The organism is Mesorhizobium waimense, assembly GCF_003601975.1.
Classification (GTDB): domain Bacteria; phylum Pseudomonadota; class Alphaproteobacteria; order Rhizobiales; family Rhizobiaceae; genus Mesorhizobium; species Mesorhizobium waimense.
Map to the genome: position 1 here is coordinate 1 of NZ_QZWZ01000023.1, position 103757 is coordinate 103757.

Sequence of the window (103757 nt, forward strand, 5' to 3'; positions counted from 1 at the left end):
TCGACTTTGCCATTTTTTCTTCCTCGAATGAGAACGGTGAGAACTGTTCCTCCGTCCGGCGAAGCCGGACAAACAAGCCCGGCAGCGCCGGACCCTTGGTTAGCACTCACCAATGGCGAGTGCTAACGTGCCGGTGAAATAGGCTGCTGGCTGGCGAGAGTCAAGGCGCGCGAGGGGGCGCAATCGCGCGAAATTTTGTTTGAGCAATCGCCCGGTTTTGGAACGCGCCGATTGCTGTTGGCTTTGGCCACGAAAAATGCCCGCTGCGCCGGCCAGGATCGGCGGAACATCGGGCGTGGGAGATGAGGCGTTTTGGTTATATGTTCATGCCACCCGACGCTTCGATGCGCTGGGCGTTGACCCAGCGATTGTCCTGCGACAGCAACGAGGCGATCATCGGGCCGATATCGTCGGGCACGCCGGCGCGGCCAAGCGCGGTGACGCCAGCCACCATGCGGTTGATGTCGGCGTCGTCGCGCACATGGCCGCCATTGAAGTCGGTTGCGATCGCGCCGGGCGCCACCGTGTTGGCGGTGATGCGGCGAGCGCCGAGCTCCTTGGCCAGATAGCGCGTGAACACCTCGATGCCGCCCTTCATCATCGCATAGGCGGCTGAGCCCGGCACCGAGAAGCGCGCCAGCCCGCTCGAAATATTGATGATGCGGCCGTCATCCGCGATCAGCGGCAGCAGCGCCTGGGTCAGGAAGAACACGCCCTTGAGGTGGATGTTCATCAGCGCGTCAAACTCATCCTCGGTCGTCTCGGCGATCGCCTTGCGCAAGCCGGTGCCGGCATTGTTGACGAGGAAGTCGAACCGGTCGCGCTGCCAGGTTTCGCTGAGCGTCCGCTTCAATGCCTCGACGAAGGCCGGGAAGGTTGCGAGCGCGCCCGTATCGAGTTGCAGCGCCGCGGCGCGGCCGCCCGCCGCCTCGATCTCCGCGACGGCCGCCTGGGCCTCATCCGCGCGGGAGCGGTAGGTGATCACCACGTCGACGCCCTTGCGAGCGAGGCTGAGCGCGGTGTTGCGTCCCAATCCACGGCTGCCGCCGGTGATCAGGGCTATCGGGCGATTGGTCTTGGTCATGGTCGTCTCCATCGATTTGCGATGGCATCTATTTATTCTCCTGTTTGACGGATATAATTAGGCTAGAAGTGCCTTCTCTATTCAGAAAAGACGAACAATTGGACTATGGACAAGCTCGACAGCATGCGCCTCTTTACCCGCGTCGTGGAGCGGCGCAGTTTCACGGCGGCGGCCGCCGATCTCGGCCTGCCGCGCTCCACCGCTACGTCCGCGATCAAGCAGCTCGAGGAACGGCTGGGCGTACAACTCTTGCGGCGCACCACCCGCCATGTCGCCACGACACTCGACGGCGAGGCCTACTATCAGCGCTGCGCCGACATCCTGGCCGACATCGAGGATGCCGAAGGCAGCTTCGGCGCCAACGAGGTTCGCGGGCGGTTGCGCATCGACGTCAACGGCCACATGGCGCGCACCTTCATCCTGCCGGAACTGCCGGCGCTGCTTGCCCGCCATGCCGGTCTGACCGTGCACATAGGCGAGGGGGACCGTCTGGTCGATCTGGTGCGCGAAGGCGTCGACTGCGTCATCCGCGCCGGCGTGCTTCCCGACAGCGACATGATCGTGCGCCGGCTGGGCACCGCGCGCGAGATCACCGTTGCCAGCCCCGCCTATCTCGAGCGCCACGGCGTGCCGCGCTCTCTCGACGATCTTGCCGGGCATATGATGATCGGCTTCGTCTCCTCGCGAACTGGGCAGGTGATGCCGCTGGAGTTCATGGTCGACGGCAAGGTGCGAGAAGTCGTGCTGCTATCGCCGGTCACCGTGGCCAATTCCGACACCAGCGCCACTCTGGTACGGCTCGGCTTCGGCCTCTACCAGGCGCCACGGCTTCGGTTCGCCGACGATCTTGCCGCCGGCAGGGTGGTCGAAGTGCTCTCCGACCACCCGCCGACCGCAACGCCGATCTCGGTGCTCTATCCGCGCAGCCGGCAGTTGTCGCCGCGGGTCAGGGTGTTCGTCGACTGGCTGGTCGAGATCTTGGCGCCGAAGCTGGATCCGTGAGGTCGATCAAAGGAACAACCGCAGCTGCGCGTGAATAATCGACCGGTAATCATCAATCGTCCGCCGGCCTTCCTCCTCGTCCTGCGTCAGCGCCAGCCGGACCACCCCGCCGGCAAGCTGAAAGATCAGGAAGACCACGCGCCCGAACTGCTCGCGCTTTTCCGGGTCGACGAGCGGGCCGACATGGTCACAGAACATCCTTGCCTGCTGCCTTGTCTCGGCGATGTCGAGATTCTGCAGCGCCTTGTCGGCCTGGATCGCGTTCTGCAGATCCTGGATGGCCGGGTCTTCGGCGACGCGCTCATAATAATCGTCAAGCAGGCGGTCGGCCGCCGCCGTCACGTCGTCCAGCCCTCGGATCTCGGCGATGATGGCGCCGAAGCGGGCGCGGCTGACCTCGGAGAAGCGCTCGTAGAGCATCGCCAGGATCGCCGATTTGTTGGGAAAATAGTGATAGACGGTAGCGATCGGCCCGCCGGCCAGCGCGCCCACTTCCTTCATCGTGACGGCGTCGATGCCCTTCTCGCCGATCAGCCGCATGGTCGTCGACAGGATGGCGTCGATGCGCTCGCGGCTGCGCTCCTGCTTGGGCACGCGCCGGGGCTTGGTCACCATTCCGCTTGCTTCCACCATACACCGACCCTTCGCGACAGGTTCGAATTTCAGGTTGACAAGAAACATGATTAACTATCAGTTTCCAGAAATGCTGACAGATTGTCAGTGTTTTCGCCGTGCGGCAAGGACGTTGGGGGAGGCACCTTTGGCATCGAATGCCGGACATCAGGGGAATGGCGATTGGCTGGTCGGCAATCCGACCGGCGCCGAGCTTGCCTCGGCCCTGTGGATCGGGTCGGTCGGCCTGCTCATCCTCGGCCTGCAGCCAGTGCTGCTCGGCGCCCTCTATACCGAGGGCCATGTCAGCGGCGACGAACTTGCTTTGGTCGCGACGGCGGAGATGATCGCCATTGCCGTCGGCTCTGGCGTCGTGGCGATGCTGCTTGCAGCCCGCAACATGCGCTGGAAAAGTGCTGTCCTGCTGATCCTGCTGGCACTGGCCAACTGGTGGACGGCCTATGCCGCCAGCCCGAATTCGCTGATCGCCGCACGCGCCGTGGCCGGGCTTGCCGAGGGCGGCCTGGTGGCGGTCGCCACCGAGCTCATCGCCCGCTCGCGGCGGGCCGAACGCATCGGCGGCTATTTCGTCACCATCCAGACGCTCATGCAATGCGCGCTTGCGCTGCTGCTTGCCCTTTATGTGATTCCGGCTGCCGGGTCGGCCGGCGGCTTCATTGCGCTCGCCCTGGTTTGCCTGGCGTCCCTGGTGATCGCCTGGAAGGTGCCGGGCAACTATGCCGACCTGCCCAAGGGAGAGAACCTGGCCAATGTGCTGACGGTCCCTTCGATGACCGCGCTCCTATCGGTCTTCTGCTACTTCATGTTCTTCGGCGCGGTCTGGGCGTTCTTGGAGCCGCTCGGTGCGCAGTACGGCATCGATGGCCGCACCGTCGGCCTGATCGTCTCGGCCAGCCTCGCGGTCCAGGTTCTGGGCGCGATGACAGCGACCGTGTTCGAGGCGCGCATCGATTATCGCCTTGCTATCGCGGCGATCGGTGCCGTCGCGCTGGTCAGTTGCCTGGTTCTCGCCGGCGGACCGGGCCTGACGACATTTTGGGTCGCGGCTTTGGTCATGGGTTTTATCCTGCTGTTCATCGTGCCCTACCAGATCCGCCTCGCGATCACCGCGGACGAGACGCGCACGGCCGTGCTGCTGGTGCCGGCCGCCCAGCTCTTCGGCCTGGCCATCGGGCCGATCGCGGCATCGCTGCTCATCGACGGCAAGGATTTCCGGCCGGTTCCTGAATTCGCCGCCGCCAGTGCGCTTGCCAGCGTTATACTGCTTGGTCTGTTCGTCCTCGTGTCGCGGCGGCGCCGGGTCACAGCATGATCCCGAAAAGTGGAAACCGGTTTTCGGAAGAGATCATGCTCCAACAAAAAGCCTGAGCGGGAGGGGCGACATGTCGAACATTTGGAGCAACTGGTCCGGCTTCGTTCGCGCCGAGCCGAAACTGATCGCCAGCCCGGCCAACACGAATGAGCTTGCCGATCTGGTGCGCGGCGCACCCGGCCCACTGCGCGTCGTCGGTGCCGGCCATTCCTTCACGCCGCTGGTGAAGTCCGAAGGCACGATCGTCTCTATGGAGAAGATCGAAGGGCTGGTGTCGCATGATGCGGCAAGACATCAGGCTCGCGTGCGGGCAGGGACCAGACTCGGCCCGCTGATGCACCTGCTACAAGGCATCGGCCAGGGCCTGCCCAACATGGGCGACATCGACCGGCAAGCAGTCGGCGGCGCGCTGGGCACCGCAACCCACGGCTCCGGGCCGAAGCTCGGCGCCTATCACACGCAGCTGGAGGCGGTTCAGATCGTCGACGGGCTAGGCAAATTGCGCGAATACTCCAGGGCTGGGGATTTGGACACGATCCACGCCATCGGCGTCGCACTCGGCGCCTTCGGCGTCTTGACCGAAGTGACGCTAAACAACATCGCTACCTACCGGCTGCACCGCCGCAAATGGGTGCTGCCGATCGCCGACATGCTGCGCGAGTTCGAGACGATGATGCGTGCGCATCGCTCGGCCGAGTTCTACTACATTCCGTTTTCCGGCTATGCGCAGTTCATCGCCAGTGATCTGAGCGATGCAGCGACGACGCCGCGGCCGACCGAGGACGATGAGGCGGGGTTGCGGACGCTGCGCCGTCTGCGCACCGCACTCCGCTGGCTGCCGTCGCTGCGCCGCCGGCTGATCCTGGGCGCCATCGCCAAACTGCCGGCGGAGGATTACGTGCAGGACTGGCTCAACGTCTATGCCAGCGACCGGCAAACCCGGTTCAACGAGATGGAATACCATCTGCCCTTCGAGGAGGGGCCGAAGGCGCTGGCCGAAATCATCGCGCTGGCCGAGACGCAGTTTCCGGAAGTCTATTTCCCGATGGAGGTGCGCTCGGTGGCAGCGGACGAATTCTGGCTGTCGCCGTTCTACAAAAGGCCCACCTGCTCGATCGCCATCCACCACGATGCCGCGAACGATCCGTTGCCTTTCATGCGCGCCGCCGAGCCGATCTTCCGCAAATATGGCGGCAGGCCGCATTGGGGCAAGATGCACAGCCTGAAGGCGGCGGATTTCAAAAAACTCTATCCGCGCTGGGACGAGGCAATGGCGGTGCGCCGCGACATCGATCCGCAGAACCGCTTCGTATCGCCCTATATGGCCAGCCTGTTCGGCATCGAGACATGAGCGCCTATTTCGCCGCGCTGTCGGACGCGTTGAAGGAGGCCGGCGTCTTCCAGCCGTGCCTTCTACTCGACCGCGACAGGCTGGACCGCAATATCGCCCTGGTGAAGGAGAGCCTGGATCCTGGCCTTGCGGTGCGGCTGGTCGACAAATCGCTGGCTTGCGTGCCGTTGCTGTCGCACATCGCCAGGGCGCTCGGTACGAACCGCTTCATGACCTTTCATCCGCCGGTCACGCAGGCCGTGCTCGACGCCTTTCCGGACGCCGACATGCTCTATGGCAAGCCGATGCCGGTCGGCGCGGCGAGGGCCATGCTTGCGAAAGGCGGCGCCGAGCGGTCGCGCGTCTGCTGGCTGATCGACACGAAGGAGCGTCTGGCCGAGTATGGCGCGCTGGCGGCCGAGCTCGGCATCGAATTGCGTTTCGCCTTCGAGGTCGATGTCGGTCTGCACCGCGGCGGTTTTGCCAGCCCTGAGGCGCTGAAGGCGCTATCGATTCCCGAACACATGCACTGCCGGGGCATCATGGCCTATGAGGCGCATGCGCCCGAGATTCCCGGCCTGTTCGGCGGTCAGGCTGGTGCACTGAAAAAGGCCTCGGCGCTGGCCGAGGAGTTCGCCGATTGCCTTGGCGAGGACCAGCGCCGCATCCTCAACATCGGCGGCTCGAAGACGGCGCTGCTCCACAATGGCGGGGTAGCCAACGAAGTGTCGATCGGCTCCGCTTTCGTTCTGCCCAGCGATTTCGACAAGCCCGGCCTCGCCGGCTTTGAACCGGCGGCCTTCATCGCAACGCCGATCTTGAAGGCAGTCGAGCCGGTGCTGCCCGGCCCGGCGGCTGTGTCGCGGATCTTGCAGGCGCTCGGCCTGTTCCCGCGCAAGGGCTGCTATCTCTATGGCGGCAAGTGGATGGCCGAGCCGGTGTTTCCCGAAGGCATGAAGACCAACGGCCTGATCGGCCTGTCCTCCAACCAGCAGTTCATGGGCCTGACCGGCAATGCCGTGGTCAAGCCCGGCGACTATGCTTTCCTACGGCCGACGCAGAGCGAGGCGGTGCTGCAGCAGTTCGCCTCGATCGCGGTGCTTTCCGGCGGCAAGATTGTCGACCGCTGGCCGGCTTTGCCGATGGCGTGAGTATCTATCGGCGCGGCTGCTCCAGCACCAGCAGCGGGCAGCGTTCGACCATGTCATAGGTCCCGGTCGGGGCGAGGCGGCCACGGCCGAAATGGCGGCTTGCCTCCCCAACCAGCACTGCGGCGCTGGCGAAACTGTAGCTGGCCTGCGACGTCGCATAGACGTCGATGGTGCCGATGACGGCCATGTCCCAGCCGGTGGCCAGGGAAAGCTCCTCGCGGTCGGCAAACAGCGCATCGAATGCCTTGAGGATCGCCTTTACCTTGATGGCGCGGTCCGGGTAGCCGCCGGTGCAACTCATGGCGATACGCCATTTGAGCTCGTGGAAGGTGGCGACGCCGCCGGCCAGGGTAAGTTCCCGCACGGCCGCAAGATCGTCCGGCGCCTCGGGGCCGGCGAACAGGCGCAAGCCGGCCCGTCCGCCGGGCTTCAGCACGCGCTCGATTTCGGCAAGCAGGTGAAGTCTCGCGGTAGATGAATGGAGCGCCGACAGGCAGCCGTCGCCGATGACGGCATCGACGCTATTGGAGGCAATCGGCAGGTCCAGCCAGTTGCCGATCACCGCCTTGCGTGTGCCTGTGTCGCCCGGCCAGATGCTTGCGATCATGGAGGCGGATTCATCGACCGCCAGCATCGTCTTGCCGAGGTCGGCCAGTTCCGGCGTCACCCCCAAAAGCAGCACATGCGCCGATTGCAGGTCGAGCTCCCGCTCGTAGGTTTCGACCGCGTCCGGCGGCGGCCGCAGCGGCGGGCCGAGCAACTGCCAGTGGCGGCGAATTGCATCCCAGTGGCTAGTCATGCAAAACGGCTCGAAGGTGGTGGCGCAATGGATCGGTCCGGCTGAATGCCTGCTTCGCGCGGTAGGAGAGATCGTGGCCCGCATCGCGGTGATAACGCATGAATATGACCAGTTCCAGCACCGGCGCGGCATGCTGCGGCGTTGGGACAGCCCCTATATGCTGTTCGACATACTGGCAGAGCTGAAAAGGCGTGGCCATTCCGTTCGCATCCAGCCTGGGCCTTCGACCAGACATGATGCCGATATCGCCGTTCTCCATGTCGACGCGACGGTGACGCCGCCCGACTATGTCGACTATGCGCGCGCCTTTCCCTTCTGCCTCAATCTCGGTGCAAGCGACATCTCCAAGCGCCGCATCAGCGGCGCCGTCATTGACCGCGATGACGGCTGGGCCGGTCCCATCATCGTCAAGAGCAACCTCAACCATTGGGGAACGCCCGAGCAGCAACTCAACCGGCATTCCGAGCGTGCCGGCAAGGCAGTTCCCTTTCCTGGTAGCGAGACTTTCGAGCAGTACCAGATCCATGCTTCGCTGGCGGATGTTCCTGCGGAAGTCTTCACGCGCACCAATCTGGTCGTCGAAAAATTCATCCCCGAACCGGAGCCGGACGGTTTCGCGGCGCGGTTCTGGATCTTCTGTGGCGAGCGTGAGCGCTGCACCCGCTACGTCTCGCCGCAAAGCCTGGTCAAGGGCGACGACACCATTCGCCGCGAGCCTGTTGCGGTTCCCGACGAATTGCGTGCGTTGCGCCGGAAGCTCGGCTTCGACTACGGCAAATTCGACTTCGTCATGCATGAGGGCAGGGCGGTGCTGCTTGACGCCAATAAGACCCCCGGCCGGGCGAGGGCCCTGTCGAAGATCATCGCCGCCGGCACGGCGAATCTAGCCGATGGCTTCGAGGGGCTGATCCGCCAGGTCGCTAGGTAGGCAAGTGGTATTTAGTTGACTCCGTCAAGTAAATGGTTGATCCTATTTGCGACAGGAGAAACGCCATGACGCTTCACCATCAACCCGGCAAGGAACGCATCGACGCGGTGCGGGCCTTCAATCGCTTCTACACCCGCCAGATCGGCCTGCTCGACGAAGGGCTGCTGAAAAGCGCCTTCTCGCTGACCGAGGCGCGGGTGCTCTATGAGCTCGCGCATCGCGATGGCCTGACTGCCACCGACCTTGTCCGCGACCTCGCGCTTGACCCCGGCTATCTCAGCCGGCTGCTGAAAAAATTCGAGGAGCGCGGGCTGGTCGAGCGCGCCGCTACGGAAGCCGATGCGCGCCGTTCCTCGATCGCGCTGACATCGGCCGGGCGGCAGGCCTTCGCGCCGCTGAACCGGGATTCGCACGACCAGGTCGCGGCCTTGCTCGATCGGCTTCCGGCATCGGACCAGGACAGGCTGGTCAAGGCCATGCAGACGGTGCAGCGCATGCTGGGCAGCGACGGTGCCGAGCCCAAAATTCCCTACATGCTGCGGACGCTGCAGGTCGGCGATATCGGCTGGATCGTGCGCCGCCAGGGCATGCTCTACGCGCAGGACTATGGCTGGGACGAAACCTACGAGGCTTTGGTCGCCGAGATCCTCGCGGCGTTCGTCAAATCCTTCGATCCGAAATGGGAGCGCAGCTGGGTCGCCGAGCGGGAAGGCGAGGTGGTCGGCTCGGTCTTTGTCGTGCGCAGGACAGACGAGGTGGCGAAGCTGCGACTGCTCTATGTCGAGCCGTCCGCACGCGGCCTTGGCATCGGCAAGCGGCTGGTCGATGAATGCGTCAGTTTTGCCCGCGCCAGGGGCTACAAGACGCTGACGCTGTGGACCAACGACATCCTCGTCTCGGCGCGCCGCATCTACGAGGCGGCAGGCTTCAAGCTTGTCGAGGAAGAGCGCCACCATTCCTTCGGCAAGGATCTGGTCGGCCAGAACTGGAATTTGGAGCTGTAGCGTTCTCCCACAAGGAGAGAAGGGAAGACCCCGGCGAACCGTTCTTCACCCTTTCACCGGGATCCAGATCTCCAGCCCGCCATTGCCGCTGCGCGGATCGAATTCCGGACCATAGCGCTCGAACTCCGGCGCGTCCGCTATCTCGTGACCGGAGGCCGGCAGCCATTTGTTCCAGATCGTGTTGACCGTGCGGCGAATGGTCGAGATGTGCTCGCGATGGGCGAAGACGGCGTATTTCTGCGCCGGCACCCGCACGCGAAAAAACCCCTTTGGCAGATCGGAGAAATCGGACACTCGACACCGACGATATAGTCGAAATTGCCGGCATCGTCGCCGTTGACGCAGACGCCGTAAGCGACGTCGCCGATCTCGCCGGGAATGTTGCCGATATAGGGACCGAAACGCTGCCACTGCATCGGGATCGCCGCGCTGCTCTCGCAGCTGTAGCGTTCGCCGAGGCCGGCGATGAGGAATGGACGGCTGGTCTCGAAGCGCGGCGGCTCGAGGCTGGCAAGCAGGGATTGATTCATCAGGATCGGCTCCACGAGGTCGAGATTGTCGAGGCTGCCTTGCACACGAACCAGTTCGGGCGTGGTGGCGAACTGGTCGCGGAAGGCGCGGGTGAAAGCCTCATGCGAGTTGTAGCCGGCATCGAGCGCGACCGAGAGGATATCGGGCGCGCCAGCGGCGAGCTTGCGCGCCGCTTCGCTCAGCCGCCGCGCGCGCATATAGCCCATCACCGAACGGCCGGTGGCAGCACCAAAGGCGCGCGTCACATGAAAGCGCGACACGCCGCTGCTTTGCGCGACATCGTCGAGCGATACCGCCTCCGGCAGATGGCTTTCGACGAACCACAGCGCCTTCTCGGTCGGGTTCATTTTCTCCTCGCATTGGCCGCATCATGCTGCCGTTTCCTAGCGCAGCCAGTTTGATCGAAATTGCGCACCGCGCAAAATCGAAACGAGGCCGATCGCCAGATGCGCCAGAACGATCATCCCCAAGGGCGACGAGATTTCGCGAAAAATGCTCATCGAATCGATTGCGCAAACGTTTCGATGACGCTACGCTCGTCGAAAATCCGCCGAAGCCAAAGAGAGCGGACAGGAAACGCCTCATCAGGGAGGAGCGCTTGCCAGCACTCCATTTGAGCTGCCATGCCGACAATGGCTGAGGTCGCGCGCCGCGCCGGCGTGTCGGTCTCGACCGTCTCGCATGTCATCAACCGCACCCGCTTCGTCTCGCCGGAGAAGGCGCGGCTGATCAACGACGCCATTGCCGCCATGGGCTATCAGCCCAACGAGCTGGCGCGCTCCCTCAAGGTCGCCTCGACCAGAAGCGTCGGCCTAGCAATCTCGGCCATTTCCAATCCCTATTTCACCGACATCATCTGCGCGGTGGAGGCCGAATGCGCGCGCCTTGGCCTGATGGTCTTCCTTTCTGACACGCAGGAGGATCCCGACCGGGAGCTTTCGGTGGTGCGCGCCTTCCATCAGCGCCGCGTTGACGGCGTCATCCTGGCGCCATCGGGTTCGCCGCAGCGGGCTATCGATTATCTCGCCGAGAAGAAGCTGCCCTGCGTGCTGATCGACCGTTTCGCCGACGAGCGTTTCGACCAGATCGGCGTCGAGAACCAGTCGTCGATGCGGGCGCTCATCGATCACGTCGCTTCCTTCGGCCACAAGCGCATCGGCTATATCGCCGGCCAGCCTGGCCTGGCGACGACGCGCGAACGCATCGAGGCGTTCCAGTCGTCGCTGGCGGCCAATGGACTTCAATGCCTGCCGCACTATGTCTCGCCCGAGAACGTCGACACGGCGAGCGCGACGGCGTCGACCCACGCCATTCTGTCCCTGCCTTCGCCACCCACGGCACTGGTCACCGGCAACAACATGACGACGATCGGAGCGGTGCGCGCGATCCACGAAAGGGGCCTCTCGATACCGGGCGATCTCTCGCTTGCCGGCTTCGACGACTTCGAATGGGCCGATTGCTTTGAGCCACGGCTGACCCTAGTCGCACAGCCCTGCACCGAGATCGGCCGCCAGGCGGCCGCCTTGCTCTGCGCCCGCATCGCATCGACCGGCCTGGAGCCGCAGGCGGTGCGGCTACAGGCTGCGTTGCAGGTGCGAGAGTCCTGCGCGAGGCCGGCATGAGCGCGCCGCTGCTTTCCGTCACCGGCGCGGTCAAGCGCTTCGGCGGCGTGCAGGCGCTGCGCGGCGTCGACTTCGACCTCAAGGCCGGCGAGATCCACGCGCTGTTGGGCGAAAACGGCGCCGGCAAGTCGACGCTGATGAACCTGCTGTCGGGCGTCTATACGCCCGACGAAGGCACGATCCACATCGACGGCAAGCCAGTGCACTTGAACAATCCGCGCGAGGCGCAAGCCGCCGGCATCGCCACCATCTTCCAGGAACTCGACCTGGTGCCGACGCTCGACGTCGCGGCCAATCTTTTCCTCGGCCGCGAGCTGATGCGCCCAGGCGGCTTCCTCGACGTGCCGGCGATGCGCCGCGAAGCGAAGAAGCGGCTCGAAGCCATCGAGCTCGCCATCGATCCCGCAAGGCTGGTCGCCGATCTATCGATCGGCCAGCGCCAGGTGGTGGCGATCGTCAAGGCGCTGTCCTACGCGTCGCGCGTGCTGATCATGGACGAGCCGACGGCGGCACTGACGGTGGCCGAAGTCGAAAGGCTGTTCGACATCATCCGCAAGCTCGCCGCCAGTGGCGTCGGCATCGTCTACATCTCGCATCGCCTCGAGGAAGTGCCTGAAATCGCCGGCCGCGTGACGGTGATGCGCGACGGCCGCGTCGCCGGCGTCACCGAACCGCACGCGCCGCAGGCCGAACTGGTGCGGCTGCTGGTCGGCCGCCCGCTGGACGAACTCTATCCCCCAACGCGCCAAGACAGCCGGCAAGCCGCTGCTCAGCCTGCGCGACGCGAGCTTCCATCTGTCCCGCGAAAGCGCCGGCTGGCAGGCCCCGACCAGCGTGTCGCTCGACGTGCATGAGGGCGAGATCGTCGGTCTCGCCGGCATCATGGGGGCAGGGCGCACCGAACTCTTGAGCGCGCTCTACGGCACCGGGCTGTCGGGCCGGTGGCAGGGCGAAGTCGCCATCGATGGCCGCCTGGTGAAACTGGATTCGATCAAGGCGGCGCGCGCCGCCGGCATTGCCTTCGTCACCGACGACCGCCGCGGCAGCGGCCTGATGCTCAGGATGGCGGTCGGCCTCAACCTGGTCATGTCGGTCATCCGCCGCATCTCGCCTTTCGGATTGATGTCGGCGGGCCGGCAGGCGGAAGCGGTCAAACAATCCTTCGGCCAGTTCGACATCAGGCCGAAGAACCCCGACATCGCCGTCGGCGCGCTTTCGGGCGGCAACCAGCAGAAGGTGGTGCTGGCCAAGGAGATCCTCGGCAATCCGCGGCTGCTGCTGCTCGACGAGCCGACGCGCGGCGTCGATGTCGGCGCCAAGGGCGAGATCTACGCGCGGCTGCGGCAGCTCGCGGCGCAGGGGCTGGGCATCCTGGTCGCCTCCAGCGAAATGCCGGAACTGATCGGGCTTTGTGATCGGATCGTGGTGCTGCGCCAAGGGCGCAATGTGGCGGAATTCATCGGCGGCGTCGACGAGCACACGGTGCTTGCCGCGGCAAACGGCAGGGAGGCCTGATGTCCGAGGAGAAAGTTTCAGTGGCAGGAGCCCCAGCTGTGCCGGCGGCGGCGCCAAAGCATCGCGATCCGCTGGCGCTGATCGTGCGCTTCCAGAGCCTGATCGGCCTGGTGCTGGTGGCGATCGGCGGCATCATTTTCTCACCGCGCCGTCATGGCGAGATCCTGTTCCTCAACCCCGACAACATCGCCAACATCGTGCGCGCCGTGTCCGAGACCGGCATCATCGCCATCGGCATGACCTTCGTCATCATAACCGCCGGCATCGACCTGTCGGTCGGCGCGGTGCTGGGGCTCTCCAGCGTCGTCACCGCATCGATGATGATCTCGGGCGGCTTCGGGCTCGTTCCCACCATCCTCGCCGTGCTGATCATGGGCATCGTCTTCGGCGCGATCCAGGGCACCATCTCCACCCGCTTCCGGTTGGAGCCCTTCATCGTCACGCTGGCCGGCCTGCAGGCCGCGCGGGGTCTGGCGCTGGTCGTGTCCGGCAATCAGTACATCAACATTTCCTACGGCGACGGGCCGGGCCTGGCGCCGCCTGTCTTCGCGGTGCTGGGCGAGCGCCTGTTTAACAACACCGTGCCGGTGGCAACGCTCGTCTTCATCGTCTTTGCCGCGATCGCAACGATCGTGCTCAACACGACGCGCTTCGGCCGCTATGTCTTTGCCGTCGGCGGCAACGAGCGCGCGGCGCGCATTTCCGGCGTGCCGGTGTCGATGGTCAAGATCTCGGTCTATGCCATTACCGGCTTTGCCGCCGCGCTGGCCGGCATCGTCCATGCCGGCCAGTTCAACTTCGGCAGCGCCAATGACGGCATGGGCTATGAGCTGACGGCAATCGCCGCCGTGGTCATCGGCGGCACCAGCCTGTTCGGCGGCGCCGGCTCCATGGTCGGCACCGTCGCCGGCACCATCATGCTGGGCGCTTTAGCCAACATCCTTCAGCTCAACAACATCACCCCTGCCATGCAGCTGCTCGCGACCGCCGCGATCATCGTGCTGGCGGCAGTGCTTCAATCCCTCGTTCGCCGCCGCGAGGGTTTGGGTCGTTAGGAGGCCGGCGGCTGTACGTGAAGACTGTGAAACCAAGGTCTGGCCCCCGGCCCGACGAGGAGGAGAGTGAGCATGAAAACCATTCAACGAGGATCACGGCGCGCCCTGCAGGTCGCGTTGCTCGCAGGCACCAGCCTGTGCATTGCAGGCGCTGCGTATGCCGCCGAACCGATGGTCAAGGCATGCGCCAAGGACGGCCAGTTCATCATCGGCTTTTCGCAGGCGAACAATGCCGAGCCCTATCGCCAGCACGTCAATGACGAGCTGAACGCGGCGGCCAAGGAAGTGCCGGGCTTCACCCTGCAGATCGCCGACGGCGCCGGCAACGTCAACACGCAGACCTCGCAGGTCGACAACTTCATCACCCAGAAGGTCGATATCCTGCTGATCTCGCCCTTCGAGGCAGCCCCGCTGACTCCCGCCGTGAAGCGCGCCATGGACGCCGGCATCCCGGTCATCGAGCTCGACCGCAAGACGGTCGGCGACCCCGGCAAGGACTACACGGCCTTCATCGGCGGCGACAATTTCAAGATCGCCGAGGAAGCCGGAAAGTACACGGCAAAGACGCTGCTGCCGGATGGCGGCGAGGCGGCGGTGCTGCAAGGCCTGCCGAGCTCGACGCCGGCGGTGGAGCGTCTCAATGGCTTCAAGGAAGGCGTGAAGGGAAACCCGAAAATCCAGATCGTGGCTGAGCAGGCCGCCGACTGGGTTCCGGATAAAGCCCAGACCGCCTTTTCCGCCATGCTGCAGGCGCATCCCGACATCAAGGTGCTCTATGCCTCGAACGACATGATGGCGGCCGGCGCGCTGCTCGCCGCCAAGGGTGCGGGCAAGGACGTCAAGATCATCGGCACCGACGGCCTGCCGGGTCCGGCCGGCGGCATCGAAGCGGTCGCCAAGGGCGACTGGGCGGCGACCTTCACCTATCCGACCGGCGCCAAGGAAGCGATCGAGATGTCCAAGAAGATCCTGCTCGACTGCGCCACTTCGGTGGAGCCGACGGTGACGGTGGAGACGACAGCGATCACGGCCGAGAACGCCAAGCAGCTGATGGGGAAGTGAGGGGCTAGAGTTCGCCACTGAGGTTGAGATGGCAAGGCCCCGGGAGGGGCCTTGTTTGTTTTGGGCCCGGGCGCTGTGACTGACGGTCTCATCGGTATCGGCGGAGCCGCGAATCTGTGTTAAGCCGCCGCTCAACCAACCAAAGGACGACACCTGTGAGCGAACCGACCGTGGCCCAGGCGACCGAAAGTATCTATGTCTCGCTCCGGGCGGACAATGCCGACATCGACGCGCATATCGCGACGCTTAAGGCGGCGCTGACACGAGAAGGGATAAAACAGGCGGTGTTCGATCCGACAAAGTTGGCGCAGAACAACCGCTCGGGCCGCAAGTTGATGCAGGCTTATTTTCGGCAGCGCGGCGTGAGCGTGAGGTTTTCCGACTAGTAGAGCCGCGCCCATCATGGGCTCGCGCGGCCGGCCGCCTTGCTCGTCAAAGTCAATGACACGTAGCCGCGGTCTTCAACGCCTGGGCGCGCGAAGGATCGGGCAAATTCGCGATCCGTCGAACAGACGCATAGAACCTGGGATAGTCGCCGGAGCACAAGTCGAACAGGCGAAGAAACGCCGGAACCTGTTCGCCATAGACAGCGGTCGCGGCGAGCTTTGCGTTGTTGATCGGGGCGTCGAACCAGGCGTCGTATCCCCGGTATCCGGCCCAGCGCCTGTCACGCATCTGCCGGTAGCGCATTCGCAGCTTGTCGATCGTGGCTGCTTTGGCAGCCGCCATCTGCTCCGAGGTACGGGAACTCTCATAGACCTGCCTCAACTCGTCCCGAGTTTTCGACACGAGTCCGAGAAAATCGGCTCTGCGCTTGCGATCGGCTTCGTAGCGGCGCAATCCGGCGTAATCGCCAACGGTACGGAGCCATTTCCTTACGCCGGTGGTTTCGACGGCAGCAGCGAAAGCCTCATTGAATGCGGAATCGTCATCCACATAGATGCGCTGATGCGCCAGTTCATGAAAGATAAGGCTTGCGAGATACGTGTCGTCCTGACGGAGCATGGTGCTTAGCAGCGGGTCACTGGACCAGCCCAGTGTGGAATATGCGGTGACGCCCGTGACATAGACGTCCAGCCCCTGTCTATGAAGTTCGACAGCGCTTTCAGTCGCGAATTTCCGAGCAAAGTAACCCCGGTACGGAACGCAGCCGAAAACAGGAAAGCACCACGTTCGTGGGGTCAGGGAGAACTGCGGCGCGGCAAAAACGGCCCAGGTCACAGCATCCCGACCGATGTCAACATAGCTGCGGTAGCTGTTGTTTTCGGGCAGTGCCAGTTCATCTGTCGCAAACCGTCTCATGGTGCTCGCCGACGTCAGCTTGGTGCGCAATGCCTCAGGCGTCGAAGGATTATGGATCAGTTTTCCAACATTTTCGCGGGCTACCATGATCTGCACATGACCCTCCAACGACTGCGCGTAGTAGGAAATGGTTGTGCAACCGGTCACCCCGGACGCCATGATCACCGCGGCAAGCAATCGAAAAACGCCCTTCACAGCTTGCCCACCGCTTGCTCATCTCCCCATGGAGCAAATGTCCCGATTGCCCCGGGTCTCAAATAGGCGCACCAACGTCAAGATCTGGAGAGGGTGGCAGGTCGGAATTTCGACTTTGGCAGGATTGGCAAATGCGGCCATTCGCCTACGATTGACGGAAGTCCACCGCAAGGCGGAGTCGGCGAGATACGGACTGCGGCGTGCCGCCGCCGGCCGCTTACGTTGCGTTTAGCTCCGTCCTGTAAGGATTTCGCAATCCGGGGGGGCGCACGCGAATGCTGGACAATTACGAACTCGACCGGTTTGGCGTGATCCACCAGATCGACGCCACACCGATCACATACGACAAGCAATACATGTCCTATTACGAGGACCTGAGCGACCGCACCATCAAGCTCGGCTATCAGCGGCTTGGCTGGGTGCTGGGGATCACCGGCGAAATACCTCGGTCCGTGCTGGAGATTGGCTATGGCACCGGCACATTCGTCGAAGCCGCCAAAATTACCGGGGTTGCCGACTGCGCCGGCTGCGACATCACCAGGTTTCCGCTGCCCGACGGCGTCCGCTTTGTCGATTGGAATGAGGCGCTCGCCGGCTCGTGGGATCTCGTGGCCATGTTCGACGTGCTCGAGCACATCCCTGACCTGGGTTTCCTCGCCCGCCTTCAGGCCCGCCACCTGGCCATCGCCGTTCCTTATTGCCGCTGGCGTGAACTCGGCGCCGATGGCGACGAATGGTTCCGGACGTGGCGCATGCGATTGCCCAACGAGCACCTGCACCACTTCGACCGTGACTCGCTGGTGGCGCTCCTCGCGCACCACGGCTTCGAGTGCGTGACGCTGAACGGCTTCGAGGACGGGATCAGACTGCGGCCGGGCGAGGCGGGCCCGAACATTCTGTCCGGCTTTTTCAGAAAGCTATAGGCCGGTTTCCGCCGCGGCTGCGGTCAGGCCGTTCGGAAGAGGGGGGCCCTGTTCCTGGTCAGCCGCTCCAGCGCATCCACAATCAAATCGCAGAACCTGCGATGGTCGAGCTTGATCGACGGCGTCAAGGAAAACGCCGAGATTCAGGCCGAGCAGGCGGCCGGCTGGGTGCCGGGCAAAGCCGCCTTTGCCGCCATGCTGCAGGCGCGCCCGGCGCGATAGAGCGCAGGCGAATTCACGGCGAGGTCGTGAACCCGCATTGCTTCTGTTCCATCTCGATCTGCTTCGTGATGCGGATGGCGTTCTGTGCGTAGGCCTCCGTCACGGTGCCGCTGTTCACGGTCTTGTCCTTCAGCGGACTGACGGCTGCGCAGAGGTGGAAAACATGCTCCGTCTCGGACTTCGCGGCTCCGTTTTCCGGCGCGATCCAGTACACGACATCCTGACCAGCGGGGTGTGCCGGGTCCTTCGTCGCCGCCGCCACCGCGGCGGAGTCGGTGGCGATCGCCTGCGCCTGGGCGGCGACCTCGGGCGAACAGGCCGTGGTCGGCTGCCCCGCCTTGATCTGGGCCGCGCACGCGTTCATGTCTTGGGTGTACTGCTCGACCGATGGGGGTTGGAAGCTGACCCCGATCACCGTCGCGAGCACGGCCAGCACAGCGCCGACGCCGCCGGCAACCTTCTTGCTCTGCGGGTCCATGTTTTTGTCGGTGAAGATCAGGAGAACCAGCGGGAGGAAGGCAATCAGCGTGATGATCGCGCCGAGCTGGTTCTGGACGAAGAACCTGAACGTCTCGGATGCGCGGGCCGGGTCGTGCCTGTTGGCCGCCTTCCAAAGCAAGTTGCCGGCGATAGCGAAAATCGCGATCCCGACCAGAATGCCGATCAGCAGCGGCAGGTTTCCGTGGTCGAACTTGTGCCGGTAGAGCAAAACAATCCCGGCGATCTCGCCGCCAATGGCAACGATCCACGAGAGCGCGGCGAACAGGCGGAGGCGGGTGGCGCTGGACTTCTGGCCCTGCGTTGCTTGCCAATCCTTGGTAACGTCTGTGGTCGGCTTATTGTCGGTCATGACCAGGTCCCCCGGTATCGACACTTTTGCAGGGCGGCGTCAAATCGAAAGGTCAACCCGCCCGGCGCAGCGTCATTGAACAAACGTTTTCGTCGCCTGCCTTGGCGACGAAAGCGCCACAGCAGACCATATCCCCATCCTTATTGCGCATGATTGGATTCGTCCATACCCACGGGGGCAGACGCCGATGGCGATCCGGACGTGGCGCATGCGACTTTTGGAAAACTATAGGCCGGTTTCCTCCGCGGTCAGGCCGTGCGGAAGAAGGGGGTCACCCTTGCCCCTCGTCAACCGCTCCAGCGCATCCACAACCAGATCACAAAACTTCGGATGGTCGAGCTTTATCGCCACGGTGTGGCGGAAGTCGATCTGCTCGCTCGCCGTGCCGCCGAAATGGTGCCTGCCGCCCATCTTCTCGAAATTGCAGACCGTCATGCCCTTGGTCCACCGGCCGGCAAGCTCGACGCGGATATCGGTCTTCTCGGTGGTGAAGACGGTCGGGTCGATCATGGCCGCGACGCAGCATGCGTCATGGACGGCGGGATACTCGATCTGCAGCAGGCCGCGATGCGTGGTCGCTATGAACTCCCAGATATCGAGGATGAACTTGGCGATCGGGCCACCGACGGCGCGCACCCGGTCCTGCAGGTCCGGTGTGGCCAGCGCCTGGTGCGTGAGGTCGAGCCCCACCATGGTCACGTCCCAATCGGCGCGAAACACCACGTCGGCAGCCTCCGGGTCGGCATAGATGTTGAACTCCGCCGCGGGCGTGATGTTGCCGCGCGTGTAGCTTCCCCCCATCGCGACGACCCCCTTCACCCGCTCGACGATGCGCGGGTCCTTGCGGACGGCCAGAGCGATGTTGGTGTAGGGACCGACGGGTACCAGCGTGATCGTCTTCGGCTCATGCGCCATGACAGTGTCGATGATGAAGTCGACGGCGTGCCGCTTGTCGAGCTCGAACGAGGCGGTCGGCAGCACGGGGCCGTCGAGCCCGGTATCGCCGTGGATCTCGACGGCCAGCACCTGATCGATGATTAAAGGGCCGGGAGAGCCTTTCGCCACCGGCACCTTGATGCCATAGGCGGTGCATACGGAGAGCGCATTGCGCGTGGTGTTCTCGACATTGTGGTTGCCTGAAACCGTGGTGATGCCGAGAAGGTCGATCTTGGGGTTCCCGGCCGCGAGCAGGATGGCGATCGCGTCGTCGTGCCCCGGATCGCAGTCCAGGATGATCTTTTCCATGGTGGCACCTCGTTTGTCGGCCGAGCCTGCGAGGACAAGAGACTGCCGCGCCTTGTGCCGTCAAGATTCTTGTTCTCAACTGGTGAGAGACGATCCGATGGCCTCCCTGATCCGGAGGCGGCATGACTGGGCGGGCGCTTTCGCTTGCCCCGCGCCGGTTGCCGACTAGTTACCACTTGCGTTCTTCGCCAGCAGCGAGGTGGCAGCAATGACGCGGAGCGTTGCGTTTCTTGTTACGGGCGACGGCGCGATTGAGGGTCGAGGCCGCGCGACGTGCTTTGGAGGAAGGGACATTGCCGATGAACGAGATCGCCAGGCTGGTCGGCTTCGGCGACGAGCAGAGCCTGCGCCGGGCCATGCTGGCATCGGCCGCGATCACGCCGAGCGAATATCGCCACCGTTTTGGTCCGTCATAGGCGAGGGGCGTATGCTTTGCCGCGCCAATGCAGCTGAAACCGCCTTGGCAGGAATTGAATGAACATTGTCCTTCTGCCGAGCCGACCGGGCCGCTAGGGTGAGGACGAACCAAGCGGCCGACTTCCGCATCGGCCCGCGTCGCCATCAATTGCCAAACTTCGCAGAGAACAGTTCGGAGGGAACCTTGTCTGAGATCGTGACCATCTTTTCCATCCTCGGCGTCTTCCTGCTTGGCGCGATGAGCCCAGGACCGAGCTTCGTCGTCGTCTCCCGCATCGCGGTTGCGGGCGAGCGCGCCGATGGTCTGGCGGCGGCGATCGGCATGGGCATTGGCGGCTTCATTTTCGCGGCGATCGCCGTGGCGGGATTGACCGCGCTGCTGGTCCAGATCGCCTGGCTCGACATCACGCTGCGCATTGCAGGCGGCGCCTATCTCATCTGGATCGGCATCAGGATATGGCGTGGTGCCACCGAACCGGTCGAGATCACCAGCGACGCCTCGGCCCGCGCCGGCTCGTTCTGGCGGGCGCTTCGTCACGCGCTCCTCGTGCAGCTCGCCAACCCCAAGACCGCGATCTTCTACGCGTCGATGTTCGCGGCCATGCTGCCGGCGTCGCCGCCGCTGTGGATGCTGCTGGTCCTGCCGCCGCTGCTGTTCTGCAACGAATTCGTCTGGTACGCGATCGTCGCCTTCGCCTTTTCGGCGAGCGGGCCGCGCTCCGTCTACCTGCGGGTCAAGCACTGGATCGACCGCGCCGCCGGCGCCGTCGTCGGTGCGCTCGGTCTGAAGCTGATGATCGAGGGCATGGCGGCGGCGCGAAGAGGCGTGAGCGGATAAGGCGCTCCAGCAGGTCCCTTTTCGACCTCACTATTTTCAGAACCAGATGTAAGATCCAAAGACCGGGATATATTGCGGGTACATTCTTGGGCTAACGCTCATTGAACGGGGTCATGGCATGCAGGCAGTGCCGATATCTCATCCAGGCGAGCAACCTGCCGTCGGGTCGATATCCTCTTTGACCGGCTATCCGGCTGCCGTCCTGTGCTGGCTTCTTTCGGCTGGTGTGTATATCGCGGCCAAATGGGTGGCGCCTGAAATGCCACCCTGGGGCCTCTGCTTTTGGCGCCTTACCCTTGCTTGCGCCATCCTGCTGCCGATAGTGCACCGCCATCGCGGCGCGATGATGGGGCTTCTGCGATCCCGGCCCCTGGAGATCATCGCCGTCGGAGCGATCGGCCTGACGCTGTGCCAGGGCATGATCTACCATGGCCTCAACGATACCGACGCAACCACGGCCGGTATCATCATGGCGCTGTCTCCGATCATGACGATGGTGCTCGCGCGTTTTGTGCTTGGCGAGCCGCTCGGGCTCTGGAAGGCGCTTGGCGCGCTGGTCGCGCTCGCCGGGATGATGGTGATCGTCGCGCACGGAAACCTGGCGGCGCTCCTTCAGCTCCGGTTCAATCCTGGCGAATTGTGGATTGTCGGCAGTGCGTTCTGCTGGGCTCTCTACACCGTGCTTGTGCGCCGTTCCAAATTCGGCATCGAACTCTTGCCGTTGGTCGTGCTCCTGCTCGGCGCCGGTGCGCTGGTAGCCCTGCCTTTCCACCTCTGGGAATTGTTCAATGACGAACGCTCCGCCATGAATGCCCATGGCTTGCTCGCGCTCGCCTATCTGGCAGGCCCGGGCGGCGCCTTGATGTACTATCTCTACAACCGAAGCGTGGAAACACTTGGCGCGAGCAGGGCGAGCATGCTGCTCTATCTGCAAACACTGTTCGTCGCCGTGCTGGCCTATCTGTTGCTCGCAGAGAGCCTGCATGACTACGACCTGCTTGGCGCTGCCTTTATCGTAGCCGGGATCGTTCTCGCCACAGCGCTGAAACCCAAGCCGGGTCCCGCTCGCATGGCGTAGGCGCAGAGCCGGCATCGAGAGCGACCGCTGCTGACCCCGAAGGTCAACTTGACCAATCACAAGGCCGACGACATTGTGGACGTGCAATTCGTAGCCAAGTGGTCGTGTGGCAATGGATTTTCGCGACGCCATCGATAGATCGCTGGCCTGGGCCGGCGGATGGTTCGACTATGCCGCCACGCCGTGGTTCGTCTATCAGGCCGCCATCATCGTCTCGCTCTTCCTGGTGGCGAAGCTCGCGGCGCTGCGGATCGAGCCGCTGGTCGAGAACCAGGCACGCCAGATCAAGGGCCATCCCGGACTGCTGAGGGTTGTCATCGCGCTGTTGCGGCGCACCGACTGGATCCTGTTCACGATCCTGCTGTTTGCCGCGCTTAACATTCTGCGCGCCATCACCTGGCCGAGCCGCACCCATCTCCTCCTCGTCGCGCTGCTGCTCTCGCTGGCGTGGCTGTTCGCGGCCGTGCTGTCGCGCATCATCCGCAACCGCCTCGTCGCGCGCACGCTCGGCTGGCTGGCCTGGATCTACGCGGCCCTTGTCATACTGGGCGTCGGCGACGAGGCAGCCGCTTTCCTCGACAGCGTCGCAATCCCTCTGGGCGCGGTTCGCCTTTCGGCGCTCATGGTGCTGAAGGCGGCGCTGCTCTTGATCGCCACCGTCTGGCTCGCGGTGGTCACCGGCAATTACATCGATGAGCGCGTCCGCGTCTCCGAGGAGCTGACGCCGTCGATCCGCGTCCTCGTCGGCAAGGTCGCCAAGATCGGTCTCGTGCTGGTGGCTGGGACCGTTGCATTCTCCGCCGTCGGTCTCGACCTGACGGCGCTGACGGTGTTTTCCGGTGCTGTCGGCGTCGGTCTCGCTTTCGGGCTGCAGAAGGTCGTCTCGAATTTCGTCTCCGGCGTGATCATCCTGCTCGACAAGTCGATCAAGCCGGGCGACACGATTTCTCTGGAAGGCACGTTCGGCTGGATACGCGAATTGCGGGCGCGCTTTGTCTCGGTGGTGACGCGCGACGGCCGCGAATTCCTGATCCCCAACGAGGACTTCATCACCCAGAGGGTCATCAACTGGTCGTTCAGCGACAACCTCGTGCGCCTCGACGTGAACTTCGGCGTCTCCTACGACGCCGATCCGCACAAGGTCAGCGAGCTGGCGATAGAGGCCGCGATCAGCGTCGGCCGGGTCGACGCCGACCGGAGGCCAGTCTGCTGGCTCACCGACTTCGGCGACTCCTCGCTGAACTTCGTCCTGCGCTTCTGGATCCGCGACCCCCAGCAAGGCCTGACCAACGTGCGCGGCAAGGTGCTGTTGGCGCTGTGGGACACATTCAAGGCCAACGACATAAGCATTCCCTATCCGCATCGCGAGATCATCATGAGAGAGGCGGGCGGGCGCTGAGGGTGCGGGGGCGCTGCTGGTCGCCAAGGGCGGCGTCAAGGACAAGGACGTCAAGATGGTCGGCACCGACGGGCTGCCGCCGGCGGCATCGAGGCAGTGGCCAAGGGCGACTGGGCGGCGTCCCAATGACTGCTTCGTCTCTCCTTCCGCTAGTCTGCTCCATCCTTTCTCGCCCGCTCGATGAATTTCTCCGCGACCGCTTTGCCGAGTGCGGCACCGGCCTTGTTGTCCATTTCGTAGTGGATGCCTGCCCAGACGCGCGAATCGCCGGCCTCTTTGCCAACCTTGCGGATGAATTCAGCATGGCTGGGAAACAGGTACGCCAGGACCTCGCATCGGGCAGTTGAAAGCGTGGAGTGGTTGGACGGATAACTGGGATGGGCAGGGACCGCAAACTGGGGAGTGATGCTCGGATCAAGCATGTGGGGGCGCAGGTACCAATAAGCGTACTTCCCATCGTTGCTTGCAATGAGAGCGTCGTAATATACCGTTGCAAGCATCGCGTAAGCCCGCGCGGCACGCGGCGGATTCGAATCCGTCTTGTCTTCGAACATCCACTTGCTGGCATAGTCGTACCAGTCGGTGAACAGGCCGGATGGGCTCTGCCAATAGAACGCTTTGTAGCTGTTAGGGAATTTTCGTTCAAACTGCCGGATTGCATCTGTCTCGGCCTTTACGGCCGGGGACTGGCAGTCGGGTGGGGCCGGCGACCTGAACTCATCGGCTGTTGCGAGTACGATCGGCTTCCAGTTCGGCACGGTTACATTGGCGGGTTTGTCCCCGACCCACTTGCATGGCCCGGTCGGGACCGTGCCGGCCCAGACTGCGTCGGAGCCATCGGCCTTTGCCCGCGCAATCACCTGTTCAGCCACCCGTCGCCCCAATTCGAGGCCGGCGGAAGAATCGCTCGGGAATTGGAGACCGGCAAGGACACGGGACTGTGCCGCTTCTTCGGCCATTGCCTCGAACGACGACGTCTCGTCCGGAAAGAAATAGGACAGAACGGTCGCGGCGGCTCCGGCGACTGCGGCATGCTCCGATGGGTAGGAGGGACTCCGCGGCGTAGGCAGCACAACCGACAGTGCCGCATCCGCCTCGCTCGGGCGCGGGCGATTATAGAAGTACTTCGACTCCCACGCGGCAATGGTGGCGTCGTAGATCGCCATCGTCAAATACGTATAGACGCGGTGTGCGTTGGGAATCTGCTTGCCTTCGAGAAGGCGGTCGTTGACCAGGTCGATCCATCGATAGCCAGGCGAGCCGGCATCCCAGAACGTGATCTTCGCGGCGACCTGCGCATCGTTCTTTGCGATAATATTTCGGAGCTGCTCCAGCTCGGCCGTGGAAGTATCCGGTGGGGGCGGGACTCGGAGGTCCTCGCCCGACGTGATCACCCACGTCTTCCACGTTCCAGCCTTTGGTTCTATCAAATCCGATTGGGCGAAAGCGCAGTTCCCTGACAAAAGGACCACTGCGCAGGCTTTGCATAAGGCGCTAAGCATGTTTGGCCTCCCATGGTTGGTCCCCGGCCCAAAGACGGACGCTTTTCTGGTTTTACAGCTGCTCCGTCCCAATTTTAGCGATCGCTGATTATAGCGCCGGACACCGCCGGGCAAAAGGATCAAATGCGAATAGGGCAGCGTTGTTGGTGACCGCTTCCTTTCTGACTTGAGGCCCGATTGCCGCTGTGACAGCGTCGGCCGGGTCGACGCCGACCGGCGGCCGGTCTGCTGGCCGACCGACTTCGGCGACTCCTCGCTGAACTTCGTCCTGCGCTTCTGGATCCGCGACCCCCAGCAAGGCCTGACCAACGTGCGCGGCAAGGTGCTGCTGGCGCTGTGGGACACATTCAAGGCAAACGGCATAAGCATCCCCTATCCGCATCGCGAGATCATCACGAGGGAGGCGGGCGGGCGCTGAGGGTGCGGTGTTCACCGCCAAGGGCATGCGGGCAGGGACGTCAAGATCGTCGGAGCCGACGGCCTGCCGCCGGCGGGGACGTAGGCACATCAAATCAAACGGTTGCTTTCCGCAGTTTGACGCGCCCGCCGCACTGTGCCGTCGGTGTCGGCGATCTTTCGTCTTGCGGCTTCGTCGCTTCTGATCGTCAGCCGCTTCGACAGGACTTTCGGAGACTTGAGGATCGGCTCGATCGTTACGACCGGAGCGTCCGGGGTTTTCATGAATCTCATAGACAATGTCCTTTCAGGTAAAAATGAAGGCAGGCGCGGAGCGGCTGTCCGCTCCGGCACCTTATGCACGGCGATAAAATTACTTTCGTACGATCCAGGCCAGCAATGCCGATTCAAAATCGGAATTGCCGGTATAGTCGCGGATCAAAAGCGCGGCGTATCCTTGCCACTGATCCTCGGGGATCCCATTTTCGATGACCGACGTTCTGAAGGCGTCGCGCAGGATATTGCAGTCAAAAGTCGAGATCACATCGGCCGAATGATCATTGTCCATGATGCAGCTCCCATTTAGGGGGCGGGAGTACGGTGGACGCTCTCAAGCGCCGGTGCCCATGTTCTGGCCGGCGACGACGGGACTGTACGCCCCCGACCGCTGGTTAGCGAATCATTCCGGCAGATTTGTCCGTTGGTGCATCAGCACAGGTCAGCGGCCGGCCTCTTCCCGCCGCTTGAAGTCTTGATCATTCAGCCGGCCGACTATCTCGTCCGCTTCGCCGGCATTGATGCCGACCATGACCTTGTGATTGGACTCGGCGGGCTGGCCGGTGAAGACGTCGAAAACGGTCCAACTGTCCGGATGGTCCATGCGAAGCGCGTAGCGGTTTGCCATAGTCCGCGTCCTTTCGTTCTCGCCCGCCACTGACCGGTTCAGGCCTGCACAATGAAAAACACTGCCGCCAGGACGACGACTGTCCACAGCACCACACCCAGCTTCAAAACCAGGCCCCCGTGTGACGAGAGACCCTCCCGCATGCTGGCAGCCACGTTCTTCATGCTCCTGGATCTGGCCGGCGTCGCCGCAACGGTGACCGGCGGCTTGACCCCAAGCCTGCCGAATACCGGAAGCAGTGTCGGTTCACGCACGGGTTTCTCCTGACTTCAAGGCCTCAGTATCCCATTCCGCCCATGCCGCCGCCGCCGGGTGAGGGCGCGGCGTCCTTGGCCGGAATGTCGGTGATCATGGCTTCTGCGGTGATCAAAAGCGCGGCGATCGAGCCGGCATCCTGCAGTGCCGTGCGCACCACCTTTGCCGGGTCGACGATGCCGGCCTTGATCATGTCGACATAGACCTCGTTCTGGGCATCGAAGCCCTGATTGTGATCCTTGCTGTCGGAGAGCTTGCCGACGACGATCGAACCCTCGACGCCGGAATTCTCGGCGATCTGGCGGATCGGCGCCTCGAGCGCCCTGAGCACGATCGAGATGCCGGCCGTCACATCGGCATTGGCGCCGGTCAGGCCCTTGAGCGCCGACCTGGCGCGCAGCAGCGCCACGCCGCCGCCCGGAACAATACCTTCTTCGACAGCCGCGCGCGTGGCGTTCAGCGCATCGTCGATGCGGTCCTTCTTTTCCTTGACTTCCGATTCGGTGGCGCCGCCGACGCGGATCACCGCAACGCCGCCGGCGAGCTTCGCCAGCCGCTCCTGCAGCTTTTCCTTGTCATAGTCGGAGGTGGTTTCCTCGATCTGTCCCCTGATCTGGGCGATACGCGCCTGGATGGTCGCCTTGGTGCCGGCACCGTCGATGATGGTGGTGGTGTCCTTCTCGATCAGCACGCGCTTGGCGCGGCCGAGCATCTCGATGGTGACGTTTTCGAGCTTGATGCCGAGATCCTCCGAAATCATCTGGCCGGCGGTGAGCACTGCGATGTCTTCCAGCATCGCCTTGCGGCGATCGCCGAAGCCCGGCGCCTTGACGGCCGCGACCTTGAGGCCGCCGCGCAGCTTGTTGACGACCAGCGTCGCCAGCGCTTCGCCCTCGACGTCCTCCGAGATGATCAGCAGCGGCCTGCCGCTTTGCACGACGGCTTCGAGGATCGGCAGCAGCGCCTGCAGATTGCCAAGTTTCTTTTCGTGGATGAGGACATAGGGGTCCTCCAGCTCGGCGCGCATCTTGTCGGCATTGGTGACGAAATAGGGGCTGAGATAGCCGCGGTCGAACTGCATGCCCTCGACGACGTCGAGTTCGGTCTCGGCGGTCTTGGCTTCCTCGACGGTGATGACGCCGTCATTGCCGACCTTGTCCATCGCCTTGGCGATCATCGCACCGACGGTGGCGTCGCCATTGGCGGCGATGGTGCCGACCTGCGCGATCTCGGCCGAGGACTTGACCTTCTTGGCCCGCGACTTGACTTCCTTGACCACGGCGGCAACGGCCTGGTCGATGCCGCGCTTGAGATCCATCGGGTTCATGCCGGCGGCAACCAGCTTGGCGCCTTCGCGCAGGATCGAGGCGGCCAGTACCGTGGCGGTGGTGGTGCCGTCACCGGCAAGGTCGTTGGTCTTCGAGGCCACTTCGCGCACCATCTGCGCGCCCATGTTCTCGAACTTGTCGGTGAGCTCGATTTCCTTGGCCACCGTCACGCCGTCCTTGGTGATGCGGGGCGCGCCATAGGCCTTGTCGATGATGACGTTGCGGCCCTTGGGGCCGAGCGTCACCTTGACGGCGTTGTTGAGCAATTCGACGCCGCGCAGCATGCGGTCGCGGGCATCGGTGGAGAATTTGATTTCCTTGGCAGACATGATTGTTCATCCCGTTCGAAAATTGGAGTGCGCGGTTTGCCGTAAAGCCAGCCTGGTCAGGCGGCGTTCTTGACGGCCGCTGTCTTGTCGAGAATGTCGATCTTCTCGATAATACCCATGATGTCGGCTTCCTTCATGATCAGAAGGTCTTCGCCGTCGATCTTGACCTCGGTGCCCGACCATTTGCCGAACAGGATGAAGTCGCCGGCTTTCACATCGGGCACGATCAGCGCGCCGTTTTCGTCGCGAGCGCCCGGGCCAACGGCGATCACTTCGCCTTCCTGGGGTTTTTCCTTGGCATTGTCGGGAATGATGATGCCCCCCTTGGATTTGGTGTCGCCTTCGGCGCGGCGAATGACGACGCGGTCGTGGAGTGGCCGGAATTTCATGGGAAACTTCTTTCTGGGGCCAGCATAGGCGGCCGCTACCCCTGATATAGGCGCGTTGGCACTCGATAGATAGGAGTGCCAGAATTAATTCTCGCGAATGTCCAAGAAATCGAATGAAATAATTCGAGACGCGCAGAAAATCATTCGCATCGGAGGAAAACTTTCTGCCGCCGTGATTTTCGCGGACGCTGATTTGTTATTTCAAAGGACAAATAAAAGGGCACCGCGACCTTGTTTGCAACTCAATTGAGGCGCATATGTAAAGCTCGTTGATTTGGTCGAGTTGGCTTTGTGTCAGAGCCCCGCCATTCACCACCGAATTCTCGAAAACGAGTGCATGCGCCGGTCCGGCGCACATTTCGTCCCGTTCGAACCCTGGAATGAAACCGACGCTGACCACGGATATACTGGCAGCGTCGGGCATCGCCTCAGCGGTTCGAGTGGGAATGATACGGAAAGGCGCAGCCGTGCGTTTCCGCGGAAAGCCGCAATTCATGACCAGCCGCACCACACCATCAGTCGTTCGCTTCAGGTCGGCGTTTTCGCTGCCCGGCTTCGATGCGCCGCAACCACCCGGAGAGTATCGCGTCGATCATGACGAGGAGGCCCTCGAAGGGGCTTCGCTGATCGCATGGCGCCGCGTCGCCACCTTCATTCACCTGCCGGCGATTTCCGCCAGCGGAGCCACGCGGCAGATGGTGCCGATCGAACCGGCATCGCTTGAAGCCGCACTGGAGCAGGACCAGAGACAATGATGAGAACCACCACCCTGATGCAACGCAACGCACGCCCGGTCCGCCGCGAAGCCGCAACGCATCTCTTTGCCGTCGGACTGGCTGTCCGGCTGAAGGGCGGCTTCGGCACGTTTCCAAAGACCGCGGAAATCTACCGCATCATGGCCACGCTGCCGCCCCGAGGAGATTCGCTGCAATACCGCATCCGCAGCGACGGCGAACTTCATGAACGGGTGGCGACGCAGGACAGCCTCGAACCGGTCGACACGTCGCCCGGTGACACCATAACGCTCATCGAAAGGACGTTCGACCATGTCAAAGGGACAAAAACGCTCGAGCCGGGAGATCAGGAAGCCGAAGCAGGAAAAGGTCCTGCCCAAAGCTGAAAGCGTGTTCGGCACCCAGACCAGGCTTGCCGCCAACATCAGTGCCCCGCGCGGCAAGGGCAAGAACTGACGCTGCGAGACGGGCGATGAAGATCCTGATCGAATTCTATCGCACCCGAGAGGCGGACGATGCGCATGCCCTGATCGGCCGCGAGATCGTGGAAGCGGCCGACCTCGACGATGCGATCGAAATCGCCAGGCTTTTGGCCAGGACCCTGAACATGCCGCAGCGGCCGGACGCCTTGACGATCGCCGACGCGACTGGCGCAACGCTCTATTCGGGCGCTCTCGCCACGCAAGCGGTCAATGAGGAAAGGCCAGCATCATGAATGCCCGCAACACCGAAACCGATCGGCAGCGCAATGCCGCCGCGCTTCGGATCTGGGAAAACGAGGGTGGCGCGTCGGGACGCGACTTCGCAAATCGCCAATATGGCCGCCGCGTCGAAGCGGATCGTTCCTGGACCGTCTATCACGTCTTCTCCGGAATTCCGGCACATGAGGACGGCGTTGCGATGACCGGCCTCAGCCGGTCGGATGCGACGCGCAGCATGTTGTCCCTCAACCAGCGCAACGCCGAGCGCCGCAGGGCGCGGGTTGCGGCGCCGCCAATTGTCCCGCACGAGAGAGTGGCGGGCCAGTCATGACGCTCTCCTTTCCCAACCCCAGCCGCAGCTTCGACGAAGCCCGCAACGCCGTCCGCTTCACCGGCCATGACGGCATGTTCGAGGTGCGATTCTTCGTCGAGATCGCGGCGCTGGCAAAATCGGACACCGCCTTGGCCGGGACAGCGGCGTCGGAAACAAAATGCCTTTCAGCCTTCGACAACTTGCGAACATCCATCCACCAGGTTGCCAGCAAAGCCTATTCCCGCGACCGCCGCAGTTCCTACACTTTGACTGCTGCCGATTTCCGGTAGGCATGGCACCGTATCAGGAACGTTCTGGTCGTTCAGCGACAACCTCGTGCGCCTCGACGTGAACTTCGGCGTCTCCTATGACGCCGATCCGCACAAGGTGAGCGAACTGGCGATAGAGGCCGCGATCAGCGTCGGCCAGGTCGAGGCCGACCGGCGGCCGGTCTGCTGGTTGACCGACTTCGGCGGTTCCTCGCTGAACGCGAGCAAGGCTACGAGCCGAGCGTGAAGGAGCGCTGCCGTTATTGATGGAACGGGTTCGGGCTAGACTGGAATATCGAGGTCGTAGCAGAGCGTGCCGTTGCGGACGAAAGGCCCAGGCGGGTTGTCTTCGGCGCGGTCGCTCACGCAGAACGGGAAATTCCTTTCGGTGAGCAGCGTGAGGATCGGCTCGTGGGGGATTCCCTCCCACCCTTTCTTGGGCGTCATCGACACCATTGCCTGGACCACACCATTGTGCGCGTTGTTTTTGCCGATGATGTCACGGAGCAGCGATGCCGGCGTCCCGTTGTGACTAGAGTGGTGGCTGACCTTGAGGAAGGTAACCTTCTCAAGCAACTCCACCGCTTCGGCATCCCCGAGCGCCAACTCCCAGGGACCCCACTGCGCATCACCGGGAAAGAGCAGGTACTCGTCGCCGATGCGGAAAAGCAGGATGAGGCTCGTATTGTTGATATCGGCATCGAGCTTGGCCGCTGCGAGTTCGTACGCCGCGACCATCGAGGCTGCCTCATTGATCTGCTGCCGATCGTCAAGCATCGGCGGAAACTCTTCGATCCACCCCTCGCCGAATGGCTGGAACTTTTCACCTGCACTGGCGCCGTCTGGATTGGCGGAGAACCCCGTGAGCAGCGACTGACCTTGCGGTGGGTCGGGATCGTTCAGCGCCGTGTCGTCGTGTGGCGGCCCCATGACAAAGATGTCGATGCCAGGGAGGAGTGGTGTCTTGATTTCCTCGACCACGGCCGTCTTGCTTTTGGGGAAGAAGCGCCGCTCGGGCTCGCCCTTGAAGCCGCGGTGCAGCGTGCCGAGCGCGCCCTCGTCGGAGAGCGCGTTGAGGGCGACTGCGCCGATCCGATTCTCGTCTAGTCCAAGCAGCGTAGCAGCGACCCTCAGGTTTCGGGCGGTTGCCGCCAGTTCATTGCGAATGCGCCGGGCAGCCGGATCGGTCGGGGACTCTACCCATGGCATCCACACCTCGCCGACCTCGACCTCGCCCCAGACCTTCTTGGCGAAGCCGGAAAGGTGGTCCTCGTGGCGGTGAGAGAGGACAAGGACGTCGATGCGGGCCTTGCCGTCGACCGTAACGTCCTTGATCACCTGCTTGGCGATGTCTTCGATCGATTTCTTCTTCTTCTTGATCGAGCCGCAGTCGATGAGTATTTTCCGGTCGCCATCGCTGGTTGGCAGAGTGACGAGGAAGCAGTCGCCGAAGCCGACATTGTACATGCGGATGTTGATGTTGCCGGGCATGCTCAGGCTCCCTCGTGCAGTGCGCGGAAGCGGGCCCTGAGCTTCATCCGGTTGCTGATGTAGGCGGCGTCGGCGAACGCCATGTTGGGGTCGCGAGCGTCCATACTCTCGACAAAGGAGGCCGTTGCTTTGCGGCGGGCCAGTGCCGCGTCGTTGAGCTCCTTGGGGAGCCGCGCGTTGTTCATCGGCTTGGACGCGATGTAGCGCACGGTGCCGTCGCTGCCGAAGATGACCGTGGCGCCACCGCGGAACGGAAGGTCGCCGGAGTTGGGATCGGCGGGTTCCTCGGTTTGCATGAATTGGGCCACGAACTCGACGGCAAGGCGCTGCTCGGCAGTGATCCGGTGGGTGGCGTGAAAGCCGATCACTGCGATGGTTCGGCCCTTGTCGAGCCCGAATGCGTCGGCGTTGTTCAGGGCATACTGATGCAGCGCCGGGAACATCGCACCGCGGTCAACCGTCGGCCGGCTTGGGTCGGGAATGGCATCTTCTTCGCCGCTCTCCTCAAGCGAGCCGCTTTGCAGCGACGCTGCCTGGTTTACGCGCGCCTGCTTGTGACGCGTCGCAACGCGCGCCTGGTCGAGGCCCTCGGCCGAGAGGGTCAGAAGGTTCCGGGCCATGGCAAGGATGTGATCATGGAGCCGCTCGGGCACGCCGTTGATCTGGCTGGGCCACAGCAAGGCTTCCTCGGCGAGCGACTGGACCCCGGAGGGGTATATGCCCCGCTCGCGAAAGGCTTCGATCGTTTCGAACCGCACCTCGCCGGGATCGGCGGGGTTCAGCTCGAAGTCGGAGGTGACGAGCGCGCGCAAAAAATCGCCGAACGTGACGTCGACGGGCGGCATGTAGTCGAAGGCCCGGAAGCACATCCGGAGGAACCGGTCCGACAGCTGCGCCGCTTCGGTGGAGAGGCGATTGACGAGATCCGGATGGAGGCGGCCGCCCGGCAGCTCGCCGGAGCCACCTGTCGCAATGCGCAAGAGGTCCGCGGTGCGGTTCTGGAACGCCTTGATGTACCCTGCGAAAACCGCGCTCAGCAGGATCGCCCCGCGCTCGTGCGCTTCGTGTGTCTTTGCCAGCTTTCCCGGATGCGGCTTCTCGTCAATGGCCGAGCGAAGCCCCTTTCCTGAGCCAATCGCCTGACCGAACTGCTGGGCCAGCTCCACGAGCATTTTTGATTTTTGCAGTGCGCCTTCCGAGGCCTGGATGTGTTCGGCGAGGAGCTCGCGATAGGAGAAGCGCTGAAACAGCGCCACGATGTCGGAGAACGCCTCGTGGAAGGCGAGGACATCGACATTGCTCGGCTCGAGGAAGTACGGGCGGAGGCGATGCACGATGGCGTGCGTCATCTCATGGGCAATGATGTCGTGCGACAGGCACGTAAAAACGGTCTGGCTGGGTATGTTTTGGCCGGGGGAATTCACGTCGGCCTTGAAGTAGCCGAAGAGAATGGCGTTGAGCTCGGGGTCGAAGAAAGCGTTGCGGCCATAGAAGGCGTGCGGGAAGAGCCGGAGCGGACGCCTTTTGCGCGACAGGGAAATGTTGCGGCCAAGCGCCCGAACCGCGCTGTCGATCACCTTCATGGCGACCGCGTAGACCATCTGCTGGTGGAAGCGCGGGTCCGACTCGCTCTGCGGAAGGCCAGCCTCCATGAGCAGCGGGCGCTCGTTGAGGTTGACGCTCGCGTAGAAACGCTCGTTCCAGGCATCGTAGTCGTAGACCTCGACAAGTTGGCCGCGCGGACCCGTCTCGAGGTCGATCTCGTTGGGGACCTCGATCGTTATCCGATAGGGCGCGCGCCGGCCGCTCATCGGATCGGTCGCGTAGATACGCAGGCGCCGCTTCTCCGGGTCGCGCGTGGCATAGTCGCTTTGATTGCGCTTCATGGCCCCTCTCCCTGAATTCAGGGGATCATAGTCGCATCTTGAGATAATACCAGTATTGAACAGCACTCATCGAAGTATTAATGCAGGAAATATCACGGCGTCGTCCGGAAGCTTCTTGCGACGGATGGCGATCCAGCCGCTTCCGTCACCGTCGCGCTACTCGTGGCTCTGTCGGACGGTCTGCTCGATCCTAGGCGCGTCCCGCCCTTATCGGAGGAGCGCTGGAAAGGTTGCTGGTCCGGCGTCGAGCCAACAGTTCGACTGGCGGCGAACTCCTCCCCTTGGGCAAGCCAACACTGCTCAAGTCTCGCAGTTCGCGCGCGAGTTGCTCCCGGTGCAAAATCGCGGTCATGACAATCCACCACGAACCCTGTACGCGACGCCCGCCTGACTCCCGTCGGCAGGGGGAAGGGGAGCGCTGCCGGCGGTTCACGCGATGAATCCCGCTCTGATGCGTCTGGAAGCAATCCACGGCCCGTTGATATAGCCGGGCCGTGGGTGGGTGCTTCCTGCCCTGGCCGAAGCGCTCTCGCGGCTCTCACCCGCCCCTTGACGTACCCTCCAAGCAGCATGTCCAATGCTCAGTGTCAGGGGAGGATCCCGGTGGAGATCGCCACAGTCGATCAGGTGTTTCACTTCGGCGGCTACACGCTCGACCTCGGCAAGGGCACGCTACGCCATGCCGACGGGCCGGCGTTCCTGCGGCCGAAGGCCTATGCGCTGTTGACGCTGCTCGCCCGGTACATGGGCCGCGTCGTGCCCAAATCGGAGATCATGGATGCGGTCTGGCCGGGCGTCTTCGTCACCGAGGATTCGCTGACGCAGTCGATCCGCGAGATCCGCAAGGTACTGGGCGACCACCTCGTGCGCACCGTGTCGAAGCGCGGCTACATGCTGGCGGCCGAGGTCGAGCCGGCGCCCGAGATCGGCTCGCAGCCGATCGTGGCGGTGCTGCGCTTTCGCAACGAGAGCGGCAACTCGGCCGATGATCCGATCGTCGACGGCTTTGCCGAGGACATCATCAACGGCCTGGCGCGCTTCGGCACGGTCACGGTGTTGGCCCGCAATTCCAGCTTCTCCTTCGCTTCCTTCGCCCGCTCGGAATGGCCGCAGATCCGCTCGCGCATCGGCGCGGACTATCTGGTCGAAGGCTCGGTGCGGCGGCAGGGAGACCAGATCCTGGCCGCCGTCAACCTCGTCGACGCGGCCAATGCCAGCCAGCTCTGGGGCGATCGCTACCAGGCCGCCGACAGCGGCTTCTTCGCCGTCCAGCAGGATATCGTCGAGGAGATCGTCGGGCGCCTGGCCAGGCGGGTCACCAATGCCGGCCTGCAGCAGGCGTCGCGCAAACCGGTCACCAGCCTTGCCGCCTATGAGCTGGTGCTGCGCGGCGTGGCCCTGGTGCGCGACCCCGCGCAGACCGACATCGAGGGCGCGAGGGCCTTCTTCGAGGCGGCCGTCGCCAAGGACCCGGCCTATGGGCTCGCCCATATCTATGTCGGCCTGACCTGCGCGCTGAAGGGCGAATTCGAAGAGTCCAGCCATGCCGATCTGGTCGAGGCGCGCGAGCACGTTGCCAGGGGCCTGGCGCTGTCGCCCGACCAGGCGACCGGCCATCGCATCCAGTCGCTGGTGCGTCTCTACATGCGCGAGCACGACGCGGCCGAGCATCATTTGCGGACCGCGCTCGAGCTCAATCCCTGCGATGCCGACTGCATCGAGCAGATGGGCCTTGTGCTGACCATGCGCGGGCGCCCGTTCGAGGCGCTGGGCTGGCTGGCGCGCTCCATCCGCATCGATCCGATGATCCCGCACTGGTATCAGTTCGACCGCTCGCTGGCGCTCTACATGATGGGCGACTACAAGCCGGCGGCCGAGGCTCTGGAACTTGCGACACGGCCGACGCCGTGGATCAGGACGCGGCTAGCCGCCTGCTACGCCCAGCTCGGCGCGATGGACGAAGCGCGCCGGCAGGCCGCCCTCATCAACGAGGGCGACCCCGGTTTCTCGCCGATCGACTATGCGACCAAGGCCATGCCGTTCGAGAGCCCAGCCGACGCGGCGCATCTGGCCGATGGCATCCGGCTGGCGCTTGGCGCGCAGGCTGCGCCCGAAGCGGGTCAATCGACGACCACGACGATATAGCGCCTCTGCCGGTTAGTAGGTGCGCCGCAACGCCAGACGGCAAAGCCGTTGAGCTTTGGTGCGGACGGCCCGCCGGTGTTGACAGCATATGGCTGTGCTTGATACGTAATGTTATTACATACGCATCTACCGAAGGCGAACCGATGCCTGCAATCAAAAAACCGTTGCGGCGCGATCGGCGGAAACCTACGGTAGAAAATGATGGTCCCCGAGTCGAAAGGCGAGGGGTGAAAAGGGAACACGGTGAGGCCCGTTTTTGGGTCGAGACCGTGGCTGCCCCCGCAACTGTAAGCGGCGAGCAACATCCGCGAATGCCACTGGCCGGCAAGGCTGGGAAGGCAGGATGAAGCCGAGACCCGCGAGCCAGGAGACCTGCCATCAGCATGAGTTGACCGGACGGGGTGTGCCGGGAGGAGACGTAGCCATCGGTCTGTCGTCCGATGGCCCAGCTTCCTTCCGTCGCCAGTTTTGGAAAGTGACGGAACGTTGGAAGCCTCCATCCATCGCATCATCGTGTGCGCGCCGTGCCGCGATTCCACCGGGCCGGCTCGCATCCCCGCTTCGAGGCCGGAGCCAAGCCGATGACCCTGCTCGAAGCCCGCGACGTGAGCGCGGTGGCGAATGGCCGCCGCCTGGTGGATGGGGTAAGCCTGTCGGTCGCGGCAGGCGATCGCCTGGCCATCATCGGTCCCAATGGCGCCGGCAAGACCACGCTTTTGCGCATGCTGTGCGGCGCGCTGCCGCCGAGCGCCGGCGAGGTCCGCCTGTCGGGGCGCCGCCTCGACCGGATCACGTCGGCCGAGCGGGCGCTCAACATGGCCGTCGTCGGCCAGGCCGATCAGCCCGATCCGCGGCTCGCGTTGATCGACTATGTCGAGCTCGGCCGCGTCCCGCATGCCGGCATGCGGCGCATGCGCGAAGATCGCGACATCGTCCTCGAGGCGCTACGCCGGACCGGCCTGCTGCCGCTGCTTGGCCGCAGCATCGGCTCGCTCTCCGGCGGCGAGCGCCAGCGCGCGCAACTGGCTAGAGCCATCGCCCAGGAGCCAAAAATCCTGTTCCTCGACGAGCCGACCAACCATCTCGATCCGCGCGCCCGAGGCGAGCTGCTCGAGCTGGTCGCCGGCTTCGGCACGAGCGTGGTCGCGGTGCTGCACGATCTGGCGCTGGTGGCGCCTTTCGCCACCAGGGTCGCAGTGATGAACAACGCCCGGCTGCATGCGCTGGCGACGCCGCGCGATGCGCTGACACAGCAACTGATCCAGGAGGTGTTCGGCATCGACGTGTTTCGCCTGCGCCATCCGACCGAGGACCGCGAGCTGACTGTCTTCGACGTTCCCAACCGCGCCGCTTCGCCATCCTGATCCGACCTGCACCCAAAGGAGCCATACCTCGTGAAACGCCTCGCCCTCTCCCTTGCCTTGTCGCTGTTCGCCTCGGCGGCTTTCGCCTTCCCGGTCACCGTCGACAATTGCGGCAAGAAGCTGACCTTCGACGCGCCGCCGAAGCGCGCCGTCATCCAAGATCTCAACATGGCCGAGATGGCCTTCGCGCTGAAGCTGCAGCCGTCGATCGTCGGCCTAACCGGCATCACGGGCTGGTACAAGGTCGGCCCCGAATTCAAGGCCGAGCAGGGTTTGATCCCTGAGCTGGCGCCGAAATATCCGACGCTGGAAAACCTAGTCGCCGTCGGGCCGGATTTCTTCTTCGCCGGCTGGTATTACGGCATGAAGCCGGGCGGCGAGGTGACCCCGGACACGCTCGCCCCGCACGGCATCAAGACTCTGGTGCTGACGGAAAGCTGCGTCCATCTCGACAAGAACCGCCCCGCCGCTTCGATGGACCTGCTCTATGGCGACGTCGAAAAGCTGGGCAAGATCTTCGGCAAGGACGCCGAGGCCGACAAGCTCGTCTCCGGCTGGAAGGCGCAACTGGCCGAGATCACCGCCAAGGTCGGCAGCGCCAAGGGCACCCGCGTGTTCCTCTACGATTCCGGCGAAGACAAGCCGTTCACCGCCGGCAAATTCGCCATACCGAACGCCATGATCGCGGCTGCCAGCGGCGACAACGTCATGGCCGACATGGAGACAAGCTGGGGCACGACAGATTGGGAAACGGTGGCGGCGCGCAATCCTCAATTCCTCATCCTGCTCGATTACCAGGCTGGCGGCGGCTACAAGAAGCTGCTCGAATTCCTCAAGGCGCATCCGGCGATGAAGGAAACGGACGCGGTCAAGAACGAGCGTTTCGTGGCACTGCGCTATGCCGAGCTGACGCCCGGACCCGCCAACATCGAGGCGATCGGCAAGATCGCCAGGGCGATGCATCCGGAAGCCTTCTAATGGATGTCGCCCAAAAGTGCGCAGCGGTTTTGGGATAACGACATGCATCAAAACAACAACCTAAAGCGCGTCGCAAGCGTCCATTCAAATGCGACGCGCTTTCGCTTGCATCAGAAATCATTCGTCCTGGCCATGATGGTGGGTGCTGCGCTGGTCGCCGCGCTCGCCCTGCTGTCGATCGCCTATGGCTCGACGGTGATCGCGCTGTCCGATGTCGTCGGCGCCCTGGCGCATGCGGTCGGGCTCGACGCGCATGCCATGTCAGGACCAATCGGCAAGATCGTCGTCGATCTCCGGCTGCCGCGCACGCTGCTGGCGATCGCGGTCGGCGCCGGGCTGGGCGTCGTCGGCACGCTGCTACAGACGGTGACCCGCAACGATCTCGCCGATCCGTTCCTGTTCGGTCTCTCCTCGGGTGCCGCCGCCGGCGCCGTCTCCGTCATCACCGTCTTCGGCGACAGTTTCGGCATCTGGACCTTGCCGGTCGCCGCTTTCACCGGCGGCATGCTGGCCGCGGCCGTGGTGCTGTTGCTGGTGTCGCGGGTGAAGGGGCAGGGACCCGAACGGCTGATCCTTGCCGGGCTTGCCGTCTCCTTCATGTTCACCGCGCTCACCAACTATCTCGTCTTCGCCGGCGACCAACGCGCCGCTCATTCTGTGCTGTTCTGGACCATGGGCGGGCTCGGCCTGGCGCGCTGGGACAATATCGGCCTGGCCGCACTTGGCGCGGGCATCATCCTTGCCTATGGGCTGTGGAACCACCGCCGGTTCGATGCCTTCCTCGCCGGCGAGAACGCCGCCGAAAGCCTCGGCGTGCCGGTGGCGCGCATGCGCCGCACGACCTTTCTGGTCGCCGCCCTGTCGACCGCGATCCTCGTCTCGGTCGCCGGCGTCATCGGCTTCGTCGGCCTGATGATCCCACATCTGTGCCGGCCGTTTGCCGGACCGTTGCACCTTCGCCTGATCGCCAGCGCGGCGCTGTTCGGCGCGGTGCTGCTTTTGGCAAGCGACCTTCTGGCCCGCACGCTGCTGCCGCCGCAGGAACTGCCGATCGGCATCATCACCAGCTCGCTCGGCGCCTTCTTCGTCGTCACCATGCTGATCCGCAACCGCCTGTGACGGGACTCCGGGCCACAAGCGATGGTCTCCGCTCCCGATCACGGCGTCGTGATCGTATTTGCATGGCTGCCCACGTTGAATAGTAAGCACGCTTATTATATATGCCGCTCATGGTTTCCGACAGCATCGACAGATTGGGATTTTTGATCCACGACGTGCAGCGCCTGATGCGCAAGCGCTTCGAGGCACGCGCCAGCGGCCTCGGCCTTTCCTCGGCGCAATGGCGGCTTCTGGTCCGCGTCGCCAAGGAAGAAGGTGTCGCGCAGGCGCGGCTCGCCGAACTTCTCGAAATCGAGCCGATCAGCGTCTCGCGCCTGGTCGACCGGATGGAGGAGGGCGGCTGGATCGAGCGTCGCTCCGACGCCGCCGACCGCCGCGTGCGCATGATCTTCCCGACCGCCAAGGCGAGCGAGGCCTATGCCCAAGTCAAAAGCCTTGCCGGCGAGGTCTATGAGGAATCGCTGGTCGGCGTTTCGCCGGAAGATCGCCGCGTCCTGGTCAGGGCGCTGGATAGGATCGTGCAGAATCTTGCGGACGGCGAGACCTCGTCCTCGGAAAAAGTCAGGAATACGGAAGGCGCAGCAGCATGAACGCGGTAGCCAAGATAGACGAAAAGATCACCAAGCTGGAATTGGATGCTTCGGCGCAGCCGGCGACGGCGCCCGTGGCGGTCGCGCCTCCGGTGCCCGTCGTCCCTAAGAAGAAGCGCCGCCTCGGCCGCTCGCTGTTGATGATCGCGCTGCCCGCGGCGCTGATCGCCGGCGGCAGCTATGTCTGGGTCACCGGCGGCCGCTACCAGGAAACCGAGAACGCAAATCTGGAGCAGGCCAAGGTTTCGATCGCCTCTGACACGGCAGGCCGCATCGTGACGGTCGATATAGCCGACAACCAGCTCGTCAAGCAGGGCGACGTGCTGTTTGCCATCGATCCCGAGCCCTACCGGATCGCGCTCGCCCAGGCGGATGCGGCGGTGGCCGGCGCGCGCCTCAATGTCGAGCAGTTGCGCGCCGCCTACAGCCAGTCGATGGCGCAGGAGAAATCCGACACCAGCGAGGTCGATTTCGCCCAGTCGCAGTATGACCGCGCCGCCGATCTCGCCCAGAAGGGCATCAATGCCAAATCGTCGCTCGATCAGGCCAAGAACGATCTCGACAAGGCCAAGCAGCAGCTGGCGGTCGCCGAACAGGGCATCATCAGCGCCAAGGCCGCGCTTGGCGGCAATCCCGACATCGAGACCGATAAGCACCCGACCGTGATGGCCGCGCTCGCCGCGCGCGACAAGGCCGCCTACGACCTGGCGCAGACCACGGTCAAGGCACCAGCCGATGGCGTCGTCAGCCAGGCCTCCTCGTTCAAGGTCGGCCAGTATGTCGGCTCCGGCACGCCGCTGTTCTCGCTGGTCGAGACCGGCGACACCTGGGTCGATGCCAATTTCAAGGAAACCCAGCTTACCAACATGAAGCCGGGACAGAAGGCCGAGATCGTCGTCGACACCTATCCGGGCAAGACCTTCGAGGCGACCGTCAAGGCGATCGGAGCCGGCACCGGCGCCGAGTTCTCGCTGCTGCCCGCCCAGAACGCCACCGGCAACTGGGTCAAGGTCACCCAGCGCATTCCTGTGCGCCTGGAACTGACCGATCCCGACGCCAAGATGGCGCTGCGCACCGGCATGAGCGTGACCGCCACCGTCGACACCGGTGTGGCGCGCGGGCTGCCGAAGATCTTCGGCCACGCCACGGCGGGCGAGGCGCAATAGCCGGATTCATGCGAGGCGGCGGAAGCTGCCTCGCGAATGTTTGTGAAAGCTCTGCCGCGGCTGCCGGCATGACAAACAAGGACAGGAGACGGGCCGGCGGGGCGAAGGGCGAGGATTGCGACGGTACTGCCGGCCAGCCTCGACGTTCGACATCGGACCCGACGGTCCACAGGGTTCCGGGCGGCTGGCGCCCGCGAAATTCGAGACGCTCTGGTCGATGTAACCCCCACATCGATGGTCGCGTCCCACCCGATGAGGGTCTCTCCACACGGGACGGCCTCGCCGCCCGGAAACCCTGTCTAACACGTTTTTGTTACCGACTGGAAGTTCCGCATCATGAGCACCCCAGAAACCTTCAAGGAAGTGCCGCACCGCGGCTTGATCACGGTTGCGCTCATGCTGGCGACGGTCATGCAGGCGCTCGACACCACGATCGCCAACGTTGCGCTGCCGACCATGACCGGCGATCTCGGCGCCTCGCCGGACAACATCAACTGGGTGCTGACGTCCTACATCGTTGCCGCGGCGATCATGACGCCGGTCACCGGCTGGCTGGCTGACCGGCTCGGCCGCAAGGAACTGTTCCTGACGGCGGTGGTCGGCTTCACCATCTTCTCCATGCTGTGCGGACTGGCATGGAGCCTGGAGACGATGGTGTTCTTCCGGCTGATGCAAGGCGTGTTCGGCGCCGCGATCGTGCCGCTGTCGCAGACCTTCCTGCTCGACATCAACCCGAAGGAACGCCACGGCCAGGCAATGGCCATCTGGGGCGCCGGCATCATGCTGGGGCCGATCCTCGGCCCGACGCTGGGCGGCTGGCTGACCGAGAACTTCAACTGGCGCTGGGTCTTCTTCATCAACCTGCCGGTCGGCATCGCCGCCTTCCTCGGCATGGCCGCCTATTTGCCTTCCGTTGCCCGGCGGGTGCGCGGCTTCGATTTCTTCGGCTTCGCCATGATATCGCTCGGCGTCGGTGCGCTGCAGCTGATGCTGGATCGCGGCGGCGAGGTCGACTGGTTTTCCTCGGTCGAGATCTGGATCGAACTCGGCCTTTCGCTGACCGGTTTTTGGGTGTTCATCATTCACACGGTGACGGCGGAGCACCCGTTCATCGACCCCAAGATATTCCTCGACCGCAATTTCGTGACCGGGCTGGCGTTCATCTTCGTCATGGGCGTGCTCATCCTGGCCAGTATGTCGCTGCTGCCGCCGATGCTGGCGACCATCTTCGGCTATCCGACCATGACCATCGGTGTCGTCATAGGTCCGCGCGGTATCGGCACGATGATTTCGATGCTTTTGGTCGGCCGCATCATGCACAGGGTCGATGCCCGCATCCTCGTCGTCATCGGCTTCCTTTTGACCGCGCAGTCGCTCCACACCATGGCGAGTTTCACGCCGCAGATGGACAACTGGCTGATCCTCAGCTCCGGCATCATCCAGGGCCTGGGAATGGGAATGGTGTTCGTACCGCTGTCGACCGTGGCTTTCGCCACGCTGGACCCACGCTACCGCACCGACGCCACGTCGCTGTTCAGCCTGGTGCGCAATCTTGGCTCGTCGATCGGTGTTTCGGTCGTGTCGGTTCTCCTGGTGCGCAACATTCAGGTCAACCACAGCGAGCTCTCTGCTTTCATCAAGCCGTTCAACCCAAATCTGTGGGCGGTCTCGCCGGCGGCCGCAGCCGGCGATCCAACGGCGCTTTCGGAGGTCGACGGGCTGGTCAATATCCAGGCGATGATGATCTCTTACGTCAACGACTTCAAACTGCTGATGATGATGACGCTGCTTGCCGTCCCGTTCGTTTTCCTGCTGCGCAAGCCAAAGGCTGGCCCGGCAGCAGGTGGTGCCCCTGCCGCGCATATGGACTGACGTTTGCGGATCGGCAGTATGCCGGTCGCGTCTGTTGCCGGGACTCAAAATCGTGACCCGGAAACAGCACCAGGATTTTCAGATATCCACAGGCGACTGCTCCTGACTTCGAGCTGGTTCACCTACCATTAGTATATCTCGATCACGATGCAGTCGCTTTTGGGTTGAAAGCGAGCCGTGTTGCTTTGCGCCGGCACCAAACCGGAGGAACTCTGTTTGGGCACGAAACCATCCAGGAAAGCCGCCGAAGCACCGGAGTCGGCCAATCTGGCCGCGCTGGCAAAGCTGACCATCGCTTCATACGAAACGCTCGAGCGCGATCTTCGAGCCCGGATCGCAACGCTCGAAGGGCAGGCGCTGCGATTTGAGACGGCGATTGACAACGTTTCGCAGGGCATCTGCTTTTTCGACGCCGATGAACGGCTGATCCTGTGCAACCGCCGCTATGCGGAAATTTACCACATTGCGCCGGAGCAATTGCAGCCGGGGCTGACGCTCCGCGAAATCGTCGAACGTCGCGTCGCTGCCGGGACATCCGCGACCGGTGCCGACGCCTATCTCGCATTGGCCCGATCGGTCAATTCGGGCATGGCTCCAAAAGTCTGGACCGCCAACCTCACCGACGGCCGGACAATTCAGGTCTGCCATCAGCCGATGCCCGACGGCAGTTGGGTGGCCACGCATGAAGACATCTCGGCGCTCGCTGCCAACCGACAGATGGTCGACGAGCGCATTTCGCTGCAAACCCTGATCGACTGGGTGCCCGATTATCTCTGGGTCAAGGACACCGAAAGCCGTTTCGTCGTGGCGAATAGGGCTCTTTCTGTCGACAGTGGCCGCGAGAAGACCAGTGACATGGTCGGTTTGACCGATTTTGATCTCCATGCCCCGGAACTTGCGCAGAAATTTCGCGCGGTGGAGCAGAACGTGCTCAGCAGCGGGCGACCAATGATCGACAAGGAAGAGTTTGTGGTCGATGCGTCGGGCGCCGGCAGATGGTTCTCATCGACAAAGGTGCCGCTGCGCAATGCCCGCAATGACATCATCGGCCTGGTCGGCATCGCTCACGATATCACCGCCCGCAAGCAAGCGGACATCCTTCGGGACGGGCAGGCGCATATCCTGGAAATGATCGCGATGAGCGCCTTGCTCGAAGACGTGCTCGACCGCCTGATGCGCCTTGTCGAGTCGCAGTTGACGGGGATATTCGGTTCCGTCTTGCTTCTGGACAAGGACGGCAGCCATCTGCGGCACGGCGGCGCGCCGAGCTTGGCGAAAGACTATACCGCTGCCATCGACGGGATCGCCGTCGGCCCCAAGGTTGGATCATGTGGCACTGCCGTCTATCGGCGCGAGCCGGTCATCGTCGCAGACGTCATGCAGGATCCGCTTTGGGAAGATTACCGTGAGGTGGTGGCGCCCTTCGGCTATCGTTCGTGCTGGTCGACCCCGATCCTGTCGCACCAAGGCGCCGTGCTGGGCGTCTTCGCGATGTATTCGATGACGGTACGTGAACCGACCGAGTCCGAAACACGGCTGATCGACTTCACGACACGCATTGCAGGGATCGCCATCGAGCGCAAATTGGCTGAAGACCAGATTCACTTCATGGCCAACCATGATGTGCTGACCGGGCTTCCAAATCGCGCTCTGCTCGAGGATCGGCTCTCGCAGGCTCTTCTGTATGCGCAGCGATACGATCGCTGGGTTACGGTTGTGTTCATCGACCTCGACAATTTCAAACTCGTCAATGATACGCTCGGCCACAACGCCGGTGACGTGCTGCTGAAGACCGTCGCCAATCGTATGGTCGAATGCGTAAGGTCAACCGACACCGTTGTGCGGCTTGGCGGCGACGAGTTTGTCATAGTCCTGTTCGACCAGCCGACGAACGTCGATCTCATCTCCGAGACTCTGCAAAAGATCCGGGCGGCGATAGCGGAGCCGGTTCATCTGGGAAGGCATCGGCTTAGGGCGACGGCCAGCATTGGCATCGCCAACTACCCCAAGGACGGGACGAGCCCAGATATGCTGCTGGCCAATGCCGATGCGGCCATGTACCGCGCGAAGGAATTCGGCCGCGACAATTTCCAGTTCTATGCTCCCGAATTCAACACCAGAGCGCATGAAAAATTCGTGCTTCAGGAGGAGTTGCGAAACGCGCTCGCTCATTCGGAATTCATTCTGCTCTATCAGCCGCAAGTCGATCTTCGTTCAGGGGACGTCTTTGCGGTCGAAGCGTTGCTGCGCTGGAAGCATCCGACACGAGGCATCGTGGCGCCGAACACATTCATTCCGACCGCCGAGGAGACCGGCCTGATCGTGCCGATCGGCGACTGGGTCCTGCACGAGGCCTGTCGGCAGAACAAGGCCTGGCAGGACGCCGGCCTGCCGCCCTTGACCGTCTGCGTAAACGTCTCGGCGCGGCAATTCAGGGAACCGAACCTGATTGGCCGTGTCGTGAATGCACTGAAGGACAGCGGTCTGGAGGCCAGGTATCTCGAGCTTGAGGTGACCGAAAGCCTTATCATGCAGGACGTTGAGCTGGCGGTCGCAACGATGAACGCATTGCAGAACCTGGGCGTCCAGATATCGATCGACGATTTCGGAACAGGCTATTCCAGCCTCAGTGCACTCAAGACCTTTCCCGTGGCACGGCTGAAGATCGACAAGTCATTCATCAAAGATCTCGCCGTCGACGACAACGATCAGGCAGTCGCCAGCGCCGTGATTTCATTGGGTCAAAATCTGCATCTGAGGGTCATTGCCGAGGGTGTCGAGACAGACGATCAGGTGGCCTTCCTGCGCAAGAACAATTGCGATGAAATGCAGGGCTATCATTTCAGCAAACCGGTCTCGGCCCAGGGCATCAAGAAACTGCTCGACGGCAAGCGTGATGGATGACGGCCAGTGCAGTCTCTGGCGCGACCGATCGGTCGCGGTTACCTGCCGAGCACCAGGCTCCAGTAGCGCAGGCTGGAGTCGCGGCCGTCGCGCACATAGGCAAGGCCGAAGCGGGTGAAGCGCGGGTCGAGCATGTTGCGCCGGTGGCCGGGCGAATGCACCCAGATGTCGAACAGTTTTTGCTGGTCGAAGCGGCCTTCGGCGATGTTTTCGGCGGCCGCACCGGCAATGCCGTTGCCCCTGACGCGCGAGGAAAAGCTTTTGCCCCAACCGGTTGTATGGCTCATGCGGCGCGCCCCGGCCATATAGCCGGCCTGCTGCAGGGCCGCCTGTTCCAGCTGTGCATCGGGGACCAGCGGGCCGAGCCCGGCCGAAGCCCGGATGCCGGCCAGTGTGCCGGTGGTGGAAGAGGAGACGCCGGCGCCTTCGCCAGTCGGCTGCGAAACGGTGCTGCAGGCCGCGAGGCCGACCAACGCGGCCAGGCCGGCTCCCTTTAGCAGCAGGCGCCTGTTCAGTTTCGATTGGGCTTGGTGATTGTCGATGTTCGCAATGGTCATGCCCGCCTGAGATAAGCGCGATCATGGCTTTTGCCGGGCAGGGCAGAGAAAATCTTGGTCCTAGGCGGCCGTATCGAGATTTGTTTCCGAGGCCGGGGACCCGGTCCGATCGCTTTCCGTATGCACCCACCAGGCTCCGAGCGCATCGATCAGCGGCACGAGCTTGCGGCCCGGCGCAGTGAGGTCGTAGTCGACGCGCAGCGGATAGCCCGGATACGCTGTCCGACGCACGATGCCGGCGTCTTCCAGCTTGCGCAGCTCCAGCGCCAGGATGCGGTGCGATACGGTCGGGTTGTCGCGCCTGAGCTCACTGAAGCGCTTGGTGCCGTCCTTCAGATAGTAGAGCAGCAAGGTCGGCCAGCGGCCGCTGAGCACACGCATGGTCTCTTCGATCGGGCAGCGCGAGACGACATCTTTCATGGAGGACCTGTGGCGGGCTTGGTTACAGAATAGTGCCTAATTTACATGGGGCGACCAGCGTTTAGGGTCAAGTTTCGCTGCGCGGCGTGATCCCCTAAACATGGAAGAGACAACAAAATGGAACCTATCCTCCTTTACGGCTTCCCCGCGGGAAGCTCGATGGGGCTCGTCGCTGCCTTCGAGCGCGTCGGGCAACCCTACCGGCTGTGCCGAGTGGACATGCTGGCCGAGATGAAGAACGATGCCTATGCCAGCATCAACGACCGGCAGGAAACGCCGGTGCTGATCACCGACGAGGGCAAGGTGCTCACCGAGACCATGGCGATTGCCGCATGGCTCGAAGCCCGCGACACGAACCGTCGCATCAGCTTCGATCCGCGCACACCGGAATCCGACCGGATGCACCAGCTCATGGCTTTCGTGAACACCGGCTTCACCGCCGCCTTCAGCCCGCTCTGGGTGGCGTTGGAAATGGCGTCGCCCGATCCGGCGCTGCAGGCGAGCTTGCGCGACTTCGGCAGCAAGGCGGTGACCGAGCGCCATGACCGGCTCGAGGCCATGATCACCGACACCGACTTCCTGGTCGGTGATCGGCTCACACTTGCCGACACCACGTTGATCGGCGTGGCACGCTGGGCCGAATTCCACGAGGCAATCGACGGTGCCGCCTATCCGAAGCTCGCCGCTTTGCGCCGCCGCATCGAGGCCGATCCGGCCGTGCGATACGCGCTAGGTGTCGAGGATGGCGAAAAGCCTGTCGGCTCGGGCGCCTGCCTGGGACACGTCCCGCTGGCCGAGGTGATCGAGCGCTTCGCCGCCTAGAACCGTCGGCAGGGCGGCGCCAGCACCTGGCGCCGCCCGCCGACAATCGCCTGTAAGGCGGCATCCCGGCAGAGCGTTGAAAGTCGCTACCCGCGCGGCGCGAAATACTCGCTCATTTCACGAGCGTGATGAGGCGGCCGGCATACATTTCGCGATTTCCAAGCAGGGCCGCGCAGTCCGTTCTGACCGAGGAGTTTCCCGTCATCTGCACGGTCTTGCCGACAAGCCTCAGACAGTCGCCCTGGCCGCTCATATCAGAGTTGCCGGCGTAGGAAATGGGTGCGTCGGGCGCATAGACGAAACCGCTGATCGCGGAATTTGCGCCGCCATTCAGCGTCACGGCGGACGTGTTCCCGTGGTCCTGGAAAATGGTGATACCGGCATAGGGTCCGCTGGTGGGCGGGGAGAGGTCCACCGTCTCATTGGCATTTAAGTAGATTTGCGCGCCCTCCATCAGGAACAGGGTCACGCCCTGGCCGGTCAGGCTGCCGTTCCCCCCGGGCTTTATGGTGGTGCCGCGCAGGATGTAGATACCCGGATCCAGCGTGATGTTTCCCGACAATGTCTTGTCGCAATAGGTGCCGGGCGACAGCGTGTAGGTTTTGCCGTTCGGGACGGGCAGACACAACGTGTAGGGGGGAGGGACGACGTCGGCCAGAGGATCGATGGATTCGTATTGATGCTCGAGCGGCGTTCCGCAGGTGAGACTGGCGTTGGGCGGCGAAAGCCCGGAAGTGCCGCCGACAGTCGAGACGCAGCCCGCAGAAACAAGCGCGGAACCGCCTCTGTTGACGGAATCGGACGCATCCGAGTTTGACGCGATCACGCAGCTGCTCATCGAGACATTGGTCGAGCCCTGCAGGTTCACGGCGGCGGATGCATGCGGATCGAGCGCCAGCACGCAGGCCTGCGCGCCGGGATCTATCTTGACCGAGGCCGAGCGGTGCGCCTGCCAGGAGGCCGAGCCGCCGATGAAGCTTGGTCGGCTTATGCTGGACGAAAGCGAGATGTAATAGGCGCCCGCGCCTCCGCTGGCGGTTGCCGAGAAGGCCGAGACGCTGCCCGAATATTTCTCCTGGTCGACGTCGCGCAGGTTGGCCGCGAAGAATGTCAGCCCAAGCGCCTGGACTTCGCTAGCCGTCATGCCGGGAGAGTACTTCGTGCCGGCGGCTAGCCCAGCCGCGTCCAGCGAGTTCTGCAATTGCGCGGCGTCGTCGCTCGTGCCCACCAGATCGATGGCGCCAGCCACGCCAATCATGACTGGCAGCATCGCTATCGCGGTCGCTATGGCAAAGTTGCCGCGCTCCGATAACCAGAAGCCTCTGAACGTGAACATTGCCCCTTGCCCAAGCTTGTCTGCTTTACGTGGTACGCTAGGGGAATCTACGGGCCATTTAAGAAAACACTAAAATGCCGAATGGTAAAATGCCGTTCAATGGTTGACCAAAAAAGGCCTGCCGGCACGGTCATATGAGCGAAGATGAACATGACGACTAGCCGCTCCAAGCCATTGACGCGGCGACATTCGCCACCAGATCTATTAGCGGGATTTTCTTGAAGTGGCAGCTACGGGCGGCCATCCAGGCGGTGGTCGCCCCGACACACGGGAGGAAGGTATGGCCGGCTTTCATGTCATGGCGGACGCACGTGGATTGCACGTGCAGCCCACGGTGCGCCGCATCACCAATGCCGATCTTCTGGATGCGCTGCGGCTCGGCGTCGACGATTTCTGGGCCAAGCCTTCGCACTACGTATTCCTGTGCCTGATCTATCCGATCGTCGGCCTGATCCTGACGCAATGGTCGTCCGGCTCCAACGCCATCCAGCTCGTCTATCCTCTGATATCGGGCTTCGCCCTGGTCGGGCCGTTTGCCGCCATCGGCCTCTATGAGATCAGCCGCCGGCGCGAACTCGGCATGAGCACATCCTGGCGGCATGCGCTCGACGTGCGCCGCTCGCCGGCGCTGCCCGCGATCGCGGTGATCGGCATCATGCTGCTCGCTTTGTTCCTTCTTTGGCTATACACCGCGCAGGCGATCTACACCGGCCTGTTCGGCGACCAGCCGCCGGCCTCGATCGGCGCCTTCATCCGCGATGTTTTGACGACCAGCAAGGGCTGGACGCTGGTCCTGCTCGGCAATGCGGCCGGCTTCGTCTTTGCGGTGGTCGTGCTGGCAACGACTGTCATCGCCTTTCCGCTGTTGCTCGACCGCGATGTCGGCGCCGTCTCGGCCATCGAGACCTCGGCGCGCGCGGTGATGGCCAACCCGCTGCAGATGGCGCTGTGGGGCCTGATCGTCGCCGTGCTTCTGGTCGTCGGATCGATCCCGCTGTTTGCCGGGCTCGCCGTCGTCATGCCGATCCTCGGCCATGCGACTTGGCATCTCTACCGCAGGATGGTCGAGCCGGAGCGGGCGCAGCAGATCAGGCGGCCGATGTAGCGGGCGCTCAGCTGTAGGGTGTGTTGAGATTTCAGGTCAGGCCGAGCCGAGAATGGTGGCTTCCGAGAACCGGAGCGGAGCGGACTTAAAGCACGTGAGCACCGGAAGCGCAGGAAGCCGCCGCTCGCAGGCCGGCATCACTTGGACATCAACGCACCCTAGCGCTGGGCGTCGGTCGCCATCCTGAGCGCCAGTGCCGTCAGCACGGTGCCCATCATCCAGCGCTGGACGACCAGCCATAGCGGCCGCCCGGCGAGGAAGGTGGCGATCGAACCGGCGGTCACCGCGATGATGGCGTTGACGGTGAGGCTGATCGAAATCTGCGTGACGCCGAGCACCAGGAGCTGCGACAGCACATGGCCCTTGCCGGGATTGATGAATTGCGGCAGCAGCGACAGGTAAAGCACCGCCACTTTCGGGTTGAGGAGATTGGTCATCAGCCCCATTGCGAACAGCTTGCGCGGCCTGTCCTTCGGCAATTCGCGCACCTGGAACGGCGAGCGCCCGCCGGGCCTCACCGCCTGCCAGGCAAGCCATAGCAGATAGAGCGCGCCGGCAAGGCGCAGCGCGTCATAGGCGAAGGGCACCGCAAGCAGCAGCGCAGTGATGCCGAAGGCGGCGGACAGCACATAAAACAGGAAACCGAGTGCCACGCCGCCAAGCGAGATCAGCCCGGCCTTCGGACCTTGCGAGAGCGAGCGCGAGATCAGGTAGATCATGTTCGGCCCGGGCGTCAGCACCATGCCGAGGCAGACCAGCGCAAAGGCGAGGTGGTTAGCGGCGTCGGGCATCAGGGAGTCTCCGGGTGGTGGCGGGAACACTCACCATGTGCCTTCAACAACCGCAAGGGCATGATGGCAGGAGCGGTTGCGCCAGCGCTGACGGCGAAGCCGCCCTCAGCTCACCACGCGCAAGTTCGACAGTTCGTTGGCGATTTCCTTGAAATTGTCCGACAGCGTGGCACCCGTTGCATTCCAGAACAGCTTGGCCGGCTTGCTGGCGTCCGTCGGGTCCTTGCGGAAGCGCGAGTCCGACGAGCAGGTCTTCAGTGCGTCCATCGCCTTTTTGTCGCCGGCATCGGTGCTCGACATGTCGAGCGCCACCGTCATCACCATGATGTTGGCCGCCTTGGCGTTGTTGCACAGCGTCGCCATCTGCTCGTTGAGCGCGAGGGTGTAGTTGCTGGACGAATAGTCGAACTGGCCAACATCGCTCGATGTGCCAGTGAACAGTCGGGTCAGTGCCGTACCGAAATAGGCGAGGCCGGTATAGCCATAGGCGGCATAGGTCGACTTGTTGCCGGCCGGGTCGCTGCTTACCGTCGAATAGGTGTTCTCGCCGTCGGTGAGCACTATGACGACCTTGTCGTTGCCGCGCTCCGTCTCCGGCCGCCCTTCAGTGAAGGGTTCGGTGCTCGACACGGTGCGCCAGCCCCAGGCCATGCCTTCCGGCACGTTGGTGTTGCCGTTTGGCGCCATCAGGTCGATCGCCGCCTTGATCGCCGTCAGCCCTTCCGGCTTGGTGACGTCGGTCAGCGGTGTGATCGGCGTCGTGGTGCAGCTGTAATTCGGGCCAGCACCCTTCGACAGCACCGGCGCATCGATCGGCCGCGGCTGGAAATACTTGGCCATGTTGGATTGCCGCGTCTTGCCGGTGGTGCTTGTCGGGTCGTCGTTCCACCAGCTGTTTGCCGCGCCATAGGTCTTGGGATTGGCCTCATCCGGATCCTGAGTGATCTTCCAGTGGTTGCCGGGCTCATCGGGCGCGAACATCGGCACGAACATGGTTACCGGGTCGCCGACGCTGGTGCCGGTGTTGTTAGGGCCGCCGGAGGCCGGTTTGTCGTTGACGTTGTAAGGGTAGGGCCGGACCTCGACGCAGCCCTGCCAACTGGCGAACGGGCCGTAAGTGTCGATGTAATCGTATTCGTTGTGGCTGCGCTTGCAGGTGTGGTTGTCGCGGTACTCGTCGCAGACAACGCGCTTGCTGCCGACGATGCGCTCGTGGCTGGTCACCACCTTCATGTCGCGATAGAGCGAGAACCGGGTCAGCATCTGACCTTCTTCCTCGCCCCAGCCGGTGCCCTTCTTGTACCAGACGCCGTTGATCTTCTGGGCATATTTGTCGGCGCCATTGAGCGTCGACCAGTCGAAATTCTCGTTGTGGACCGGCGACAGCCCATAGGCGTCGATCCACGAGGCTGAACTGGACCGGCTTGTCGATCTGCTTGATCGCCGCCGCCTGCAAGGCCAGCGTGTCGACGAGCTGCTTGGCGGCCTGCTTGAGCAGGTCGATGCGCTTTTGCCCCGAACCGGTGCCGGCCGTGCTCATCGAGCCGGAATTGTCGAGCACCATGGCGACTTCCAGCGTGTTCTTCAGCCGGACTTCCGAGCAGACAGAGTAGCCGACATCGGTAGAGGTCTTGCCGATCAGCATCACCGCCGCCGGCAGGAAATGGGGTTTGTACACCAGCGCCGCGCAGAGCTTCACCAGGCCGCCGCCGGTCGTGCTGCTTGGCAGCGTGACGTCGAGCGTCGTGTTGGCTGGATCGACACTGCCGAGGTTGGCCTTGATGAGGTCCAGCGCATAGGCCCTCAACTGGTCGTCGGTGGCGCCTTCGGCCAGGCGGCGAGCGGTGGCGAAGTTGGCGGCGTCGAGCGCGTTCACCACCCTCTGCTTCTCGTTGGTCATTCCCGCGAAGTCGATGGCCAACGCCACGCCGCCCATCAGCGGCACCATGGCGAGCACGGTCATGAGGGCATAGTTGCCGCGCCGGTCGCGGCGGAAGTCACGCCAGAGTTCACGCATTTTATGTAACGGGCCCGCCTGCGGATTCTTTAATGCGGCCACAGTTTCACAAAACCCTGAAGGACGGATTTGGGAAACCGATCGATTGCGCCCTCGGTGCTTCACTGAATGGGTAACCAACGGGGCAGGGGGCAAGGCAGTCGCTCCATGAAAACGCCCCGCCGGAAGGCAAGGGCGCGCCTGGCATTGATGGCCAGTCGATCAGCTGACGATGCGCAGGTTCGACAGTTCGTTGCCGATCGCCTTGAAATCGTCCGACAGCGTCGCACCAGTCGAATTCCAGAACAGCTTCGCGGGCTTGCTCGGGTCGGTCGGATTCGTGCGGAAGCGCGAGTCCGACGAGCATGTCTTCAACGCGGCCATCTGGGCTGCTTCGGTTGTATTTGCCGAATCCAGGTCGAGCGCTATGGTCATGACCACTATGTTGGCGGCCTTGGCGTTGTCGCAGAGCGTGACGAAATGCTCGTTCATCGCCTTGGTGTAGTTGGCGTTCGAGTAGTCATCCTTGGCGACCTTGTCGCTGGTTCCAAGCAACGGACGGCCATAGGTGTAGGTGCTGCCAAACGGCTTGGTCTGGTTGGGGTAGGCAAGATATCCCAACGACGAGTAGATGGCCTTGGCGCCGGCGAGGTCGTTGCCGCCCTTGTTCCAGTTCGTGCCCGAATAGGTCTGCGCGGTCACCGAGGTTGGCGTGTAGTACGTGTTGGCGCCGTCGGTCAGCACGATCAGGACCTTGTCGTTACCTCTTTCGGTCTCGGGCCGGCCTTCGGTGAACGGGGCCGTGCTGGAAAGGGTCCGCCAGCCCCAGGCCATGCCTTCCGGCACATTGGTGGCGCCAACATCGACCATGGCGTCGATGGCCGTCTTGACCGCCGTCGCGCCTTCCGCGACCGACACGTCGGTCAGTGGCGTGATCGCGGTTGTGCTGCAGCTCGTGTTCGGTCCGGCATTGCTGCCATAGGCCGAGGTCACCTTGGTGCCGGGGGTGAAGTATTTCGGCATGTACTTCTGACGTGTGGCGTTGTTGCTGCTTGTCGTGACGTCGAGATGCCAGTTGTTGTTTGCCGGGCGCGAGTTGCTGTCTACATTGTCAGTTTCGTCGGGCGCGAACATCGGCACGAATAATGTGGCCGGCGTCGACGTTGAGGCAGCCGTGTCCTCGATGTTGTAGGGATGGGGGCGGGATTCGACGCAACCGCTCCAGCTCGCGATAGGCGCATAGGTTATATTGGACGTGCAGATGCCGTTCGAGGCCGTGCACGCCGAAATGCGCGTCATCCATTTATAGAGCGAAGAGCGGGCAGCGGCTTGTCCTTCTGCGTCGCGTCCCAAGACGAACCACGCGCATACCAGACTGAGCCGACCTTCTCGGCATACTGGTTCGGGTAGCTTGCCTTGCTGAGCGTCGTCCAGTCGAAATTCTCGTGCTGGATGGGCGAGATGCCGGTCGTGTCCATCCAGGTCGCAAATTCGTAGGTCGAGCCGACATTGACCGAGGCGGCGAACGGCACCAGGCTGAACTGAACCGGTTTGGTAACCTGCTTCATCGCCTGGGCCTGAACGGCAAGCTGGTCGACCAACTGCTTGGCCGCGGTCTTGAGAAGGTCGAACCTGACTTGGCTCGAGCCGTGGCCGAGTTCGGTCATCGAGCCGGAATTGTCGAGCACGAGCGCGACTTCCAATGAATTTCTGAGGCGGATCTCCGATCTCGCACTGAAATCGATTTCGGTGGCGGTGGCGGGCTTGCCGATCAACATGGCCGCAGCTGGCAGGAAGTAGGGCTGATATTTCAGCGCAGCCTCGAGCACCAGCGTGCCGCCACCGGTATTGTTCTTCGGCAGCGTTACGGTCAGCGTCGTATTGGCAGGCTTGACGTGCCTCAGATTGACCTCGAAGAAGTTCTTGGCGTAGGCCTTGACGGAGTCATCACTCGCGCCGGAAACGATCTGCTGGGCCGTGGCCAGGCCGGCGGCATCAAGCGCGTTCAGCGTTTCCTGCCGCTGCCGCACCAGTTCCGCATAGTCGACGGCCAGCGCCACGCCGCCCATCAGCGGCACCATGGTGATAACGGTCATCAAGGCATAATTGCCGCGCCTGTCGCGCGTAAACCTGCGGATCATTGTCTTTAGCCCCCGCTAATGTACGACCTTAGTCGCAATCGATCTACGACCATGGTCACAGATCGCTAAATTTCACGTTGCTCGAAAGCATCAAGGTCGCGCCGCCTTTTTGACTGCGCGTTAACCCTGTGGTGCCGGATCAGCCTTCGAGGGGGTGATGCCGCGCCCTTGACCGCCAGCCCCGCCGCCGATGGCGAAAGCTGGTGACAGGATGAGGCGCTTCCGCTAATGCGGGACCGGCCGCGGCGGACCGTCGGCGGCGGCCTTCGCAACGAACACGATTTGGGAAAACGGCATGGCGAATTCGCCCGACATTATCGGCTCGCTCGCGGATTTGTCGGGAGCCTACGCGGCTATTCTCTGCGATGTCTGGGGCGTGGTGCACAATGGCGAATGGCATTTCCCGGCTGCGGCCGAGGCTCTGGCCGTCGCGCGCGCGGCGAAGCTGCCGGTCGTGCTGATCACCAATTCGCCGCGCCGCAGTGCCGACGTTGTGGCGCAGATGAACGCGATAGGTGTCCCGCAGACCGCCTATGACCGCGTCGTCACCTCCGGCGACGTCACCCGCGACCTGATCGCCGAGGGTCCCAGAAAGATCTTCCATATCGGCGCCGACCGCGATTTCACCCTCTATGACGGCCTCGACGTCGATCTTGTCGAGGAGTTCGAGGCCACCGGCGTGGTCTGCACCGGCCTGTTCGACGACGAGGCGGAGAAGCCTGAGGACTACGCTGAGCTGCTGCGGCGGCTGCGGGCCAGGAACCTGCCATTCATCTGCGCCAATCCCGACATCATGGTCGAGCGCGGCGAGCGCATGATCTGGTGTGCGGGCGCGCTGGCCCGCGACTATGCCCAGCTCGGCGGACGCACGCTGATCGCCGGCAAACCCTACGCGCCGGTCTATGAGGTCGCGATGCGCGAGGTCGCCCTGCTGCTCGGCCGTCCGGTCGAGCGCTCAAAGGTGCTGGCCATTGGCGACGGCATGATGACCGACATCAAGGGCGCGGCCGACAACGGTTTCGACGTGCTCTATGTCTCCGGCGGTATCCACGCACGCGACTATGGCGATGCGCTGCAGCCCGACCCCGCCAGGCTCGCGGCCTTTCTCGAAAAGCATGGCTATCAGCCGGTCGCGGTCATTCCGAGACTGCAATAGGGGAGTAGGATCGCCCCGATGACGGAAGTCTCAGAATGACCGATGCCTTCGAACGCGTTACCGCAACATCGCCGCTGCCGGCCCATTTGCGCGGCGGCGTGGTGGCGATCGGCAATTTCGACGGCGTCCATCGCGGCCACCAGGCGGTGCTTGACCGCGCGCTTGCCGAAGCGCGGCGGCGCGGCGCGCCGCCTCTGGTGCTGAGCTTCGAGCCGCATCCGCGAAAGGTGTTCAGGCCCGATATCCCGCTGTTCGTGCTGACACCGCCGCCGATGAAGGCGCGTCTCCTGTCGCATCTGGGCTTTGCCGCTCTGGTCGAACAGCCGTTCACGCGCGATTTTGCTTCGCTGTCGGCAGAAGCCTTCGTGACCGGCGTTCTGGAAGAAAACCTCGGCATAACCCATGCCGTCACCGGCTTCGACTTCCACTTCGGCAAGGACCGCCAGGGCGGCCCCGCCTTCCTGATGGCCGCCGGCGAGCGCCATGGCTTCGGCGTTACCCTGGTCGATGCGTTTCGCGACGAGGGCGCCGAGGTTGTGTCGTCGAGCCGTATCCGCGCGCTCCTGTGCGAAGGCGAGGTGGCCGAGGCCGCCGGCCTGCTCGGCTATCGCTTCACCGTCGAGAGTGAAGTGATCGGTGGCCAGCGGCTTGGCCGGACCCTGGGCTTCCCGACAGCCAATATGAGGCTTTCGCCGGAAGCCACTCTGAAGGAAGGCATTTATGCCGTCCGCTTCCGCCGCGCCGACGGCACGCTGCATAACGGCGTCGCCAGCTTCGGGCGCCGGCCGACGGTCGACGACAACGGCGCGCCGCTGCTTGAGACTTTCGTCTTCGATTTCTCCGGCGATCTCTATGGCGAGACCTGCGAGGTGTCGTTCTTCGGCTTCCTGCGCACGGAGGTGAAGTTCGACGGACTCGACGCGCTGGTCGCGCAGATGAAGCGCGACGAGGTCGAGGCGAGGGCGCTGCTCGCCGGCGTCCGTCCGCTTTCGGATCTGGATAGCGCGATCGCCTTTTGACCTACCGCTTCAGCGCAAGATGGTCGGCTTTTGACCGATATTGTTGAAAAAGTCCGCCGCACCGCAATGTCGCCACCGATTATAGAATCCCTTTCCATCCCAGCGTATTGCATGGAATCAGGATTCAATTTTGGGTCTTTGCGGAAACACCATTCTACGCAAATGCCATTTGCAGCCGCGACCCGGACTTTTTCAACGGTATCGACCCAAAGAGGCCGTCCAGTCACGAGTAACCGACTATTTGACCTTCAGCGTGTCCAACCACTGGGTTACGCGTTCGATGGTCTGGCGCTCTTGTGGCGCCTGCATCGAGAACCCGTCCATCAGGCGCGCCTGAGGTGCGTGGCTGGCCAGAACCGCCTGGCTGTTGCCGAGCCCGAAGCCGCCATGCGTGATGAACGGAATGATGGTCTTACCCGCAAGGTCGTGGACCGCCAGGAAAGTGCGGATTACGGGCGGCGCGGTTTCACCCCAGATGGGGAACCCCAGAAACACCGTCGCATAAGAGGCGGTGCTCGGAAGCTGGGCTTTGATTGGCGGCCGGTTGCCGCGATCGCGCTCCTGCCGCGCCCGCTCGACGGTTTCGAAGTAATCGGCCGGGTAAGGTGTCGCCGGCGCTATCTCGAAGAGATCGGCCGGCAGCGCCCGGCTGAGTTGCCCGGCGATGACGCGGGTGTTGCCGCTCCGCGAAAAGAACGCCACCAGCGACTTGCCATCCGAGCGGGGCGCCGCTTCGGCCTGCGTAACCGATGCGCTTCCGGCAGCGAGCGGCAGCAACAGGGATGACATGAGGATCTTCCGCCTCGTCGGCTTTTGAGCATCGGTCACTGTTCAGATCCCGATCAGAGCCCGGTCATCTTGAGCGCGGCTTTGGGCAGACGTTCGCCCTGGACCTCGATCTTCGCCAGGGCGTCGGCGAGTTCCTGCAGATCCTGCGCGGTCAGCGTCACGTCGACCGCGCCAAGGTTCTCCTCCAGACGGTGACGTTTGGTGGTGCCGGGAATTGGCACGGTCCAAGGCTTTTGGGCCAGCAGCCAGGCGAGCGCGACCTGGGCGGGTGTCGCACCTATGCGCTCGGCCACACTCCTCACGACATCGACCAGGGCCATGTTGGCCTTGCGCGCCTCCGGCGAGAAGCGAGGCACATTGTTGCGGAAATCGGTCGGGTCGAACTTGGTGTTTTCGTCGATCTTGCCGGTCAGGAACCCCGCGCCCAATGGGCTGAACGGCACGAAACCGATGCCGAGCTCTTCACAGAGCGGCAACAATTCCGCTTCGACGCCTCGATAGAATAGCGAGTACTCGTTCTGCACTGCCGTGACCGGCTGGACTGCGTGCGCGCGGTGGATGGTCTGGACGCCCGCTTCCGAAAGCCCCCAATGGCTGACCTTGCCTTGAGCGATCAGGTCCTTGATGGCGCCGGCGACGTCCTCGATCGGAACGTCCGGATCGACCCTGTGCTGGTAGAACAGGTCGATACGGTCGGTTTTGAGGCGCTTGAGGCTCGCGTCCGCGACACGTTTGATGTGCTCGGGCTGGCTGTTGGTGCCGCCGCTGCGCTCGCCGGTCTCGAGATCGATATCAAATCCGAATTTGGTGGCTATCACGATCTGATCGCGGATCGGCGAAAGCGCCTCGCCGAGGAGCTCCTCATTGGCGAAAGGCCCATAGGCTTCGGCGGTGTCGAAGAGCGTCACGCCCCGCTCGTGCGCGAGGCGCACGAGCCCGATCATCTCCGCCTTGTTGGCTGGCGGCCCGTAAGCGGAGGTCATGCTCATGCAACCCAGGCCGACGGCGGAGACCTGCAGGCCTCCAAGTGTTCTAGTTTTCATGACGAACTTCCATGCGATCGTTGTGTGTGACTATCAGTTCAGCTCTTTTCTGGTGCTTCGACGCCTGAATAGACCAGCACGGCATCGGGAAGGCGCGAGCCCTGAACCTGGATTGCGCCGGCCGCGGCGTTGAGTTCTGCAAGTTCCTCCGGCGTGAACTGGACCGAAGCCGCGCCGATATTTTCGAGCATGTGCGGCATCTGGGTCGTCCCGGGTATGGGAACGATCCAAGGCTTTTGCGCCATCAGCCAGGCGAGCGCGATCTGCGCGGCGGAAGCTTGCTTGCGCTTGGCCCAGCTCTTGATCAGCTCGACGAGCGCCAGATTGTGCGGCAGGTTCTCCGCCGAGAACCGACCCTCGATCTTGCGGATATCACCGTCCGCAAACCGCGTTCTGGCGTCGATGGCGCCGGCCAGGAACCCCACGCCGAGCGGGCTCCATGGGACGAAGCCGATGCCAAGCTCCGCGCAAAGCGGAAGCACTTCGCTTTCCGGCCCGCGCCATAGCATTGAGTATTCACTCTGGACGGCGGTGACCGGCAGGGCGGCGTGAGCGCGGCGGAGGGTGTTCAGTCCCATCTCGGACAGCCCCCAGTGCGTGACCTTGCCCTGGTCCATGAGATCCTTGACCGCGCCGGCGACGTCCTCGATCGGTACGTCGGGGTCGACCCGATGCTGGTAGAGCAGGTCAACGCGATCGGTGCGCAGGCGCTTCAGCATGCCCTCGACCGCCGCCTTGATGTGGTCCGGGCGGCTGATCAGCCCTGGGCGCCGCTCGCCCGTTTCCAGGTCGATGTTCCAGCCGAACTTCGAAGTGATCACGACGCGGTCGCGAAACGGCGCTACTCCCTCGCCAAGGATCCGCTCGACTTCATGCGGACCGTAGGCCTCCGCGGCGTCGAAGAAGGTGACACCTCGATCGAAGGCGGTCCGGATAATGTTGATCATCTCGGACCGGGTCGGGATTGTCGTCTGATAGGTCCGGCTCATGTTCTGGACGCCGATGCCGAGGCTGGAGACTTCCAGCGAGCCCAGCTTCCGCCGCCCGCTTAGGGCCGCAGTGCTGTTGACGCCTGTCGCTTGAGCGCTCTCCTGGGCTGGCGCCTGGGAACCGGTGGCCAAGAGAAGCGGCGTCGCCGCGAAACTTCCCGCCGCGCCCAGAAAGCCACGGCGCCCCATCTTTAGAATGCGTTCGTTTGCCATGCCTGCTCTCCTTCTCGGTTGATGCCGCGAAGAAAGATAGGGGCTGCGGCATCATGCGATAACCTGCTATAATCCGCATGAGCCTGTTAGCTGGACTAACAAATACATCATGCAGAACTTCAACGATCTCGCCGCATTTGCGACCGTCGCCCGGGAACGGAGCTTCACGCGCGCGGCAGCCAAGTTGGGGGTGTCGCCCTCGGCACTCAGTCAGACCATCCGCAACCTTGAGGAGCGGGTTGGACTCAGGCTTCTCACCCGGACCACGCGGAGTGTGGCACCGACCGAGGCCGGTGGCCGCCTCTTGCGCACCGTGGGCTCGAGGTTCGAGGAGATCGAGGCAGAACTGGCCACCTTGAACGCGCTGCGCGAGAAACCGGCCGGAACGGTCCGCATCACCACCGGTGAGCACCCGGCGATTTCCGTACTGCAGCCCGCGCTCAAGCGGTTCCTGCCGGACTATCCCGACGTCCAGGTTGAGATCATCGTCGACTACGGCCTGACGGATATCGTCGCCGAGGGTTATGATGCCGGCGTCCGCATGGGCGAGCAGGTGGCGAAGGACATGGTGGCTGTCCGTATCGGGCCGGACATCCGCATGGCCGTGGTCGGTTCGCCGAAATATTTCAAGCGCTTCCCGGCCCCGCGAACCCCGCAGGACCTAACCACACACAGATGCATCAACATGCGGCTGCCGACTTACGGCGGACTGTTCCCGTGGGGTCTCGAGAAGGACGGCCGCGAGGTGAAGGTGCGGGGCGACGGCCAGCTGGTCTTCAACAATCTTGGCATGCGGCTGAGTTCAGCGCTGGACGGGTTGGGGGTCGCCTACATGCCTGAGGACCAGGTACTTCCGCACGTTGCGCAGGGGCGGCTCATCCGGGTGCTGGAGGAATGGTGCCCGTACTTCCCCGGCTATCACCTGTACTACCCAAGCCGGCGTCACACGTCGCCGGCTCTATCCTTACTGATAGACGTCCTGCGTTACCGGGGCAGCTGATCGAGCGCGACGCTTGTCCGGCTGCAGCCAATGCTGCGATCACGGGGCCTCGTTCAATTGGCTACAATGTCAAATCAGTCCGGCCGCGATGTTACGGATCTTAAGTCAAATTTTACCGAACCGGCGCCATGGCTTGAGCCCTGCCGGGTGTTCTCTCCAGTGTGTTTCGCGTAAAGGGTGATGATGCGTATTGTCAGGACGATTCCGCTGCTTTTCGCCTCCGGGCTGCTCACCGTGTCCGCCGCGAATGCCGGCGAGGGGAGTTGGTTGTCCGGTGACTGGTATTTGACGCTCGGAGCCACGGGCCTGGTCGCGCCGGATTTCGAGGGCGGCAAAAAGTACATGCTCAGCGCCCAGCCGATCATCTCCCTCGGCAAGGCCGGTCCCCAGGCTCGCTTCACCTCGCGCAACGACAACATCTCGCTGGCCCTGATCGACGATGGCAGCGTGCGGGCCGGCCTGACCGGAAAAATCCTGTTTTCCCGCGACAGCGACGATGAGCTGAAGGGCCTCGATCCCGTGCGTTGGGGCGGCGAGGCCGGCGGCTTCTTCGAATTCTATCCGCTGGACTGGGTACGCGCCCGGGCCGAGCTCAGGCACGGCATCCGTGCGCACAACGGCTTTGTCGCCGACATCGCCGCCGACGCCTTCTACGACGTGACGCCAACGGTCCGCATTTCGGGCGGGCCACGCATTTCCTTCGCCTCGGCGGACTATTTCGACGCTTACTACGGCGTCAACGCCACAGAGGCGGCGTCGTCCGGCCTCAGCGAATACCATCCGGGCGGCGGTCTGAAGTCGACCGGCCTGGGCGGCGCGGTGACCTGGAAGGTGACCGAGCCGATGACGGCCAGCCTGTTCGGTGAATATTCGCGCCTGATGGGCCCGGCGGCCGATTCCAGCCTGGTCAAGGAGCGTGGCGACCGCAACCAGTTCACGGTCGGCGTGTCGACCACCTATCGCTTCGACTTTTCGATGTAGCGATTTGAACTGGGCGCTTTATTCCTGCTGACTAATCCGCTAAAAGCCCGGCCATGACGAGCTTTTCGCACCTTTTTGCGATCGCGATACGAATTACGAGCCCGGTGTTCCGGGTGGCCTGAGAGCCGCCGGAGCCGCCGGGAATCTTGGCGTGCGCCTCTCGCGCTTTTTCCAGATCATGATAGTTCAACGCCCGAGCTCTTTTGCCGCCGGGCAATGCACATGGCAGACCGATGACCGACACCCCAATGACCGATACAGCTGAAACGATCGACTATTCCAAGACGCTCTACCTGCCGCAGACGGATTTCCCGATGCGCGCCGGCTTGCCTGAAAAAGAGCCGCTGCTGGTCAAGCGCTGGCAGGACATGGACCTCTACCGCAAGCTCCGGCAGGACGCCGCCGGCCGCACCAAATACGTGCTACATGACGGCCCGCCCTACGCCAATGGCAACATCCATATCGGCCACGCGCTGAACAAGATCCTTAAGGACGTCATCACCCGCTCGTTCCAGATGCGTGGCTACGATTCGAATTACGTGCCCGGCTGGGACTGCCACGGCCTGCCGATCGAATGGAAGATCGAGGAGCAGTACCGCGCCAAGGGCAAGAACAAGGATGAGGTGCCGGTCAACGAATTCCGCAAGGAATGCCGGGAATTCGCGGCGCACTGGATCTCGGTACAGGGCAGCGAGTTCCAGCGGCTCGGCGTCGTCGGTGATTTCAAGAACCCCTATACGACGATGGCTTTCCATGCCGAGGCGCGCATCGCCGGCGAATTGTTGAAGTTCGCCATGTCGGGCCAGCTCTACCGCGGCTCCAAGCCGGTGATGTGGAGCGTGGTCGAGCGCACCGCGCTGGCCGAGGCCGAGGTCGAATACCAGGACTATGAGAGCGACATGATCTGGGTGAAATTCCCGGTCGCAAGCCTTGCCCGCCCGGTCTCCGGCACTGAAGGTGAACAGCCGGCGGCATTGTCCGAATCCTCGCTGGACCTGCTCGAAGCCCATGTCGTGATCTGGACGACGACGCCCTGGACCATCCCAGGCAACCGCGCCGTCAGCTATTCGCCGCGTGTCGCCTATGGGCTCTATGAGGTCACGGCGGCGGAGAACGCGTTCGGCCCGCAGCCCGGCGAAAAGCTGATCTTTGCCGACGCACTCGCCGAAGACTCGGCGGCCAAGGCCAAGATCGTCTTGAATCGCCTTCACAACGTCTCGGCCGAACAGCTTGAAAGCCTTACGCTTTCGCACCCCTTCAGGGGGCTTGGCGGCGGCTATGAATACCCGGTGCCGATGATCGCCGGCGAACATGTCACCGACGATGCCGGCACCGGCTTCGTGCACACCGCGCCCAGCCACGGCCGCGAGGACTTCGACGCCTGGACGGATGCGGTGGCCGAGCTGCTCAAGCGCGGCATCGACACGGCGATCCCGTTCCCTGTCGATGATGCCGGCTTCTTCACCAAGGACGCGCCGGGCTTCGGGCCGGACCGCGAGGGCGGTGCCGCGCGCGTCATCGACGACAACGGCAAGAAGGGCAACGCCAACCAGGCCGTCATCGACGAACTGATCAAGCGCAACGAGCTGTTCGCGCGCGGCCGGCTGAAGCACAGCTACCCGCATTCGTGGCGGTCGAAGAAGCCGATCATCTTCCGCAACACGCCGCAATGGTTCGTCTATATGGACAAGGAACTCGGCGACGGCACGACGCTGCGCAGCCGCGCGCTGAAGGCGATCGACGACACGCGCTTCGTGCCGGCTGCCGGCCAGAACCGCATCCGCGCCATGATCGAGGAGCGCCCCGACTGGGTGCTGTCGCGCCAGCGCGCCTGGGGCGTGCCGATCGCCGTCTTCGCCGACGTGGACGGCAATGTGCTGAAGGACGATGCGGTCAACCAGCGCATCATGGAGGCCTTCGAGACGGAAGGCGCTGACGCCTGGTTCGCGGCGAATGCCAAGGAGCGTTTCCTCGGCAATCACGATGCCGCGAAATGGCATCAGGTGATGGACATCCTCGACGTCTGGTTCGACTCGGGCTCGACCCATGTCTTCACACTCGAGGATCGCCCGGACTTGAAATGGCCGGCCGATGTCTATCTCGAAGGCTCCGACCAGCATCGCGGCTGGTTCCACTCCTCGCTGCTCGAAAGCTGCGGCACTAGGGGCAGGGCGCCCTATGACACCGTCGTCACCCATGGCTTCACCATGGATGAGGAGGGGCGGAAAATGTCGAAATCGCTCGGCAACACCGTCGTGCCGCAGGACGTGATCAAGCAGTCCGGCGCTGATATCCTGCGTCTGTGGGTGGTGACGACCGACTATTGGGAAGACCAGCGGCTTGGCAAGAACGTGCTGCAGACCAACATCGACGCCTACCGCAAGCTCAGGAACACCATCCGCTGGATGCTGGGCACGCTCGCCCATGACGATGGCGAAGAGGTCGCCCTGGAAAACATGCCGGAGCTGGAGCGGCTGATGCTGCACCGGCTGGCCGAACTGGATGACGTCGTACGCTCCGGCTATGACGCGTTCGAGTTCAAGCGCATCACCCGCACGCTGCTCGACTTCATGGTGGTCGAGCTGTCGGCGTTCTATTTCGACATCCGCAAGGACGCGCTTTACTGCGACGCGCCGTCCAGCGTGAAGCGGAAGGCCTCGGTACAGGTCGTGCGCCATTTGTTCGACTGCCTGGTCAAGTGGCTGGCGCCGATGCTGCCCTTCACCATGGAGGAGGCCTGGCTCGACCGTCACCCCGACGCCGTTTCGGTGCATCTCGACCAATTCCCGCAGATCCCGGAGACCTGGGGGAACGAGGTGCTGGCGGAAAAGTGGCGCAAGGTGCGGCAGGTTCGCCGCGTCGTCACCGGCGCGCTTGAGATCGCGCGTGCCCAGAAGGTCATCGGTTCCTCGCTCGAGGCGGTGCCGGTCGTCACAATCGACGATGCGACGCTCGAAGCGGCGATATCGGACGTCGACATGGCCGAGATGGCGATCACCAGCGACCTTGTCATTACCCATGGCAAAGCGATTGACGGGGCTTTCACGCTGGACGACGTCAAGGGTGTCGCCGTGGTGGTGGAGAAGGCCGAGGACCGTGGCTTGGTCAAATGCGCGCGTTCCTGGCGCTACACCGCCGATGTCGGGCAGGACCAGGCATTCCCAGATGTCTCGGCGCGCGATGCGGCTGTCCTGCATGAGCTGAAGGCGCTCGGGCGTTTATGATGCATGTCGCCCAAAAGTGTGTAGCGGTTTTGGGAAACGACATGCACCATCAAATATAAGCCGGTGCACAAATGCCACGCCGGGCGGTCCTTTGCCGCCCGTGCGTTGCCCTTAACGAGAGGTTGAGATAAACACGCGAAACTCCGGACGACAAATTGTCGCCGGATTTCCGTCGCAAGTGCTTGAGTGATGGGGACCGGACCTTTGGCCGGCGGCGATCGAGAGGCTGTCTAAGTGGGACTTTTTGGCATGACCGAGAGAACTTACGCGCGCGTTGCGCTGCTGGCGCCGCTTGTCGTATCAGGCCTCGCTCTGTCCGGCTGCATGGGCTCGCCCACCTACGGAACCGACAAGACGGCGGGCGAGCAGCTTGCCGGCGACCTGTCCAGCGCCTTTTCGATCTCGCCGAAGCGAGGGGAAAAGATCGACTACAAGCCGCGTCCCGAGCTGGTGAAGCCGGCACCGGGACAGAAGGAAAACCTGCCGCCGCCGCAGGAGAGCATCGAGACGGCGAGTGCCGACTGGCCTGAATCGCCCGAGGCGCGCCGCGCCCGCCTGCGTGCCGACGCCACCGCTCACCAGGACGATCCGGCCTACCAGTCGCAGATCGTCGACGATGTGCAGACCGATCCGGTGGCGGTGAAGAAGGCCATGGCGGATTCGGCCTCCAGCCACCCGCCGCGCTGGTCGCCGGCGGATTCGGACAAGGGCCGCGCCGCCGAGATCCAGCGCCGTATGGCCGAAGGCAAGCAGGGCGATCCCAACACCCGCAAATATCTGAGCGAGCCGCCTCTGGACTATCGCGTCGCCGCCGGCACCGCGCCGCAGGGCGATATCGGCGAGGACGAATACAAGAAGGAACGCCGCCTCAAGAAAGAGGCGGAGGGCAAGAAGAGTGGCGGCTGGTTCGACTGGCTGGGCCTCTAATTGCCTGTTAGCCACGAAGACGCGTTCCGGCGCCTGCTGTTCAGGCTTCGCGCCGCTCCCGGAAAAAATCCTTCAGGATAAGGGAAGCTTCGCTTTCGCCCATGCCCGGATAAATGTCGGGCGTGTGATGGCAGGTGGGCGAAGCGAAGAAGCGCACGCCGTTGACCACCGCGCCGCCCTTCTCATCGGCGGCGCCGAAATAGAGCCGCCGCAGCCTGGCGAAGGAAATGGCCCCGGCGCACATCGCGCAGGGCTCCAGCGTGACATAGAGATCGTGCCCGGTCAGCCGCTCGCTGGCGAGCGCATGGCAGGCCGCCCGGATCGCCAGCATCTCGGCATGCGCCGTTGGGTCGGCAAGCTCGCGGGTGCGGTTGCCGGCCTTTGCAACGACCGTGCCGCCGCTGGCGATGACCGCGCCGACAGGCACTTCACCACGCAGCGCGGCAGCCTCGGCCTCCTTCAGCGCCAGCGCCATGAAATCCAGCCGCTTCACGCGGTTTCCATTCCGATTATCTCCTCGCCACCTGACGGTGATCCTGTTATCTAGCGCCTAACCCCGAAAATCGGACTCAGGTTTTCGGAAACGATCATGCGCCAAATCAAAGTGCTACAGCGTCCTTTGCGCGTCCGAAAGGATGCGCCACGCTGTAGCAGCGCAAACAGGCAAAGGCCACATGGACGACAACGACAAGAAATTCCGACCCAAAAAAGGTCCGGGCAAGAGCGGCCCAAAAGCCGCGACACCGCGCAGCCGCGATGGCGCCGCCGGCAAGGGCGGCAAGCCGTCCTTCGGTGCCAAGAAACCTTATGCACCGCGTGGCGATCGGCCGATGGCCGCCGAAGGCGAACGTCCGAAGCGGGATTTCAAGAGCGGCGAGCGGCCGTTTAGCAAGGGCCCACGCCCAGAAGGCAAGCCGTACGAAAAGCGCGAAGGTCCGCGCAAGCCTTACGCGCCGCGCGGCGACCGGCCGATGGCCGCCGATGGCGAGCGGCCGAAGCGCGACTTCAAAAGCGGCGAGCGGCCGTTCAGCAAGGGCCCACGCCCCGAAGGCAAGCCCTATGAAAAGCGTGAAGGCCCGCGCAAGCCGTACGCGCCGCGCGGCGACCGGCCGATGGCCGCCGATGGCGAGCGGCCGAAGCGCGACTTCAAAAGCGGCGACCGGCCGTTCAGCAAGGGGCCGCGCCCCGACGGCAAGCCGTATGAGAAGCGCGAAGGTCCGCGCGAGCCCTACGCACCGCGCGGCGACCGGCCGATGGCTGCCGAGGCCGAGGGCGGCGAGCGGCGCTTCGAGCGCCCGAAGCGTGATTTTGGCGATCGTCCAAAGCGCGACTTCAGCGATCGCCCCAAACGCGACTTCGCTGATCGGCCAAAGCGCGACTTCGGTGGCGATCGACCGCGCACACCGGGTGCTGGGTCATCGGGTGGCGGCTTCAAGCCGCGCCCACGTCCCGCCGAGGCGGCGGAAGAAGCCGGCGAGCGTATCGCCAAGCGGTTGGCCCGTGCCGGCCTTGCCTCGCGCCGTGACGCCGAGGAGCTGATCGCTGCGGGTCGCGTCAAGGTCAATGGCCGGGCCCTGACTTCGCCGGCCTTCAACGTCATGCCCGGCGACATCATCCATCTCGACGGCATGGAGATCCCGCCGATCGAGCGCACGAGGCTGTTCCTGTTCCACAAGCCGGCCGGCGTCGTCACCACCAACCGCGACCCCGAAGGCCGCAAGACCGTGTTCGACGTGCTGCCGGCCGACCTGCCGCGGCTGATGACCATCGGCCGTCTCGACATCAACACAGAAGGCCTGCTGCTGCTCACCAATGATGGCGGCCTGTCGCGGGTGCTCGAACTGCCGGCCACCGGCTGGCTCAGGCGCTACCGCGTGCGCGTCCACGGCAAGGTCGAGGAAAGCGCGCTCGCCGGCTTGCGCGAAGGCATCGCCGTCGATGGTGTCTTCTACGGCGCCATCGAGGCGAGCCTCGACCGCGAGCAGGGCTCGAACGCCTGGCTGACCATCGGACTGCGCGAAGGCAAGAACCGCGAGGTCAAAAACATCCTCGGTTCGCTCGGCCTCGACGTGACGCGGCTGATCCGCATTTCCTATGGGCCGTTCCAGCTTGAGGACCTGCCGGAGGGCCATGTGCTGGAGATCAAGGGCCGCGTCCTGCGCGACCAGCTCGGCGAGCGGCTGGTCGAGGAGTCGGGCGCCAATTTCGACGCCGAAATCACAAAACCGTTTTCCAACAAGCCGGTGCGGCGGACCGAGCCGCGCCCGGAGGAAGCCGAGCGGCCGAAATTTGCGCGTGACGGCGTCGATCGCCGCCCGATCGGCGAGGGCGGTCTGATCAAGAACCGCAAGCGCCGCGAAGGCAGCCGCGACGAGGCGCTCGGCAAGCTGTCAACAAGGCCCGAGAGAGGTTCCGGGCCGGAAAAGAGTTTTGGCGAGCGCGGTCCTAGACCTGAGCGTGGTGGCTTTGGCGACAAGCCTCGTGGCGGTTTCGGCGGCAAGAAATCAGACCGCGAGCAGCGGCCGATCGAGCCGCCCGGCCAGCGCAAGGCCAATGTCTGGATGGCGCCGGGTTCGCGTCCGATCGGCAAGGGCAGGGCGGAAGCCGATGCCGCCAAGGCGGCAGAGGCCAAGGCGCGCAAGACCTCGTTCAAGCCGTCCTATGGCAAACCGGCTGGCGCAAAGCCGTTCGGCAAGCCACGTGGCGAGCGTCCGGACGGCGGCAAGGGCGGTGACCGGCCGCGCGGCGGCGTCAAGGGTCCCAGGACCAGATGAGAATCGTCGGCGGCGAGTTTCGCGGGCGTCCGCTGGCGACCCCGCGCGATCATGCCATCCGCCCGACCACCGACCGCACCCGCGAGGCGGTGTTCAACGTGTTGGCGCACCGCTTCGCCGACAAGCTCGACGGCGCGCGCGTGCTCGACCTGTTCGCCGGCACCGGCGCGCTCGGCCTCGAGGCGTTGTCGCGCGGTGCATCCTACGGCGTCTTCATCGAGGAATCGGCGGAAGGGCGCGGCCTGATCCGCACCAATGTCGAGACCTTCGGACTTACCGGGCGCACCAAGATTTTTCGACGCGATGCCACGGCTTTGGGTGAAGCCGGCACGCTTTCGGCTTTTGGTCTGGTCTTCGCCGATCCGCCCTACGGCAAGGGCCTTGGCGAACGTGCGCTGCGCTCGGCCAGGGCAGGCGGCTGGCTTTTGCCTGGCGCGCTCTGCGTGGTCGAGGAGGTTGCATCGGCGCCCTTCGAACCAGGGCCGGGTTTTTCGGTGGTCGACGAGCGCGGCTACGGCGAGACGGTGATCCGGTTCATCGAGGCTGGGTGAGGCTTCCGCGATTGGCGCTTCCTCCCCCAATCCTTCATTTGGGGAGGCCGCGCAAACGGCCGGAGAGGGGGACGGTTGTGCGAGGCGCTAGCATTGGCGGTTTTCGAAAACGGTCAGGCCAGCTTTTCCTCGGTTCGTCGGCGCAATCCCCCTCTCCGTCTCGGCTTCGCCGAGCCACCCTTTCCCCCGCCTTGCGGGGGCGAGGAACTGAGCACACTGCCTCGAAAATGACGAACAATTCACTTTGCCTCGTCCATGAACCCCGCCTATCGTCGCGCCCATGACAACCGGAGCCATCGATGACACCTCATACTAAATGGCTGCGGAGCGCGGTGCTCACCACGGCGCTGGCCCTGGCCGGTCCCGCGCTCGCCGCCGACGATGGCAAGGTGACCAACTTCCTGCTTAACAACGGCATGGAGGTGGTCGTCATCCCGGATCATCGCGCCCCGATCGTCACCCATATGGTGTGGTACAAGATCGGCAGCGCCGATGAGCCGCCCGGCAAATCAGGCATCGCGCATTTCTTCGAGCATCTGATGTTCAAGGCGACGACCAACCACGCCGCCGGTGAGTTCGACCGCGCCATCTCGGCCATCGGCGGCTCCAACAACGCCTTCACCTCATACGACTACACCGCCTTCCACGAGACGGTGGCGCCGTCGGCCCTTGGCGAGATGATGAGTTTCGAGGCCGACCGCATGCGCAACCTCATCCTCACCGACGACGTCATCAAGACCGAGCGCGACGTGATCCTGGAGGAGCGCCGCTCGCGCATCGACAGCAGCCCGCAAGCGGTGCTCGATGAGGAGGTCAACGCCACGCTGTGGCAGAACCAGCCCTATCGCATTCCAGTGATCGGCTGGATGCAGGAGATGGAAAAGCTGAACCGCACGGACGCCATCGCCTTCTATGACAAATACTACAGGCCCAACAACGCCGTGCTGATCGTGGCCGGCGATGTCGAGCCGGACATGGTGAAGGCGCTGGCCGAAAAGACCTACGGCAAGGTCGCGCGCGGCCCGGACTTACCCCCGCGCATCCGCCCGGTCGAGCCGGAGCAGAACACCAAGCGCACGGTGACGCTGACCGATGCGCGCGTTTCGGTGCCGAGCTTTTCGACGCAATGGGTGGTGCCGTCCTATCGCACCGCCCAGCCTGGCGAGGCCGAGGCGCTCGACCTCCTGGCCGAGATCCTCGGCGGCGGCAACCGCAGCCGGCTCTACCAGCAGCTTGTTGTGAAGCAGGGCATCGCCGGGGAAGCCGGCGCCTGGTTCCAGGGCACCATGTTCGACGCCACCAACTTCACCGTCTACGGCTCGCCGCGCGGCGATGCCAAGCTCAGCGATGTCGAGGCGGCGGTCGATGCCGAGGTCGCCCGCATCGCCAAGGACGGCGTCACGCCGGACGAGTTGGAGAAGGCCAAGGACCGCTATGTCCGCTCGGTGATCTTCGCCCGCGACAAGCAGGACGACATGGCCAACATGTACGGCTCGACGCTCGCCACCGGCGGCAATGTCAAGGATATCGAGGAATGGCCGGACCGCATCCGCAAGGTCACCGCCGACGAGGTCAAGGCGGTGGCAGTGCGCTATCTGGTGCTCGACCATTCGACGACAGGCTATCTCCTGCCGCAGCAGCAGGTGAGGAATTGATGATGATGAGCTTGCACAGCGGCACGTTCACTTCTCCCCGCCAGGCTCCCCCTTCCCCCCTTGTGGGGTCCGAAGGAGGGGGCGAGACCCGTGGCTCGCCCCTGGGCGGTGGCCTCGCGAAGCGAGGTCAGATGAGGGGTGTTCCAGCTTGGCACCGACAGCGATCCGTCCAACACCCCTCAACCGTCTCGGCGTTTCGCGCCGATCCACCTTCTCCCACAAGGGGAGAAGGGAAGGGCGCGCTGCACGCCATCGCCACTCTGCTCCTCTCCATCCTCTTCCTCATCCTGCCGGCTCTGGCCGCGCGGGCGATGGATATCCAGGAGGTGACGTCGCCCAAGGGCATCACCGCCTGGCTGGTCGAGGACCATTCGGTGCCGATCGTCACCATCCGCTTCGTCTTCGACGGCGGCTCCACGCAGGATCCCGCCGGCAAGGAAGGGCTCGCCAATCTGATGACCGGCCTGTTTGACGAGGGCGCCGGCGATTTCGACAGCGACGCCTTCCAGGTCAAGCTCGACGATGCCGGCGCCGAAATGGGTTTCGATGCGCAGCGCGACGGCACCTATGGCTCGATGCGCATGCTTTCCGAACAGAAGGACGCCGCCTTCGACCTTTTGACGCTCGCGGTCAACAGGCCGCGCTTCGACCAGGCGCCAATCGACCGCATCCGCGCCCAGATCCTGTCCGGCATCATCGCCAATGAACGCGACCCCAACGCCATCGCCCAGCGCAAATGGCTGCGTGCGATTTATGGCGAGCATCCCTATGCTCGGCCGGACGAGGGCACCAGGCAGAGCATCGCCACCATCACGCCCGACGATATCAGGGCATTCTACAAGGCCAGTTTCGCCCGCGATGGCCTGCATGTCGCGGTGGTCGGCGACATCGATGCCGCGACTTTGAAAGGCAAGCTCGACCAGGTCTTCGGCAACCTGCCGCAAAAGCAGGCGCTCGCCCCGGTCGCCGACACAGCCCTGAAACTGGGCCAGCAGGTGGAGGTGAATTATGACCTGCCGCAGACCTCGCTGCAGCTCGCTTTTCCCGGCGTGCAGCGCAACGCGCCGGATTTCTTCGCCGCAGTGCTGATGAACGAGATTCTTGGGGGCGGCACCTTCACCTCGCGCCTCTACGACGAGGTGCGCGAGAAACGCGGGCTGGCCTATGGCGTCGATTCCAACCTCGTCGACCACCAGCATGCCAACGCGCTGATCGTTACCACGGCGACGCGTTCGGACCGCGCCTTCGAGACCCTCGGCATCGTGCGCAAGGTGGTGAAGGATATGGCGGAGCAGGGGCCGACCGAGGCCGAGCTGGAGGCGACCAAGAAATACATGATCGGCGCCTACCCCATCAACAATCTGGACTCCTCCAGCGCCATCGCCGCGACGCTGGTCGAGCTGCAACTGGACAAGCTCGGCATCGATTACATGCAGCGCCGCGCGGCGCTGATCAATGCAGTGACGCTCGATCAGGTCAAGGCGGCGGCGAAGAAGCTGCTATCTGCCGAGCCGGCCATCATGATCGTCGGGCCGGCGCTAGGAGGAAAGGGATGAGCCCCACCTTCGGTGTTGCCTTTGGCGGTGGCGGTGCGCGCGGGCTGGCGCATATCCACGCCATAGAGGCGCTGGACGAGCTCGGCATCAAGCCGGTCGCCATCGCCGGCTCTTCGATCGGCGCCATCATGGGCGCCGGCATGGCCTCGGGCATGGCCGGCAAGGACATCCACGACTATGCCCGCTCGATCCTCGGCCGCCGCGCCGAGGTGGCGACGCGCATGTGGCGCGCGCGCCCGGGCACCCTCGCCGAGGCGATGCAGGGCGGCATCCGCGTCAGCCAGTTCAACATCGAGCGCATCCTGAAAGCGTTCCTGCCCGACGCCATCCCCGAAACCTTCGCCGAGCTGAAGATCCCGCTGCAGGTGACGGCGACCGACTATTTCGGCCACAAGCTCGCCGTGTTCGACAGCGGCGACCTGCATTCGGCATTGGCAGCCTCGGCCGCCATTCCCGCCGTGTTCCGCCCGGTGACGCGCGACGGAAGGGTGCTGATCGACGGCGGCATCTACAACCCGGTGCCGTTCGATCTCATCGAAAAGGCTGCCGACATCATCATCGCCATCGACGTCGTCGGCGCGCCGAGCGAGATCGAGCGCAAGCATCCGACCACGGTCGACCTGATGTTCGGCGCCACGCAATTGATGATGCAGTCGATCATCGCCAACAAGCTGAAGCAGTGCCCGCCCGACATTCTGGTCCGCCCGGCGGTGTCGAAATACCGTGTGCTCGACTTCATGAAGATCGACGCGCTGATGAGCGAAACCGTCGACATCAAGGACGAGCTGAAGCGCGAGATCGCGAAGGTGGTGGAGGGGCGGTCGCGCGACGACAAGCCGAAGCCCAACAGGCGCGCTGCCCGAACGTGATGCCGGCGGATTACGGCTCGATCGAACGGTTAAGGATCAGCGCCCCGGCGTGGCTTTCGCACGCCGCTGCCTGCGGCAGTTGCCGCACGCCCGGACAGATCGCCGTCAGGCCTTCCATCGTCAGCACGTCGGGGATCCTCGTGCGGCTGACGCACAGCGCGCCGTCCACTCCCCACGCCGCTTCGAACGCCATCCCCGGCGCCGCCTCGTCCTGCTGAATGCCGTTCCTGTCGTAGATGACGATCGGCGTGCCGTTGCGCGTATGGCCGACACCGTCGCCGCAATAATCGGCGCGGATCATGCGGGTGCATGCCTGGTGATGATCCCAAAGCGGCGTTCCATCCGGCAGTTTTTCCCAAGGCCGATAGCCGAAACGCGCGCATTTGGCCTGGGCGCCGCCGGTGCAGGTAATGCTGAAGGCCGTGTCGGACGGCAGATGGCGACCGTCTTGCGTCCACGTGCCGGCGAGCGGGAAGCCCATGCGCCTGCCTTCGGCGTCGGGTTCGCAGATGTTGCGCCACTCGCCTGTCGCCGCGTCGCGGGTCGACATGGTGTAGAGCATGATCGCGCCATCCGGGTTCCTCGGATCGGTGTCGACCGCGTCGATGCGCAGCGGCACCCGGTCGTGTCCGTGACCGAGCGTCAGAATGGCGCCGACGAGATCGTCTTGAGGGACAATGTGGCCGTCTCCCGTCGTTACCTCGAACCTCGTGCCGACCACGGAGATCGAGCTGATCGCCTGTCGGGTCCCGGCCTCGTCAGCAGCGGTGGCGACCACGTCGGAAATGGCCGCGCCGATGGCCACCAATGCGCAGAGCCGGTGTGGATGACGCGGTTGAGTGACATTGTTGGTTCCCGACGTGACGCCTTGTGAGGGGTTGGTGGGCGTGGCCAAAGGCAGCTTTGTCATTGACTTTCGCTGGACAGAGAACGGAGGGCGCGGGGCCATCCGTTCCACCTGACTGCATCTTTTGGTCGCGCAATTGGACGCGCGGCGCTTCTAACGCCTCGGTTTGGGGGTCGGCCCATCATAACCGGCGCCACCGCCGCCGTGCTGAACAGCCGGAAGGCCGTTGTTGATGGCCGTTCCGACGGTGGAGGATTGGGTACTGCCGTTCTGGACAGCCGGCAAATTGCCGTTGCTCGTGTCGACAGCGGAGCCGCCGGCCGGAGCAAGGCTTTTCGCAAGGACGATGCCGTCGACATGTACTCCGTTGAGTGCAAAGACGCCGAGACCATTGCTGGTCAACGAGTTGCCCGTCCGCGCGGCGTTGGCCGGGGCGACGAGGCAGGCCATTGCCGAGGCAGCGGCAATGTAAGTCTTGAGGCGATTCATCTTGATTTCCTTCTCTTGGGGGAGCCGTCCCGCCGGGTGCGCTCCATGGGCAGTCTTTTCGCTGCCGGCTGTTTCAGGCGAATGCCGAATTCGTCCCAATTGTTTCGATTGTTGCGATCGCCCACGGCCGAAACGTCCGCCTGTTGTCCAAAAACGATGACGATGGCGGCGAGCACGCCGCGCGGCGACACAAACGAAACCTTCAGCCGGCAGTTCGGCAAATCAGCGCAACATCGCTGCGTCATCGGTGGCGCCTGAACGGGGAGGCTCTGGCGATGCAAACCTTGCAAGCAAACAATGGCGGATCGGATGCCGAGGCAGCCGCTGCCCGCACGGCGCGTCTGGCTGTTCTGGCGGGCACGCCTGGCCTGCTGCTGACGGCCTACGCGGCCGCCACGTCCACCTCGCTGACCATCCGCGCCGATCTCGCGCTGACGCTGATGGACATGCTGGTGCTGGTTGTTGTCGCGGTCGTTGCCGGTGGCAGGAAATCGGGCATCGGCAAGCGCCGGGCGGCCTTGGCGGAAACACTCGCCAATGCGCTAGCTGCCCTCGGCATGTGCCTTTCCATGGCTGTCGTCGCTGGCATCGCGGTCCAGCGCATCACGGCCGGCGGCGTCGAACCGCACGGCTCAGGCGTGCTCCTCGCCATGAACCTCAATCTCGCCTATGCGGCGATCAATTTCTGGATCCTGCGTCGCTGGAAGGCCCGCAACTTGACTGCTGCTTCGGCGCTGGCCCGCGCTCAAATCTGCCTGTTCTCCGACAAGCTCTCGTCGAACCTGTTGATCGCCGCGTCGCTGGCAACAGCCATGGTCTGGGAAGGTACGATGATTGCCCGTTTCGTCGATCCGGTTGCCGGGCTGCTGATCGCGACCGCAACCGCGCGCTGGACCATTCCCGTCGTGCGCGACACCGCGCGCAGCCTGCGCAGGGAAGTTCGCAAGCGGGTTGGACGGCGTGAGGCACTGCGACAGACATCCGCCCAGGTCGCAAGTCGCAGCCCTAGCGGCTTCGCGCCTCATTGCGGGCGGGCTCGAAGACATAGCCTTCGCCGCGAACCGTCACCAGGACGATCGGCACGTCCGGTTCGGCCTCGACCTTCTTGCGCAATCGCGTGATGCGGATGTCGATGCTGCGGTCGCCCGGCTCAAGGTCGCGGTTGTGCGCCAGCCTGCAAAGCTGGTCGCGCGACAATATCTGCCGGGGATGGCGCGCGAACACGCAGAGCAGGTCGAATTCCATGGGCGTCAGTTCGACGTCGGCGCCGTCCGGATCGACCATCGTGCGGCCATCCATGTCGAGGACGCAGCGGCCGAAGCGGATGCGGTTTGCCGGCGCCTGTTCTTCCTCGCCCAGGCGCCTTATGACGCTTCTGACCCGCGCCAGAAGCTCACGCGGCTCGAACGGCTTGGCCATATAGTCGTCGGCGCCGGCGGCGAGGCCTTCGAGCCGGTGAGGCAGGTCGCCGACGGCAGTCAGCATCAGGATCCCAATGCGGCTCCGTTCGGTGATTTCGCGGGCGAGGTCGTAGCCGCTTTCGCCGATGAGATTGACGTCGAGAATGACGAGATCGGGATCGAAGCTGTCGAGTTCGGCGCGCATGCCCGCTCCATCCGCGACAGCCCGGACGTCGAAGCCGTGCATCGGCAGGTAGTCGCACAGCATCTCGCGCAAGGGCGCTTCGTCGTCGACGATGAGCAATTTCTGCCTGGTCATGCCTTGGCCTCTTCCATTGCGCTGAGGCGTTCCGTCACCAGCCTGCGAAAGCTTTGCGGATCGAGTGGCTTTTCGACCACCGGCGCGCCAGTCTCGCCGATGAAGCGATCGATCTCGGGGGCCAGCGTGTCACCGGTCACGAACAGCAGCCGGCTGGCGAGCCCGGGGCGCACCTCCTCCAATGCGCGGTAGAGGCCGGGTCCATCCAGGCCGGGCATGCGTATGTCGCTGATCAAGAGGTCGACCCTTTCGTGGCGCACGGCTCTCAAGGCGGCATGCGCGTCGTCGGCAATGGTCACGTCGTGGCCGGCGCGCCTGAGCATCTCGGCGATCATCGCGGCAATATCGATATCGTCGTCGACCACCAGAATGCGCGCGGCCGATGGCGCAGGCGGCGACTTGCCGGCCGTCGCCGGCGCCGAAACCGCCTCGGCCTTGCCGGTCGGAAGCCGGATCGTGAAGCGCGCCCCGCCGCCCTCGGTCGAATCCAGCTCGATGCTGCCGTCATGGGCGGTCACGATGCCGTGGCAGACGGACAGGCCGACGCCGGTGCCTTCGCCGGCCGCTTTGGTCGTATAGAAAGGCTCGAAGGCGCGCGCCCGCACAGTCTCCGGCATGCCCGGACCGTTGTCGGCAACCACGATCTCGACGGCGCCGTCTTCCCCGGTGGTTATGATCGCCAGCCGCCGCGGATGCGGCACCTGCAGCAAGGCCTGCTGTGCATTCACCGCCAGATTGGTGATGACCTGATGCAGCTGGTCCCGATCGCCCCAGATATTGGCCAGCCCATCCTCCAGTTCGGTACGGATCTCGATCCCGGCCGAGCGCAGGCTGTAGGCGGCAAGCTCCAGCGAGGCGATGACGACTTCGTTGATGTCGACGGCGCCTCTTGTCGGCGGCTTCTTGCGCGCCATGGCCAGGAACGTCCGCACGATCCGCGAGCACCGTTCGGCCGCCGCATGGATTTTGTCGGCCCGTCCCACGGTCGCGCTGTCGGTCGAAAACTCCTTCAGCATCGAACTGTAGCCGATGACGACCGACAGCGGATTGTTGAGCTCGTGCGCCACGCCGGCCAGCAGAGAACCAAGCGCGGAAAGCTTTTCGGATTGATAGAGCGTTTCACGCTGGCGGGCGATTTCCGCCTCGGCTTCGCGCTGGCGGGTGATGTCGGTGACGGCGGCAAGCATGGCCGGACGGCCACCGCGCGTGATCAGCCGCGCCGAAACCAAAGTGTCGATCCGCATCCCTTGCATGGTGGTCATGCCGGCTTCGAATGCGTCGACGATGCCGTCACGCAGCAGCAGCCGCATGAGATCGTCGCGCCGGGCGCGGCTTTCCCAGGTCGATATCGCTTCTGCTCCGACCTGGCCGATCTCGATGCCAAGTATCTTGCGCGCTGGCTCGTCGACGAACAGGATTTCGGGCCCGTCGATTGCCGATATGGTGATCGGGAGTGGCACGCCCTCGGCGATAGCGCGGAACTGCGCATCCCCTTCTCTCGACAGTTTCTCTGCTTCAAGTCGCGCCTGTTCGGCGAACACGCGGTCGGAGATGTCGCGGCCGACGGATTGCACTTCGATCAGGCGGCCTTCGCCATCGAAGATGCCGTGATCGTTCCAGGCCAGCCATCGGCTGACGCCATCGGGCATTGCGTTAAGAAGTTCTATGCTGGCGTCCGGCGCCCGCGGGGTAAGGCGGCCGAGATGCTCGACGAACCGGCGCCGCTCGTCCGGCGGAAGCACGTCGAGTTCGCACCAGGAGGGGCTCAGAAGCTGTTCCCGCGTCATCCGGCATGCCCGGCAATAGGCATCGTTGACGAAGGTCAGGTAACCGTCGGGCGACATGCGGACAACGAATTCGGTCTGCAGTTCGACCACGCTGCGGTAGCGCTGTTCGCTGGCCTCCAAGGCCTCGCGGGCCCGTCTTTGCTCGGCACCTTCGGCACTGCCCGAAACCGTCTCGGCTTGCTGAGCGCCATTGCCTGGCGAGCGTTCATGGCCGAGGCCTGGACGGCCAAATTCGCTCAGAACTATCCGGTGCACAGCGAACAGGAAGACCAGCAGGCCGGCCAGAATGATCGCGTAGGGAACAAGCGACGATTGCCGGCTTTGGAACTGATGCAGGCCGAGACCGGCGACAAGCAACACCAAAGGCAGGGCGGCCATGGCGAACGCGTAATGCCGGGACAGGGGCAATTTCGAGGAGGTCGGCAAGGCGAGATCTCCACTGACGGATGCGCCGGTCGCGATGCTGCTGCTCCCGCGTGGCCAGTGGACTGAACGGCTCCCGACCTGTCAAGTCGGCCATCGCTGACGGTGCCAAGGCATTGCTCCCTCTTTCATTGTACTGTCCGTCAGGCTGGCGCTGCCAGGTTTCACGACGATGTCGTGGGCCGGCTTTCTCGGCGGTCCCTGTTTCAGTGTGTCGATCGGGCGAGAATTGCCGCCAGGGCAGGGTGCGGTTGACCCCGGGCGAATGCCCTGTACGTTCCGGTGGTGGCTCGCGGCATCGGGGGAACGCATGGCCGACATCATTGTCGTGGACGACGAGACCGACGTGGCGTTCATGATCGCCGACTATCTGCAGGCAAAGGGCTATGGCGTCCGCACCGCATCCGGCGGCGCCGAACTGCGCGCGGTGATCATGGCGGCAAAGGCCGACCTTGTCGTTCTCGACCTCAACATGCCCGGCGAGAACGGTTTTAGCCTCGCCCGCTGGCTGCGCGAGCATCACGATGCGGGCATCGTCATGCTGACCAGCGCCGACTCGGTTTTCGACAAGGTGGCGGGCCTCGAAGTCGGCGCCGACGACTATCTGATAAAACCCTTCGCGCCGACCGAACTGGAGGCGCGCATCGCCGCGGTGCTGCGCAGGCGCCGGCCGAAGGGAACTGATGGCGCCGATCCCTTGCCGGCGGGGCATTTCGCTTTTGGACCCTATGTGTTCGACGCAGTCGCGCGGACCCTAAGCGACGCCGAGGGCGGGGCAATGTCGCTGACGCCGATGGAGCTCGACCTGGTCGCGGCTTTCGCCACGCGGCCCGGCCAGGTCATCGGCCGCGACGAACTGCTCGACCTTGCGCCGCCGAGAGGCGACGAGCCGTTCGACCGCAGCATCGACAGCCGCATAACCAGGCTGCGCCGCCGGACCGAGAAGGACCCGGCCAAGCCGGAACTGATCAAGACGATCCGCGGCGTGGGGTATTTGTATCCGCGGCGGTGAAGCGCCCGCGGCAACATTTCTAAGGAAACAAAAAGGCCCGCCGGTATTGCCGACGGGCTCTAGCTGTTTGCCTGGAGGGCCTTAGTGAAAGGGCTTTTAGTTGAACTTGTACTTGGCGTCGATCCGCACGGTGTGGAAGGAGGGCGTCGAGGTGAGGGTATCGTCCGGCGCGCCGAGATCCGCTGAAAAATCCTTCTCGGCGAATTGCGAGTAGCGGTATTCGAGACCGACCGTCATGTTGCTCGATACGGCCGTTTCCACACCGCCACCCACCGAGAAGCCGCTGGAGCCCCAATCGAGGATGTCGCCGATGGGCGCCGAAGCGTTGAGGTCGAAATGCTGCCAGCTGTAGCCGGCGAGCGCGTAGGCGAGGGTGGATTCGTTGACCTTCATGCCGAGGCGGCCAAGCACGTCGAAGCCGTAGTCGGTGTCAAGGTTGATCTGGCCGCCGGGGACTTCCACCTTCGACGTCATGCCGGAATAGCGTGCGTCGACCATGACGCCTGCCACCCAGCTGCCGAAATCCTGGTCGTAGCCGATGCTCGCTTCGCCGAACACGCCTTCGCCGCCGATCCCGTTCGACGATACACCGGCAGGCGGAACGTCGAGCTGATGCACGGACGCACCGGCGCCTACGGCGCCGCCGGCATAGAAGCCGGTCCAGCTGTAGGCGGGCGCCTCAAAGGCCGCGCCGCCGCCGTTCTGGGCGCCAAAGCGATAGTTGGCCGCAACCTGGAACGTATGCCGCGACGTGTCGAGGTTGAGAGCGCCATCCGGCGCGCCGAACTGGGAAAGCAGATCGTCATTGGTGGCGAAGCGCGTGTAGCGGTACTCGCCCTTGATCGTCCAGTTGCCGGCGACGGCGGTCTCGACACCAGCGCCGACGAAGTAGCCGCCCTGGTCCCAATCGAGGTCAAAGCCCGCGTTGGTGTCCAGCTTGTACTTCTGCCAGGAATAGCCGCCCAGCACATAGCCCAGCGTGTTCGGCGTGAAGAGATAGCCAGCGCGCAGGCCGGCATCGAAGCCGTAGGTTTCCTGGATCGAGGCGCTGAGCCCGAATGCGTCAAGCGAGGTCTCGATATTGCCGAAATGGGCGTCGATCAGCCCGCCCAGCAGGAAGCGCTGCGAAACCATATAGTCGTAGCCGACGGTCGCTTCGCCGTAGACGCCTTCGCCGCCGATGCCGTTCAGCGACAGGCCCGGAATGAAGTCGCTGCTGATCTCATGAACGTTGGCGCCGGCGCCGACGCCGAAGCCGACATAGAGCCCGCTCCAGTTGAACCCGGACGCCTCGACCGGCTGAGCGACATCGGCCGCATGCGCGGCAGACATCAAAGCCACTGTCGAAACGGCACACAGAAGAATAGATTTCGCAAAAAAGCGCGTGAACATCGCCCGTACCCCCAATGAATAAGCCCAGCGTGTCTTAGCAGGCGGTGATTAAATTAGTGGTTGTATAAATGCCACAGTGATTGGCAAACTGCCCAAACCATGGGCATTTTCCGGAACTGCCCCCCAGGAAAAGTCAACCGCAACGGGCCGCAGCACCGGCGCAACCATTTTGGCGCCCTTGCCAGCACTGGCGCTGTTCTGCACCAACGAGTCGCCGTGTTTGGATCAGCGCATTCGAAGCCCCGCGAGGTCGACACCGTCACCACCCTGGCGGCACTGCCGGTGCTCCCAGGGGGCCGACATCCGCGAGATCGCCAACAGGCGATCCACGCATCGCAGCGCATTGCGACTGGCGGTTCAGCCGCCACGAAGCCAGGCCGGTCGGCACAATTTCTGCGCAGTTTCGACATGCGCCGTTGCCGCAGAGCGCCGGCTCTTTAGACCTCGGATAGGTTTTGCCGGTATCTATCCGGAAAAAAGGAGCCGGAACGTCATGATCGAGATCTGGCACTCACTCCTCGCCAATCTTGCCCTGGTCTCCATCCTCGTGGTCGCCTGGGACCTTGTGGCGGATTTCACCGGGCGTCTCTCGCGGCGGATGCAGTCGCTGCTTCTCGGCGTGGTCATGTGCGTGGGCGCGATCATTTCTATGGCGACGGCCCTGACCGTCTCCGGCTTCGTCGTCGATCTGCGCGCCGCCTTCATTGCCGCCGCCGCGTTCTTCGGCGGATGGCCGGCAATGCTCATCGCCACGGTCGGCTCCATTGCCTATCGCATCCATCTCGGCGGGCAGGGCGCGAGCGTCGGTGTCGTGGGCATCCTCATCACCGCTGTAGTTGGCATTGCGTGGCACCACATCGTCGCGGCCCGGTCGCGCACCATGTACGACATATTCGGTCTCGGCGTATCGGTTGCCCTTGCCGGGCTGATCACGCTCCTGGTGATCCCCGCGCAAATCGCCGGCCTGGTGCAACAGAGCACGTTCCCGTCCCTCGTGTTCCGTTTTCTCAGCACGATCATCATCGGCGTGCTGCTCGACCGCCAGCAGCGGCGGCGCGATCTCTTGGTGTCCAACATGATCTACCGGGCCATGGTTCGCGAGCTGCCGGACTGCCTGAACATAAAGGATGTGGATGGCCGCTTCATCGCCGCCAATCCCGCCACCGCCGACATGATTCGCGCCGCTTCGGTGGAGGAGCTCATCGGCAAGACGGATTTCGATTTCTATCCGAAGGAGGTGGCAGAGCGCTTCCGCCAGGATGAGATGGGCGCGCTGGAGGCCGGGCAGACGCTGCGGATCGATCAGCCGGCGCTTTTACCGGATGGCAGGCAAGGCTGGCTCTACACGCTCAAGGCCCCGTTCCGCGACGAGTCCGGCAAGATCACCGGTGTCATCACCTACAATCGCGACATCACCGAGCAGAAGCGCACCGCCCAGCTCAAGAACGATTTCATTTCCACGGTCAGCCACGAATTGCGCACCCCATTGACCTCCATCCGCGGCTCGCTGGGCCTGATCGCGGCCGGCGTGGCCGGCGAACTGCCGCCCAAGGCGGCCAACCTCGTCAACATCGCCCACAAAAACAGTGAGAGGCTGGTTCTTCTCATCAACGATATCCTCGACATGGAGAAGATCGAATCGGGTGTGATCGCCTTCAAGATCAAGCAGATGCCTGTCCGCCCAGTCCTGGAGCAGGCCATTGCCGCCAGTTCCAACTACATGGCCGATAGCCGGATCCGCATCGTCCTGGTCGACGATGCCCCGCGCGCTGAGGCCAACATCGACCCGGACCGCCTGCATCAGGTGATGGCGAACCTGCTGTCGAATGCGATCAAGTTCTCTGACGCCGACGGAACCGTGACGGTGAAACTCGAGCGTCGCGATCGCGACATGCTGCGCATCTCGGTGATCGATCAGGGCGCCGGCATCCCCGAGGCCTTCCGCAGCCGCATATTCGGCAAGTTCGAGCAGGCGGATGCCTCCAGCACCCGCAGGATAGGCGGCACCGGCCTGGGCTTGAGCATCGTCAAGGCCATTGCGGAAAAGCTGGGCGGCGGCGTTTCCTTCGAAACCGAGGAAGGCAAAGGAACCTCGTTTCACGTCGACCTTGCCGAAGCGCACAGGCAGGCCGAGAAGCCGGTTTTGGTCGAGCGCCGGTCGCGGCCGCGCGATGGCCGCCTGCGTGTTCTCATCTGCGAGGACGAGGCCGACGTCGCGGCGGTGATTGCGGCACTTCTTGATGCGGAAGGCTTTTCCAGCGACGTCGCCCCCGACATCGACACCGCCAAGGCGCTGCTGCGCTCCCGCGACTACGTGGCGCTGACGCTCGACATCAGGCTGGCGGGGGAATCCGGCATCAAGCTCTTCCACGACATCAGGGCGTCACCGGTGAATTCCGATATTTCGGTCATCGTCATCTCCGCCGTCGCCGATGAGGCCAAGCGCTCGCTGAACGGCACCGCCGTCGGCATCGTCGATTGGCTGGAGAAGCCGGTGGATTCGAGGCGGCTTCACGCCGCTCTTGCCAAGATCGTTGAAGGCAAGGTCGAGCGGAGGCCGAGGATCCTCCATGTCGAGGACGACGAGGGTGTGCTTGCCGTGATGTCGGCGGGGCTGGGTCCGAGCGTCTTGTTTACCTCGGCGAAAACGCTGCAGGAGGCACGGCGGGCGGTCGCGAAGCATCGCTTCGACCTGGTCATCCTGGACATCGCGCTTCCCGACGGATCGGGGCTGGATCTGCTCATCGATCTGCCGCTGGAGACCGGGGTCATCGTGTTTTCGGCGGCGGAACTGGACGAGAAACTCGGCGACCGGGTGCAGGCGATGATGACCAAGACCAGGGCGTCGGAGATCGATGTCGCCAAGCTGGTCAGAAGCATGTTGGTTTCGTCCCGCAGGGGCACCCGGTCTGCCGCGCACGCCAAGGAGTGATGCTGATGCCCGCAAGGATCCTCTATGTGGATGACGAGGACGATATCCGCGAAATCGCCCAGATGTCGCTGGAGCTCGAGCCGGAATTCGAGGTGCGGTCCTGTTGTTCGGGCATGCAGGCGCTGGCTGATGCCGCCGAATGGGAACCCGACCTCATTCTGCTCGACGTGATGATGCCGGACATGGACGGGCCGGAGACGCTGAAGCGGCTGGCCGAATCCGGACCGACGGCGTCGATACCCGTGGTGTTCATCACCGCGCGCACCCAGACGCATGAGGTCGAACGCTATCTGGCAATGGGGGCGGTAGGGGTGATCGCCAAGCCGTTCGACCCGCTTGCGCTTGCCGGTGAAGTCAAGAACCTGCTTGCGCTCAGCCGGAGATAACGGGCCGCCTAGGCACCGAGCGGTCGGCGGAGCGTAGGTTGTCCGCAGCTTGTGCGATGCCGTTCGCGGCTCCTATACCATGCCGCCCTATTCATCTACTGATTGTGCTGAGGTGCAGTCGTCTCGAATCAGGTTGTCTATAACCGCGCGGCATTGGCGGTCGTCGGCGAGAGGTTCGAGAGGAAATTGTCTGCCTGCATGAACCGCGTTGGCGGATGTCGGTTCATGGGATCAATCACTCCGGGGGGCTAGCGGCAAACGAGGCGCGAACCGGAGCAAGGCTGGTGAACGGAGCGAAGGCAAGAGTTCTGATTTGCGATGATGATCCCTTGTTGCTCGAACTGATGGAATTCAGGCTCAGGGCAAAGGGATACGAGGTCATCAAGGCGGTAGACGGGGCGGAAGCGCTCTCGAAGGCGGAGAAGGAGGCACCGGACATCATCGCGCTCGACGCGATGATGCCCAAGGCCGATGGCCTGGAGGTGCTTGCCCGCATCAAGGGCGATCCGGCCCTGTCCGAGACCCCGGTCGTCATGCTGACCGCCCGCAAGGGCGAAAGGGACATCGTCTCGGCCCTTGAGAAGGGAGCTGACGACTACCTTGTGAAACCATTCATTCCCGAGGAACTCCTGGCCCGGCTTGCGCGTCTGCTCGCGCGGAAGAGCGGGAGACGCTGATGCGGCGCGGCCGGCGCGCCATCATTGCCGCATGCATGTTCCTGGCGGTTGCCGCGGCTCCTGCCGCGGCGCTGGCCCAGACGGTCGACGAACTGTACGCCTCCGGCGTGAAGGCCAGGCAAGCCCAGAATTTCGACGAAGCGGCAGATCTGCTTCGGCGCGCGCTGGCGCTCAAGCCCGACAATGCCGACGCCCTGGTGCAACTCGGCTTCGCTGAGCTTGGCCGCAACGATCTGCCGGCGGCGCGCGAGGCCTTTTCCAAGGCGCTTTCGCTCGCGCCGGCCTATCTGGATGCCAGCTTCGGCATGGCCCAGATCGAATTCCGCTCCGGCAATATCGAGGCCGCGCTGCCGCTGGCCGAAAAGGTCTCGCGTGCCGAGCCCGGCAATGCCGACGCGGCCACGCTTGTCGCCAACATCCGCAAGGCCCAGCAGGCCAGGAGCAGCAAGGCGAAGCCTGCAGCCGCGACCGCGGGGAAGAAGCCGCGCCCTCCGCGGCCGGATCCTGTTGCCGGCCTGATGGAGGAGGGTCGGAGATTGCGGGCGGCGGGACAATTGCCCGAGGCGGAGAAGGCCTATCGTCGCGCGCTCGGGCTGGCGCCGAAAAACACTGACATCCTGGTCGCCCTGGGCCTTGTCGTGGGCTCCCAGCAGAAATTCGACGAGGCCGGGCAGTTCTTCGACCAGGCGCTGGCCATAGAGCCGGGCCTTCTCGATGCTCGCCTCGGCAAGGTTCGCCTAGCGATCTGGCAAGGCGACGTGCCGCGCGCCCGCGCGATGATCGATGGCCTGCTTGGCACCGCGCCTGATAATGTCGAGGCGCTTGGCCTCGACGCGCGGATTTCCCTGCTCGAGCAGAATTACACGCGGGCCGAGCAGTCGTTTCAGCGGGTGCTGGCGATCGATCCGCGCAATGCCGAGGCGCTGGTGGGGATCGGCGATGTGCGCCGCGCCAGTGGCGACGACGACGCCGCGCGCGACGCCTACCGGCAGGCGCTTGCCCTCGAACCTGGCTCTCGCGATATCGAGCAGAGGCTGGCCGCGCCACCGCAGCGCAAATGGCGGTTCGATCTCGGCAGCGAAGTGAGCGATCTCACCGACGGACTTGGCGACTGGACCGACAGTTCGGCCGGCCTTGCCTATCGGCTCACCCCGCGGACGACCATTTCGGGCCGCACCCGGATGGCGACCCGCTACGGCCGCACCGACGTTCAGATCGAAGGCCGCATCGACCAGGCCTTTTCGCCAACTGTTTCTGCGTATGCGCTTGCGGCCGCGACGCCGGATGCCGATTTCCTGGCGCGCTACTCGATCGGCGCCGGCGCTTCGTGGCAGATCGTGGCGCCCGCCAAGGCATTCGGCCCGTTCTCGCTCAACATCGACACCCGCTACGACGATTTCGCCAACGCCGAGATCACCGCGATCTCGCCCTGGGTGCAGGCCTATGTGCTGGATGGCCGGCTCGGGCTTTCGGCCCGATGGGTGCACGCAGCCGACGATATCGGTACGCGCGCGGATGGCTATGTGCTGCGGGCCGATCTTGCGGTCACGCCGGGCGTCAATGTGTTCAGCGGTTACGCGGACGCCCCCGAGATCTCCGACGGCACGCTGGTGCCGACGCGCAGCGTCTTTGGCGGCATCTCCTGGGACGTCACCGACCCGCTGACGCTGCGCGCCAGCCTCGCCCATGAGCAACGACCGACATTCGACCGAACCATATTCGGGCTCGGCCTAACCACGCGGTTCTGATCATGTTGTACATCTGGCACCTGTCCATCCTGCTCAGTGTCCTTTCCCTGGCGATCATGCTTTTGCTGATCGTGCGCCGGGTGCTGCACGAGCGCCGGGGGACGGCGGACGCCGATCAGCGGCGCTCTCTTCTGACGGCGCTGATCGCCTTCACGGAAAACCGGGATCGCGAGGCATTGAAGGCGGCGCTGCTTGCGGTGCCGGCCAGGGTGGCGATCGATGCCGGCTTCGAATTCATTTCCCTGTTGCGCGGCGAGGAACACGACGAACTCGTTGCAGCCTTCAATGAATGTGGGCTGCCGGCGCTTGTCGGCACCCAGCTGGAAAAGGGCAACGGCGCCGAACGCATCCACGCGGCCGAGATGCTGGCGGCGCTACGTTCGGAGAACGCGGTGGCAAGCCTGCTCTCGGCGCTCGACCGCGACCGCTCGCGCGAGGTCAGGATCGCGGTGGCCATCGCGCTCTGCGATGTCGGCGCCTTGCCGCCGCTCGTCATAACGCTGCGCAAGATCGGCGTGGCGGGGCAGCGCTCGCGGCGCCTGATCGAGCTTTTCAGGCGCTTTCCGCCAAAGCGGTTCGACGAGCTCAGGGATTATGCCGGGCGCCAGGACGCGGTGCCTTTCATAAGGGCGGCCGCGATCGACGCGCTTGCCCGCGCCGGCGGCTTCCAGTTCGGCGAGTTCTTTGCCCGCGCGGCCAGCGACCGGTCGCCGGAGGTTGCCGCCGCCGCATTGCGGGCGCTCGGCCTGACCGGACATGCCAACGCACCGGCCATTCTGGTCAGGGCGATGGAAAACAGTGGCTGGGATGTGCGTGCCGACGCCGCCGACGCCGCCGGCCGCCTCGGCCTGTCCGAACTCGCCGCGCCGCTCGCGCAGTTGATGGACGACGAGGCATGGACCGTGCGCTATGCCGCCGCCAACGCGCTGCGCTCGTTCGGCCAGAAGGGGGAACAGCTGCTGCGCGAGATCGCCGTCAGCGAGGTCTCGCGCAGCCAGCGCACGGCCTCGCTGATCCTTGCCGAGGGGCCGGCCGCCTGATGTTCGACTGGAGCCAAGAGATCGTCCTGGTTGCCTCCATCCTGTCCTGGTTCATCATCGTGACGGGACTGGCGCAGACGGCCGTTTACCTGCTGCAGCTCATCATCGCCGGCTACGCACTGTCCACGCGCCCGCCGGTCGCGCGTTCGGCCCTGCTGTGGCACCGTTATGGCGACGTCGCGCCGCCGATCGCGCTGCTGGTGCCCGCCTACAATGAGGAAGTGAACGTGGTCGAGAGCGTGCACTCGATGCTGGCGCTCGAATATCCGAATTTCGAGGTGATCGTCATCAACGACGGCTCCAAGGACCAGACGCTGCAGCGCCTTATCGAAGGCTTCAAGCTGGTGAAGTTCCACCGGCCCTATGAGGAGGCTCTGACGCACAAGCCGATCCGCGGCCTCTATTCCTCGCCGATGACCGAACGGCTGTTCGTGGTCGACAAGGAAAATGGCGGCAAGGCCGATGCCCAGAATGCCGGTATCAATGTCTGCCGCGCACCGCTTTTCTGCGTGATCGACGGCGATTCCATCCTCGAACCCGATGCGCTGATGCGCGCCGCGCAGCCCTTCATCGACGATCCCGAGCGCACCATCGCCGTGGGCGGCACGATCCGCATCGCCAACGGCTCCAGGATCGAAGGCGGCAGGGTGCGCGAGGTGCGGCTGCCGCACCGGCTGCTGCCGCTGCTGCAGGTGGTCGAGTATCTGCGCGCCTTTCTCATGGCGCGGCTTGCCTGGAGCCGCATCAACACGCTGATGCTGGTCTCCGGCGCCTTCGGCGTGTTCCGGCGCACGGAAGTGGTGGCGGTTGGCGGCTTCACCCGAGGCTCGATGGGCGAAGACCTCGACCTCGTGATCAAGCTGCATCGCCACATGATGGACATCGGACGCAAATACAGCATCCAGTTCATTCCGGAGCCGGTGTGCTGGACCGAAGCGCCGGAGTCGCTCCGCGTTCTGGCAAGGCAGCGCACGCGCTGGCAGCGCGGCGCGCTCGAATGCTTCTTCCGCTACCGCTCCATGCTCTTCAACCCCCGCTATGGTCGTGTCGGCTTCCTGGGCTTTGGCCACATACTGGTTGTCGACGTGCTCGGGCCGATATCGGAGGTGCTGGGCTATGTGCTGATCCCGGCCTTCTGGCTGCTCGGCATCCTTTCGACCGAATATCTCCTGGCGTTCACGTCGCTGGTTTTCACCTATGGCGTTTGCGTGAGCGTGTGCTCGCTGGTCCTCGAAGAGGCCGAGCTGCAGCGTTTTCCGCGCGCGCGGGATCTCGCCGTGCTGACGGCGGTGGCGGTGTTCGAGAATTTCGGCTACCGCCAGCTCAACAATTTCTGGCGCGTGAAGGGCTGGTGGCAGTATCTGCGCGCCGACCAGAGCTGGGGCGAGATGACCAGGACCGGCCTGACCGGCCCGAAGAAATGAACTGCCAGCTCAGTCCAGGGCCCGCTCGATCTCCGCGATCAGCGCATCGAGCGCAGGTCCTGTCTCGGCGGCATCCGCTTGCCCGATCCGCAGCCGCTCCAATTCGGACGCGCGCGCGCTGATATCAGGAAATCCGAAAGTTCCGCCGGCGCCCGCCAGGGAATGAGCGATCCTCACCAGAGGATCGTCGGCGCTTCGCCCGGACGAAGGACCGCCTTCACGCGCGGCCTTCAGCTCAGCGAGCTGATCGGCGCACCGGGCAAGGAAACGAAGCCGCAAAGGGCCAAATGGATCGTTTGAGATGGGAATGCTACTCCACGCCGCAATGCCGCATTCAAACAGAAATCCGGACGGGTTGAAACACCGGCCGCTCCTTGGCGCGGCTGCTGTCACGGCGCATCACGCCTTCGCCGTCATCGGCGCATACTCGAGCGCCACCACGCCGTTACTGAATGGCGTGGCCGAAATCAGCTCGAGCGGCACTGGCTCGCCGGGCGGGAACAACGGCTTGCCCTGGCCGGCGGCACCGGGATAGAGGAGCAGCCTGACGCGGTCGACCAGGCCGTGGCGCAGCAAATCCTGCGCCACGCTGAGGCTGCCATGCACATAGATGTTGCCGCCGCTGCCTTGCTTCAGTGTCCTCACTGCTTCCGGCAGCGGACCCTTGAGCAACTCGGCTGGCCTCCAGTCGAGCGCCTTCAGGCTGGTCGACGCGACATGTTTCGGCAGCGTTGAACCGCTCGGCAAAATCTCCGGTTTCGCTCGGCCATGAGCCGGCAAAAATCTCATAGGTCGCGCGCCCCAAAAGCATGGCGCCGCTGTCGGCAAGCTCATCGTCCTTGAACCTTTGCATCTCATCGTTCCAGGTCACGCCCGGCAGCTTCTCGACCTCGGCGATGCCATCGACGCTGATGAATTCGGTGATGACGAGTTTTCGCATGGCGCTCTCCTTTGGTCAGAGGACGAACGGTAGCGGCGTTTTGCGACACGCGCCGTGAAAACTAGCGGCGCTTTGTTGCCTTTTAGTCGGTGTCAGCCACAAGCGTCGATCTCCGTCGACCTGATGCCTCGGCGCCAACTCCAACCGACAGGAGAAGCGCGTGGGGCGAGTGGAAGCCGTGGTGAGCGGTCGGTGCTTTTTTGTCCGCGATGGCCGCTTCTGACCCCCAACGGGTGACCTTCATTGTCCGCGTTGCGAATGGCAGCAATGCGCCGCATGCACGAACCCGCTTCGCGGGAGGGTCGCCTGATTCTGAGATGGCGCGGTATTCATAGGCCTTGAGCGGGTAGAGACCGCGATCCGACCATGGAGTTCCCTTCAACGAGAGGAACTTGCCATGGCTCCCCTGTCGACCGACGCTCCGATCACACCGCTTCGCCAGCGCATGCTGCAAGACATGCTGATGCGGGGCCTGGGACCGCATACGCAGCAGGACTACGTTCGTCATGTCCGGCGCTTCGCCGCGTTCCTTGGCCGTGCTCCCGACACCGCGACGCCCGAGGACATCCGGCGCTTCCAGTTGCGTCAGCATGAGAGCGGCGTGGGCCCTGCGACGATCAACGGCGCGGTCTCGGCGCTGCGATTCCTGTTCACGGTGACGCTGAAGCGGCGCGATCTGGCGCGCGCGCTGGTGGTCACCCGGTATCCGCGCAAGCGGTCGTCTCGAAACGCGCCCATATCCAAGTCACCCCCCTTGCCATCCCCAAATCCTTCCCCTAATCTCTCTCTGAGAAAACCTTTTCCCAAATCGCCCCGCATCCGCTGACCTCACCAATCAGCACCTCTGGCGATAAGAGAAAACCTTTTCCCAACCAAGGGAATTCGCCGCGCATCATGTCCTCCGACGCCTCGCCAGCGCCCGCCAAGACACCGGTCACCTTGCGTCAGGTGGCCGCGTCTGCCGGCGTCAGCGTTGCCACGGCCTCAAAAGCGCTGAACGGGCAGGGGCGGATGACGGCGGAGACGCGCGAGCGTATTCGCGAGACGGCGCAGCGGCTGGGTTTTCGGCCGAACAGCCTGGCGCAGAGCCTGTTGCGCCGCCGCTCCTTCACCGTCGGGCTGCTCACCAACGATACCTATGGCCGCTTCTCGCTGCCGCTGATGGCCGGCGTTTCCGATGCGCTGGTCGATGCCGGCGTCTCGGTGTTCCTGTGCAATGTCGAGGATGACATGCGGCTCGCCCAGCTGCATGTCGAGGCGATGCTGGACAAGCGCGTCGACGGCATCATCGCCACCGGCAAGCGCATCGACCGCCATCTGCCGGTCGATCTCGCCAATCTGCGCATTCCGGTGATCTATGCCTTCACCCAGCCCGATCCCGACGCCGTCGGCTTCGAATCCGACGATGCCGGCGGGGCGCGGCTGGCGGTCGAGCACTTTTGCCGGCTGGGGCGCAAGCGCATTGCCCATGTCACCGGTCCGGCGAGCTTCGCCGTGGTGCATGAGCGTGCCCGGGCCTATCGCGAGGTGCTTGCCGAGCACGGCCTGCCGGTTGCCGAGCCGCTGCTCGGCGCCTGGTCGGAAGCATGGGGGCATGAGGCGGTGGCAAAACTGTTCGACGGCAAGGCGGGCGGGGCAGGGGCGCCCGACGCCGTCTTTTGCGGCAACGACCAGATTGCGCGCGGCGTCATCGACGCGTTGCGCGAGCGCGGCATAGGCGTGCCCGACGATGTCGGCGTCATCGGCTTCGACAATTGGGAGATCGTGGCCGAGGCGACGCGGCCGCCGCTGACCTCGGTCGACATGAACCTTTCAGCCCTTGGCCGCGAGGCAGGGCTCGCTCTGCTTTCGCTCGTCGGCGGCCAACCGGCCGCGCCGGGCATAAGAAAACTGCCGTGCCGGCTGGTGGTGCGTCAGTCATGCGGCCGCCCGCCAGGCGGCTGAGATCAATGCATGTCGCCCAAAAGTGCGCAGCGGTTTTGGGAGAACGACATGCATGAAGCAAAAAAGCCGAAGCTCGTCCGTTCAAACGGGCGGCGCGGCCGAACAGGGAGGAGAACCTATGAGGAGGAAAACCATGAAGACCATGATAGCCGGGCTCGCTCTTGCCGCGAGCATCTTTGCTCTGCCTGCTTTCGCCGCCGACACCGCCAACATCTGGGTGCGCGCCGACGGCTCGAACTTCATGCCGCGCATCGTCGATGCCTTCAACAAGGCGCATGAGAACCAGATCAAGCTCGACATCATCCCCAATGCCGAGATCATCCCGAAATATGGCGCAGCAGCCGCCGGCGGCACCGCGCCCGACGCACTCTCGCTCGACCTGATCTACACGCCGGCTTTTTCCGCCGCCGGCCAGTTGGAAGACATCACCGACTGGGCGAAGTCGCTGCCCTATTTTGCCAGCCTGTCGCCGGCGCACGTCAAGACCGGCACCTACAAGGGCCGCATCTACGGCCTGCCGTTCTCGGCCGATTCCTCGGTGCTGATCTGGAACAAGAAACTGTTCAAGCAGGCCGGGCTTGATCCTGAAAAAGGCCCGACCAACTGGGCCGAGATCGAAGCCGACGCTGAAAAGGTCAACGCGCTCGGCGGCGACATCAAGGGCTTCTACTTCTCCGGCAATTGCGGCGGCTGCAACATCTTCACCTTCACGCCGCTGATCTGGGCCTCGGGTGGCGACATCCTCTCCGGGGACGGCTCCAAGGCGACGCTTGACAGCCCGCAGCTGCGCGGCGCCATCGACCTCTACCGCTCGATGGTCAAGAAGGATCTGGTGCCGGCCGGCGCGCAGACCGACACCGGCTCCAACTTCTTTGCCGCGTTTGCCGCGGGCAATATCGGCATCACGCCGTCCGGCGCCTTCGCCATCGGCGCTTTGAACACGCAGTACCCCAATGTCGACTATGGCGTCACCTTCCTGCCGGGCAAGGATGGCGGCTGGTCGTCCTTCGCCGGCGGCGACAATTTCGTCGTCACCAAGGGCACCAAGAAACTCGCCGTGGTGAAGGAGTTCCTGGACTTCGCCTATTCGCTGGAAGGCCAGACCATTTTGGCGAAATACGGCAGCCTGCCGGTCCGCGGCGACATCGCCAAGGAGGCGCTCAAGGATCTCGATCCGCGCTACCAGATCGCCGCCGAAGCCATGGCCAAGGGCCGCACGCCCTATACGGTGGTGTTCAACGACCTGATCAACTCCGCCAACGGCCCGTGGACACAGATGGTCAACGAGGTCTTCTTCGGCGACGATGTCGACGGTGCGATTTCGAACGCGCAGGAGACCATGCAGTCGATCATCGACCAGGCGCCGCAGAAATAAGGACTGGCAGGACGGCAGGGTGGCGCAACGCCCTGCCGTTCAAGGTCGTGACCCGGCCGCCCGCCCCGTCTCCCTGGCCGGGCGGCCGGAGCGCTCCTTGCCCTCCCCCTCGTGGGGAGGGTCGCTGCGAAGCAGCGGGGTGGGGGCGGCGCCAGTCCCCCCACCCGGACCTGCGGTCCGACCTCCCCGCTAGGGGGAGGTAGGGCCGCCTCGCTGGATCCAACGGAAGAGCACGCATGACCACCATCGCAGCAACCTCGGCCCCAGCCCGCCCCAGGAAACTGGTCGGCGCCGGGCGTCGGCAGTGGGTCGGCCTGCTCTATGTCGCGCCGGCGGTGGCGCTGGTCGTGGTATTCTTCATCATCCCGCTCGGCATGACGGCGTGGATGTCGCTGCACAACTGGCCGCTTATGGGCGAGCACAGCTTCATCGGCCTTGCCAACTACTGGGCGATCCTGCGCGACACCCGATTCTGGAATGCGCTGCGCTTCACCGGCTGGTACACGCTGGTGGTGACGATCGCGATCTTCGCCGTCGCCTTTCCGCTGGCGCTGTTCATCGAGCGTCCGAGGCGGCTCACCGGTTTCTACCGCACGTCCTTCTTCATGCCGGCCGTCATCGGCTTCGCTTCGGCGAGCCTGCTCTGGTCGTGGCTGCTCAATGTCGATTCCGGCCTGTTCAGCCCGGCCGCCTTCGACCTCGGCCTGACCGAGAAGAAAGTGAATCTGCTGGCCACCTTCCAGCCTGCCTTCTGGTCGATCATCGCCATGGTCGTGTGGAAGGTGGCGGGCTTCACCATGATCATCCTGATGACCGGCCTGCAGTCGATCCCGTCGGAATTGCAGGAGGCGGCGATGATCGACGGAGCAGGGCCGTTCGCGCGCTTCCGGGCCATCACCCTGCCGCTGATGCGCCGCACGCTGGCGCTGGCGCTGATCCTCTCGGTCGCCGGCTCGATCCTCGCCTTCGACCAGTTCTACATCATCCTGCGCGGCGGCCCGCGCAACCAGACGCTGACCGCCGTCTACTGGATCTTCAACCAGTCGTTCGTGTCGTTCAAGCTGGGTTATGGCGCGGCCCTTTCGATGATCCTGCTCGCCATCCTGGTCGCGCTCTCGATGGTCCAGCTCTGGCTGCTGCGCAAACCCGAGGGGGTCGACTGATGGCGCAGGCAAGGAGCCGCAGCAGCCGCTTGCGCCTCGGCATCGCCGAGCACGCCACCGGCATGATCGCCTCGGTGCTGTTCCTGGCGCCGATCGTCTGGACCGTGCTGTCGGCCTTCAAGCCTTCGCAGGAGGCGCGCCTGCCGCCGCTGCCGCCCTGGCCGACCACCGGCTTCTCGGTCGAGAATTACGGCACGCTCAACACCTTCGGCGACGGGCTCTGGCTGCCGGCGCAAAACAGCATCTACGTCTCGACGATGACGGTGGTGTTTTCCGTCATCGTCAGCGTGCTTGCCGGCTACGGTTTCTCGCGCTTCCGCTTCCCGTTCAAGGATCTGCTCTTCGTCGTCATCCTGTCGACGATCATGATCCCGTTCCAGTCGATCCTGACGCCGATCTTCCTGGTGCTGACCAAGATCGGCCTGCACAACACGCTGACCGGGCTGGTCTGCGTCTACGTCACGCTGCAGCTGCCGTTCTCGATCTTCATGATGCGCAATGCCTTCGACGCGGTGCCGCGCGAGATCGAGGAGGCCGCGCGCATGGACGGCGCCAACAACGTCACCATGCTGATCAGGGTGATGCTGCCGCTGGTCTGGCCGGGCATCGTCACCATCGCATTGTTCGCCTTCCTCGGCGCCTGGAATGAATTCCTCGCGGCCCTGGTGCTGATGACCGACCAGTCGAAATTCACGCTGCCGATCATGATGACGGCACTGCAGTCCGGCCGCTTCGGCGCCATCGACTGGGGCGCGGTGCAGGCGGGCGTCACCGTGATGATGGTGCCGTGCCTGATCCTCTTCCTCTTGCTGCAACGCTTCTACATCCGCGGCCTGATGGCAGGGGCCGTGAAATGACCAATCGCATTCGAACGGAGTTGAATTGATGACCGCAACGCAATCCGCCAAACAACCCGCCAGCAAGACCGTCACCTCGGGCAAGCCGATGCTTGCCTTCCGCCCGCTGCCGGTGCCGCAGGTCGATGTGCGCGGCTTCTGGGGCGACCGCGTCGATGCGGTGGCCTCGCGCACCGCCGACATCCTCTACGAACGCTGCGTCGCGGCGCGCATGCTGGAGCAGATCGATCCGGACCGACCGTCGCCGGGCGTCGTCATCCCGTTCCACTCGCCGTCGCCGGACGAAGTCTCCTTCACCGGCAACGAGTTCACCGGCTCGACGGTGACCACCCAGATGTTCTGGGACTCCGACTGGGGCAAGACGATCGAGACCGCGGCCTATTCGCTCTACCGTCGCCGCAATGATGCGCTTGAGGCCAAGATCGACGCTGTCATCGACATGTACGGCAAACTGCAGCAGCCCGACGGCTATCTGTCGAGCTGGTATCAGCGCATCCAGCCGGGCTTGCGCTGGACCAATCTGCGCGACTGCCACGAACTTTATTGTGCCGGCCACATGATCGAGGGCGCCGTCGCCTATTACCAGGCCACGGGGAAACGCAAGCTGCTCGACATCATGTGCCGCTATGTCGACCACATCGCCGACACCTTCGGTCCCGAGCCCGGCAAGAAGAAGGGCTATTGCGGCCATGAGGAGATCGAGCTGGCGCTTGTCAAGCTTTCGCGCGTCACCGGCGAGCGGAAGTACATGGACCTGGCAAAATACTTCATCGACCAGCGTGGCCAGCAACCCCACTATTTCGACGAGGAAGCTCGCTCCCGCGGCGCCGACCCGAAGGCCTATCATTTCAAGACCTACGAATACAACCAGTCGCACAGGCCGGTGCGCGAGCAGGACAAGGTCGTCGGCCATGCGGTGCGGGCGATGTACCTGTTTTCCGGCATGGCCGATATCGCCACCGAATATGGCGACGACACGCTCAGGGTGGCGCTCGACCGCCTGTGGGACGATTTGACCACCAAGAACCTCTACATCACCGGCGGCATCGGGCCGTCGGCGCACAATGAGGGTTTTACCGCCGACTACGACCTGCCCAACGAAACGGCCTATGCCGAAACCTGTGCCTCGGTCGGCCTGGTGTTCTGGGCGAGCCGCATGCTCGGCATGGGACCGAACGCGCGCTTTGCCGACATGATGGAGCGGGCGCTCTACAACGGTTCGATTTCCGGCCTGTCGCTCGACGGCTCGCTGTTCTTCTACGAGAACCCGCTGGAAAGCCGCGGCAGGCACAACCGCTGGAAATGGCATCGCTGCCCGTGCTGCCCGCCCAATATCGGCCGCATGGTCGCGTCCATCGGCAGCTATTTCTACGGCCTGTCGGACGACGCATTAGCCGTCCATCTCTACGGCGACTCGACCGCCCGCTTCGAGATCAAGGGACTGCAGGTCGAGCTCGTCCAGACCAGCAACTATCCCTGGGATGGCGCCATCTCGATCCGCGTCGAACAGCAGGCGCCGGTCGAGTTCACCTTGCACCTGCGGGTGCCGTCCTGGTGCCGCAAGCCGGCGCTCAAGGTCAACGGCGCCTCGGTCGATCTTGAGAGCGTGACCAGCGACGGCTATGCCGCGATCCACCGCGAATGGCATCGGGGCGATCGGATCGAGCTTGAGCTCGACATGTCGATCGCCCGGCTCTTCGCCAACCCCGAAGTACGGCAGGATATCGGCCGCGTCGCACTTGCGCGCGGTCCGCTGATCTACTGCATCGAGGCGACCGACAATGCCGGCCAACTGCACCGCATCACCTTGCCGCGCACCGCAGGGATCGAGGCACATGCCGAGCCGAACCTTCTCGGCGGTGTCGTCACGCTCTCGGCCGTTGGCACGAAAGAGGCGGTGGAGAACTGGAACAGCGGCCTCTACCGCACCGATCCGCCGGCCGTGGAGGAGACCAAGCTTACGGCGGTTCCCTATTTCGCCTGGGACAACCGCGAACCCGGCGAGATGCTTGTCTGGCTGCGGGACGGGTGAGGCGCCGGCGTTACAGATGCACGAAAGCCGTAAGCGGCAGATGATCGGAGGCGACCCGCGAAAGCGGCGTGTCATGGGCTTCCACTGACGAGATCATCCCGTGCCGGTTGGCCATGATCCGGTCGAGCGCGAGCAGCGGCAGGCTCGACGGAAAGGTGGGAACCGCCGGCGGCGAAGGACCGAAAGTCGTATGCAGCGTGTTCAGCGCGGACCGGTTGCCGAGCCGCCATTCGTTGAGGTCGCCGAGCAGCAGCGTCGGCTTTTCGTCCGGGCTGTTCATGATATCGAGCACGACGCGCGCCTGTTCGGAGCGTGAGCGGCGCAGCAAGCCGAGATGCGCGGCGATGACACGCAGCGTCCGGTTCTCGTCCATGTCGATTTCGGCAACCAGTGCTCCGCGCGGCTCGAGCCCCGGCAGCTTGATCTGGTGGACATCGCGAACAGTGCCGCGCTTGAACAAAAGGACGTTGCCGTGCCAGCCGTGCCCCTTGCCGTTTCCGGACACCGGCACGGGCACCAGGCCGGTCTCCATTTCGAGTCGCCCAAGATCGAGAAGCCCGGCGCGATCGCCGAAACGGTTATCGGCCTCCTGCAGCGCCATGACGTCCGGGCAAATTTCCCGGATGACGCGGACAATTCGTTCGGGGTCGAATTTTCTGTCGACGCCAACGCATTTGTGGACGTTGTAGGACGCGACCAGCGCACTGGCGCCGTCCACAGGCTCGCGCGGCTCGGTCCTCGTCGTCCGGGATTTTCGGCGGCGAATGGACAGGAGCATGTTCTCGGGAAGGCTGCGGCCGGTTCTCTTCATCGTGTCTGCTGCTCGTCTTCCCCAGATATAGGTCCGGCTAGAGATAAGGCGATCCCAACCACAGCACCCGGTCGAACAGGCGAACGATGAATGGCCGGGCCTTCAAGGCGTCGAGCGTCACTTGTGTCGCGGATTGAATTGCCGATCCGATGCGCGCTTCGATCTCGGCGGCAAAGCCTGCATCCAGAACCTCCATGTCGATCTCGAAGTTCAGCCTGAGCGACCGGGCGTCGAGGTTGGAGGAACCTATATAGGCCCACACCCCATCGACCGACAGCAACTTCGAATGATCGAACGCCCCCGCGTGGCGCCACACGCGGCAATAGTGCTTCAGCACCTGGTCGAACTGCGCCGTCATGGCGCGGTCGACGAGGAAGAGGTTGTTCACCGCCGGCACGACGATGTCGATCTCGACGCCGCGCCTGGCCGCCGTGGTCAGCGCGCTGATCAGTTCGCGATCCGGCAGGAAATAGGGCGACATGATGCGGATCGATTTGCGGGCGACGGAAAATGCCCCCATCAGCAATTTGTGGTTCGTCTCGATACTGGCATCCGGCCCCGACGCCACCGCCCGCACCAGCATCGGCTGATCGGGAGGCGGCAAGGGCTTGTCCACCTGCCAGGCATCGCCCCTCAGCGCCTCGTTGCCGGCAAAACGCCAATCCTCGGCGGCAACCGAAAAGAGGTCGGCCACGACCGGTCCGGTGACCTGGAAATGCGTATCCCCAGCGCTGGTGGAACCCGCGAATTCGGCTGAGAATCCCTTTCGGATGTTCATGCCTCCCGTGAATGCCACCATGCCGTCGACAACCAGGATTTTCCTGTGCGTCCTGAGATTTGCATAGGGAAGTCGCAGGCCCATGACGATGTTGCCGTTGAAGAGATCGACAGTGACATTTGCCTCTTGCAGCAGCTTCAGGATGCTGGGGACCGAGTAGCGCACGCCAACGGCATCGATCAGCACGCGAACGCTGACGCCCCTGCGGACCGCTCCGGCCAGCGAGTCGACGAAAAGCCGCCCGACATCGTCATTGTCGAAGATGTAGGTCTCGAGAAGGATGCTGCGTTGCGCATCGTCGATCGCCCGGCACATCACGGCATAGGCTTCGTCACCGGTCTTCAAGATCGTGATTGTGTTTCCCGACGTCAGGGCGCGTCGCGCCACCCTGTCGCCCAATGTCTTCAGTCCGGCGAAACGCTGGCCGTAGCGCTCGAAGATCAGCTCTTCGCTGGCGATGTCGCGCTCGCGCTCTGCAGTTGCCGTCTCACCGGCGGTCGGCCGCTGCGCGCTGATCGTTGCACGACGGATCCGGTTTATGCCGGCAACGGTGTAGATGATTGCGCCAAGGAATGGCGAAAGCAGCATTACACCCACCCAGCCGGTGGCCGCGCGCACATCTTCCTTTGTCATGATGGCATGAGCGATGCCGACGGCCGCCATCGCCACCGAAATGATCAAGATAAGCTGAGGCCAGTGACTCACTATGGTCTGCAACATCGGCAGGACTATTGAGCGAGCGGCCTCAGAAGGCAATGCAGCGGATCAAATCCGGCTGCTGGGCCGATGAGGGAGTAGGCTTAGTCTTGCATATGCGGAACCACGGGTGTGATGAGTCCCCATCCACTTGTGGCGGCAGGGGCTGCGTTCATGCTTACTTCCGTCACCAGCTTCCGGCGAAGGGCCTTGATGTAGTCGTTTGGCCCCGTCGGCGATATGACGAAGGCTTGGGAGCCGCCAATGACCGATCGGGCAAAGTAGGATGCCAACGGCTGCTCCGGGTTCTCGCCTTCCGTTGGAATGGCGATTGCATTGATCGTGTATCCCTTGGTGATGGCGTTCAGCCTGCTCGGCTGAACCGGAAGCCCGTCGTTGTTCTCGCCATTGGAAGAGATGTCGATCACTTTCTTCATCGCGTTTCCAGGAAACTGATCGAGCAGGAGACTTCCGACGTCGATGGCCGAGGAAACCGATGTTCCGCCTCGGCCTCTGCGGGCATGGCCGGTATCGCCCTTCTTGCTGATCACCGCCGCCGCTGCCTTGGCATCTTCGAGCCCGCAGATCCTTGTCCACGGCAGCACAATGCGCGTGTGCCCGGGGCTCGACCATTCAAAATAGGCCACCCCGATGCAGCCAAGATAATTTCGGGTGATGGCGGCAATGATCTCGGGCGAAGTAAGTGCCGCGGCATGTCCCTCGCGCTGCAGGTCGGCAATCTTCGGGTCAATCGAGGACGAGAAATCGACGGCGAACACGATCGCCACATCGACATTGGCGGCATGTGCCGGCAGCCCCCCAAACATCGACGCCGCAAGCATCGTTGCCAGTCTCAGGAATGAGGGACCGGCTTCCTCGGACACACGTTCGAACATGGTACTCTCCATTTCAACAACGGGCTGTTTTTCGAGGTGGTCAATGCGCGGCAATCAAGACGAGCGCAGCGAGGAAGGGTCTCGGTAAGGAGCATGGCGTGCCTCCTCTTGACCGGGATTGGCGGCGGCGAAGGCTGGCACCGGAGCGTCGAATGGTTGAATCGGATCGGTCTGCAGCGGCGCACGTGCCTGCGGCGTTCGGTTCGACATTGCGACCGACAGGATCGCACCGAGAATGATCGCGCCCCCCAATGCGCCTGCTGGCGAGGTCTGCTCCCCGAGGAAGATCGCCGCGCCTAGCGCGCCGAAGACGCTTTCGGCACTGACGATCACGGCGGCATGGCTGGCCGAGGTGTAGCGCAGGGCGACAATCTGTATGCCGAAAGCAAATGCGGTGGAGAATATACCGAGGACCGCCAGTTCCGGGCCGGCTGCAAATGCATCGGCCATCGACAAATTGCCGTGCATTGCCCCGAGCGGCAGGGCGAAGGCGGCGGCGCCGAGGAATTGTGTCGCCGCGGCGGTGAATGGCCGCCCGTGGGTCTGCATATGTCGGCCAAGCTCGACCGTCCAGAGCGCATAGCAGCCAGCCGACAGGATAGCAGTGAGATCGCCAGAGCTGAAACCCGCGATCCCGCCGGACAAGAGCAGGGCACCGACTACGGTCAACCCGGCGGCGAATGTCAGACTGGCTGTCGGACGTTCGCCGACGAGCAGCCACGCGGCGAGCGGCGTCATCACCGTTGCCGTGCTGATAAGGAAGCTCGCATTCGTGACGGTCGCGCCAAGATAGCAAAGCTGCTGAAGCATGATGGAGATGGCAAACAGCGCCCCCACTCTGGCCAGGCTGGCAAGATGGCCCGCCCCGACCGGCAGTCGCCTTTCAGTCAGGACAAAGGGCAGCACAAGCAGCCCGCCGATCAGGCAGCGCAGACCAACGGCACTCAGCGCATCGAGGTGGTCGAGCACCGTCTTTTGCGCGACATTTCCGAAGCCCCACAAGGCGGCGGCAAACAGGAGCAGCAAATTGGCTCTAAGCTTTGACATCCGCCGCCCCCTCGGGCCAAAGCCTGCCGCAGGCTCAGTCACCCCTAATTCAGCGAAGTCTAATCGACCGACCGTCACGAGAGCGCTTGAGGCGCGGCTCTACTGTTTGCGAAGCGTTAGTTTTGAGTTAGAATTTCGTCACGAGGGAAGCTGTTAAGCAAATGCAAGATGCGGATGGCGTCACTGCAAGTAGAATCTCGCTTTTCGGCGGTTTCCGGATTGAAAAGGAGGCTGTCGGCCCACTCTGGCTGACCGGGAAGCGAGGCCCCGCGATCATTGCCTATCTGGCCCGCTGTCCGGGTATGTCGGCGACAAGGGAAAGGCTTGCTGACCTGCTATGGGGCGATAGCGATAGCGAGCACTCACGCAACAGCCTGCGGCAAACCCTCAGTGTCCTGCGCCGGGATTTGTCACGAGCGGGGGTGGATCTCATTCATTCCCGCAAGGAGTTGATCGGCCTCAGGCCGGATGCGGTTCGCGTCGACGTCGGGGAGTTCGAATCCGGCCTCTCAGCCCGTTCCGCACCGGAACTCGAGACGGCTCTGGCGCTTTGCACCGGGCCATTTCTCGATGGCTTTTACCTGGGAAGCAACGCTTTCGATGAATGGGCGGCATCGGAACGCGAAAGACTTTTGAGCCGCGCGCTGGAGTCGATGGAAAAGCTTGCCCGGCTGGTGGACGCTGAAAGCGGACTGGCCGTGGCTGATCGAATTCTGGCCATGGAGCCGACGCGGGAGGAAGCCTATCGGCTGAAGATGGAACTGCTGGTCGCGTGCGGCCAACGTGACAAGGCGTCGCGAACATTCGAGGCTTGCAGAAGCATCCTGAAAAAGGAGTTTGGTGTCGACGTCAGCCCCGAGACGCGGGCGCTTTGGCAGTCTCTCTCTGCTGCCGACGTCTCATCAGGCCAGCAATCGGTCAATGGTGCTCCGGCCGTTCAGCACACCGGGCGTCCGTCCATCAGCGTCGCCGACTTCGTCAATCTGACCGGAGAGCGAGGCGACGATTTCTTCGCCAAGGGCCTCGTTCATGACATCACCACGGCGCTTTCGGAGGTGGCCAGCTACATCGTCATCTCAGGGCTATCGCCGCTCGAGAAGAGTGGCGAGGAATCCAGGGCGTCGGCTCCAAGGGCCCGTTACATGCTCAGCGGCAGTGTCCAGAGATCCGGGGACGAACTGAGGGTGAACGTCCAACTTGTCGACGCTGTCGGTGGTCACAATGTCTGGGCCCAAAAATTCGACGGTCACTTCGAGAATGCCCTCGCGTTCCAGGACAGGATCGCTCAATCGGTTG

At 63.8% G+C, this 103757-nt stretch carries 95 protein-coding genes, 5 pseudogenes and 1 riboswitch; of the genes and pseudogenes, 59 read left to right on the forward strand and 41 right to left on the reverse strand.

Annotated features, from left to right (window positions below; genetic code table 11):
• Positions 1 to 316: 316 nt before the first annotated feature.
• Positions 317 to 1096: an SDR family NAD(P)-dependent oxidoreductase gene (locus tag D3227_RS25125; RefSeq protein ID WP_208646426.1), complete on the reverse strand. Its 780-nt coding sequence runs from the start codon at positions 1094 to 1096 to the stop codon at positions 317 to 319.
• Between the two features lie 93 nt (positions 1097 to 1189).
• Here D3227_RS25125 and D3227_RS25130 point away from each other — a divergent pair, with 93 nt between their 5' ends.
• The gene (locus tag D3227_RS25130; protein ID WP_120016977.1) at positions 1190 to 2086 is read left to right on the forward strand and encodes a LysR family transcriptional regulator; all 897 of its coding nucleotides are present in this window, start codon (positions 1190 to 1192) and stop codon (positions 2084 to 2086) included.
• Positions 2087 to 2092: 6 nt separating this feature from the next.
• Here the strand turns inward: D3227_RS25130 and D3227_RS25135 are convergent, their stop codons facing one another.
• Complete coding sequence (locus D3227_RS25135) at positions 2093 to 2701, reverse strand: TetR/AcrR family transcriptional regulator (protein WP_120017045.1); 609 nt, start codon at positions 2699 to 2701, stop codon at positions 2093 to 2095.
• A 145-nt stretch (positions 2702 to 2846) separates the two neighbouring features.
• Here D3227_RS25135 and D3227_RS25140 point away from each other — a divergent pair, with 145 nt between their 5' ends.
• The 3 genes from D3227_RS25140 to D3227_RS25150 all read left to right on the forward strand — a co-directional run bounded on the left by D3227_RS25140 (position 2847) and on the right by D3227_RS25150 (position 6512).
• Positions 2847 to 4031, forward strand: a complete 1185-nt coding sequence (locus tag D3227_RS25140; RefSeq protein WP_245451863.1) for an MFS transporter — start codon at positions 2847 to 2849, stop codon at positions 4029 to 4031.
• 70 nt (positions 4032 to 4101) lie between these two features.
• Complete coding sequence (locus D3227_RS25145) at positions 4102 to 5382, forward strand: D-arabinono-1,4-lactone oxidase (protein ID WP_120016978.1); 1281 nt, start codon at positions 4102 to 4104, stop codon at positions 5380 to 5382.
• Positions 5379 to 6512 carry an alanine racemase gene (locus D3227_RS25150; protein WP_120016979.1) on the forward strand — a complete coding sequence of 378 codons (1134 nt, stop codon included), beginning with the start codon at positions 5379 to 5381 and terminating at the stop codon, positions 6510 to 6512. The genes D3227_RS25145 and D3227_RS25150 overlap by 4 nt, the downstream gene beginning before the upstream one ends.
• Before the next feature lie 4 nt (positions 6513 to 6516).
• Here D3227_RS25150 and D3227_RS25155 read toward each other — a convergent pair whose 3' ends face one another.
• Positions 6517 to 7311, reverse strand: coding sequence for a class I SAM-dependent methyltransferase (locus D3227_RS25155; protein ID WP_120016980.1), 795 nt, complete (start codon positions 7309 to 7311; stop codon positions 6517 to 6519).
• Here D3227_RS25155 and D3227_RS25160 point away from each other — a divergent pair.
• Positions 7310 to 8239: an ATP-grasp domain-containing protein gene (locus D3227_RS25160; protein WP_245451864.1), complete on the forward strand. Its 930-nt coding sequence runs from the start codon at positions 7310 to 7312 to the stop codon at positions 8237 to 8239. The two genes, D3227_RS25155 and D3227_RS25160, sit on opposite strands and share 2 nt — an antisense overlap.
• A gap of 65 nt (positions 8240 to 8304) precedes the next feature.
• On the forward strand, positions 8305 to 9243 hold the full coding sequence (locus D3227_RS25165) for a bifunctional helix-turn-helix transcriptional regulator/GNAT family N-acetyltransferase (RefSeq protein ID WP_120016981.1): 939 nt from the start codon (positions 8305 to 8307) through the stop codon (positions 9241 to 9243).
• Positions 9244 to 9288: 45 nt separating this feature from the next.
• On the opposite strand, the pseudogene D3227_RS25170 reads toward D3227_RS25165, so the two are convergent.
• Positions 9289 to 10121: pseudogene (locus D3227_RS25170) on the reverse strand (GyrI-like domain-containing protein).
• 276 nt (positions 10122 to 10397) lie between these two features.
• Between D3227_RS25170 and D3227_RS25175 the strand changes: the two are divergent.
• The 5 genes and pseudogenes from D3227_RS25175 to D3227_RS25195 all read left to right on the forward strand — a co-directional run bounded on the left by D3227_RS25175 (position 10398) and on the right by D3227_RS25195 (position 15414).
• Positions 10398 to 11396 (forward strand): LacI family DNA-binding transcriptional regulator, encoded by a 999-nt coding sequence (locus tag D3227_RS25175; RefSeq protein WP_120016982.1) that lies wholly within the window; start codon positions 10398 to 10400, stop codon positions 11394 to 11396.
• A pseudogene (locus D3227_RS44080) lies at positions 11393 to 12911 on the forward strand (sugar ABC transporter ATP-binding protein). The gene D3227_RS25175 and the pseudogene D3227_RS44080 overlap by 4 nt, the downstream one beginning before the upstream one ends.
• Complete coding sequence (locus D3227_RS25185) at positions 12911 to 13966, forward strand: ABC transporter permease (RefSeq protein WP_120016983.1); 1056 nt, start codon at positions 12911 to 12913, stop codon at positions 13964 to 13966. The pseudogene D3227_RS44080 and the gene D3227_RS25185 overlap by 1 nt, the downstream one beginning before the upstream one ends.
• Before the next feature lie 72 nt (positions 13967 to 14038).
• Entirely contained in the window at positions 14039 to 15028 is a 990-nt protein-coding gene (locus tag D3227_RS25190) for a substrate-binding domain-containing protein (RefSeq protein WP_120016984.1), read from the forward strand.
• A gap of 155 nt (positions 15029 to 15183) precedes the next feature.
• Positions 15184 to 15414: a hypothetical protein gene (locus D3227_RS25195; protein ID WP_120016985.1), complete on the forward strand. Its 231-nt coding sequence runs from the start codon at positions 15184 to 15186 to the stop codon at positions 15412 to 15414.
• Positions 15415 to 15466: 52 nt separating this feature from the next.
• Here D3227_RS25195 and D3227_RS25200 read toward each other — a convergent pair whose 3' ends face one another.
• Positions 15467 to 16489 carry an aminopeptidase gene (locus tag D3227_RS25200; RefSeq protein ID WP_120017048.1) on the reverse strand — a complete coding sequence of 341 codons (1023 nt, stop codon included), beginning with the start codon at positions 16487 to 16489 and terminating at the stop codon, positions 15467 to 15469.
• A 311-nt stretch (positions 16490 to 16800) separates the two neighbouring features.
• On the opposite strand from D3227_RS25200, the gene D3227_RS25205 reads away from it, so the two are divergent.
• Positions 16801 to 17448, forward strand: coding sequence for a class I SAM-dependent methyltransferase (locus D3227_RS25205; protein WP_120016986.1), 648 nt, complete (start codon positions 16801 to 16803; stop codon positions 17446 to 17448).
• Between the two features lie 235 nt (positions 17449 to 17683).
• Here the strand turns inward: D3227_RS25205 and D3227_RS25210 are convergent, their stop codons facing one another.
• Both D3227_RS25210 and D3227_RS25215 read right to left on the reverse strand, forming a co-directional pair.
• Positions 17684 to 18520, reverse strand: coding sequence for a hypothetical protein (locus D3227_RS25210; RefSeq protein ID WP_120017049.1), 837 nt, complete (start codon positions 18518 to 18520; stop codon positions 17684 to 17686).
• A gap of 225 nt (positions 18521 to 18745) precedes the next feature.
• Complete coding sequence (locus D3227_RS25215) at positions 18746 to 19765, reverse strand: nucleoside hydrolase (RefSeq protein ID WP_120016987.1); 1020 nt, start codon at positions 19763 to 19765, stop codon at positions 18746 to 18748.
• 251 nt (positions 19766 to 20016) lie between these two features.
• Between D3227_RS25215 and D3227_RS25220 the strand changes: the two genes are divergently transcribed.
• The 4 genes from D3227_RS25220 (at position 20017) to D3227_RS25235 (ending at position 23497) form a co-directional block, all read left to right on the forward strand.
• Positions 20017 to 20181: a helix-turn-helix domain-containing protein gene (locus tag D3227_RS25220; protein WP_167480833.1), complete on the forward strand. Its 165-nt coding sequence runs from the start codon at positions 20017 to 20019 to the stop codon at positions 20179 to 20181.
• A gap of 185 nt (positions 20182 to 20366) precedes the next feature.
• Entirely contained in the window at positions 20367 to 21020 is a 654-nt protein-coding gene (locus D3227_RS25225; protein WP_120017050.1) for a LysE family translocator, read from the forward strand.
• Between the two features lie 118 nt (positions 21021 to 21138).
• Positions 21139 to 22098 (forward strand): DMT family transporter, encoded by a 960-nt coding sequence (locus tag D3227_RS25230; protein ID WP_120016989.1) that lies wholly within the window; start codon positions 21139 to 21141, stop codon positions 22096 to 22098.
• A 112-nt stretch (positions 22099 to 22210) separates the two neighbouring features.
• Positions 22211 to 23497: a mechanosensitive ion channel family protein gene (locus D3227_RS25235; protein WP_120016990.1), complete on the forward strand. Its 1287-nt coding sequence runs from the start codon at positions 22211 to 22213 to the stop codon at positions 23495 to 23497.
• 149 nt (positions 23498 to 23646) lie between these two features.
• Here the strand turns inward: D3227_RS25235 and D3227_RS25240 are convergent, their stop codons facing one another.
• The gene (locus tag D3227_RS25240) at positions 23647 to 24891 is read right to left on the reverse strand and encodes a phosphatase PAP2 family protein (RefSeq protein ID WP_245451868.1); all 1245 of its coding nucleotides are present in this window, start codon (positions 24889 to 24891) and stop codon (positions 23647 to 23649) included.
• A 322-nt stretch (positions 24892 to 25213) separates the two neighbouring features.
• On the opposite strand from D3227_RS25240, the pseudogene D3227_RS25245 reads away from it, so the two are divergent.
• Positions 25214 to 25417 (forward strand): annotated as a pseudogene (locus tag D3227_RS25245) (mechanosensitive ion channel family protein); the annotation flags it as partial.
• An 89-nt stretch (positions 25418 to 25506) separates the two neighbouring features.
• Here the strand turns inward: D3227_RS25245 and D3227_RS25250 are convergent.
• From D3227_RS25250 to D3227_RS25275, 6 genes are all read right to left on the reverse strand, one after another.
• Entirely contained in the window at positions 25507 to 25689 is a 183-nt protein-coding gene (locus D3227_RS25250; protein ID WP_120016991.1) for a hypothetical protein, read from the reverse strand.
• Between the two features lie 79 nt (positions 25690 to 25768).
• Positions 25769 to 25963, reverse strand: coding sequence for a hypothetical protein (locus D3227_RS25255; protein ID WP_120016992.1), 195 nt, complete (start codon positions 25961 to 25963; stop codon positions 25769 to 25771).
• Between the two features lie 150 nt (positions 25964 to 26113).
• Positions 26114 to 26299 carry a hypothetical protein gene (locus D3227_RS25260; RefSeq protein ID WP_120017052.1) on the reverse strand — a complete coding sequence of 62 codons (186 nt, stop codon included), beginning with the start codon at positions 26297 to 26299 and terminating at the stop codon, positions 26114 to 26116.
• A gap of 38 nt (positions 26300 to 26337) precedes the next feature.
• Positions 26338 to 26553 (reverse strand): hypothetical protein, encoded by a 216-nt coding sequence (locus tag D3227_RS25265; protein ID WP_120016993.1) that lies wholly within the window; start codon positions 26551 to 26553, stop codon positions 26338 to 26340.
• A gap of 23 nt (positions 26554 to 26576) precedes the next feature.
• Positions 26577 to 28211: a chaperonin GroEL gene (gene groL / locus D3227_RS25270; RefSeq protein ID WP_120016994.1), complete on the reverse strand. Its 1635-nt coding sequence runs from the start codon at positions 28209 to 28211 to the stop codon at positions 26577 to 26579.
• 56 nt (positions 28212 to 28267) lie between these two features.
• The gene (locus D3227_RS25275; RefSeq protein WP_120016995.1) at positions 28268 to 28600 is read right to left on the reverse strand and encodes a co-chaperone GroES; all 333 of its coding nucleotides are present in this window, start codon (positions 28598 to 28600) and stop codon (positions 28268 to 28270) included.
• 494 nt (positions 28601 to 29094) lie between these two features.
• Here D3227_RS25275 and D3227_RS25280 point away from each other — a divergent pair, with 494 nt between their 5' ends.
• The 6 genes from D3227_RS25280 (at position 29095) to D3227_RS25305 (ending at position 30864) form a co-directional block, all read left to right on the forward strand.
• Positions 29095 to 29355, forward strand: a complete 261-nt coding sequence (locus D3227_RS25280; RefSeq protein WP_120017053.1) for a hypothetical protein — start codon at positions 29095 to 29097, stop codon at positions 29353 to 29355.
• Positions 29355 to 29720 (forward strand): hypothetical protein, encoded by a 366-nt coding sequence (locus D3227_RS25285; RefSeq protein WP_120017054.1) that lies wholly within the window; start codon positions 29355 to 29357, stop codon positions 29718 to 29720. The genes D3227_RS25280 and D3227_RS25285 overlap by 1 nt, the downstream gene beginning before the upstream one ends.
• Before the next feature lie 86 nt (positions 29721 to 29806).
• Positions 29807 to 30049, forward strand: a complete 243-nt coding sequence (locus D3227_RS25290; protein ID WP_120016996.1) for a hypothetical protein — start codon at positions 29807 to 29809, stop codon at positions 30047 to 30049.
• The gene (locus tag D3227_RS25295) at positions 30046 to 30366 is read left to right on the forward strand and encodes a hypothetical protein (protein WP_120016997.1); all 321 of its coding nucleotides are present in this window, start codon (positions 30046 to 30048) and stop codon (positions 30364 to 30366) included. Before D3227_RS25290 ends, D3227_RS25295 begins: the two co-directional genes overlap by 4 nt.
• Positions 30363 to 30638, forward strand: coding sequence for a DUF1488 family protein (locus tag D3227_RS25300; RefSeq protein ID WP_120016998.1), 276 nt, complete (start codon positions 30363 to 30365; stop codon positions 30636 to 30638). Before D3227_RS25295 ends, D3227_RS25300 begins: the two co-directional genes overlap by 4 nt.
• A gap of 46 nt (positions 30639 to 30684) precedes the next feature.
• Complete coding sequence (locus tag D3227_RS25305) at positions 30685 to 30864, forward strand: hypothetical protein (protein ID WP_245451869.1); 180 nt, start codon at positions 30685 to 30687, stop codon at positions 30862 to 30864.
• A 35-nt stretch (positions 30865 to 30899) separates the two neighbouring features.
• On the opposite strand, the gene D3227_RS25310 is transcribed toward D3227_RS25305, so the two are convergent.
• Both D3227_RS25310 and D3227_RS25315 read right to left on the reverse strand, forming a co-directional pair.
• A complete protein-coding gene (locus D3227_RS25310) occupies positions 30900 to 32108 on the reverse strand; it encodes an MBL fold metallo-hydrolase (protein WP_120016999.1) in 1209 nt (402 codons plus the stop codon).
• Between the two features lie 2 nt (positions 32109 to 32110).
• Positions 32111 to 33919 carry a gluzincin family metallopeptidase gene (locus tag D3227_RS25315; protein ID WP_147377670.1) on the reverse strand — a complete coding sequence of 603 codons (1809 nt, stop codon included), beginning with the start codon at positions 33917 to 33919 and terminating at the stop codon, positions 32111 to 32113.
• Between the two features lie 678 nt (positions 33920 to 34597).
• Between D3227_RS25315 and D3227_RS25325 the strand changes: the two genes are divergently transcribed.
• From D3227_RS25325 to D3227_RS25360, 8 genes are all read left to right on the forward strand, one after another.
• Complete coding sequence (locus D3227_RS25325) at positions 34598 to 36139, forward strand: winged helix-turn-helix domain-containing tetratricopeptide repeat protein (protein ID WP_120017001.1); 1542 nt, start codon at positions 34598 to 34600, stop codon at positions 36137 to 36139.
• A gap of 185 nt (positions 36140 to 36324) precedes the next feature.
• Positions 36325 to 36533: riboswitch (cobalamin riboswitch) on the forward strand.
• 187 nt (positions 36534 to 36720) lie between these two features.
• On the forward strand, positions 36721 to 37503 hold the full coding sequence (locus D3227_RS25330) for an ABC transporter ATP-binding protein (protein WP_120017055.1): 783 nt from the start codon (positions 36721 to 36723) through the stop codon (positions 37501 to 37503).
• Between the two features lie 30 nt (positions 37504 to 37533).
• Positions 37534 to 38481, forward strand: a complete 948-nt coding sequence (locus D3227_RS25335) for an ABC transporter substrate-binding protein (protein WP_120017002.1) — start codon at positions 37534 to 37536, stop codon at positions 38479 to 38481.
• A gap of 132 nt (positions 38482 to 38613) precedes the next feature.
• Positions 38614 to 39600 carry a FecCD family ABC transporter permease gene (locus D3227_RS25340; protein WP_120017056.1) on the forward strand — a complete coding sequence of 329 codons (987 nt, stop codon included), beginning with the start codon at positions 38614 to 38616 and terminating at the stop codon, positions 39598 to 39600.
• A 110-nt stretch (positions 39601 to 39710) separates the two neighbouring features.
• Positions 39711 to 40190, forward strand: coding sequence for a MarR family winged helix-turn-helix transcriptional regulator (locus tag D3227_RS25345; RefSeq protein WP_120017057.1), 480 nt, complete (start codon positions 39711 to 39713; stop codon positions 40188 to 40190).
• Entirely contained in the window at positions 40187 to 41356 is a 1170-nt protein-coding gene (locus D3227_RS25350) for an HlyD family secretion protein (protein ID WP_120017003.1), read from the forward strand. The genes D3227_RS25345 and D3227_RS25350 overlap by 4 nt, the downstream gene beginning before the upstream one ends.
• A gap of 336 nt (positions 41357 to 41692) precedes the next feature.
• Entirely contained in the window at positions 41693 to 43228 is a 1536-nt protein-coding gene (locus tag D3227_RS25355; protein ID WP_120017004.1) for a DHA2 family efflux MFS transporter permease subunit, read from the forward strand.
• A 216-nt stretch (positions 43229 to 43444) separates the two neighbouring features.
• Positions 43445 to 46132: an EAL domain-containing protein gene (locus tag D3227_RS25360; RefSeq protein ID WP_120017058.1), complete on the forward strand. Its 2688-nt coding sequence runs from the start codon at positions 43445 to 43447 to the stop codon at positions 46130 to 46132.
• A gap of 38 nt (positions 46133 to 46170) precedes the next feature.
• Here D3227_RS25360 and D3227_RS25365 read toward each other — a convergent pair whose 3' ends face one another.
• Positions 46171 to 46689 carry a CAP domain-containing protein gene (locus D3227_RS25365; protein WP_120017005.1) on the reverse strand — a complete coding sequence of 173 codons (519 nt, stop codon included), beginning with the start codon at positions 46687 to 46689 and terminating at the stop codon, positions 46171 to 46173.
• Between the two features lie 60 nt (positions 46690 to 46749).
• A complete protein-coding gene (locus tag D3227_RS25370; RefSeq protein ID WP_120017006.1) occupies positions 46750 to 47109 on the reverse strand; it encodes a winged helix-turn-helix transcriptional regulator in 360 nt (119 codons plus the stop codon).
• Positions 47110 to 47226: 117 nt separating this feature from the next.
• Between D3227_RS25370 and D3227_RS25375 the strand changes: the two genes are divergently transcribed.
• Positions 47227 to 47931, forward strand: a complete 705-nt coding sequence (locus D3227_RS25375; protein WP_120017007.1) for a glutathione S-transferase family protein — start codon at positions 47227 to 47229, stop codon at positions 47929 to 47931.
• 112 nt (positions 47932 to 48043) lie between these two features.
• On the opposite strand, the gene D3227_RS25380 is transcribed toward D3227_RS25375, so the two are convergent.
• Positions 48044 to 49267 (reverse strand): TadE/TadG family type IV pilus assembly protein, encoded by a 1224-nt coding sequence (locus D3227_RS25380; RefSeq protein ID WP_120017008.1) that lies wholly within the window; start codon positions 49265 to 49267, stop codon positions 48044 to 48046.
• A gap of 280 nt (positions 49268 to 49547) precedes the next feature.
• Between D3227_RS25380 and D3227_RS25385 the strand changes: the two genes are divergently transcribed.
• The gene (locus D3227_RS25385) at positions 49548 to 50372 is read left to right on the forward strand and encodes a DUF2189 domain-containing protein (RefSeq protein ID WP_120017009.1); all 825 of its coding nucleotides are present in this window, start codon (positions 49548 to 49550) and stop codon (positions 50370 to 50372) included.
• A gap of 158 nt (positions 50373 to 50530) precedes the next feature.
• Here D3227_RS25385 and D3227_RS25390 read toward each other — a convergent pair whose 3' ends face one another.
• The 4 genes and pseudogenes from D3227_RS25390 to D3227_RS42895 form a co-directional block, all read right to left on the reverse strand.
• The gene (locus D3227_RS25390; protein WP_120017010.1) at positions 50531 to 51163 is read right to left on the reverse strand and encodes a LysE family translocator; all 633 of its coding nucleotides are present in this window, start codon (positions 51161 to 51163) and stop codon (positions 50531 to 50533) included.
• Between the two features lie 105 nt (positions 51164 to 51268).
• A pseudogene (locus D3227_RS25395) lies at positions 51269 to 53180 on the reverse strand (TadE/TadG family type IV pilus assembly protein).
• A 201-nt stretch (positions 53181 to 53381) separates the two neighbouring features.
• Positions 53382 to 54299, reverse strand: a complete 918-nt coding sequence (locus D3227_RS42890; protein ID WP_245451870.1) for a hypothetical protein — start codon at positions 54297 to 54299, stop codon at positions 53382 to 53384.
• Positions 54300 to 54454: 155 nt separating this feature from the next.
• The gene (locus D3227_RS42895) at positions 54455 to 55300 is read right to left on the reverse strand and encodes a pilus assembly protein (protein WP_245451871.1); all 846 of its coding nucleotides are present in this window, start codon (positions 55298 to 55300) and stop codon (positions 54455 to 54457) included.
• Positions 55301 to 55595: 295 nt separating this feature from the next.
• On the opposite strand from D3227_RS42895, the gene D3227_RS25405 reads away from it, so the two are divergent.
• Both D3227_RS25405 and D3227_RS25410 read left to right on the forward strand, forming a co-directional pair.
• Entirely contained in the window at positions 55596 to 56456 is an 861-nt protein-coding gene (locus tag D3227_RS25405) for a TIGR01459 family HAD-type hydrolase (RefSeq protein WP_120017011.1), read from the forward strand.
• Positions 56457 to 56491: 35 nt separating this feature from the next.
• A complete protein-coding gene (locus tag D3227_RS25410) occupies positions 56492 to 57475 on the forward strand; it encodes a bifunctional riboflavin kinase/FAD synthetase (RefSeq protein WP_120017012.1) in 984 nt (327 codons plus the stop codon).
• 237 nt (positions 57476 to 57712) lie between these two features.
• Here the strand turns inward: D3227_RS25410 and D3227_RS25415 are convergent, their stop codons facing one another.
• From D3227_RS25415 to D3227_RS25425, 3 genes are read right to left on the reverse strand one after another with little or no spacing between them, the layout of a single operon-like run.
• The gene (locus D3227_RS25415) at positions 57713 to 58264 is read right to left on the reverse strand and encodes a flavodoxin (protein ID WP_120017059.1); all 552 of its coding nucleotides are present in this window, start codon (positions 58262 to 58264) and stop codon (positions 57713 to 57715) included.
• 53 nt (positions 58265 to 58317) lie between these two features.
• Positions 58318 to 59307 (reverse strand): aldo/keto reductase, encoded by a 990-nt coding sequence (locus D3227_RS25420; RefSeq protein WP_120017013.1) that lies wholly within the window; start codon positions 59305 to 59307, stop codon positions 58318 to 58320.
• Between the two features lie 38 nt (positions 59308 to 59345).
• On the reverse strand, positions 59346 to 60509 hold the full coding sequence (locus D3227_RS25425; protein ID WP_120017014.1) for an aldo/keto reductase: 1164 nt from the start codon (positions 60507 to 60509) through the stop codon (positions 59346 to 59348).
• A gap of 109 nt (positions 60510 to 60618) precedes the next feature.
• On the opposite strand from D3227_RS25425, the gene D3227_RS25430 reads away from it, so the two are divergent.
• Together D3227_RS25430 and D3227_RS25435 are read left to right on the forward strand one after the other, a co-directional pair.
• Positions 60619 to 61509 carry a LysR family transcriptional regulator gene (locus D3227_RS25430; protein ID WP_120017015.1) on the forward strand — a complete coding sequence of 297 codons (891 nt, stop codon included), beginning with the start codon at positions 60619 to 60621 and terminating at the stop codon, positions 61507 to 61509.
• Between the two features lie 183 nt (positions 61510 to 61692).
• Positions 61693 to 62490, forward strand: a complete 798-nt coding sequence (locus tag D3227_RS25435; RefSeq protein WP_167480840.1) for a MipA/OmpV family protein — start codon at positions 61693 to 61695, stop codon at positions 62488 to 62490.
• A gap of 31 nt (positions 62491 to 62521) precedes the next feature.
• Here D3227_RS25435 and D3227_RS41760 read toward each other — a convergent pair whose 3' ends face one another.
• Positions 62522 to 62680 carry a hypothetical protein gene (locus D3227_RS41760; RefSeq protein ID WP_167480836.1) on the reverse strand — a complete coding sequence of 53 codons (159 nt, stop codon included), beginning with the start codon at positions 62678 to 62680 and terminating at the stop codon, positions 62522 to 62524.
• 58 nt (positions 62681 to 62738) lie between these two features.
• On the opposite strand from D3227_RS41760, the gene ileS reads away from it, so the two are divergent.
• Complete coding sequence (gene ileS / locus D3227_RS25440) at positions 62739 to 65714, forward strand: isoleucine--tRNA ligase (protein ID WP_120017060.1); 2976 nt, start codon at positions 62739 to 62741, stop codon at positions 65712 to 65714.
• A 249-nt stretch (positions 65715 to 65963) separates the two neighbouring features.
• Positions 65964 to 66641, forward strand: a complete 678-nt coding sequence (locus D3227_RS25445; protein WP_120017017.1) for a hypothetical protein — start codon at positions 65964 to 65966, stop codon at positions 66639 to 66641.
• 40 nt (positions 66642 to 66681) lie between these two features.
• On the opposite strand, the gene D3227_RS25450 is transcribed toward D3227_RS25445, so the two are convergent.
• Positions 66682 to 67134, reverse strand: a complete 453-nt coding sequence (locus D3227_RS25450; protein ID WP_120017018.1) for a nucleoside deaminase — start codon at positions 67132 to 67134, stop codon at positions 66682 to 66684.
• A 181-nt stretch (positions 67135 to 67315) separates the two neighbouring features.
• On the opposite strand from D3227_RS25450, the gene D3227_RS25455 reads away from it, so the two are divergent.
• The 5 genes from D3227_RS25455 to D3227_RS25475 all read left to right on the forward strand — a co-directional run bounded on the left by D3227_RS25455 (position 67316) and on the right by D3227_RS25475 (position 74046).
• Positions 67316 to 69415 carry a pseudouridine synthase gene (locus tag D3227_RS25455; protein ID WP_120017019.1) on the forward strand — a complete coding sequence of 700 codons (2100 nt, stop codon included), beginning with the start codon at positions 67316 to 67318 and terminating at the stop codon, positions 69413 to 69415.
• Positions 69412 to 69966: a 16S rRNA (guanine(966)-N(2))-methyltransferase RsmD gene (gene rsmD, locus D3227_RS25460; RefSeq protein WP_120017020.1), complete on the forward strand. Its 555-nt coding sequence runs from the start codon at positions 69412 to 69414 to the stop codon at positions 69964 to 69966. Before D3227_RS25455 ends, rsmD begins: the two co-directional genes overlap by 4 nt.
• A 299-nt stretch (positions 69967 to 70265) precedes the next feature.
• Positions 70266 to 71621, forward strand: coding sequence for a M16 family metallopeptidase (locus tag D3227_RS25465; protein ID WP_120017021.1), 1356 nt, complete (start codon positions 70266 to 70268; stop codon positions 71619 to 71621).
• Between the two features lie 131 nt (positions 71622 to 71752).
• The gene (locus D3227_RS25470) at positions 71753 to 73177 is read left to right on the forward strand and encodes a M16 family metallopeptidase (RefSeq protein WP_120017022.1); all 1425 of its coding nucleotides are present in this window, start codon (positions 71753 to 71755) and stop codon (positions 73175 to 73177) included.
• On the forward strand, positions 73174 to 74046 hold the full coding sequence (locus D3227_RS25475; RefSeq protein WP_120017023.1) for a patatin-like phospholipase family protein: 873 nt from the start codon (positions 73174 to 73176) through the stop codon (positions 74044 to 74046). The genes D3227_RS25470 and D3227_RS25475 overlap by 4 nt, the downstream gene beginning before the upstream one ends.
• Before the next feature lie 10 nt (positions 74047 to 74056).
• Here D3227_RS25475 and D3227_RS25480 read toward each other — a convergent pair whose 3' ends face one another.
• From D3227_RS25480 to D3227_RS25490, 3 genes are all read right to left on the reverse strand, one after another.
• A complete protein-coding gene (locus D3227_RS25480) occupies positions 74057 to 74956 on the reverse strand; it encodes an ADYC domain-containing protein (RefSeq protein ID WP_147377671.1) in 900 nt (299 codons plus the stop codon).
• Between the two features lie 90 nt (positions 74957 to 75046).
• On the reverse strand, positions 75047 to 75382 hold the full coding sequence (locus tag D3227_RS25485) for a hypothetical protein (protein ID WP_120017025.1): 336 nt from the start codon (positions 75380 to 75382) through the stop codon (positions 75047 to 75049).
• Positions 75379 to 75573, reverse strand: coding sequence for a hypothetical protein (locus D3227_RS25490; protein ID WP_147377672.1), 195 nt, complete (start codon positions 75571 to 75573; stop codon positions 75379 to 75381). Before D3227_RS25490 ends, D3227_RS25485 begins: the two co-directional genes overlap by 4 nt.
• Before the next feature lie 84 nt (positions 75574 to 75657).
• On the opposite strand from D3227_RS25490, the gene D3227_RS25495 reads away from it, so the two are divergent.
• Entirely contained in the window at positions 75658 to 76503 is an 846-nt protein-coding gene (locus D3227_RS25495; RefSeq protein WP_120017027.1) for a cation diffusion facilitator family transporter, read from the forward strand.
• Here D3227_RS25495 and D3227_RS25500 read toward each other — a convergent pair.
• Both D3227_RS25500 and D3227_RS25505 read right to left on the reverse strand, forming a co-directional pair.
• On the reverse strand, positions 76388 to 77101 hold the full coding sequence (locus tag D3227_RS25500) for a response regulator transcription factor (protein WP_120017028.1): 714 nt from the start codon (positions 77099 to 77101) through the stop codon (positions 76388 to 76390). The genes D3227_RS25495 and D3227_RS25500 overlap by 116 nt on opposite strands.
• A complete protein-coding gene (locus D3227_RS25505) occupies positions 77098 to 79314 on the reverse strand; it encodes a hybrid sensor histidine kinase/response regulator (RefSeq protein ID WP_147377673.1) in 2217 nt (738 codons plus the stop codon). Before D3227_RS25505 ends, D3227_RS25500 begins: the two co-directional genes overlap by 4 nt.
• A gap of 307 nt (positions 79315 to 79621) precedes the next feature.
• Between D3227_RS25505 and D3227_RS25510 the strand changes: the two genes are divergently transcribed.
• The gene (locus D3227_RS25510) at positions 79622 to 80323 is read left to right on the forward strand and encodes a response regulator (RefSeq protein ID WP_120017030.1); all 702 of its coding nucleotides are present in this window, start codon (positions 79622 to 79624) and stop codon (positions 80321 to 80323) included.
• Positions 80324 to 80419: 96 nt separating this feature from the next.
• On the opposite strand, the gene D3227_RS25515 is transcribed toward D3227_RS25510, so the two are convergent.
• Positions 80420 to 81715 carry an outer membrane protein gene (locus tag D3227_RS25515; RefSeq protein ID WP_120017031.1) on the reverse strand — a complete coding sequence of 432 codons (1296 nt, stop codon included), beginning with the start codon at positions 81713 to 81715 and terminating at the stop codon, positions 80420 to 80422.
• A 493-nt stretch (positions 81716 to 82208) separates the two neighbouring features.
• On the opposite strand from D3227_RS25515, the gene D3227_RS25520 reads away from it, so the two are divergent.
• From D3227_RS25520 to D3227_RS25545, 6 genes are all read left to right on the forward strand, one after another.
• Positions 82209 to 84647 carry a hybrid sensor histidine kinase/response regulator gene (locus D3227_RS25520; RefSeq protein WP_120017032.1) on the forward strand — a complete coding sequence of 813 codons (2439 nt, stop codon included), beginning with the start codon at positions 82209 to 82211 and terminating at the stop codon, positions 84645 to 84647.
• A 5-nt stretch (positions 84648 to 84652) separates the two neighbouring features.
• Positions 84653 to 85033 carry a response regulator gene (locus D3227_RS25525; protein WP_120017061.1) on the forward strand — a complete coding sequence of 127 codons (381 nt, stop codon included), beginning with the start codon at positions 84653 to 84655 and terminating at the stop codon, positions 85031 to 85033.
• A gap of 284 nt (positions 85034 to 85317) precedes the next feature.
• On the forward strand, positions 85318 to 85710 hold the full coding sequence (locus D3227_RS25530) for a response regulator transcription factor (RefSeq protein WP_120017062.1): 393 nt from the start codon (positions 85318 to 85320) through the stop codon (positions 85708 to 85710).
• The gene (locus D3227_RS25535; RefSeq protein ID WP_120017033.1) at positions 85710 to 87458 is read left to right on the forward strand and encodes a YaiO family outer membrane beta-barrel protein; all 1749 of its coding nucleotides are present in this window, start codon (positions 85710 to 85712) and stop codon (positions 87456 to 87458) included. Before D3227_RS25530 ends, D3227_RS25535 begins: the two co-directional genes overlap by 1 nt.
• A gap of 2 nt (positions 87459 to 87460) precedes the next feature.
• Positions 87461 to 88498 (forward strand): HEAT repeat domain-containing protein, encoded by a 1038-nt coding sequence (locus D3227_RS25540; RefSeq protein ID WP_120017034.1) that lies wholly within the window; start codon positions 87461 to 87463, stop codon positions 88496 to 88498.
• Positions 88498 to 89922, forward strand: coding sequence for a glycosyltransferase family 2 protein (locus D3227_RS25545; RefSeq protein ID WP_120017035.1), 1425 nt, complete (start codon positions 88498 to 88500; stop codon positions 89920 to 89922). The genes D3227_RS25540 and D3227_RS25545 overlap by 1 nt, the downstream gene beginning before the upstream one ends.
• A gap of 9 nt (positions 89923 to 89931) precedes the next feature.
• On the opposite strand, the gene D3227_RS25550 is transcribed toward D3227_RS25545, so the two are convergent.
• The 3 genes and pseudogenes from D3227_RS25550 to D3227_RS42905 form a co-directional block, all read right to left on the reverse strand.
• Entirely contained in the window at positions 89932 to 90315 is a 384-nt protein-coding gene (locus D3227_RS25550) for an Hpt domain-containing protein (protein ID WP_245451873.1), read from the reverse strand.
• Between the two features lie 6 nt (positions 90316 to 90321).
• On the reverse strand, positions 90322 to 90669 hold the full coding sequence (locus D3227_RS42900) for a dihydrofolate reductase family protein (protein ID WP_245451874.1): 348 nt from the start codon (positions 90667 to 90669) through the stop codon (positions 90322 to 90324).
• A gap of 40 nt (positions 90670 to 90709) precedes the next feature.
• Positions 90710 to 90862: pseudogene (locus tag D3227_RS42905) on the reverse strand (dihydrofolate reductase family protein); the annotation flags it as partial.
• A 397-nt stretch (positions 90863 to 91259) separates the two neighbouring features.
• Here D3227_RS42905 and D3227_RS25560 point away from each other — a divergent pair.
• From D3227_RS25560 to D3227_RS25585, 6 genes are all read left to right on the forward strand, one after another.
• A complete protein-coding gene (locus tag D3227_RS25560) occupies positions 91260 to 91688 on the forward strand; it encodes a site-specific integrase (RefSeq protein ID WP_245451875.1) in 429 nt (142 codons plus the stop codon).
• A gap of 68 nt (positions 91689 to 91756) precedes the next feature.
• Complete coding sequence (locus D3227_RS25565; protein WP_120017036.1) at positions 91757 to 92806, forward strand: LacI family DNA-binding transcriptional regulator; 1050 nt, start codon at positions 91757 to 91759, stop codon at positions 92804 to 92806.
• A 133-nt stretch (positions 92807 to 92939) separates the two neighbouring features.
• Positions 92940 to 94181 (forward strand): ABC transporter substrate-binding protein, encoded by a 1242-nt coding sequence (locus D3227_RS25570; RefSeq protein WP_120017037.1) that lies wholly within the window; start codon positions 92940 to 92942, stop codon positions 94179 to 94181.
• Between the two features lie 236 nt (positions 94182 to 94417).
• Positions 94418 to 95344 (forward strand): carbohydrate ABC transporter permease, encoded by a 927-nt coding sequence (locus tag D3227_RS25575; RefSeq protein WP_120017038.1) that lies wholly within the window; start codon positions 94418 to 94420, stop codon positions 95342 to 95344.
• Entirely contained in the window at positions 95344 to 96201 is an 858-nt protein-coding gene (locus D3227_RS25580) for a carbohydrate ABC transporter permease (protein WP_120017039.1), read from the forward strand. The genes D3227_RS25575 and D3227_RS25580 overlap by 1 nt, the downstream gene beginning before the upstream one ends.
• Before the next feature lie 28 nt (positions 96202 to 96229).
• Entirely contained in the window at positions 96230 to 98233 is a 2004-nt protein-coding gene (locus D3227_RS25585) for a glycoside hydrolase family 127 protein (RefSeq protein ID WP_120017040.1), read from the forward strand.
• A gap of 10 nt (positions 98234 to 98243) precedes the next feature.
• On the opposite strand, the gene D3227_RS25590 is transcribed toward D3227_RS25585, so the two are convergent.
• From D3227_RS25590 to D3227_RS25605, 4 genes are all read right to left on the reverse strand, one after another.
• On the reverse strand, positions 98244 to 99044 hold the full coding sequence (locus D3227_RS25590) for an endonuclease/exonuclease/phosphatase family protein (RefSeq protein WP_120017041.1): 801 nt from the start codon (positions 99042 to 99044) through the stop codon (positions 98244 to 98246).
• A 37-nt stretch (positions 99045 to 99081) separates the two neighbouring features.
• Complete coding sequence (locus D3227_RS25595) at positions 99082 to 100542, reverse strand: phospholipase D-like domain-containing protein (protein ID WP_120017042.1); 1461 nt, start codon at positions 100540 to 100542, stop codon at positions 99082 to 99084.
• Between the two features lie 80 nt (positions 100543 to 100622).
• The gene (locus D3227_RS25600; RefSeq protein WP_120017064.1) at positions 100623 to 101414 is read right to left on the reverse strand and encodes a DUF1194 domain-containing protein; all 792 of its coding nucleotides are present in this window, start codon (positions 101412 to 101414) and stop codon (positions 100623 to 100625) included.
• 54 nt (positions 101415 to 101468) lie between these two features.
• A complete protein-coding gene (locus tag D3227_RS25605; protein WP_120017043.1) occupies positions 101469 to 102461 on the reverse strand; it encodes a DMT family transporter in 993 nt (330 codons plus the stop codon).
• A gap of 161 nt (positions 102462 to 102622) precedes the next feature.
• Here D3227_RS25605 and D3227_RS25610 point away from each other — a divergent pair.
• Positions 102623 to 103757 (forward strand): BTAD domain-containing putative transcriptional regulator (locus D3227_RS25610; RefSeq protein WP_281034951.1); only part of this gene is annotated, 1135 nt, incomplete at its 3' end.

Excerpts from the sequence above, each read along its gene's own strand:
- D3227_RS25125 (WP_208646426.1), bottom strand. The coding sequence starts at position 1,096 with ATGGAGACGACCATGACCAAGACCAATCGCCCGATAGCCCTGATCACC.
- D3227_RS25130 (WP_120016977.1), top strand. The coding sequence starts at position 1,190 with ATGGACAAGCTCGACAGCATGCGCCTCTTTACCCGCGTCGTGGAGCGG.
- D3227_RS25135 (WP_120017045.1), bottom strand. The coding sequence starts at position 2,701 with ATGGTGACCAAGCCCCGGCGCGTGCCCAAGCAGGAGCGCAGCCGCGAG.
- D3227_RS25145 (WP_120016978.1), top strand. The coding sequence starts at position 4,102 with ATGTCGAACATTTGGAGCAACTGGTCCGGCTTCGTTCGCGCCGAGCCG.
- D3227_RS25150 (WP_120016979.1), top strand. The coding sequence starts at position 5,379 with ATGAGCGCCTATTTCGCCGCGCTGTCGGACGCGTTGAAGGAGGCCGGC.
- D3227_RS25160 (WP_245451864.1), top strand. The coding sequence starts at position 7,310 with ATGCAAAACGGCTCGAAGGTGGTGGCGCAATGGATCGGTCCGGCTGAA.
- D3227_RS25155 (WP_120016980.1), bottom strand. The coding sequence starts at position 7,311 with ATGACTAGCCACTGGGATGCAATTCGCCGCCACTGGCAGTTGCTCGGC.
- D3227_RS25165 (WP_120016981.1), top strand. The coding sequence starts at position 8,305 with ATGACGCTTCACCATCAACCCGGCAAGGAACGCATCGACGCGGTGCGG.
- D3227_RS25175 (WP_120016982.1), top strand. The coding sequence starts at position 10,398 with ATGCCGACAATGGCTGAGGTCGCGCGCCGCGCCGGCGTGTCGGTCTCG.
- D3227_RS25185 (WP_120016983.1), top strand. The coding sequence starts at position 12,911 with ATGTCCGAGGAGAAAGTTTCAGTGGCAGGAGCCCCAGCTGTGCCGGCG.
- D3227_RS25190 (WP_120016984.1), top strand. The coding sequence starts at position 14,039 with ATGAAAACCATTCAACGAGGATCACGGCGCGCCCTGCAGGTCGCGTTG.
- D3227_RS25200 (WP_120017048.1), bottom strand. The coding sequence starts at position 16,489 with ATGGCGTCCGGGGTGACCGGTTGCACAACCATTTCCTACTACGCGCAG.
- D3227_RS25205 (WP_120016986.1), top strand. The coding sequence starts at position 16,801 with ATGCTGGACAATTACGAACTCGACCGGTTTGGCGTGATCCACCAGATC.
- D3227_RS25210 (WP_120017049.1), bottom strand. The coding sequence starts at position 18,520 with ATGACCGACAATAAGCCGACCACAGACGTTACCAAGGATTGGCAAGCA.
- D3227_RS25215 (WP_120016987.1), bottom strand. The coding sequence starts at position 19,765 with ATGGAAAAGATCATCCTGGACTGCGATCCGGGGCACGACGACGCGATC.
- D3227_RS25230 (WP_120016989.1), top strand. The coding sequence starts at position 21,139 with ATGCAGGCAGTGCCGATATCTCATCCAGGCGAGCAACCTGCCGTCGGG.
- D3227_RS25235 (WP_120016990.1), top strand. The coding sequence starts at position 22,211 with ATGGATTTTCGCGACGCCATCGATAGATCGCTGGCCTGGGCCGGCGGA.
- D3227_RS25250 (WP_120016991.1), bottom strand. The coding sequence starts at position 25,689 with ATGAGATTCATGAAAACCCCGGACGCTCCGGTCGTAACGATCGAGCCG.
- D3227_RS25255 (WP_120016992.1), bottom strand. The coding sequence starts at position 25,963 with ATGGACAATGATCATTCGGCCGATGTGATCTCGACTTTTGACTGCAAT.
- D3227_RS25260 (WP_120017052.1), bottom strand. The coding sequence starts at position 26,299 with ATGGCAAACCGCTACGCGCTTCGCATGGACCATCCGGACAGTTGGACC.
- groL (WP_120016994.1), bottom strand. The coding sequence starts at position 28,211 with ATGTCTGCCAAGGAAATCAAATTCTCCACCGATGCCCGCGACCGCATG.
- D3227_RS25275 (WP_120016995.1), bottom strand. The coding sequence starts at position 28,600 with ATGAAATTCCGGCCACTCCACGACCGCGTCGTCATTCGCCGCGCCGAA.
- D3227_RS25280 (WP_120017053.1), top strand. The coding sequence starts at position 29,095 with ATGACCAGCCGCACCACACCATCAGTCGTTCGCTTCAGGTCGGCGTTT.
- D3227_RS25285 (WP_120017054.1), top strand. The coding sequence starts at position 29,355 with ATGAGAACCACCACCCTGATGCAACGCAACGCACGCCCGGTCCGCCGC.
- D3227_RS25290 (WP_120016996.1), top strand. The coding sequence starts at position 29,807 with ATGAAGATCCTGATCGAATTCTATCGCACCCGAGAGGCGGACGATGCG.
- D3227_RS25295 (WP_120016997.1), top strand. The coding sequence starts at position 30,046 with ATGAATGCCCGCAACACCGAAACCGATCGGCAGCGCAATGCCGCCGCG.
- D3227_RS25300 (WP_120016998.1), top strand. The coding sequence starts at position 30,363 with ATGACGCTCTCCTTTCCCAACCCCAGCCGCAGCTTCGACGAAGCCCGC.
- D3227_RS25310 (WP_120016999.1), bottom strand. The coding sequence starts at position 32,108 with ATGCCCGGCAACATCAACATCCGCATGTACAATGTCGGCTTCGGCGAC.
- D3227_RS25315 (WP_147377670.1), bottom strand. The coding sequence starts at position 33,919 with ATGAGCGGCCGGCGCGCGCCCTATCGGATAACGATCGAGGTCCCCAAC.
- D3227_RS25330 (WP_120017055.1), top strand. The coding sequence starts at position 36,721 with ATGACCCTGCTCGAAGCCCGCGACGTGAGCGCGGTGGCGAATGGCCGC.
- D3227_RS25340 (WP_120017056.1), top strand. The coding sequence starts at position 38,614 with ATGATGGTGGGTGCTGCGCTGGTCGCCGCGCTCGCCCTGCTGTCGATC.
- D3227_RS25345 (WP_120017057.1), top strand. The coding sequence starts at position 39,711 with ATGGTTTCCGACAGCATCGACAGATTGGGATTTTTGATCCACGACGTG.
- D3227_RS25350 (WP_120017003.1), top strand. The coding sequence starts at position 40,187 with ATGAACGCGGTAGCCAAGATAGACGAAAAGATCACCAAGCTGGAATTG.
- D3227_RS25355 (WP_120017004.1), top strand. The coding sequence starts at position 41,693 with ATGAGCACCCCAGAAACCTTCAAGGAAGTGCCGCACCGCGGCTTGATC.
- D3227_RS25365 (WP_120017005.1), bottom strand. The coding sequence starts at position 46,689 with ATGACCATTGCGAACATCGACAATCACCAAGCCCAATCGAAACTGAAC.
- D3227_RS25370 (WP_120017006.1), bottom strand. The coding sequence starts at position 47,109 with ATGAAAGATGTCGTCTCGCGCTGCCCGATCGAAGAGACCATGCGTGTG.
- D3227_RS25375 (WP_120017007.1), top strand. The coding sequence starts at position 47,227 with ATGGAACCTATCCTCCTTTACGGCTTCCCCGCGGGAAGCTCGATGGGG.
- D3227_RS25380 (WP_120017008.1), bottom strand. The coding sequence starts at position 49,267 with ATGTTCACGTTCAGAGGCTTCTGGTTATCGGAGCGCGGCAACTTTGCC.
- D3227_RS25385 (WP_120017009.1), top strand. The coding sequence starts at position 49,548 with ATGGCCGGCTTTCATGTCATGGCGGACGCACGTGGATTGCACGTGCAG.
- D3227_RS25390 (WP_120017010.1), bottom strand. The coding sequence starts at position 51,163 with ATGCCCGACGCCGCTAACCACCTCGCCTTTGCGCTGGTCTGCCTCGGC.
- D3227_RS42895 (WP_245451871.1), bottom strand. The coding sequence starts at position 55,300 with ATGATCCGCAGGTTTACGCGCGACAGGCGCGGCAATTATGCCTTGATG.
- D3227_RS25405 (WP_120017011.1), top strand. The coding sequence starts at position 55,596 with ATGGCGAATTCGCCCGACATTATCGGCTCGCTCGCGGATTTGTCGGGA.
- D3227_RS25410 (WP_120017012.1), top strand. The coding sequence starts at position 56,492 with ATGACCGATGCCTTCGAACGCGTTACCGCAACATCGCCGCTGCCGGCC.
- D3227_RS25415 (WP_120017059.1), bottom strand. The coding sequence starts at position 58,264 with ATGTCATCCCTGTTGCTGCCGCTCGCTGCCGGAAGCGCATCGGTTACG.
- D3227_RS25420 (WP_120017013.1), bottom strand. The coding sequence starts at position 59,307 with ATGAAAACTAGAACACTTGGAGGCCTGCAGGTCTCCGCCGTCGGCCTG.
- D3227_RS25425 (WP_120017014.1), bottom strand. The coding sequence starts at position 60,509 with ATGGCAAACGAACGCATTCTAAAGATGGGGCGCCGTGGCTTTCTGGGC.
- D3227_RS25430 (WP_120017015.1), top strand. The coding sequence starts at position 60,619 with ATGCAGAACTTCAACGATCTCGCCGCATTTGCGACCGTCGCCCGGGAA.
- D3227_RS25435 (WP_167480840.1), top strand. The coding sequence starts at position 61,693 with ATGCGTATTGTCAGGACGATTCCGCTGCTTTTCGCCTCCGGGCTGCTC.
- ileS (WP_120017060.1), top strand. The coding sequence starts at position 62,739 with ATGACCGATACAGCTGAAACGATCGACTATTCCAAGACGCTCTACCTG.
- D3227_RS25445 (WP_120017017.1), top strand. The coding sequence starts at position 65,964 with ATGACCGAGAGAACTTACGCGCGCGTTGCGCTGCTGGCGCCGCTTGTC.
- D3227_RS25455 (WP_120017019.1), top strand. The coding sequence starts at position 67,316 with ATGGACGACAACGACAAGAAATTCCGACCCAAAAAAGGTCCGGGCAAG.
- rsmD (WP_120017020.1), top strand. The coding sequence starts at position 69,412 with ATGAGAATCGTCGGCGGCGAGTTTCGCGGGCGTCCGCTGGCGACCCCG.
- D3227_RS25465 (WP_120017021.1), top strand. The coding sequence starts at position 70,266 with ATGACACCTCATACTAAATGGCTGCGGAGCGCGGTGCTCACCACGGCG.
- D3227_RS25470 (WP_120017022.1), top strand. The coding sequence starts at position 71,753 with ATGAGGGGTGTTCCAGCTTGGCACCGACAGCGATCCGTCCAACACCCC.
- D3227_RS25475 (WP_120017023.1), top strand. The coding sequence starts at position 73,174 with ATGAGCCCCACCTTCGGTGTTGCCTTTGGCGGTGGCGGTGCGCGCGGG.
- D3227_RS25480 (WP_147377671.1), bottom strand. The coding sequence starts at position 74,956 with ATGACAAAGCTGCCTTTGGCCACGCCCACCAACCCCTCACAAGGCGTC.
- D3227_RS25485 (WP_120017025.1), bottom strand. The coding sequence starts at position 75,382 with ATGAATCGCCTCAAGACTTACATTGCCGCTGCCTCGGCAATGGCCTGC.
- D3227_RS25495 (WP_120017027.1), top strand. The coding sequence starts at position 75,658 with ATGCAAACCTTGCAAGCAAACAATGGCGGATCGGATGCCGAGGCAGCC.
- D3227_RS25500 (WP_120017028.1), bottom strand. The coding sequence starts at position 77,101 with ATGACCAGGCAGAAATTGCTCATCGTCGACGACGAAGCGCCCTTGCGC.
- D3227_RS25510 (WP_120017030.1), top strand. The coding sequence starts at position 79,622 with ATGGCCGACATCATTGTCGTGGACGACGAGACCGACGTGGCGTTCATG.
- D3227_RS25515 (WP_120017031.1), bottom strand. The coding sequence starts at position 81,715 with ATGTTCACGCGCTTTTTTGCGAAATCTATTCTTCTGTGTGCCGTTTCG.
- D3227_RS25520 (WP_120017032.1), top strand. The coding sequence starts at position 82,209 with ATGATCGAGATCTGGCACTCACTCCTCGCCAATCTTGCCCTGGTCTCC.
- D3227_RS25525 (WP_120017061.1), top strand. The coding sequence starts at position 84,653 with ATGCCCGCAAGGATCCTCTATGTGGATGACGAGGACGATATCCGCGAA.
- D3227_RS25535 (WP_120017033.1), top strand. The coding sequence starts at position 85,710 with ATGCGGCGCGGCCGGCGCGCCATCATTGCCGCATGCATGTTCCTGGCG.
- D3227_RS25540 (WP_120017034.1), top strand. The coding sequence starts at position 87,461 with ATGTTGTACATCTGGCACCTGTCCATCCTGCTCAGTGTCCTTTCCCTG.
- D3227_RS25545 (WP_120017035.1), top strand. The coding sequence starts at position 88,498 with ATGTTCGACTGGAGCCAAGAGATCGTCCTGGTTGCCTCCATCCTGTCC.
- D3227_RS25560 (WP_245451875.1), top strand. The coding sequence starts at position 91,260 with ATGGCTCCCCTGTCGACCGACGCTCCGATCACACCGCTTCGCCAGCGC.
- D3227_RS25565 (WP_120017036.1), top strand. The coding sequence starts at position 91,757 with ATGTCCTCCGACGCCTCGCCAGCGCCCGCCAAGACACCGGTCACCTTG.
- D3227_RS25570 (WP_120017037.1), top strand. The coding sequence starts at position 92,940 with ATGAAGACCATGATAGCCGGGCTCGCTCTTGCCGCGAGCATCTTTGCT.
- D3227_RS25575 (WP_120017038.1), top strand. The coding sequence starts at position 94,418 with ATGACCACCATCGCAGCAACCTCGGCCCCAGCCCGCCCCAGGAAACTG.
- D3227_RS25580 (WP_120017039.1), top strand. The coding sequence starts at position 95,344 with ATGGCGCAGGCAAGGAGCCGCAGCAGCCGCTTGCGCCTCGGCATCGCC.
- D3227_RS25585 (WP_120017040.1), top strand. The coding sequence starts at position 96,230 with ATGACCGCAACGCAATCCGCCAAACAACCCGCCAGCAAGACCGTCACC.
- D3227_RS25590 (WP_120017041.1), bottom strand. The coding sequence starts at position 99,044 with ATGAAGAGAACCGGCCGCAGCCTTCCCGAGAACATGCTCCTGTCCATT.
- D3227_RS25595 (WP_120017042.1), bottom strand. The coding sequence starts at position 100,542 with ATGTTGCAGACCATAGTGAGTCACTGGCCTCAGCTTATCTTGATCATT.
- D3227_RS25600 (WP_120017064.1), bottom strand. The coding sequence starts at position 101,414 with ATGTTCGAACGTGTGTCCGAGGAAGCCGGTCCCTCATTCCTGAGACTG.
- D3227_RS25605 (WP_120017043.1), bottom strand. The coding sequence starts at position 102,461 with ATGTCAAAGCTTAGAGCCAATTTGCTGCTCCTGTTTGCCGCCGCCTTG.